Source organism: Sorangium sp. So ce128, from assembly GCF_051525245.1.
Taxonomy (GTDB): Bacteria; Myxococcota_A; Polyangia; order Polyangiales; family Polyangiaceae; genus Sorangium; species Sorangium cellulosum_B.
Window position 1 is genome coordinate 8,788,142 of record NZ_CP150313.1, and the last position, 115,084, is coordinate 8,903,225.

General features: G+C 70.0%; 97 protein-coding genes, 1 tRNA gene, 1 other RNA gene and 1 pseudogene (1 of these 100 only partly in view). 50 read left to right on the plus strand and 50 right to left on the minus strand.

Features of this window, described 5'->3' with window-relative positions; translation table 11 throughout:
• Positions 1-3, plus strand: partial view of a hypothetical protein gene (locus WME82_RS33420; protein ID WP_438038607.1) — the 3' end only. It extends 693 nt beyond the left edge of the window; 3 of the gene's 696 nt are visible here — the last part of the coding sequence; the start codon falls outside the window, past its left edge; the stop codon is at positions 1-3.
• 66 nt (positions 4-69) lie between these two features.
• A complete protein-coding gene (locus tag WME82_RS33425) occupies positions 70-435 on the plus strand; it encodes a hypothetical protein (RefSeq protein ID WP_437912260.1) in 366 nt (121 codons plus the stop codon).
• 7 nt (positions 436-442) lie between these two features.
• On the opposite strand, the gene WME82_RS33430 is transcribed toward WME82_RS33425, so the two are convergent.
• Complete coding sequence (locus WME82_RS33430) at positions 443-1,090, minus strand: YkgJ family cysteine cluster protein (protein WP_438038608.1); 648 nt, start codon at positions 1,088-1,090, stop codon at positions 443-445.
• A gap of 80 nt (positions 1,091-1,170) precedes the next feature.
• On the opposite strand from WME82_RS33430, the gene WME82_RS33435 reads away from it, so the two are divergent.
• On the plus strand, positions 1,171-1,899 hold the full coding sequence (locus WME82_RS33435; protein WP_438038609.1) for a glutamine amidotransferase: 729 nt from the start codon (positions 1,171-1,173) through the stop codon (positions 1,897-1,899).
• 53 nt (positions 1,900-1,952) lie between these two features.
• On the opposite strand, the gene WME82_RS33440 is transcribed toward WME82_RS33435, so the two are convergent.
• Positions 1,953-2,660, minus strand: a complete 708-nt coding sequence (locus WME82_RS33440; RefSeq protein WP_437912262.1) for a TetR/AcrR family transcriptional regulator — start codon at positions 2,658-2,660, stop codon at positions 1,953-1,955.
• A gap of 353 nt (positions 2,661-3,013) precedes the next feature.
• Between WME82_RS33440 and WME82_RS33445 the strand changes: the two genes are divergently transcribed.
• From WME82_RS33445 to WME82_RS33460, 4 genes are all read left to right on the plus strand, one after another.
• Complete coding sequence (locus tag WME82_RS33445; protein WP_437851649.1) at positions 3,014-6,622, plus strand: BadF/BadG/BcrA/BcrD ATPase family protein; 3,609 nt, start codon at positions 3,014-3,016, stop codon at positions 6,620-6,622.
• A 71-nt stretch (positions 6,623-6,693) separates the two neighbouring features.
• Positions 6,694-8,649: a 2-hydroxyglutaryl-CoA dehydratase gene (locus WME82_RS33450; protein ID WP_437912263.1), complete on the plus strand. Its 1,956-nt coding sequence runs from the start codon at positions 6,694-6,696 to the stop codon at positions 8,647-8,649.
• Between the two features lie 137 nt (positions 8,650-8,786).
• The gene (locus tag WME82_RS33455; protein ID WP_438038610.1) at positions 8,787-10,064 is read left to right on the plus strand and encodes an aminotransferase class I/II-fold pyridoxal phosphate-dependent enzyme; all 1,278 of its coding nucleotides are present in this window, start codon (positions 8,787-8,789) and stop codon (positions 10,062-10,064) included.
• Positions 10,065-10,154: 90 nt separating this feature from the next.
• Positions 10,155-11,000, plus strand: coding sequence for an SHOCT domain-containing protein (locus WME82_RS33460; protein WP_438038611.1), 846 nt, complete (start codon positions 10,155-10,157; stop codon positions 10,998-11,000).
• A gap of 85 nt (positions 11,001-11,085) precedes the next feature.
• Here the strand turns inward: WME82_RS33460 and WME82_RS33465 are convergent, their stop codons facing one another.
• The 4 genes from WME82_RS33465 to WME82_RS33480 all read right to left on the minus strand — a co-directional run bounded on the left by WME82_RS33465 (position 11,086) and on the right by WME82_RS33480 (position 13,345).
• A complete protein-coding gene (locus tag WME82_RS33465; protein WP_438044954.1) occupies positions 11,086-11,472 on the minus strand; it encodes a VOC family protein in 387 nt (128 codons plus the stop codon).
• 244 nt (positions 11,473-11,716) lie between these two features.
• The gene (locus WME82_RS33470; protein ID WP_438038612.1) at positions 11,717-12,280 is read right to left on the minus strand and encodes a TlpA family protein disulfide reductase; all 564 of its coding nucleotides are present in this window, start codon (positions 12,278-12,280) and stop codon (positions 11,717-11,719) included.
• Positions 12,277-12,999 carry a hypothetical protein gene (locus WME82_RS33475; RefSeq protein WP_437740548.1) on the minus strand — a complete coding sequence of 241 codons (723 nt, stop codon included), beginning with the start codon at positions 12,997-12,999 and terminating at the stop codon, positions 12,277-12,279. Before WME82_RS33475 ends, WME82_RS33470 begins: the two co-directional genes overlap by 4 nt.
• Before the next feature lie 7 nt (positions 13,000-13,006).
• The gene (locus WME82_RS33480; protein WP_437740549.1) at positions 13,007-13,345 is read right to left on the minus strand and encodes a DUF4911 domain-containing protein; all 339 of its coding nucleotides are present in this window, start codon (positions 13,343-13,345) and stop codon (positions 13,007-13,009) included.
• A gap of 356 nt (positions 13,346-13,701) precedes the next feature.
• On the opposite strand from WME82_RS33480, the gene WME82_RS33485 reads away from it, so the two are divergent.
• Entirely contained in the window at positions 13,702-15,402 is a 1,701-nt protein-coding gene (locus WME82_RS33485) for a hypothetical protein (protein WP_438038613.1), read from the plus strand.
• Positions 15,403-15,432: 30 nt separating this feature from the next.
• On the opposite strand, the gene WME82_RS33490 is transcribed toward WME82_RS33485, so the two are convergent.
• The 6 genes from WME82_RS33490 to WME82_RS33515 all read right to left on the minus strand — a co-directional run bounded on the left by WME82_RS33490 (position 15,433) and on the right by WME82_RS33515 (position 24,554).
• Positions 15,433-16,713, minus strand: a complete 1,281-nt coding sequence (locus WME82_RS33490) for an aspartate kinase (RefSeq protein WP_438038614.1) — start codon at positions 16,711-16,713, stop codon at positions 15,433-15,435.
• A 111-nt stretch (positions 16,714-16,824) separates the two neighbouring features.
• Positions 16,825-19,368 carry a tetratricopeptide repeat protein gene (locus tag WME82_RS33495; RefSeq protein ID WP_438038615.1) on the minus strand — a complete coding sequence of 848 codons (2,544 nt, stop codon included), beginning with the start codon at positions 19,366-19,368 and terminating at the stop codon, positions 16,825-16,827.
• 78 nt (positions 19,369-19,446) lie between these two features.
• Positions 19,447-20,040, minus strand: a complete 594-nt coding sequence (locus tag WME82_RS33500) for an MlaC/ttg2D family ABC transporter substrate-binding protein (protein ID WP_438038616.1) — start codon at positions 20,038-20,040, stop codon at positions 19,447-19,449.
• A 365-nt stretch (positions 20,041-20,405) separates the two neighbouring features.
• Positions 20,406-21,890, minus strand: coding sequence for a sensor histidine kinase (locus WME82_RS33505; protein ID WP_438038617.1), 1,485 nt, complete (start codon positions 21,888-21,890; stop codon positions 20,406-20,408).
• Positions 21,890-23,107 carry a type II secretion system F family protein gene (locus WME82_RS33510; RefSeq protein WP_438038618.1) on the minus strand — a complete coding sequence of 406 codons (1,218 nt, stop codon included), beginning with the start codon at positions 23,105-23,107 and terminating at the stop codon, positions 21,890-21,892. The genes WME82_RS33505 and WME82_RS33510 overlap by 1 nt, the downstream gene beginning before the upstream one ends.
• Before the next feature lie 571 nt (positions 23,108-23,678).
• Complete coding sequence (locus WME82_RS33515; RefSeq protein WP_438038619.1) at positions 23,679-24,554, minus strand: protein-L-isoaspartate O-methyltransferase family protein; 876 nt, start codon at positions 24,552-24,554, stop codon at positions 23,679-23,681.
• Between the two features lie 152 nt (positions 24,555-24,706).
• On the opposite strand from WME82_RS33515, the gene WME82_RS33520 reads away from it, so the two are divergent.
• From WME82_RS33520 to WME82_RS33530, 3 genes are all read left to right on the plus strand, one after another.
• Positions 24,707-25,849, plus strand: coding sequence for a serine hydrolase domain-containing protein (locus WME82_RS33520; protein ID WP_438038620.1), 1,143 nt, complete (start codon positions 24,707-24,709; stop codon positions 25,847-25,849).
• Between the two features lie 74 nt (positions 25,850-25,923).
• Positions 25,924-27,798 (plus strand): ABC1 kinase family protein, encoded by a 1,875-nt coding sequence (locus WME82_RS33525; protein WP_438038621.1) that lies wholly within the window; start codon positions 25,924-25,926, stop codon positions 27,796-27,798.
• Between the two features lie 9 nt (positions 27,799-27,807).
• Positions 27,808-28,329, plus strand: coding sequence for a hypothetical protein (locus WME82_RS33530; RefSeq protein ID WP_437740559.1), 522 nt, complete (start codon positions 27,808-27,810; stop codon positions 28,327-28,329).
• A gap of 83 nt (positions 28,330-28,412) precedes the next feature.
• Here the strand turns inward: WME82_RS33530 and WME82_RS33535 are convergent, their stop codons facing one another.
• A complete protein-coding gene (locus tag WME82_RS33535) occupies positions 28,413-30,980 on the minus strand; it encodes a protein kinase domain-containing protein (RefSeq protein ID WP_438038622.1) in 2,568 nt (855 codons plus the stop codon).
• A gap of 159 nt (positions 30,981-31,139) precedes the next feature.
• Here WME82_RS33535 and WME82_RS33540 point away from each other — a divergent pair, with 159 nt between their 5' ends.
• The 5 genes from WME82_RS33540 to WME82_RS33560 all read left to right on the plus strand — a co-directional run bounded on the left by WME82_RS33540 (position 31,140) and on the right by WME82_RS33560 (position 36,666).
• The gene (locus tag WME82_RS33540) at positions 31,140-31,835 is read left to right on the plus strand and encodes a TIGR00266 family protein (RefSeq protein WP_437765230.1); all 696 of its coding nucleotides are present in this window, start codon (positions 31,140-31,142) and stop codon (positions 31,833-31,835) included.
• A 20-nt stretch (positions 31,836-31,855) separates the two neighbouring features.
• The gene (locus WME82_RS33545; protein ID WP_437740562.1) at positions 31,856-32,524 is read left to right on the plus strand and encodes a TIGR00266 family protein; all 669 of its coding nucleotides are present in this window, start codon (positions 31,856-31,858) and stop codon (positions 32,522-32,524) included.
• Positions 32,525-32,539: 15 nt separating this feature from the next.
• A complete protein-coding gene (locus WME82_RS33550; protein WP_438038623.1) occupies positions 32,540-33,226 on the plus strand; it encodes a TIGR00266 family protein in 687 nt (228 codons plus the stop codon).
• Between the two features lie 307 nt (positions 33,227-33,533).
• Complete coding sequence (locus tag WME82_RS33555) at positions 33,534-35,045, plus strand: FHA domain-containing protein (RefSeq protein WP_438038624.1); 1,512 nt, start codon at positions 33,534-33,536, stop codon at positions 35,043-35,045.
• Positions 35,046-35,211: 166 nt separating this feature from the next.
• Positions 35,212-36,666: a GDSL-type esterase/lipase family protein gene (locus tag WME82_RS33560; protein WP_438038625.1), complete on the plus strand. Its 1,455-nt coding sequence runs from the start codon at positions 35,212-35,214 to the stop codon at positions 36,664-36,666.
• Between the two features lie 2 nt (positions 36,667-36,668).
• On the opposite strand, the gene WME82_RS33565 is transcribed toward WME82_RS33560, so the two are convergent.
• Positions 36,669-38,279, minus strand: coding sequence for an NTP/NDP exchange transporter (locus WME82_RS33565; protein WP_438038626.1), 1,611 nt, complete (start codon positions 38,277-38,279; stop codon positions 36,669-36,671).
• 244 nt (positions 38,280-38,523) lie between these two features.
• On the opposite strand from WME82_RS33565, the gene WME82_RS33570 reads away from it, so the two are divergent.
• Positions 38,524-40,020, plus strand: coding sequence for a BamA/TamA family outer membrane protein (locus WME82_RS33570; RefSeq protein ID WP_438038627.1), 1,497 nt, complete (start codon positions 38,524-38,526; stop codon positions 40,018-40,020).
• Between the two features lie 31 nt (positions 40,021-40,051).
• On the opposite strand, the gene WME82_RS33575 is transcribed toward WME82_RS33570, so the two are convergent.
• Both WME82_RS33575 and WME82_RS33580 read right to left on the minus strand, forming a co-directional pair.
• Positions 40,052-41,827, minus strand: a complete 1,776-nt coding sequence (locus WME82_RS33575) for a hypothetical protein (protein WP_438038628.1) — start codon at positions 41,825-41,827, stop codon at positions 40,052-40,054.
• A 97-nt stretch (positions 41,828-41,924) separates the two neighbouring features.
• Positions 41,925-43,016, minus strand: a complete 1,092-nt coding sequence (locus WME82_RS33580; RefSeq protein WP_438038629.1) for an esterase/lipase family protein — start codon at positions 43,014-43,016, stop codon at positions 41,925-41,927.
• 321 nt (positions 43,017-43,337) lie between these two features.
• Here WME82_RS33580 and WME82_RS33585 point away from each other — a divergent pair, with 321 nt between their 5' ends.
• On the plus strand, positions 43,338-44,123 hold the full coding sequence (locus WME82_RS33585) for a hypothetical protein (protein WP_438038630.1): 786 nt from the start codon (positions 43,338-43,340) through the stop codon (positions 44,121-44,123).
• Positions 44,124-44,346: 223 nt separating this feature from the next.
• On the opposite strand, the gene WME82_RS33590 is transcribed toward WME82_RS33585, so the two are convergent.
• A complete protein-coding gene (locus WME82_RS33590; RefSeq protein WP_272095228.1) occupies positions 44,347-44,637 on the minus strand; it encodes an oxidative damage protection protein in 291 nt (96 codons plus the stop codon).
• Between the two features lie 430 nt (positions 44,638-45,067).
• Here WME82_RS33590 and ssrA point away from each other — a divergent pair.
• Positions 45,068-45,412, plus strand: a transfer-messenger RNA (tmRNA) gene (gene ssrA / locus WME82_RS33595).
• A 124-nt stretch (positions 45,413-45,536) separates the two neighbouring features.
• Here the strand turns inward: ssrA and WME82_RS33600 are convergent.
• From WME82_RS33600 to WME82_RS33645, 10 genes and pseudogenes are all read right to left on the minus strand, one after another.
• Positions 45,537-46,616: pseudogene (locus WME82_RS33600) on the minus strand (tyrosine-type recombinase/integrase); the annotation flags it as partial.
• Positions 46,617-46,652: 36 nt separating this feature from the next.
• Complete coding sequence (locus WME82_RS33605) at positions 46,653-47,288, minus strand: helix-turn-helix domain-containing protein (protein ID WP_438038631.1); 636 nt, start codon at positions 47,286-47,288, stop codon at positions 46,653-46,655.
• A 50-nt stretch (positions 47,289-47,338) separates the two neighbouring features.
• On the minus strand, positions 47,339-48,043 hold the full coding sequence (locus tag WME82_RS33610; protein ID WP_438038632.1) for a recombinase family protein: 705 nt from the start codon (positions 48,041-48,043) through the stop codon (positions 47,339-47,341).
• A gap of 31 nt (positions 48,044-48,074) precedes the next feature.
• Entirely contained in the window at positions 48,075-48,623 is a 549-nt protein-coding gene (locus WME82_RS33615; protein ID WP_438038633.1) for a crossover junction endodeoxyribonuclease RuvC, read from the minus strand.
• 152 nt (positions 48,624-48,775) lie between these two features.
• Complete coding sequence (locus WME82_RS33620; RefSeq protein WP_438038634.1) at positions 48,776-50,047, minus strand: hypothetical protein; 1,272 nt, start codon at positions 50,045-50,047, stop codon at positions 48,776-48,778.
• Between the two features lie 81 nt (positions 50,048-50,128).
• Positions 50,129-50,641 carry a hypothetical protein gene (locus tag WME82_RS33625; RefSeq protein WP_438038635.1) on the minus strand — a complete coding sequence of 171 codons (513 nt, stop codon included), beginning with the start codon at positions 50,639-50,641 and terminating at the stop codon, positions 50,129-50,131.
• Complete coding sequence (locus WME82_RS33630) at positions 50,638-50,844, minus strand: ribbon-helix-helix domain-containing protein (RefSeq protein WP_438032498.1); 207 nt, start codon at positions 50,842-50,844, stop codon at positions 50,638-50,640. Before WME82_RS33630 ends, WME82_RS33625 begins: the two co-directional genes overlap by 4 nt.
• A gap of 143 nt (positions 50,845-50,987) precedes the next feature.
• Positions 50,988-51,863 (minus strand): hypothetical protein, encoded by an 876-nt coding sequence (locus tag WME82_RS33635; RefSeq protein ID WP_438038636.1) that lies wholly within the window; start codon positions 51,861-51,863, stop codon positions 50,988-50,990.
• Positions 51,864-52,098: 235 nt separating this feature from the next.
• Positions 52,099-52,341, minus strand: a complete 243-nt coding sequence (locus tag WME82_RS33640; RefSeq protein ID WP_437331193.1) for a hypothetical protein — start codon at positions 52,339-52,341, stop codon at positions 52,099-52,101.
• Positions 52,338-52,898, minus strand: a complete 561-nt coding sequence (locus WME82_RS33645) for an RNA polymerase sigma factor (RefSeq protein WP_438038637.1) — start codon at positions 52,896-52,898, stop codon at positions 52,338-52,340. Before WME82_RS33645 ends, WME82_RS33640 begins: the two co-directional genes overlap by 4 nt.
• A gap of 749 nt (positions 52,899-53,647) precedes the next feature.
• Between WME82_RS33645 and WME82_RS33650 the strand changes: the two genes are divergently transcribed.
• Both WME82_RS33650 and WME82_RS33655 read left to right on the plus strand, forming a co-directional pair.
• Positions 53,648-54,781 carry an AAA family ATPase gene (locus WME82_RS33650; RefSeq protein ID WP_438038638.1) on the plus strand — a complete coding sequence of 378 codons (1,134 nt, stop codon included), beginning with the start codon at positions 53,648-53,650 and terminating at the stop codon, positions 54,779-54,781.
• Positions 54,778-55,485: a DUF3226 domain-containing protein gene (locus WME82_RS33655; protein WP_438038639.1), complete on the plus strand. Its 708-nt coding sequence runs from the start codon at positions 54,778-54,780 to the stop codon at positions 55,483-55,485. The genes WME82_RS33650 and WME82_RS33655 overlap by 4 nt, the downstream gene beginning before the upstream one ends.
• Positions 55,486-55,685: 200 nt before the next feature.
• On the opposite strand, the gene WME82_RS33660 is transcribed toward WME82_RS33655, so the two are convergent.
• Complete coding sequence (locus tag WME82_RS33660; protein ID WP_438044955.1) at positions 55,686-55,922, minus strand: hypothetical protein; 237 nt, start codon at positions 55,920-55,922, stop codon at positions 55,686-55,688.
• Positions 55,923-57,207: 1,285 nt separating this feature from the next.
• On the opposite strand from WME82_RS33660, the gene WME82_RS33665 reads away from it, so the two are divergent.
• Positions 57,208-57,723 (plus strand): hypothetical protein, encoded by a 516-nt coding sequence (locus WME82_RS33665; protein WP_438038640.1) that lies wholly within the window; start codon positions 57,208-57,210, stop codon positions 57,721-57,723.
• 246 nt (positions 57,724-57,969) lie between these two features.
• Here the strand turns inward: WME82_RS33665 and WME82_RS33670 are convergent, their stop codons facing one another.
• Together WME82_RS33670 and WME82_RS33675 are read right to left on the minus strand one after the other, a co-directional pair.
• Positions 57,970-58,986: a hypothetical protein gene (locus WME82_RS33670; protein WP_438038641.1), complete on the minus strand. Its 1,017-nt coding sequence runs from the start codon at positions 58,984-58,986 to the stop codon at positions 57,970-57,972.
• Positions 58,987-59,218: 232 nt separating this feature from the next.
• Positions 59,219-60,211 carry a GlxA family transcriptional regulator gene (locus WME82_RS33675; protein ID WP_438038642.1) on the minus strand — a complete coding sequence of 331 codons (993 nt, stop codon included), beginning with the start codon at positions 60,209-60,211 and terminating at the stop codon, positions 59,219-59,221.
• Positions 60,212-60,513: 302 nt separating this feature from the next.
• On the opposite strand from WME82_RS33675, the gene WME82_RS33680 reads away from it, so the two are divergent.
• The 3 genes from WME82_RS33680 to WME82_RS33690 all read left to right on the plus strand — a co-directional run bounded on the left by WME82_RS33680 (position 60,514) and on the right by WME82_RS33690 (position 63,572).
• Positions 60,514-60,882 (plus strand): hypothetical protein, encoded by a 369-nt coding sequence (locus tag WME82_RS33680; protein ID WP_438038643.1) that lies wholly within the window; start codon positions 60,514-60,516, stop codon positions 60,880-60,882.
• Positions 60,879-61,193 (plus strand): DUF3817 domain-containing protein, encoded by a 315-nt coding sequence (locus tag WME82_RS33685; RefSeq protein WP_438038644.1) that lies wholly within the window; start codon positions 60,879-60,881, stop codon positions 61,191-61,193. Before WME82_RS33680 ends, WME82_RS33685 begins: the two co-directional genes overlap by 4 nt.
• Positions 61,194-62,648: 1,455 nt before the next feature.
• Positions 62,649-63,572 (plus strand): hypothetical protein, encoded by a 924-nt coding sequence (locus tag WME82_RS33690; RefSeq protein WP_438038645.1) that lies wholly within the window; start codon positions 62,649-62,651, stop codon positions 63,570-63,572.
• Between the two features lie 65 nt (positions 63,573-63,637).
• On the opposite strand, the gene WME82_RS33695 is transcribed toward WME82_RS33690, so the two are convergent.
• The 4 genes from WME82_RS33695 to WME82_RS33710 form a co-directional block, all read right to left on the minus strand.
• A complete protein-coding gene (locus WME82_RS33695; RefSeq protein WP_438038646.1) occupies positions 63,638-64,042 on the minus strand; it encodes a RidA family protein in 405 nt (134 codons plus the stop codon).
• Between the two features lie 210 nt (positions 64,043-64,252).
• A complete protein-coding gene (locus WME82_RS33700) occupies positions 64,253-64,405 on the minus strand; it encodes a hypothetical protein (RefSeq protein ID WP_438038647.1) in 153 nt (50 codons plus the stop codon).
• 381 nt (positions 64,406-64,786) lie between these two features.
• A complete protein-coding gene (locus WME82_RS33705; protein ID WP_438038648.1) occupies positions 64,787-65,434 on the minus strand; it encodes an acyl-CoA-like ligand-binding transcription factor in 648 nt (215 codons plus the stop codon).
• Between the two features lie 137 nt (positions 65,435-65,571).
• Complete coding sequence (locus WME82_RS33710; RefSeq protein ID WP_438038649.1) at positions 65,572-66,225, minus strand: glutathione S-transferase family protein; 654 nt, start codon at positions 66,223-66,225, stop codon at positions 65,572-65,574.
• Between the two features lie 232 nt (positions 66,226-66,457).
• Between WME82_RS33710 and WME82_RS33715 the strand changes: the two genes are divergently transcribed.
• The 6 genes from WME82_RS33715 to WME82_RS33740 all read left to right on the plus strand — a co-directional run bounded on the left by WME82_RS33715 (position 66,458) and on the right by WME82_RS33740 (position 72,200).
• Complete coding sequence (locus tag WME82_RS33715; protein WP_438038650.1) at positions 66,458-67,711, plus strand: serine hydrolase domain-containing protein; 1,254 nt, start codon at positions 66,458-66,460, stop codon at positions 67,709-67,711.
• A gap of 312 nt (positions 67,712-68,023) precedes the next feature.
• A complete protein-coding gene (locus WME82_RS33720; protein WP_438038651.1) occupies positions 68,024-68,425 on the plus strand; it encodes a VOC family protein in 402 nt (133 codons plus the stop codon).
• A 166-nt stretch (positions 68,426-68,591) separates the two neighbouring features.
• Positions 68,592-68,921 (plus strand): ArsR/SmtB family transcription factor, encoded by a 330-nt coding sequence (locus WME82_RS33725; protein WP_437740608.1) that lies wholly within the window; start codon positions 68,592-68,594, stop codon positions 68,919-68,921.
• On the plus strand, positions 68,918-69,358 hold the full coding sequence (locus WME82_RS33730; RefSeq protein ID WP_438038652.1) for an SRPBCC family protein: 441 nt from the start codon (positions 68,918-68,920) through the stop codon (positions 69,356-69,358). Before WME82_RS33725 ends, WME82_RS33730 begins: the two co-directional genes overlap by 4 nt.
• The gene (locus tag WME82_RS33735; RefSeq protein ID WP_437851738.1) at positions 69,355-69,774 is read left to right on the plus strand and encodes a DoxX family protein; all 420 of its coding nucleotides are present in this window, start codon (positions 69,355-69,357) and stop codon (positions 69,772-69,774) included. The genes WME82_RS33730 and WME82_RS33735 overlap by 4 nt, the downstream gene beginning before the upstream one ends.
• 8 nt (positions 69,775-69,782) lie before the next feature.
• Complete coding sequence (locus WME82_RS33740) at positions 69,783-72,200, plus strand: ATP-binding cassette domain-containing protein (RefSeq protein WP_437851740.1); 2,418 nt, start codon at positions 69,783-69,785, stop codon at positions 72,198-72,200.
• Between the two features lie 45 nt (positions 72,201-72,245).
• On the opposite strand, the gene WME82_RS33745 is transcribed toward WME82_RS33740, so the two are convergent.
• A complete protein-coding gene (locus tag WME82_RS33745; protein ID WP_438038653.1) occupies positions 72,246-72,617 on the minus strand; it encodes a 6-pyruvoyl trahydropterin synthase family protein in 372 nt (123 codons plus the stop codon).
• Between the two features lie 694 nt (positions 72,618-73,311).
• On the opposite strand from WME82_RS33745, the gene WME82_RS33750 reads away from it, so the two are divergent.
• Positions 73,312-74,223 (plus strand): M20/M25/M40 family metallo-hydrolase, encoded by a 912-nt coding sequence (locus WME82_RS33750; RefSeq protein ID WP_438038654.1) that lies wholly within the window; start codon positions 73,312-73,314, stop codon positions 74,221-74,223.
• 137 nt (positions 74,224-74,360) lie between these two features.
• Here WME82_RS33750 and WME82_RS33755 read toward each other — a convergent pair whose 3' ends face one another.
• The 4 genes from WME82_RS33755 to WME82_RS33770 all read right to left on the minus strand — a co-directional run bounded on the left by WME82_RS33755 (position 74,361) and on the right by WME82_RS33770 (position 79,087).
• Positions 74,361-75,149: an ATP-grasp domain-containing protein gene (locus WME82_RS33755; protein ID WP_438038655.1), complete on the minus strand. Its 789-nt coding sequence runs from the start codon at positions 75,147-75,149 to the stop codon at positions 74,361-74,363.
• A gap of 75 nt (positions 75,150-75,224) precedes the next feature.
• Entirely contained in the window at positions 75,225-76,238 is a 1,014-nt protein-coding gene (locus tag WME82_RS33760; RefSeq protein WP_438038656.1) for an STAS domain-containing protein, read from the minus strand.
• Between the two features lie 368 nt (positions 76,239-76,606).
• The gene (locus tag WME82_RS33765; RefSeq protein WP_438038657.1) at positions 76,607-77,860 is read right to left on the minus strand and encodes a hypothetical protein; all 1,254 of its coding nucleotides are present in this window, start codon (positions 77,858-77,860) and stop codon (positions 76,607-76,609) included.
• A 54-nt stretch (positions 77,861-77,914) separates the two neighbouring features.
• The gene (locus tag WME82_RS33770) at positions 77,915-79,087 is read right to left on the minus strand and encodes a cytochrome P450 (protein ID WP_438038658.1); all 1,173 of its coding nucleotides are present in this window, start codon (positions 79,085-79,087) and stop codon (positions 77,915-77,917) included.
• Between the two features lie 150 nt (positions 79,088-79,237).
• Between WME82_RS33770 and WME82_RS33775 the strand changes: the two genes are divergently transcribed.
• Positions 79,238-80,872 (plus strand): sigma 54-interacting transcriptional regulator, encoded by a 1,635-nt coding sequence (locus tag WME82_RS33775; protein ID WP_438038659.1) that lies wholly within the window; start codon positions 79,238-79,240, stop codon positions 80,870-80,872.
• A gap of 254 nt (positions 80,873-81,126) precedes the next feature.
• Positions 81,127-81,201 (plus strand) — tRNA-Gly (locus WME82_RS33780).
• Positions 81,202-81,260: 59 nt separating this feature from the next.
• Here the strand turns inward: WME82_RS33780 and WME82_RS33785 are convergent.
• Genes WME82_RS33785 through WME82_RS33795 form a run of 3 tightly spaced genes read right to left on the minus strand, consistent with a single transcriptional unit; the run spans position 81,261 to position 83,938 of the window.
• Positions 81,261-82,280 carry a DUF2891 domain-containing protein gene (locus WME82_RS33785; RefSeq protein ID WP_438038660.1) on the minus strand — a complete coding sequence of 340 codons (1,020 nt, stop codon included), beginning with the start codon at positions 82,278-82,280 and terminating at the stop codon, positions 81,261-81,263.
• A gap of 12 nt (positions 82,281-82,292) precedes the next feature.
• Positions 82,293-83,249, minus strand: coding sequence for a DUF979 domain-containing protein (locus tag WME82_RS33790; RefSeq protein ID WP_438038661.1), 957 nt, complete (start codon positions 83,247-83,249; stop codon positions 82,293-82,295).
• Complete coding sequence (locus WME82_RS33795; protein ID WP_438038662.1) at positions 83,246-83,938, minus strand: DUF969 domain-containing protein; 693 nt, start codon at positions 83,936-83,938, stop codon at positions 83,246-83,248. Before WME82_RS33795 ends, WME82_RS33790 begins: the two co-directional genes overlap by 4 nt.
• Positions 83,939-84,143: 205 nt before the next feature.
• Here WME82_RS33795 and WME82_RS33800 point away from each other — a divergent pair, with 205 nt between their 5' ends.
• Positions 84,144-84,602, plus strand: coding sequence for a GNAT family N-acetyltransferase (locus WME82_RS33800; protein WP_438038663.1), 459 nt, complete (start codon positions 84,144-84,146; stop codon positions 84,600-84,602).
• Between the two features lie 31 nt (positions 84,603-84,633).
• Here WME82_RS33800 and WME82_RS33805 read toward each other — a convergent pair whose 3' ends face one another.
• Genes WME82_RS33805 through WME82_RS33815 form a run of 3 tightly spaced genes read right to left on the minus strand, consistent with a single transcriptional unit; the run spans position 84,634 to position 88,012 of the window.
• Positions 84,634-86,904, minus strand: a complete 2,271-nt coding sequence (locus WME82_RS33805; protein ID WP_438038664.1) for a molybdopterin cofactor-binding domain-containing protein — start codon at positions 86,902-86,904, stop codon at positions 84,634-84,636.
• 2 nt (positions 86,905-86,906) lie between these two features.
• A complete protein-coding gene (locus WME82_RS33810; protein WP_438038665.1) occupies positions 86,907-87,365 on the minus strand; it encodes a (2Fe-2S)-binding protein in 459 nt (152 codons plus the stop codon).
• The gene (locus WME82_RS33815) at positions 87,362-88,012 is read right to left on the minus strand and encodes an Isoquinoline 1-oxidoreductase subunit (RefSeq protein ID WP_437740625.1); all 651 of its coding nucleotides are present in this window, start codon (positions 88,010-88,012) and stop codon (positions 87,362-87,364) included. The genes WME82_RS33810 and WME82_RS33815 overlap by 4 nt, the downstream gene beginning before the upstream one ends.
• 455 nt (positions 88,013-88,467) lie before the next feature.
• Between WME82_RS33815 and WME82_RS33820 the strand changes: the two genes are divergently transcribed.
• The 6 genes from WME82_RS33820 (at position 88,468) to WME82_RS33845 (ending at position 97,457) form a co-directional block, all read left to right on the plus strand.
• A complete protein-coding gene (locus tag WME82_RS33820) occupies positions 88,468-89,889 on the plus strand; it encodes a serine/threonine-protein kinase (RefSeq protein WP_438038666.1) in 1,422 nt (473 codons plus the stop codon).
• 14 nt (positions 89,890-89,903) lie between these two features.
• Positions 89,904-90,839, plus strand: coding sequence for a PEGA domain-containing protein (locus tag WME82_RS33825; protein WP_438038667.1), 936 nt, complete (start codon positions 89,904-89,906; stop codon positions 90,837-90,839).
• On the plus strand, positions 90,836-91,513 hold the full coding sequence (locus tag WME82_RS33830; protein ID WP_438038668.1) for a hypothetical protein: 678 nt from the start codon (positions 90,836-90,838) through the stop codon (positions 91,511-91,513). The genes WME82_RS33825 and WME82_RS33830 overlap by 4 nt, the downstream gene beginning before the upstream one ends.
• 967 nt (positions 91,514-92,480) lie before the next feature.
• Positions 92,481-93,545, plus strand: coding sequence for a DUF1835 domain-containing protein (locus WME82_RS33835; protein WP_438038669.1), 1,065 nt, complete (start codon positions 92,481-92,483; stop codon positions 93,543-93,545).
• 398 nt (positions 93,546-93,943) lie between these two features.
• Positions 93,944-94,075 carry a hypothetical protein gene (locus WME82_RS33840; RefSeq protein ID WP_438038670.1) on the plus strand — a complete coding sequence of 44 codons (132 nt, stop codon included), beginning with the start codon at positions 93,944-93,946 and terminating at the stop codon, positions 94,073-94,075.
• Positions 94,076-94,721: 646 nt separating this feature from the next.
• Positions 94,722-97,457 carry a kelch repeat-containing protein gene (locus WME82_RS33845; RefSeq protein ID WP_438038671.1) on the plus strand — a complete coding sequence of 912 codons (2,736 nt, stop codon included), beginning with the start codon at positions 94,722-94,724 and terminating at the stop codon, positions 97,455-97,457.
• Here WME82_RS33845 and WME82_RS33850 read toward each other — a convergent pair.
• Positions 97,445-97,702 (minus strand): hypothetical protein, encoded by a 258-nt coding sequence (locus WME82_RS33850; protein ID WP_438038672.1) that lies wholly within the window; start codon positions 97,700-97,702, stop codon positions 97,445-97,447. The genes WME82_RS33845 and WME82_RS33850 overlap by 13 nt on opposite strands.
• Before the next feature lie 222 nt (positions 97,703-97,924).
• Here WME82_RS33850 and WME82_RS33855 point away from each other — a divergent pair, with 222 nt between their 5' ends.
• Positions 97,925-98,083: a hypothetical protein gene (locus WME82_RS33855; RefSeq protein WP_437962252.1), complete on the plus strand. Its 159-nt coding sequence runs from the start codon at positions 97,925-97,927 to the stop codon at positions 98,081-98,083.
• Between the two features lie 247 nt (positions 98,084-98,330).
• Here WME82_RS33855 and WME82_RS33860 read toward each other — a convergent pair whose 3' ends face one another.
• Entirely contained in the window at positions 98,331-98,903 is a 573-nt protein-coding gene (locus tag WME82_RS33860) for a CAP domain-containing protein (RefSeq protein ID WP_438038673.1), read from the minus strand.
• Positions 98,904-99,189: 286 nt separating this feature from the next.
• Between WME82_RS33860 and WME82_RS33865 the strand changes: the two genes are divergently transcribed.
• From WME82_RS33865 to WME82_RS33875, 3 genes are all read left to right on the plus strand, one after another.
• Positions 99,190-99,576 carry a helix-turn-helix domain-containing protein gene (locus WME82_RS33865; RefSeq protein ID WP_438038594.1) on the plus strand — a complete coding sequence of 129 codons (387 nt, stop codon included), beginning with the start codon at positions 99,190-99,192 and terminating at the stop codon, positions 99,574-99,576.
• Positions 99,573-100,157, plus strand: a complete 585-nt coding sequence (locus tag WME82_RS33870; RefSeq protein WP_438038593.1) for a transposase — start codon at positions 99,573-99,575, stop codon at positions 100,155-100,157. The genes WME82_RS33865 and WME82_RS33870 overlap by 4 nt, the downstream gene beginning before the upstream one ends.
• Before the next feature lie 100 nt (positions 100,158-100,257).
• The gene (locus tag WME82_RS33875; RefSeq protein ID WP_438038674.1) at positions 100,258-101,847 is read left to right on the plus strand and encodes an IS1182 family transposase; all 1,590 of its coding nucleotides are present in this window, start codon (positions 100,258-100,260) and stop codon (positions 101,845-101,847) included.
• 324 nt (positions 101,848-102,171) lie between these two features.
• On the opposite strand, the gene WME82_RS33880 is transcribed toward WME82_RS33875, so the two are convergent.
• On the minus strand, positions 102,172-102,921 hold the full coding sequence (locus WME82_RS33880) for a hypothetical protein (RefSeq protein WP_438038675.1): 750 nt from the start codon (positions 102,919-102,921) through the stop codon (positions 102,172-102,174).
• A gap of 3,376 nt (positions 102,922-106,297) precedes the next feature.
• Between WME82_RS33880 and WME82_RS33885 the strand changes: the two genes are divergently transcribed.
• Both WME82_RS33885 and WME82_RS33890 read left to right on the plus strand, forming a co-directional pair.
• Positions 106,298-106,801, plus strand: coding sequence for a hypothetical protein (locus tag WME82_RS33885; RefSeq protein WP_438038676.1), 504 nt, complete (start codon positions 106,298-106,300; stop codon positions 106,799-106,801).
• A 177-nt stretch (positions 106,802-106,978) separates the two neighbouring features.
• Positions 106,979-109,180 (plus strand): hypothetical protein, encoded by a 2,202-nt coding sequence (locus tag WME82_RS33890; protein ID WP_438038677.1) that lies wholly within the window; start codon positions 106,979-106,981, stop codon positions 109,178-109,180.
• Here WME82_RS33890 and WME82_RS33895 read toward each other — a convergent pair.
• Both WME82_RS33895 and WME82_RS33900 read right to left on the minus strand, forming a co-directional pair.
• Positions 109,167-109,412, minus strand: a complete 246-nt coding sequence (locus WME82_RS33895; RefSeq protein ID WP_438038678.1) for a hypothetical protein — start codon at positions 109,410-109,412, stop codon at positions 109,167-109,169. The two genes, WME82_RS33890 and WME82_RS33895, sit on opposite strands and share 14 nt — an antisense overlap.
• A gap of 322 nt (positions 109,413-109,734) precedes the next feature.
• The gene (locus WME82_RS33900; RefSeq protein WP_438038679.1) at positions 109,735-109,968 is read right to left on the minus strand and encodes a hypothetical protein; all 234 of its coding nucleotides are present in this window, start codon (positions 109,966-109,968) and stop codon (positions 109,735-109,737) included.
• A 1,075-nt stretch (positions 109,969-111,043) separates the two neighbouring features.
• Between WME82_RS33900 and WME82_RS33905 the strand changes: the two genes are divergently transcribed.
• The 3 genes from WME82_RS33905 (at position 111,044) to WME82_RS33915 (ending at position 114,167) form a co-directional block, all read left to right on the plus strand.
• The gene (locus WME82_RS33905) at positions 111,044-112,852 is read left to right on the plus strand and encodes a glycoside hydrolase family 28 protein (RefSeq protein WP_438038680.1); all 1,809 of its coding nucleotides are present in this window, start codon (positions 111,044-111,046) and stop codon (positions 112,850-112,852) included.
• A 160-nt stretch (positions 112,853-113,012) separates the two neighbouring features.
• Positions 113,013-113,894: an alpha/beta hydrolase gene (locus WME82_RS33910; RefSeq protein WP_438038681.1), complete on the plus strand. Its 882-nt coding sequence runs from the start codon at positions 113,013-113,015 to the stop codon at positions 113,892-113,894.
• 114 nt (positions 113,895-114,008) lie between these two features.
• Positions 114,009-114,167: a hypothetical protein gene (locus WME82_RS33915; RefSeq protein WP_438038682.1), complete on the plus strand. Its 159-nt coding sequence runs from the start codon at positions 114,009-114,011 to the stop codon at positions 114,165-114,167.
• The last annotated feature ends 917 nt before the right edge of the window (positions 114,168-115,084 follow it).

Sequence of the window (115,084 nt, forward strand, 5' to 3'; positions counted from 1 at the left end):
TGAGCTCCCGGCCCAGGGCATCGTGGCATCGTCTTGACGGGCGCGCCGCGACCAGGGATCCTCGCCGGCATGCGTTTCGCCGCGTTCGGGGTGATCCTGTTGCTCGTGGGCAACGCGCACGCCGAGTCGACGGCGCCAGCGCCCGCCGTCGACACCACCCGGCGCGACGTGGGCACCGGCCTGTCCGTGGGCGGACTGGTCCTCGGTTCCGTCGGAGCAGGCATGTTCTTCCTCACCCGACCGAGCGGCGATGATTCCTGCGGTTGCGCATCCCGCGCATGGGTCTTTCCCACCGTGCTCATGAGCGTCGGAGGCGCGATGGCCCTCACGGGTGTACCGCTCTGGATCACCGGTCAGATGAAAATCGATCGCGCCACGACCCGGGCCGAGCTGCAGCTCGGTCCGCTCGGCGGAAGCGTCCGGCTCCTGTTTTGAAGCGCGCTCACGGCTCCGCGGGCGCCCCGTCCCGTATCCCGAGCGTCTCCTCGCGCGCCGACAGGCACGCCTCGCTCCCCACGACGAACGCGCGGCAGTTGTCCGGCCTGATCTCGTAGATGGCGCAGCGCCGGTCCTCGCAGAGGTGCTGGCACCGCCCGCTCGCCGCGAAGCGCAGCGTGATCTTCCCGTCCCGCGCCCGCCGCACGTAGGCGCGCCCCGTGAGGTCGCCGCGCCCGGCGCCCCGGAAGCGCGCGAGGTCCACCTCGTCGAGCAGCACGTTGGCGTCGTGGCAGCAGGCGCCGCACGCCAGGCAGTCGAGCGCCACCTCGCGGATCGCCCCCGGGTGCGTGCTGTCGCGCTCGCACCAGTCGAGGACCGAGCCCTCGTACTGCCGCTTCACCCGCGCCGTCGCGAGCCCCTTGGCCGGCCCCTCGCCCACGCGGCGAAAGCGCTGCTGCTCGATCGACAGGAGCGACCACAGCCCGAGCTCCGTGAGCTTCCCGTCCTCGCCGATGGAGAGCAGGAGGTCGACCCGCTCGTCCGGCAGCACGATGGCGGCGTGCCCGCCGGCCCTCACGTGCGCCGCTGCGCGGCTCAGGAAACGCGGGCGAAACCGGCGCCAGACGGGGCGAGACACGACGTATGCGGACATCGGGGCGCATCTTCGCGCCCCGGCCCCGCGCTGCCAAGCCCCGCCCTCGCCCGGCGGCAGCGCTGCGCTATGTTGGAAGGGTGCGACATCGCAAGAAGATCGTCATCGTGAAGACCGGTGAGCCCGTCCCCCCGGTCCTCGAGCGACGCGGCCAGTTCGCGGACCTGATCGAGCAGACGATCGGCGCCAGCTGGAGCGGCGGATACGCCACCGTCGACGCCCGCACGGACGAGCTCCCCGCGCCCGGCGCCCCCGAGACCGCCGCCTTCGTCGTCACCGGCTCGTCGGCCAACGTCCCCCACCGCGAGCCCTGGATGCTCCGCTGCGAGGCGTGGCTGCGCGGCGTCGTGCACGCCGGCACCCCGACGTTCGGCATCTGCTTCGGCCACCAGATCCTCGCCCAGGCCCTCGGCGGCGAGGTCGTCCGCAACCCGCGCGGCCGCGAGATCGGCAGGATCCGCGTCCAGCGCCGCGCCGACGACCCGCTCTTCGACGGCCTGCCGTCGAGCTTCGAGACGCACGCGACCCACGTCGACACGGTCGGCACGCTCCCCGAGGGCGCCACGAGCCTCGCGTTCACCGAGCTCGACGACCACCAGGTCATCCGCTTCACGAGCACGTGCTACGGCGTGCAGTTCCACCCCGAGATGGACCACGACGTCATCGCCGGCTACATCGCGTGGCGGCGCGAGATCCTGCAGGCCGAGGGCCGCGACGTCCCGGCGCTCCTCGCCCCCATCGCGCCGGATCAGCTCGGCACACGGACGCTGCACAATTTCATCCGGCACGTGGTCGTGCGCGGCGCCTGATCCCTACGCCGCCGACCTGACCTGGGTAGTCCCCGCCCTGACTGACGCGCCGGTCAGTCGCCTCTCGACCTGGCCCGCCGACCGCGCGACGGGCTCACCCGCTCCTGCGCCTCGCCGGGGGCGTCCCCCGTCGCGGGCGCGGCGCGCTCGCCCTCCGGGCCCCGCGCCGCGAGCCCGGCCGCGGGGTCCATCCGGAGGTAACCGCGCCGCAGGAAATCGTGGAGCGCCGTCACGATCCGCTCGCGCGGGCGGGCCTGCTCCTCGAGGGCGTTCTCGAACAGCACCTCCTTCAGCGCGCCGATCGTGAACGTCGCGTAGAGCTCGGTGTCCCCCGGCTCGATGACGCCGAGCCGCTGCCCCTCCGCGAGGCTCTGCTGCAGCAGGAGCTTCACCTCCTGGCGGAACGCCCGCAGCTCCTTGACGAACGCCGGGTCGAGCCCGGCCGCGTGCGACAGGAGGATGCTCGTCAGCGCCGGATCGTCGAGCAGGACGGCCACGATCGCGCGGATGTTGTGCTTGACCTGCGCCTCGACGTCCGCCGACGGGTCCACGCGCAGGATGGCGCCGCCGAGCCGCGAGAAGAGGCCGCGCACGAGCTCGCCGAACACCGAGCGCTTGTCGGGGAAGTAGAGGTAGAACGTCCCCTTCGCGACCTTCGCGAGCGCGACGATGTCGTCGACCTTCGCCTCGTGATACCCCTTCTCGGAAAACACGGTACGCGCGGCGCGGAGGAGCGCTTGGCGGCGCTCGGCCTTGTCCATGGGCCGGTCGCTTTACCATCACCGGCCCGCCATCTGGGGACCGATGTCTCCCCTCCGGCGTCGTGCGAGCCCGCCGTCTGAAAAGATCCGGAAAGTTCGCGGCACAGCGCACGACACGCGGACGCCGGGGGGGCACCGCGCGCCATCCGACGCAACCAGCCGCAACCGAGCGCGGCGTCGGAACCTTGCACCCTGGACGCAGCGATGGCCCGAGATGGCCGGAAAACGGCATCGCGCGGCCACCAAGACGCACCGGATTGCTTGATTTCCCGGGCATCCCGTTGTAGCCATCACGACTGACCAGCCAGTCAGTCGGACGCTGGGGACCGGCGACGGCGGTGGGAGGAGCCCCGATGGGAAGGCAGATCCAAGAACCGGTCGTGGTCGGCATCGACGTCGGCTCGACGACGGTGAAGGCCGTCGTGCTCGATCCGCAGACGCTCGAGATCCTCTGGAGCGACTACCAGCGGCATCAGACGAAGCAGCCGGAGAAGGTGCTCGAGCTCCTCGAGGTCATCGAGGCGTCGTTCCCCGCGTCGCCGAGGGAGAGCTGGCGGGTGTTCATGACGGGCTCCGGCGCCGCGCCCCTCTGCCCCGGCCTGGGCGCCAAGTTCGTCCAGGAGGTCAACGCGGTCACGCTCGCGGTCGAGAACCTGCACCCGGACGTGGGCAGCGTCATCGAGCTCGGCGGGCAGGACGCCAAGATCATCATCTTCCAGCGGGACGAGAAGACGGGCGACAAGACCGCCGCGCCCTCGATGAACGACAAGTGCGCCTCCGGCACGGGCGCCACCATCGACAAGTGCATGATCAAGGTGGGCCTCCCTTCGACGGAGGTGGTGAAGATCCACTTCGACGACTCGAAGCTCCACCACGTCGCCGCGAAGTGCGGCGTCTTCGCCGAGACGGACATCGTGAACCTCGTGAAGAGCGGTATCCCCTCGACGGAGATCCTCTGCTCGCTCGCCGACGCGATCGTCCTCCAGAACCTGTCGGTGCTGACGCGCGGCTCGACGCTGAAGCACAAGGTGATCCTGCTCGGCGGCCCCAACACCTACCTCCCCTTCCTCCAGGAGTGCTGGCGCAAGCGGATCCCCGAGACCTGGGACGAGCGCGGCTACAGCTGGCCGAAGGACCAGCCGGTCGAGGAGACGATCTTCGTCCCGGAGAACGCGCAGTACTACGCGGCGTTCGGCGCGTGCGTCTACGGGCTCAAGGAGGCGCCGGAGGTCGGCCTCTACGCCGGCAAGTCGGGGCTCATCGAGTACATGACGAACGGCAGGAAGGCCCGGCTCGGCGAGAGCGCGGGCCCGCCGCTCGTGAAGACCCGGAACGAGGTCGACGAGTTCCGGAAGCTCTACAGCATCCCGAGGTTCACGCCGATGAAGCTCGCGCCCGGCCAGGTGGTGCGCGGGGTCATCGGCCTCGACGGCGGCTCCACCTCATCGAAGGCGGTGCTCATCGACGAGGACGGGAACATCGTCTGCAAGGCCTACCAGCTCTCGAAGGGCAACCCGATCCAGGACGCGAAGGAGCTCCTCTCCCAGCTCCGGCAGTACGTGCTCGATGAGGGCGCGACGCTCGAGGTGCTCGGCTTCGGCGGCACCGGGTACGCGGCCGACGTGCTCCAGGAGTGCATGCGGGCCGACGTCAACATCGTCGAGACCGTCGCCCACATGATGAGCGCGGTGAAGTTCTTCGGCGACGTCGACGTCATCTGCGATATCGGCGGACAGGACATCAAGGTCCTGTTCATGAAGAACGGCGATATCGCGAACTTCCGCCTCTCCAACTCGTGCTCTGCGGGCAACGGCATGTTGCTCCAGGCGATGGCCGACCAGTTCGGCCTGAAGGTGACCGAGTACGCCGACACGGCGTTCGGCGCCGAGCTCGCGCCGAAGTTCAGCTACGGCTGCGCCGTCTTCCTCGACACGGACCGCGTGAACTTCCAGAAGGAGGGCTTCTCGAAGGAGGAGCTGCTCGCCGGGCTCGCCCAGGTGCTGCCGAAGAACGTGTGGCAGTACGTCGTGCAGATCCCGCGGCTCGCGGCGCTCGGCACGCGCTACGTGCTGCAGGGCGGCACGCAGTACAACCTCGCGGCGGTCAAGGCGCAGGTCGATTACATCAAGGAGCGCGTCCCCGGCGCCGAGGTGTTCGTCCACCCGCACACCGGCGAGGCCGGCGCGCTCGGCGCCGCGTTCGAGACGCTCCGGGTCGTGAAGCGCAAGGGCCGGTCGACGTTCATCGGGATCGACGCGGCGATCGCCCTCGAATACACGACGAAGAACGACGAGGAGACGGTCTGCCACTTCTGCCCGAACGAGTGCAAGCGGACCTTCATCGACACGAAGCGGCCTGACGGGACGACGAGCCGCTACATCTCGGGCTTCTCGTGCGAAAAGGGCACGGTCGAGAGCGAGCAGGCGATGCTCGCGCTCGTCGCCGAGCGGAAGAAGATCGCGAAGCAGTTCCCGAACCTCGTCGACTACGAGTCGAAGCTCGCCTTCCGGCACTTCTACGACACGGCGCCGCTCCCCGAGGAAGGCGCGCCGGTGAAGGACACGGTCGTCAAGAAGGGCTTCCTCGGCATCCGCCGGGTGGAGACGACGCGCCCGTTCCGGCGGAGCGGCATCGAGGTGCGGGAGCGCCTCCGCCGCGTCCGCATCGGCATCCCGCGCGTCCTCAACATCTACTCGACCGGACCGTATTACCGCGCCTACTTCGAGGCGCTCGGCGTCCCCAAGCAGAACGTCGTCTTCAGCGACGCGACGAGCGAGGAGATGTGGGTCGAGGGCGGCAAGTACGGCTCCATCGATCCGTGCTTCCCGTCCAAGGTGGCGCAGGCCCACGTCCACAACCTGCTCTTCCACCACCACACGGACGAGAAGAAGCTCCATTACATCTTCTTCCCCATCCTCACCCATGTGCCGAGCTTCGGCGAAGGGGTGATGGACAAGACGAGCTGCCCGATCGTCGCGGGCGTGCCGGACGTCATGAAGGCGGCGTTCACGAAGGAGGTCGACTTCTTCAAGACGCGCGGCATCGAGTACCTCGATCCCGCGCTCACGTTCTCCGAGATGACGCTGACGGCGCGCCGGATGTTCGAGACCTGGGGCCCGCGGCTCGGCATCACCGAGGACGAGAGCGATCACGCGCACCGCGAGGGGATGCGGGCGCTCTCGCAGTTCGAGCGCGACCTCCAGGACAAGGGGCGGGCGATCCTCGAGACGGTCGAGTCCGAGAACCGGGTCGCCATCCTGATGATCGGGCGGCCGTACCACTCCGACCCGGGCCTGAACCACGGCATCCCGGAGGAGTTCCAGGTGCTCGGTTATCCGATCCTCTCGGTGCGGTCCATCCCGCGCGACATGGAGTACCTCGCGCGGTACTTCAAGGACGAGATCGCGATCGGCCAGCACCCGCTCGACATCAACGACGTCTGGCCGGAGAACTACTCGGCCAACAGCGCGCAGAAGGTCTGGGCGGCCAAGTTCGCCGCCCGCCACCCGAACGTCGTCCTGCTCGATCTCTCGAGCTTCAAGTGCGGCCACGACGCGCCGACGTACGGGATCATCGACAGCATCGTGAGCTCGAGCGCGACGCCGTACGCGGCGCTGCACGACATCGACGCCAACAAGCCGGGCGGCTCGATCAAGATCCGCGTGAAGACCTACGCGCACAGCCTCAAGCTGCACGAGGAGGCGCTCGAGGACGCGGCGAAGAAGAAGGCGCAGCTGGTCCAGCGCATCGAGGAGAAGCGGCTCGAGCTGCTCCAGCTGAAGCGCGACCAGCAGGCGGCGCGCAAGATCACGGATCCCGCGCTCGAGCGGGAGATCGCCGCGCTCGCCGAGAAGGTCCGGAGCTACGTCGCGCCGGTCTCGCCGCCCGAGGCGCCGAAGACGGGCCTCGTGCAGCTCAAGAAGAAGCAGTCCGACGGGACCGTCGTCCCCTTGGAAGCCTGAACCACGTCGAAGGTCGAGGGGGGGACGGCGGGGCCGCCCCTTCCAGCATCCAAGCGAAGGGAAGCCACGCCATGCAACATACGAGCACGACGAGCACGACGACCACGCAGAAGACGCGCCTTCCTCTGGTGGGCGAGGCCCGATCCAACAAGACCGACGTCGACATCGAGGCGGAGCTCAGGGCGTTCGAGGAGGCCGAGCGGGAGCGGCTCGGGCTCAAATCCGAGCGGCGCCAGTGGGTCGACAACATGCTCAAGCCGAAGATGACCAAGAAGGAGCGCGAGAACGTGACGCTCCTCATCAGCGGCCTCACCGCCGCGCAGGACTTCCTGTGCGAGGGCGCGCTGAAGGGCCTCGGCTACAACGTCCACTACTTCGGGATGAGCGACAACGCGGGGCTGCAGACGGGCAAGGAGTTCGGCAACCGCGGGCAGTGCAACCCGACGTACTTCACGGTCGGCGGCCTCGTGAAGTACCTCATCGACCTGCGCGACAAGCAGGGGATGTCGACCGAGGACATCATCAAGAACTACGTCTTCCTGACGGCGGGCGCGTGCGGGCCCTGTCGGTTCGGCATGTACGTGACCGAGTACAGGAAGGCGCTCCGCGACGCCGGCTTCGACGGCTTCCGGGTCATGCTCTTCCAGCAGACCGGCGGGCTCTCGCAGGCGACGGGCGACGACGTCGGGCTCGAGATGAACCCCGCCTTCTTCATCGCGATCATCAAGGCCATCGTCTGCGGCGACACGCTGAACGCGCTCGGCTACCGGATCCGGCCTTACGAGGTCGAGCCGGGCGCGACGAACCGCGCGATGGAGAGCGCGAAGCGCATCCTCTACAAGGCTCTTTACGAGCAGACGAACGTGTTCAAGGCGCTCTACGAGGCGCGCAAGGAGTTCGAGGGCGTCCGGGTGGACAAGCTCCGGCCCAAGGCGAAGACGTCGATCATCGGCGAGTTCTGGGCGATGACGACCGAGGGAGACGGCAACTACGCGCTGCAGAAGTTCCTCGAGAGCGAGGGCGGCGAGAACGACATCCAGCTCACGACGGCGTGGCTGCTCTACAACATCTGGGAGTGCGCCCGAGACACCCGCGAGCGGCGCGACCTGCGCGGCGCCGACGAGGGCAATTACGGCCTCGCCAGCCTGGACGAGTTCGGCGTGGCGAAGCGCCTCGCGACCATGCGCCTCGCCGAGGGCGCGCTGCGCGTCGGCTTCCAGGCGTTCGCGCTGCCGCTCGGCCTGCTCGACTACCACCTTCCGGACATGGAGCTCGTGGCGGAGGTGGCGAAGGACTACTACTCGAACGACCTCCGCGGCGGCGAGGGGCACATGGAGGTCGGCAAGCTCATCGTGAACGCCGTGAAGTCGAAGGCGCACGTGACGGTGAGCGTGAAGCCGTTCGGCTGCATGCCCTCGTCGGGCGTCTCCGACGGCGTCCAGTCGCTGATCACGTCGCGCTACCCCGGGACGATCTTCTGCGCGGTGGAGACGAGCGGCGACGGCGCAACGAACTTCTACTCGCGCATCCAGATGTACATGTTCAAGGCGCGCATCCTGGCCGAGCAGGAGCTCACCCGCGCCTACGAGGAGGCCGGCGTCACGGAGGCCGAGGTGCGCGCGTTCCTCGCGAGGAACCCGAAGTACGCGAGCCCGCTCCACCACGCGCCGCACCGCGTCGCCGGCTCGGCCGCCAACCTCGTCTACGAGGTGGCGCCGCTCATCAAGCAGACGGCCGCCGAGCGCGCGCTGGGCAAGGCCAGGGCGGCGGCGGGCGCGCTCCGCGGCGCCGTGATGGCCGCCCCGGCCAAGGCGAAGGCGGCAGCGGAGTTCCTCACGGATCCGGAGACGCTCGCCCGGGCGCGCGAGGACGTCGCGCTGATTCGCGACATCGTCGGCGGCAAGGCCGCGGAGCGCTTCAGCCCGCTGGTCAAGCGCCTGGCTGGCAAGGCGTACTTCGAGAACAACCCCGAGGTGCGCCACGTGAGCCACGCGGCGAACAGCGTGGAGCCCATCGCCGCGGAGTGAGGCGGACGAGGCGGACGCCGCCGGGCGAGCTGCGCCCGGCGGCCCCCTCGACCTCTCCGCGAGCGCCGCGCCGCCCCGCCCGCCGCGCGCCGTCCGGCCGCGACGCACGCGCGAAATTCTGCTAGATATCGCGCGCCATGACCGAACTGCGCTCGTTGTCTCCCGATGCTCTTGCCTCGCTCACCCGTGAGCTCGAGGCGCGTTTTGCTGCCTTTGAAGCCCGCGGCCTCAAGCTCGACATGACGCGCGGCAAGCCGTCGTCCGAGCAGCTCGATCTCGCGAACGGCATGCTCGCGCTGCCCGGCGCGGGCGACCTGGTCGCCTCGGACGGCTCGGATACGCGCAACTACGGCGGCCTCGACGGCCTGCCCGAGATGAAGGCCATCTTCGCCGAGATGCTCGAGGTCCCCTCGGAGCAGGTCATCGTCGGCGGGAACAGCAGCCTGACGATGATGCACGACGCGGTGGTCCGCGCGCTCATCCACGGCGTGCCCGACGGCAGCGGCCCCTGGGTGAAGCAGCCCAAGGTGAAGTTCCTGTGCCCGAGCCCCGGCTACGATCGTCACTTCGCGATCTGCGAGCACCACGGCATCGAGATGATCACGATCGACCTGCGCGACGACGGTCCGGACATGGATCAGGTCGAGAAGCTCGTCGCCGAGGACGCGGCCATCAAGGGCATGTGGAGCGTGCCGAAGTACTCCAACCCCACCGGCACCACGTACAGCCCCGAGGTCGTGCGCCGGCTCGCCAGCATGAAGACGGCGGCCCCCGACTTCCGCCTCTTCTGGGACAACGCCTACGCGGTCCACGACCTCTACGCCGAGGGCGACCCGCTCGCGAACATCGTGCCGGCGTGCCAGTCCGCGGGCCACCCCAACCGGCCGATCGTCTTCGCCTCCACGTCGAAGATCTCGTTCGCCGGCAGCGGCGTCGCCGCCATGGCGTCGAGCCCCGCGAACGTGGCGGACGCGAAGAAGCACCTCGGCATCCAGACCATCGGTCCGGACAAGGTGAACCAGCTGCGGCACGTGCGCTTCTACAAGGATTACAAGGGCTTGCTGAGCCACATGCAGCGGCACGCCGAGCTCATGCGGCCCAAGTTCGAGGCGGTGACGACCACGTTCGAGCGCGAGCTCGGCGGCAAGGGCATCGCCACCTGGACCTCGCCGCGCGGCGGCTACTTCGTCAGCCTCGACACCCTCGACGGCTGTGCGAAGGAGGTGGTGCGACTGGCCAACAAGGCGGGCGTGAAGCTGACCGGCGCCGGCGCGACGTACCCGTACGGCCGCGATCCTCGCGACCGCAACATCCGGGTCGCGCCCTCGATGCCGCCGCTGGATCAGATCCGCGTCGCCATGGACGTCGTCGCGGTCTGTGTCCAGCTCGCGAGCGTCCGCAAGCTCGCTGGCTGATCGCCGTCATCGCCGTCATTGTCGCTCGCCCGCATTGCGATCGACGCACCGCAGTGCAAGGGTGGGCGCTCCCTCTCGGAGCGCCTCACCATGCAGCAACTCACCCTCGAAGGTCAGCGGAGAGTTTCCGACCTGTCACAGCGCTATTTCGTCAGCACCGACGCGGTGATGACGTTGTTGCAGGCGCTCGTGAACGGCCATGGAACGATGGCGCAGTTCTACCACCCCGAGCTGGGCGGCGGTGGGCAGTGGATGCAGGGCGGCATGACCATGGTCGGGGACATGTTCAACAACGGTCTCAAGGCCAAGGTGGACGGCCTGTGCTCCGAGCTGTCCAGCCTGCTGGCCAGCCAGCCTTTCGTTCCAGCGCCCCCGAGCTATCCATCGCAGGGCGGTCAGCAGCAGCAGCAGCAAGGTGGCAGCGGAGGTTTTGGGGGATCGCCGGTCAGCCTGTTCGTCCCGGGGTCGGGAGGGGGCTCGGGCAGCTGGTGGCCCGGGGAGCTCGGCGTGCCGAGCTCCAGCGGATCGCAGAACAACGTCCGATATGCCTACTTCCCCGGCGCGCGGCGCCTGGCCGTCGAGGTCAACGGGCGCGTCAGCGTCTATGACACGCTCGATCATCAGATCGGCGGTGTGTCGCAGCAGCAAGGGTCGGGGGCGTCCGTGACGTTCACCAGCCAGTACGGCGTGGTGAGCGTGCTGAGCTTGCCAATCATCTCCGGCGACCTTGCCGTGAAGCAGGCGCCGATCGCCCCGCCCGCTCCGGCGCAAGCGGCCGCTCCGGCGCAGGCGGACGCCGCCCTCCCCCGCCCTGCTCCGGCGCAGGAAGGGGATATCTTCGCCGCCATCGAGCGACTCGCCGATCTGCGGCAAAAGGGGTTCATCACCGAGCAGGAGTTCGCTGCGAAGAAGACGGAGCTCCTCGGCAGGCTCTGAGCGCGAGGAGAGGACGGTCGCCGAGGGCGACCAGGAGCGGGCGGCCAGCGCCGGAGAGGATCGCGCGCCGGACTCCCGTCAGCCCTCACCCGCCATGACAGACCGCTTCGATGTTGTGCCCATCAGGATCACGCACGAACGCACCGTAGTAGCCCGGGTGGTACTGCGGCCGTAGCCCCGGCGGACCGTTGTCGACGCCTCCAGCGGCGAGCGCGGCCCGGTAGAACGCATCGACGTCGGCCCGCGTCTTCGCGACGAAGGCGACATGCAAGCTTCCCTGCAGCGGGGTTCCCGTGCCGATCCAGAAGTCCGGCTTCCCCTCGGGCCCCAGGCCGGCGTGGGTGCCCGCCTCCCCGGTCATCTCCGGCGTGATCTCCATCACGAGCCCGTAGCCAAGAGGGGCCAGGGCCGCCAGATAGAAGGCCTTGCTCCGCTCATAATCCGAGACTGGAAAACCGATGTGGTCGATCATCATGCGCGCCATCATCGCCCAGACAGACGCGCGCCAGCCGAAGAAAAGCGACTGCACCTCTGCTCCCAGCGAGGCGCACCAGGCACCGCTGTGCACGGCATTCCGATAGGCCGCACGGGATTGCCATCTTCAGCACGAACTCGGCACTGGGCGCCACGGCCGCTCGCGCGCAAACCGCACCATCCGTCCACATGCGAGCTTCTGCCCGGCGCCGCGGTGGTCGACAGGCGGCGCGCTGCCTGGCCTACCGCGCGGGCCGCGCGCTCGCGCGCTCGAGGCCGCGGAGGACCTCCTCGAGCGCTTCCTGGGTGAGCAGACCCACGTGCCGGAAGACCTCCCGGCCCCCTGCGTCGAGGATGACGACGCTCGGCACGTGGTGCAGCCCGGCGAAGGGCCCCTCTCCGGCGATCGTCGGGGCGTCCGCGAGCGCCACCGGGTACGGGAGCTTGAGCGTCGCGACGAAGGCCTCGACGAGCGGCCGGTTCTCGCTCGCCTCGAGGACCAGGAGCGCCGCGTTGATGCGCGGCGTGTGATCGCGGAACAGCCCCGCGAGGAACCGCGCCTCCGCCTGAGACGCCACATCGTAGGTCGCGACGAAGCCGATCACGCTGAACCTGCCCGAGAGCGACCCGGTCGAGAGCTCGCGGCCGTCGAGGGTCTCGTACGAGAAGCTCCGCACCGGGCCGGGCGCCGGGGCCGCCGCGGCGACCGGCGGCCCCGCCGCTGGCTCCCGGACGGCGTCGCCGCCCCCACCGCAGCCGATCGCGAGCAGCAAGAGCGGCGTGCACACCGGCGCGAGCGGCCTCATGGCAGCGGATCACCCTCCAGGTGGGCGTCGAAGAGATCAGCGCAGAGCTGCAGCGAGGGTGGGAGCTCGGCGCCCTTGCGCCGCTGCGCCAGGACGGCATGGCACAGCTCCTCGATGACCAGCTTGATCGGCGTGGCCTCGAGCTGCGCGCCGTCGAGCAGGATCCCCGGACCCGGGGCGTCCTCCGCGCGGACGATGGGATCGTGCCGCGCCCAGGCGATGCCATCCTCGGGGAGATAGCGGCACCAGAGCACCCGCACGAAGCGCAGGTAGAGCGGCGTCACCAGCGCCACCACGCGATCGCCCCCCGCGGCGACGCCGCGCAGCGCGAAGCCGCCCGTCGGGCGCGGTGCGTGCTCCCCCCCCTCGATCGCGACCTCGATCCGCTCGCGGCGACCGGCGTCGCTCTCGACCGACAGGAGCGGCGCATAGATCGCCACCGCAGGCACCTGCAGCTTGGGCGCGTCTTCCGCGAGGACGTCGAGCCACGCCTCGCGCGCCTCGGGGCCGAGCTCCCCGTACACGTGGGCCGCGGCGATGGCCGCCTCGGCGTCGGTCGCGAGCGCGGCGAGCCATTCCCGCCAGGCAGCGAGGATGCGCGGGTCGAGCAGCGCGCCCGACGACGCGGGCAGGCCCTGCGCCGCGCCGTCGGGCGCGGCGGCGTCCAGCGAGGGCTCCTGGACGAGATCGACCGAGCTCGGGTCGCGGCGCTCCGTCATGCCACCCTCAGCGCAGCGCGTCGCGGCGACGCGCCCCGACGTCGCACTCCAGATCGCGCAGGAGCTCGGCGAACTCGTCGCCCCGTCCGAGCGGCGCCGCGAGCGTGATCTCTCCGCCGCGATCCGCGAGCAGGAGCGCGACGCCGTCGCTCGCCTCGACGATGCTCTTCACGAACACGACGTCCGCTGGATGGACCACCACGTGCTGCACCAGCATCCCGGCGCTCGCATCCGCGATCGAGAGGGGTCCGCGCGCGGGCCCGAGCTGCCCCGCGGCCCCCGAGGGCTGCCCGCCGGCCGGAGACGCGGACGCGACTCGCCTGGAATTGCTGTCGTTCCGGCCCATGGACGGCGGAGCTAAGCACCGCTCGCCGGAGGGATCCAGCGGGCACACCCGGCGGGGATGGCCAGCCCCCTCGCCGCGTCAAGATGCCACGTCCCTCCCTCGATCCGCGGGCCCCGTGGCGTTCTCGCGCCCGCCAAAGCGGCGCGAGATCGTCGGGCCGCTCACCTTCACCCTTCATGATTCGCACCGGCGGCTCGCCGGCGGCGTCGTCGGGAGGCGACGGGCCGCGGGCCCGAGCCAGACGAGAGCCGACGAGAGCCGACGAGAGCCGGGGCAGGCGGGCTCTGGGGCCCGCGGAGCGCTCGGGGATCGCCGCGCGGGGCGAAAGCGCCGCCAGGGGCGCTACACTCCCGCCGATGTCAGCCTCACGAGCCTGCAGCGAGCGAATGGAGGAGCGCCGCGAGACGTGCCCGGCGCCGCAGCCGAAGACCGCCGTCGATGACGACGAGCGCGAGCACGACGAGCACGACGAGAACGACGGCAAGCTGATCGACCTGCCGCCGCTCGGGCACGACGAGGAAGAAGGGGGCGACGAGGGCTTCGACGACCTCCTGCAGACGCTCGACGACGCGGAGCAGGGGCTCGACGACGCGAACGCGAGCGACCTCGAGATCGGCGTCGAGCTCGCCGTGGACGACGGCGGGACCGGGGAGGACGAGCCCGCGGAAGAAGGCGTCGACGTCGGGGCGCTCCACGAGGGGATCGCGGAGGCCGACGCGAGCACGTGGCTGTCCGATGAGGCCGTCGAGCAGAGCGACGCCGAGCAGGACGATCTCGACGATCACGGCGGGGCGCACGGCGACGACGGCGGCGCGGAAGGGACGGGAGAGGACCCGGCGGACGACGTGGACGAGGGGGAGCTGCCGGCGCTCGACGCGGACCAGGAGGGCGCCTACGAGGGCGAAGATCTGCTCGCAGAGCTGCCTGATCTCCCCGACGACCAGGCCCCCGTCTGGGATGCGCTGCCCTGGGTCGTCGTCGAGGACGCAGGCGCCGCCGTCCCGTGCAGCACGCTCGCGGTGGCCGGCGGCTACGTCGTCGCAGGCAGCGCCGGCGCAGAGCCCGGGCTGACGAGCGAGCCCGCCGCGCGATCGGGAGGTCGCCCGCGCCGCGCGGAGCGGGCGGGCGGCGAGCGCGGGACCGTGCTCGTCGTCGACGCGGGGGCGCTCTCCGCGCGCCGCGCCGGCATCGACACGTCGGCGTCGTCGATCGCGCTGTCGGACAGCGCGATCCTCATCGCCACGCGCCGCGGCAACCTGCTGCTGAGCGACGATCGGGGGAAGAGCGCGAGCACGCTCGGCGCGTGGGGCTCGGGCGGCGCGCCGGTGACGCTCGCGACGACGCCGGGGCGCCTGTGGGTGCTGGCCGGCAAGACGCTGTGGTCGCCCGCGGCCGGCGCGGTCGTTTCGCCGCCGGAGACCGGCTCCGCCGTGGCCGCGGGCTCGCCCCGCCGCGACGGCGCGCCGTCTCCATCGAAGGGCGCGCTCTCCCTGTCGCCCGGGCCCGCGCTGCGGGACGGCGTGCTCCGGATGAGCGCGAGCGAGGGGGTGATCGTCGCGCTCACGAGCGCGGCCGAAGGACCACAGATCGAGCGGCTCCGCGGCGACGACGAAGGCTCGCCGGTCGTGCCGCTGTCGGGGGCGGCGCGGCGCGCGGCCGAGGCCGACGACTGCAGGCTCGCAGCGGCGGCCGGCGGGCGCTCGATCGCGATCTCCGGCGCCGGGCTCCTCTGCGTGTCGCGCAACGGCGGCGAGACCTTCCGCGTGCTGGAGGGGCTCGCGGTGGTCGTCGCCCTCGCCTTCGCAGGCGACCACAAGACCTCACTGCTGCTCGCGCTCGTCGCGCGCGAGGGCGAGCGCCGGGCGCAGCTGGTCCACGTGCCGTCGAACGCCGCCCCGACGCTCGTCGCCGAGCTCGGGGCGACGCGCCCCGGCGCCCCCGAGGAGGAGGCCGCGTCGATCGGACCGGCGGCGATCGCCTGGGACGCGTCGCGCGAGATCGTGTGGGTCGCGTGCTGGGCGGGGCTCGTCGCGCTCACGCGACAGAGAAAGCACTGACGGTCGTCCTCCGCCTCGCGAGCGGCGCGCTCAGCCGCCGACGAACGACGCGTGCAGCAGGCGCTGCGCGGCCGCGACGTCCGCGGCGTCGACGAGGGCGCCGAGGCGCAGGGGGCCCGCGACCGTGAACCGAGGCGCGATGCCGGCGCGCCCGAGGACCTCCACGAAGCGCGCGAGCGGCTCCGCCGTCGCGGAGAGCCCGTCGCCGACGACGCTTACCGCCGCGAGCCCCTCGACGAGCTCGAGCGACGGCAGCAGCGCGGCGAGCTTTCGCCTGGCCCCCTGCCACTCGGGCACGTTGAGGAGCGGGATCACGAACGCGCCGCCGCCGTGACCGAAGGAGAGATCCCGGAAGCCCAGCCCGAGCTCGCCCGCCACGCGGAGGACCTCGTCGAGCCGGAGCCCGCCGTGCGCCCGCGCGAGGACGACGTTGCCCTCGGCGACGATCGCGCGCGCCGCGAGCGCCGGAGGCGCCGAGCCCGGCGCGAACCGGCGCACCACCGTCTCCCGCGCGCCGGGGCCGGCGTCGAAGGTCGACCGCGCGACCAGGGCCACGCCGGAGCGCCGCGCCCACTCGACCGCCTGGGCGCAGACGACCTTCGCGCCGCACTCGGCCATCTCCTGGAGGACCGCGCAGTCGAGCTCGGGCAGGTGACGGGCGTCCGGGACGACCCGCGGGTCGGCCGAGTACACGCCGTCGACGTCGCTGTAGATCTCGCAGCGCTCGGCGCCCAGCGCCGCCGCGAGCGCCACGGCCGTGGTGTCGGAGCCCCCGCGGCCGAGCGTCGTGATCTCGCGGCGGTAGCTCATCCCCTGGTAGCCGGCGACGATCACGATGCGGCCGCGGGCGAGCTCGTCCTCGATGCGGAACGGGCGGACCTCGATGATGCGCGCGTCGAAGTGGCGATCGTTCGTGAGGATGCCGGACTGGGAGCCCGTGAACGAGATCGCCTCGAAGCCCCGGGCCTGGATGGCGATCGAGAGGAGCGCCATCGAGACGCGCTCGCCGGTCGAGAGCAGCATGTCGAGCTCGCGCCGGGGAGGATCCGCGGCCGCGCTCGCCGCCTGCCGGGCGAGCGCGAGCAGGCCGTCGGTGGTCTTGCCCATCGCGCTGACCACGACGACGACGTCGTTACCGGCGCGCTTCGCGGCGACGACGCGCTCGGCGACCTTGCCGATCCTGTCGACGTCGGCGACCGATGAGCCGCCATACTTCTGCACGATGATCGGACGGCCCGCCTTCGCGGGCGAGGCGCCCGGCTCGCACGGCGAGCCCTCCTGCTGGGCGCGGTTCGACGGCTGCTCGGCCATGCTGCACCTCCAAGCGCTGCGCGCGCTGCGCAAGAGCTCGGGCTATCACGGGCGCGACGCGTGGGCCAAGCGCGCGCCTCCGCCGCGAGGGCGCGGGCCGCGCGGGCGCGCTCAGGCGAGCTCGCTCTGGAGCAGCATCTCGTAGAGCTCCGCCTCCGAGTCGCGCCCCTCGGCCCGCGCCCGAGCAGCGAGCCGCGCGAGCACGTCGCGCCGCCGCGGCGCGACCTCCAGGCGGACGGCGTCGTCCCCCTCCTCCATCCGCGCCGAGAGCAGGGCGAGGAGATCGAGATCGCGACCGAGCCGATCGAGCACATCGGCGAGCGCCATCGCCACCCCCTGATCGGCGGGATCGGCGCGGAGCCGATCGGCCAGCCGCTCGGCCAGGAGCTCGTCGTCGACGCCGAACGCGCGGGCCAGCGGCACCTGCCCCTCCGCCAGCGTGACGCTGCTGGGGATGGGCGCCGTGAGGTCGGTCGACGTGTCGGTACCATCGAGCGTGGGCATCTCGTCGATGGTCCCGGGGTCGATCGGCGCGGCCTTGGGCGGGGAGGCCGGCGCGCGGGAGACAGGGGGAGGCTTGTTCGGCGCCGGAGCGATCACCACGGGCTCGGGCGGGACCGTGCGCCGGCGCGGGGCGGCGACGTGGACCTCGATCCGCTGCTCGGCCGCGCGGGGCCGCTGGACCGGGCCAGGCGGCGCCGCCGGGGCAGGCGCGACCGGCGGCGCGATCTCGCCCGAGACGCGGCGGAACGCGGCGGTGATGCCTGGATCGCGCGGCCGGAGGCGCAGCGCGAGGCCTAGCTGTCGCTGCGCCGCGAGGAGATCCCCCCGGGTTCGCTCCTCGATCTCGGCGGCCTCGACGAGCAGGGCCGCGACGGCGGCGGCGCCGTCGCCGAACGGCGCTCCCCTCGCGCGACCGGGGCCCGCGTCGTCCGCGCGGCCCTGGAGGGCGAGCTCCACCGCGTCGCGCAGCCGCCCGAGCGCGACCGACGCTCCCCCGAGATCGCCGAGCCCGGCGCACCAGCGGCCCTCGAGCAGCCGCGCCTCCAGCGCCTCCGGCACGCCGGGCGGGACGCTCCGCACGCGCGCGATCGCCGCCGGGAGATCCCCCGCGATCTCCGCGAGGCCGCGGCCGAGCTCGAGATCGAGCGCGCACGCGGGCGCGCCGCTGCGCGCGGCGAGGGCGCGCGCCCGGGCGAGGAGGTCGAGCGCGCGCCTCCCCTCCCCCGCCGCCCGCAGCGAGCGCGCCAGGCCCGCGACCACGTCGGGGCTCTCCGGCGCGTAGCGGAGCGCCCGCTCGAAGAGCACCCGCGCGTCGGCGACGTCGCCCCGCGCGAGGAACGCCTCCGCGGCCCTGCGAGACACGGCGTGGCGCGCCTCGGCGCCGCGCGCGGAGGCCTCGAGGTGCTCGGCGTCCGCGAGCGCGCCGCGCACGTCGGCGACGTCGAGCCGCGCGTGGAATCGCGCCCACCGCAGCGCCTCGATCCCGGGCGCGCGCGCCACGCCGAGGTTCAGCGCGTCGAGGCGCACGTCGACGGCGTCCGCGAGCGCCGCCGCGCGCAGCCACGCGAGCGCGGCGAGCGGGCCGTAGGGCTCCGCGTGCGCGGCGCGTGCGAGCGCGGAGAACGCGCCGTCATGATCGCCGACCGCCTCGAGGAGCGCGCCGCCGAGGAGGCCGGCGTCCACGGCGGGCATGGCGTCGACGACGGTCGAGAGCGCCCCCTCGGCGCGCTCGCCGATCACGAGGTCGAGCCAGGCGAGGCGCGAGGAGATCTCGGGGTGCCGCGGGGCGCGCTCCAGCGCGGCGAGGTAGGCGCGCCGCGCCTCGTCGAGCCCGCCCGCGAACGCGAGCTCGTCGGCGGCGCCCGCGAGCTCGGCCGCCTCGAGCGCCCTGAGCGCGCGGTCGCCGAGCGCGGGAGGCGCCGCGCCGAGCGCGCCTTCGGCGCGGAAGCGGCCCGCCTCCGCGGTGACCACGGCCCACTGCACCCCCTCCACCGCGGGCGCCCGCGCGCCCGCCGCGGGCAGGAGCAGGCGGACGATCCGCTCGACCGCGGCGTCCAGAACGATCGCGCCCTCGACGAGGCGCCCGTGCGTACCCGCCATCATCGAGAGCGCCTGCAGCGCGAGCGCGTGCGGCGGGGCGGCGAGGCCGATGCCGCGGGCGCGCTCCGGCAGGAGCCTGAGCGCGCGCTCCCCCGGGGCCACGGCGACGTCGAACGCGAGCGCCGTCTCGCCGGATCGCAGCGCGACCAGCGCGCCGTTCTCGATGGGCGCGATGATGAGCTGCGGCGCGCCGTCGCCGAGGAGGCCGCGGAGCCGCGGCGCGGCCCAGCCGGCGAGCTCGGTCCCCTGCGCCTCGACGGAGAGCCGGACGAGCTGGCCACGCCGGTGCCGGAAGCGCGCCACGCCGCCGGAGAGGTCGACGGGGAACCGGATCCCGGCGAGCCGCACCACGAGCTCGGTGACGCGGAGCGGACCGAGCGCGAACGGCTCCCCGAGCTCGATGGCGAGCGCGCCCTTGCTGACGGCGAGCCGGAGGACAGGACGGTCGTCGGGCGGGCGCGGGGCCGCGCCGCCGCCGGGCGCGAGCGCGCGGATCGACGGCGCAAGGCCCAGCGCGCGCGCCGGCCGGCCGCGCCTCTGTCCAGCAGCCATACCCGCCAAGGGTATCAACCCGGCGGCATTTCAGGCGAGTTCACGGCGATCGCGCCGGACGAGGCGCGGCGGGGCGGGTCAGACGTCGCCCTTGGCGAGCTTGTCCTTCATTTTCTGGATGAGCGCCGGGAACCCATCCTTCTTGATGATCTTCGTGAACTGGGCGCGGTAGCTCCCCACCAGGCTGACGCCCTCGGTGACGATGTCCTGCACGCGCCAGACGCCGCCCTTCTCGGAGAGCTTGAAGGCGATCTCGACCGGCTCCTCGCGCGCGTCCTTCCTGGAGAAGGCCTTGGTCTTGACCGTGATGGCGCTGCCGCTCGCAGTCTCGCTGAGGTACTCGACGTTGAAGTCGAGCGTCTTCTTCAGGTTGCGCTCGTAGGCCTTGCGCACCAGCTGCTTGAGGAGCTCGCTGAACTGCTGCTTCTCGGCGTCGGTCCGCGCGGCCCACTCGCTGCCCAGCGAGGCCTCCGCCAGCGCCGAGTAATCGAGCATCTCGTCGAAGACCGCGCCCACCTTCTTCTGGTTCTCGACCCCCCCCTTCTTCAGGAGGTCGAACAGGGCCGTCTGCTTGGCCTTGACGACGTCCGTCGCCGGCCCGGCGCTGGCGAGGCCCACCGGGCCGAGCGTGAGCGCGAGCAGCGAGAACGCCGCCGCGAAGAGATGGTTCATCCTGCGTGTCACGTATGGTTCTCCTTCTGTGCCTGCGGGCAGCGAGCGCGCCTCGGGAGGCTTCTACTGCTCACCTTGGTCCTACGCAAACGGCCTGCCAGGTCGGACGCAGGGCCCGGCGGCCCGGCGACGTCCCGCCCCTGCTCTCCATGAACACCGCGAAAAGAGACAGCAATCCGACTGCACTGGCCCGCTCCCCAGGGGCAGACGACGGCCTCGGCGGCCTATTCACGCGCGGCGGCGGGCTCGGCCGCAATCTCCCGGCTGGGCGCCCGGAGAAGCTCGTGCGCGGCGCAGCGGGGCGTGAACGGAGCGCCACGCGTCCGATGTGACGATGCATCGACCGCGGCCGCGCGGGCTCCGCGTCAGCCCGCCGGGCGCGATCGTGGGGAGAGCTCCGCGGCGACGGCGAGGCGCTCCGCGCCGCCGGACTCCGGCGGCCGGTCCGGGACCCTCACCCGGAACGCGGTGCCCTCGCCCTCGCGGCTGTCCACCTCGATCGCGAAGCCGTGATCGTCGAGGATCCGCTTCACCACGGCCAGGCCGATGCCCATGCCGTGCGTGCGGGTCGTGAAGAACGCGTCGAAGAGGCGATCGCGGGCGCCCGCGGGGATGCCTCGCCCCTTGTCGCGGATCTCCAGGAGCCAGGCGCTCGGGTCGCGCCAGAGGCGCACGGTCACGACGGCGCCCGCGGAGCTCGCCTGGATCGCGTTCCGCACGAGGTTCCAGACGACCTGGCGCATCTGGGCCGCGTCGGCGGTCACCGGCGCGGACGACGGCCCATCGAAGCGCACCTCGACGTCGCTGCCGCGGCCCGAGCGCCCCGCGAGCACGACGACGTCGCGGGCCGTCGCCGAGAGGTCCACGCCCTCGAGCGTGGGCACCCGCGGGCGCGACAGATCGAGCATGTCGCCCACGAGGTCGTTCAGGCGCGCGGTCTCGCGCTCGATGATCTCGCAGAGCTTGCGGTCCTCGTCGGAGAGCGTCCCGCCCGTGCGGAGGAGCTCGATGGATCCCGCGATCGAGCCGAGCGGGTTCCTGATCTCGTGGGCCAGCCCCGCGGCGAGGCGGCCCAGCGCCGCGAGCCGCTCGGCTTGCTCCGCCCGCGCGGTGGCCTGCTCCGCCCGCGCGGTGGCCTGCACGAGCCGGCCGCCCGTCGCGCGCAGCCGCTCCGCCAGGTAGCTCGCGAGCAGCGTGACCACCACGATCGCGAGCAGGTTGACGAACATGGGGTACCGCAGCTCGCCCCACTGCGTCGCGTACGCCCCGGCGGGCTGATCCGGCGGCACCCCGAGGAGGTGCAGCCCGAGCGCCGCGCACAGGACGAGGTACGCCGCCGCCCCTGACGCCGCGGCGACGATGGCGCCGGGGAGCCCGAGGAGGATCGCCCCCGTGAGGCAGGTGAGGCCGTAGAGCGACGTCGCGCCGCTCGATGCCCCGCCGGTGATGTACACGAGCGCGGTCCAGGTGATCTGATCGGTCACGAGCTGCGCCCGCGCGATCGCCCGGAGGGCGCGGTTCATGCGCAGGAACACGGCGTAGATGCCGGAGACGCCGTACGCGGCGGCGACCGTGACCAGCGCGACGTTGCTGGAGAAGCTCCCGGGGGTGAAGCCGCCGAGGTACACCGCCGCGGTCACGACGAGGAAGACCGTGAGCACCGCGAGGCGCAGCGCGATGAGCCAGGTGAGCCGGCTCGCGAGCGGCGCCTCGGCGCCGCCGGGAGCGCCGGACGGGAGCAGCATCGCCGGTGTCGAGGCGCGGGCGTCGCGCGGCGGCGCGGCCTCGGCGTGATCTCGCGGCGCCCCGGCCTCGCCGCCCGGGCTCGCCGGGGAGGCCGCGGGCGACATCACTCCGCCTTGATCTTGCCGGCGAGATCGAAGATCGGCAGGTACATCGAGATGAGCACGACGCCCACCATGCCGCCGACGATGACCATGAGGAGCGGCTCGAGCAGCGACGTCAGCGCGGCGACGGCGACGTCGACCTCCTCTTCATAGAAGTCGGCGATCTTGTTGAGCATCGTGTCGAGGGCGCCGGTCTGCTCGCCGACCGCGACCATCTGCACGACCATGCCGGGGAAGACCTGCATCTCACCGAGCGGCTCGGCCATGTTCTTCCCTTCGGAGATCTTCTGGCGGGAGTACATGAGGCCCTCCTCCACGACGACGTTGCCGGCCGTCTTCGCGACGATGTCGAGCGCGTCGAGGATCGGCACGCCGGAGCCGAGCAGCGTGCCGAGCGTGCGCGAGAACCGCGCGACGGCGATCTTCTGCATGACCGGGCCGATGATGGGGAGCCTGAGGATGAGGCGGTGCACCATCCGCTTGCCGGACGGCGAGCGGTAGAAGTAGGTCGCGCCGACGACCGTGCCCACCGCCACGACCACGATGAGCGGGAGGTAGGTGACGAACGTCTTCGAGACGGCGATGACGATCTTCGTGAGCTGCGGGAGCGCGTCCTTCGCGCCGAACTCCGCGAACATCGTCTCGAAGGACGGGATGACGAACGACATCAGCACGACCATGACGACGATCATGATCACGATGACGGCGATCGGGTACGCGAGCGCGCCCCGCACCTGGCGCGCGAGCTTCACGCGCTTCTCGATGTAGATCGCGAGCCGGTTCAGGATGCTGTCGAGGATGCCGCCCACCTCGCCGGCCTGGACGAGGTTGACGAACAGGTCGTCGAAGATCTTCGGGTGGCGCCGGAGCGCGTCGCTGAACGTCGCGCCCTGCTCGACCGTGTTCTTGATGTCCTTCAGCGCCGCCTGGAAGATCTTGTTCGGCTCCTGGTTCGCCAGGATCTCGAGGCACTGGACCAGCGGGAGGCCCGCGTCGATCATCGTCGCGAACTGGCGGATGAACTTGACGAGGTCCTTCGGCTCGACGCCCGAGCCGAAGCTCAGGCTGAGGCTGAGCTGCGCCCCCTTCTTCTTGACGCGGGTGGGGTTGAGCTGCTGAGCGCGGAGGCGGTTCTGCACCGCCGCCTCGTTCTCGGCCTCCATGGTGCCCTTCCGGATCTCTCCGGTGCGGCCGCGCGCCTCCCAAACGAACTCCGCCATAGTGCTCCCGGTCTTCTCCCTGGTCCACGACGGGCCTAGCCGACGCGCAGGGGCGGCCCCGCCTCGGGGAGGCCAGGATAAAGTTCCAGGCGGTCCAGGGTCAAAGACGGTGGCGCGTTCTCTGATCCGGCAGGGGGGGCGGTGGGGGGCGGTGCGACGGGACGGGGGACGGGGGACGGGGAAGGAAAGGAGAGGGCGCCACGCCGAGCAGCACGCGCCGGCGGGGGTCTCCGCGCGGCGGGGGCGGGCGGGCGCTCGGCCATCCGCCAAGACGGGGACCGAAGCGCTTACGCTGAGAACACCGCCCGGCATGTCTCCCTTCGGGCCATGCCACCTGGAACGTTTCGTCGCGCGCCACACAAGGCGCGCCTGAGACGCCGCGCCCCCTGACACCGGATGGCACCTCGGTCGGTGCTCGCCGCGCCCACCCGCCCCCGCCGCGCGGAGACCCCCGCCGGCGCTCACCTCGATCCCAGCCCGACAAGTCCTACCCGATCCGGAGGACGCGGCGTCTGGTCCGGATGGGTCAACACCGGACGGCGAAGGCGTCGGTACGTGGCCGCTGCGAGAGCTAACTGTGCCCGCGCTCCGCCACGTAGCGGACCGCGCCGTGCACCTCGCGGAGGAGCGCGCTCTGCCGGCGCTCGACGCGCACGAGCTCCTGGTGGCCCTCCCACGCGCCGACCGGCGCGACAAGGACGCCTCCGTCGCTCAGCCGCGCCTCGAGCGCCGTGGGAGGCTCGGTCAGCGCGTACGTCACCGCGACCTTCCAGGGCCGCTCCGACGGCGACGTCAGCTCGCCCGCGAGCACGCGCTCGGCGAGCGAGCGCCCGTCGCCGCACAGCAGCGTGACGCCCGCGCCCTCGTCGGACGCCCCGGCGGCGCTGGCCGCGAGCGCCTCGTCGCCCTCCTGGCGATCCGGCCGCGCGCCGAGCAGCCGAACCGCGCGCGCGTGAAGCACGGGGTCGATCTCGATCGAGGCGACGTGCCCGGTCGGGCCGACGATGCGCCGCGCGAGCGCCGCCCCGTAGCCGGTGCCCGTGCCGAGCTCGAGCAGACGGTCACCCGGCCCGAGATCGAGCAGGCTGTACGTGAGCAGGTACGCGTGCGGCGCGCTCACGGTCGCGTGCCCCGCGCGGTCGAGCGGCAGCGGCGTGTCGTCCGCCGACGCGGCGAGATCCTCCGGAAGAACGAAGCGCTCGCGCGGCACGAGCAGGATCGCGTCCAGGTAGTGGGCGAGGAACTCGAAGCGGCGCGCGAGCTCGGCAACGAGCGGCGCCCGCGCGACACGCCCGGCCTCGGCGAGCTCGACGTCGCACGCGATGGCCGCGTCGAGCCGCTCGGGGACCGGCTCCCAGCGATCGGGCCGGCGATCGTCGTACCTCGCCGCAAGCGCGGCGAGCGGCGCAACGGCGGCGCGTATTTCGGTGCCCACGGGAGAAGCCACGGGGAGATCCTGAAGCAGGACCGCCCGTGCGGCTCGATTTTTCGGGGAGCGCGTCGCGATTGTCCACGCGTCGTCCGGCTCATCCGCCGAGTCATCCAGCCTGCCGCCAGAGCTCGTTTGACAGGGGCACCCTGCCCTCCTCATCCTCGGCCATGACCCCCGTCGATCTCACGCCGATCGCAGCGCTCGCGATCGAAGCGCACCGCGCCACGCCGTGCGCGTGCGTCGCCGCAGCCGCGCGCACGCGAGACAACGTCCGGTACGGAGCGGGCGCCGCTGGACACCTGTGGCTGGAAGGCAGCCCGCCGGCCGGCGCCCGCGGCGCGGCGCCGGCCGCGGCGACGGGCGACGCGATCTTCGATCTGGCGTCGGTGACGAAGCCGTTCACCGCGCTCGCGTTCGCCCGGCTCGCCCGCGCAGGCAAGGTGAGGTTCGACGAGCCGCTCGGTCAGGTGCTTCCGGAGCTCGCCGGCACGCGATCGGCGCGCGTGCCGCTCGAGCTCCTCGCCGCCCACCGCGCCGGGCTCGAGGCGCACCGCCCGCTCCATCCGCCCGGCGACGACGCGCCGATCGATCCCCTCGGCGCGCTGCTCGCCTGCGCGAACGGGCGCCGCGCGGAGTGCGAGGGCGATCCGCCCGCCGGCGGGTTCCCGCCGGTGTACAGCGACCTCGGGTACCTGCTGCTCGGCGCCGCGGTCGCGCGGCGCGGCGAGGCCGAGCTCGACGAGGTCGTCGCGCGGGAGGTGACGGGCCCGCTCGGGCTCGCGGTCGCGCCGGTCCGCGCGCTCCGGCGGCGCGAGCCGCGGTTCGACGAGCGCGTCGTCCCCACCGAGGACGTCGCGTTTCGCGGGGGCGTGATCCGCGGCGCGGTGCACGACGACAACGCCTGGACGATCGCGCGCGACGGGATGGCAGGGCACGCGGGCCTCTTCGGCGACGCCATGTCCGTGGCGCGGCTCGGGGTCGCGCTGCTCGAGGCGCTCGCGGGCGAGCGCCCGGAGTGGCTCTCGCGCGACGAGGTAGAGCGGCTGATCGCGCCGCGCCCGGGCGGGTCGCTGCGCGCCGGGTTCGACGGCAGGAGCGGCGAGAGGCCGAGCTCCGGCGCGCGCTTCGGCCCGCAGACCTTCGGCCATCTCGGCTTCACAGGGACGAGCCTCTGGATCGATCCGGAAGCGGAGCTCGTCGGCGTGCTGCTCACGAACCGCGTCCACCCGACGCGCGCCTCCGACGCGATCCGTCGCACGCGGCCCGCCGTCTACGACGCGATCGCGGAGGCCATGGCGCGGGCGCGATGACGCGAGGGCGGATGGCGCGCCGCATCGCTCCCGCGTTTTCGCGGGCCGGCGCGGAGCGATGCTAGGCTGCCGCGGTGTCACACGGCGCCGTCCCCGAAGAGCTGGGCCCGTCCTCCGGGCTGGTTCGCTCGCCCGCAGAGCCGCCGCGCGCGCCCGGCGAGCTGCCCCCGGTCCAGCGCGAGCACGACGCGGTCGACGCGCCGAGGCCCCCCGGCGCGGGTGATGCCCCGCCGCCCGGGTCCGCCAGGGCGCTGCGGCGCGCGCAGCCCTCCGCCGCGAAGCCCAGCTCGCTCCGCCAGAACGCCGCGCAGAGCGGCCGCTTCATCCGCGCGTACCTGACGACGTTCACCGTCCTCGCGAGCTACCTCTGGTTCTTCTTCCTCCGCCGCCTCTTCGGAGACACGTGGGCGAACAACCGCGTGGACGAGGTCCATGCGAGGAACGCCCGCCGCATCGAGCGCACGATCGTCGAGCTCCAGGGCCTCTTCATCAAGGTCGGCCAGATGCTCAGCATCATGGCGAACTTCCTCCCCGCGACCCTGCGCGCGGGGCTCGAGGGGCTGCAGGACCAGGTGCCGCCGCGCCCCTACGAGGAGATCGAGGCGCGCATCGCCGAGGAGCTCGGGCGCCCCATCGGCGAGGTCTTCGCCCGCTTCCACAGGGAGCCGCTCGCGAGCGCGTCGCTCGGCCAGGTGCACGAGGCGTGGCTCATGGACGGCACGCGCGTGGCCGTGAAGGTGCAGCACCGCGACATCGACGAGATCGTCCGCCTCGACCTGCTCACCATCCGCCGCATCATGGCGATCGTCGCGCAGTTCGTCCCCGTGCAGGGGCTCGACGCCTACTACCACCAGATCCGCTCGATGATCCTGGAGGAGCTCGACTTCGTTCGCGAGGCCAGGAACATCGTGCGCATCGCCGACAACTTCGCGAAGCAGCCGCAGGTCCGGTTCCCCCGGCCCATCGATGCCTACTGCACGCGCCGGGTGATGACGACGACGTTCGTCGAGGGCATCAAGGTGGGCGACGTCGCGGCGCTCGACGCGCACGGCGTCGATCGCAAGGCGCTCGCCCGGCAGATCGTGCAGGTCTTCTGCCAGCAGATCTTCATCGACGGCGTCTACCACGCGGATCCGCACCCGGGGAACATGCTGGTCGGGCCGGGCGGGGAGCTCATCCTGCTCGACTTCGGCGCGGTCGCCGAGCTCTCCCAGGAGATGCGCGAGGGCATCCCCGAGTTCCTGGAGGCCGTGATCCGCCGCGACACGGAGGGGATCATCAAGGCGCTGCGCAAGATGCGCTTCTTCTCGCGGCGGGACGCCGTCGACGTCAGCGAGAAGGTCGTCGAGTTCTTCCACCAGCGCTTCCAGGACGAGGTGAAGCTCGAGTCGTTCAACCTGAAGGACATCAAGCTCGATCCGCAGAAGGGCATCGAGAGCCTGATCGACCTCCGGCGCATGAACATCGGGCTGAAGGAGCTCTCCGGCGCGTTCCACGTGCCGCGCGACTTCGTGCTGCTCGAGCGCACCCTCCTCCTCTTGACGGGCGTCTGCACGCAGCTCGATCCGGACCTGAACCCGATGGACGTCGTGCGCCCCTACCTGCAGGACTTCGTCCTCGGCAGCCGCGACTGGGCCCAGATCGCCCTCGAGGCGGCGAAGGACATGGGGATCAAGGCGCTGACGATCCCGGACGATCTGCGCAAGTACCTCACGCGCGCCAACCGCGGCGAGGCCGAGGTGAAGATCCGCGGCCTCGCCCAGGCCGCGTCGCTCGTCTACACGGGGGTGCGCCAGCTCATCTACGCGGCGCTCGCGATCGCCGCCGGCTTCGCGGGGCTCCAGCTGTACCTGGCTGGCCAGGCGGCGCTCGCGCGCTATTGCCTCTACGGCGCCGCTGCGGCCGGCGCGCTGCTCGCAGGGAGCCTCCTGTTCACGAACCGAGGGTGACGACACGCCATGAGCTCGATCGATCTGTCCCAGTACGAGGCCGACGTCGCGGCCGCCGAGGCCGAGGTGACGCGGATCAGGGAGGCGAACGCGGCGCTCGCCGAGGAGTACCGCGGCGTTCCCGCGGAGGACGCGCGCGAGATCCTCCGCCGCGGCGCGGCGTCGCTCGCCGCCGCGCGCGACCGCTGCGAGGCGGCGCGCGTCGCGCTGAAGCTCGCGCAGACGACCGGCTCGCCGCACGGGCTGCTCGCGAAGGGCGGGGTCGTCGCGGGCTCGGTGGCCGTCGCCATCCCCGCCGGCTCGTCGAGCGTCGAGCGGGCCCGCCTCGTCGACGAGGCGCTCTCGGCCGAGCTCACCGGCGCCGCGCGCGATCTCGGCGTGGTGCTCGCCGCGCCCGCCGAGCGCTACACGCGGGAGCGCCCCGGGCGCGACGCGGAGGGGCGCACCATCCTGGAGGTGTCCGGGCACGTGGAGGGCGATCTGCTGATGCCCGCCGTCTCCAAGGCGGCCAAGAACGCGCGCAGGAGCTGAGCTCCGCGCGCAGGAGCCGAGCTCCGCGCGCGAGGCGCTCGCATGCCCGCGCGCGCTGAGCTGCACGCGCGACGCCGCGGCGCTCAGCCCCGGAACGCGGCGATGATCGCCGCGGCCCGCTCCTCGACGCGCGCGCGGAGCGGGGCGAAGCGCGCGTCCGCGCGCGCGCGGTCGAGCACCGTGCAGCGCTGCATCCAGAAGGCGTCGAAGAGCCCTGCGTCCACCGCGCCGGCGAGCACGCGGAAGAGCGCGTCGTCGTCGCCGAGGAAGGCGAGGATCTCGGCGTACATCTGGAAGAAGAGCGGGCGCAGCCGGCTGCCCGGCTCGGAGCTGTCCACCTTCGCGCTCAGGAACGCCCGCTGCTCGTCCGAGAGCCGCGACGTCGCGAGCACGTCGCGGTAGATGCGCGCGTACTGGATCGGGATGGTCTCCGCCGCGAGCGGCAGATCGTCGATGGGGAACGCGGCGCCGCGCCACAGCCCGAAGCGGGCGCGCATCACCGCCTTGTGAAAGCGGCTCGACGGGTCCTCCGCCGGCAGGTCGAGCAGCACGCCGGCCGCCGGCCAGTCGCCGAGCAGCGCGCGGCCGCGCGCCAGCTCCCAGCGCGGGAACGGCTCGCTCGGATCGAGCGCCAGCGCCGTGTCGAGCCGGAACATCGCCTCGTCGACGAGCCCCGCCTCGAGGAGGATGCGGCCGAGCAGCTCGTGCGCCTTGGCCAGGCTCGGCGCGCACTGGAGCGCCTTGCGCAGCGCCGGGACGGCGCCGACCGGATCGCCCGCGCTGAAGCGGACCGTGGCGAGGGCCACCCACGGCTCGCCGAGCGCGGGGGCCAGCGCGATCGCCCGCTCGGCGGCCTGCTGCGCCTTCGCGAACTGCGCCGCGCCTTCACCCCGCGCGCCCATCAGCCGCGCGAAGGCGATCGCGTAACCGGACAGGATGCTCGGATCGTTCGGGGAGAACGACAGCGCCTCCTCGAACAGCGCAACGGCCGGCGCGGCGTCCCCGTACCAGAGGCGCCGCATCTGGTGGCGCGCGCGCAGGTACAGGTCGATCGCGCGCGGGTCGCTCGGCGACTCGCGCTCGCGGCTGGCGGCGTCGACGGTGAGCGCCGCGGCGATCGCGCTCGCCGCGTCGTCGCTCACCGTGAGCAGCGCCTCGGGCGAGCTGTCGAACCGCTTCGCCCAGAGCTGGAACCCGTCCTCGACGCCGATGACGCGCACGGTGACGCGCACGCCGCCAGGCGGCATGCGCGACGCCGGCCGCGAGTACGGCGCCGGGGGCTGCGAGCGCGGCCCTTCCGGGGCGTAGCCGCTGCCGGTGCGGCGGATCGACCCCTCGACGACGACCTGCACGCCGAGCTCGCGGCCGACATCCCTGGGCTCGCGGCCGTCGAGCCGCACCCGGGAGACCGCTGCGCGCGGCCGGACCTTGAGGCCGGCGGTCATCGACAGGGTGTCGGTGAGGTCCTCGGTGAAGCCGTCGGCGAGGTACTCGTCGTCCGGCGCGCCGACGTTGCGGAACGGGAGCACGGCGACCGTCTTCAGCGACGACGTCGGCGTCGGCGCGGGCGTGGGCGCGGGCGCCGCCAGCGTGGGCGAGTTGAGCCGCCGCTGCGGCGCCGTGACCGCCTCGACCGACGACGCGGCGACCCGGGTCGGGTTCTGCTCGATCGGCTGCGGCGCCGTCGGCGCGGCCGTGGCGGAGGACGCGGCGATGGCGGACACGAGCGACTGCGCCGGCTGCGGGGCGATCGACAGGCGCGAGCGCGCGAGCAGGAGCGCGCGGTGGGCCTCGGCCGCGCTGGCGTAGCGGTCCTCACGGCGGATCGCCATGCACCTCAGGACGACGTCCGCGACGGGGAGGGGCACGTCCGGACGGACGGAGCGCGGGTCGGGCGGCGGGGACTTGAGCCTTGACATGGCGGCCGCGATCGCGCCGGCGCCCGGCCACGCGCGCCGGTGGGTGAGGCACTCGAAGAGGATCATGCCGAGCGCGTAGATGTCGGTGCGGGCGTCGAGGTCGGGCTCGCCGGTCAGCTGCTCCGGCGACATGTACGCGGGGGAGCCGAGCACGAAGCCCTGCGACTCGCCGGCGCTCGGCCCGGACGAGGTGCGCGCGATGCCGAAATCGGTGATGACGACGCGCCCGTTCTTGTCGATGAGGACGTTCTCGGGCTTGAGGTCGCGGTGCACGATGCCCGCCGCGTGCGCGGCGCCGAGCCCGTCGCAGAGCGAGCAGCCGATGCCGATGGCCTGCTGCGACGGCATCGGGCCCGTCCGCGCGAGAACGCCGTGCAGCGACTCGCCCTCGACGCACTCCATCGTGAGGAACTTCTCGCCGTCGTGGTCGCCGAAGTCGAACGTCCGCGCGACGTTCCTGTGCGTGACGCGGCGCGCGAGCTTCACCTCTTGCCGGAAGCGCTCGAGCATGCCGGCGGAGTCAGCGAGATCACGACGGAGCATCTTGAGGGCGACCACCTCGTCGAGCTCCACGTCGCGGACGCGGTAAACGCTGCCCATGCCGCCGGTGCCGAGCAGGCCGAGGATCTCGTAGCGCCCGGCGATGCGCTGAGGCGCCGCGACGAAGCCAGACCCATGGCTCGGCTCGCTGCGCGGCGTCGGCTCGGAGGCGGTAAGTCGCCTGTCGCTCACCCGGTCAGTCTACCCAGGCTGAAGGGCAGAAGTCAGCGCGAGCGAACCGCTGGACAGAAAACATGAAATTCGCCGCATCCTGCTCACCTCGACATACCTTCTTCCCGCTTCCGCTCCTGGCGTCGCTCCGTTATATGTACGCGCTCCGCGGGTGGACGAATGCAGCATCGCACCAAGCATGAGCCGTCGTCCTCTCTGCTGGAGGTGAGCCTCGATCCGGGCGAGGCGCTGCTCGCGGAGGCGGGCGCGATGGTCGCGCGGTCGCCGAGCCTGCGGACGGAGGTCCGGCTCAACGCGGGCCGCGGGGCCGGGCTGCTCGGGCGGCTCAAGGCGTTCTTCGTCGCGCTGCTCCGGAAGCTCGCGGGGGGCGAGACGTTCTTCGTGAACCGGATCGAGGCGCCGGAGGGCGGGTGGGTGTGGCTCGCCCCACCGCTCAGCGGCGGCATCAAGCACGTCCGCCTCCAGGGAGAGACGGTGCTCTTCGGCGCGGGCTCGTACCTCGCGAGCGCGGGCGACGTCGACGTCAAGGTGCGCTGGGGTGGGCTGCGCGCCATCCTCGCGCGGGAGGGCGTCTTCTTCATCGAGGCCTCCGGCGTCGGGGATCTCTGGATCACGAGCTACGGGGCGATCGAGGAGCTCCCGTGCGACGGCTCGCTCGTCGTGGACAGCGGGCACCTCGTCGGGTTCGACGCGTCGCTCGCGCTCACGATCAGGAGCCCTGGCGGCGGGCTCATGGGCCTCATGGTCTCTGGCGAAGGCGTGGTGTGCGAGCTCTCGGGCCGCGGCCGCGTGCTGATCCAGTCGCGCAGCGCCGGCGCGCTCGTGGGGTGGCTCGCGCCGCTGCTCCCGCCCTGAGGGAGCGGCGGAGACGTCCGATGCAGGTGAATCTCCTCTACCGTCCCTCCCAGGCCCTCGCGCAGTGCTGGCTCGACCCGGGCGAGCGCGTGTTCGCCGAGAGCGGCGCGCTCGTGGGCATGTCGACGAACGTGCGCGTGGAGACGCAGTCGGGCGGCATCATGTCGGGCTTGAAGCGGATGCTGGCCGGAGAATCCTTCTACAGGAACGCGTTCGCCGCGGAGGGCGGGCGCGGAGAGGTGCTGTTCGCGACACCGCTGTCCGGGGACATGGCCGTGCTGGAGGTGGGTGACCGGCAATGGTGCGTCCAGAGCAGCGCCTATGTCGCGTCCAGCCCCGATGTCGAGGTGAGGACGCGCTCGTCCGGCCTGCGCGGCTTCTTCTCGGGGGCAGGGCTCTTCGCGCTGGAGACGGCGGGGCAGGGGCAGATGATCATCGGCGCGTTCGGCGCGCTCGAGGAGCTCGAGGTGAGAGGCCACGTCGTCATCGACACGGGGCACATCGCAGCGTGGGAGTCGACGCTCGCCTGCCGGATCGGCAAGAACACGTCGACGTGGCTCGGCACGTGGCTCTCGGGCGAGGGCCTCGTCTGCCACGTCGAGGGGAACGGCAGCCTGTGGGTCCAGTCGCGCAACGCCGGCAGGTACGGCGCGGCGATCGGCGCGCGGCTCGCCCCGCGGCAGCCCTAGAGATCGGGGGACGGCGTGCGCGACGAGATCCGAGGCAACCCCGAGTTCGGCGTGCTCCACGTGACCTTCGAGCACGCCGGCGAGCAGATCGTCGCGGAGAGCGGCGCGATGGTCGCGCGCGACGCGGCCATCGACATGAAGACCAGCCTGCAGGGCGGGCTCGCCAGCGCGCTCAAGCGCAGGATGACGGCCGGAGAGAGCCTCTTCCAGAGCACCTTCACGGCGACGGCGCCCATGCAGTCGATGCGGCTCGCGCCGGCCCCCGAGGGCTCGATCGAGCGCCTCGTGCTGCGCTCGGGCATGGAGGTGTTCCTCCAGTCGGGCGCCTATCTCGCCTCCACGCCCGGCATCACGTTCGACACGAAGTGGCAGGGGGCCAAGGGCTTCTTCGCCGGCGGCCTGTCGCTGCTCCGGGCGTATGGCGAGGGGCTGATCTGGTTCTCGAGCTACGGCGGTATCCACGCGATCGACGTCGGTCGCCAGCACGAGGGCTATCTCTGCGACAACACCCATCTGCTCGCGTTCACCGAGGGCCTGAGGTACCAGGTGCGCAAGCTGTCGGGCCTGAAGGGCCTGTTCCTGTCCGGCGAGGGGCTCGTCTGCGAGTTCCAGGGGCACGGGCGGCTCTGGCTGCAGACCCGGAACCCGGGAGCGCTCTCGGCGTTCCTCCATCCGTTCCGGCCCGTGGGCGGCGGCCACTAGCTCCGCCCGCCGGAGGTCCGGCCAGGCCTTCCGGGATCGCCGCGCCGGCGGGCGGCCTGCCTGGCCCGCCCGGTGCTTGCCCGGCGCGCGCGACGATCCGAGACGCGCTCGTGGATTTCGGCGCTGGCGACGGCGCGGTCCCGGTCGTCCGCCATGGGCCGGCGCGCCGTCATTGCCTTCCCGGAGGCGGACTCGCTAAAGTAGTCCCGCCTCGCTGAGGAGGCTCGTACGGCGAGCGGTGGGGTGCCACGGATCCACCGGGGCTCGCGGGGCGAGCCTGGCCCCGCCCGAGTACCCCGAACCCGCTATGTGGAAGCTGACGATCGAGGATGACGAGGGGAAACAGACGGGGCTCCCCCTCGCCCATGAGGAGTACGCGCTCGGACGCGGAGAGTCGAACTCGATCCGGCTGACCGATCGCAACGTCTCGCGCACCCACGCCACGCTGGCCAAGAACGGCCAGGGCTGGGTCATCCGGGATCTCGACAGCTACAACGGCACGTACGTCAACGGCGGGCGCGTCAACGGCGAGCAGCACCTGCGCCACGGCGACCTCGTGCAGCTCGGCGACTACCGCATCGAGATCGTCGATGAGGCGCTCTCGTCCGCCGTGACGAGCCCGACGCCGCCGCCGGGCAGCCGCAGCACGGCGCACCTGCCGCTCCACACCCGCCCGAACCGGCTCGTCATGGTCGTCGGCCCCACCCCCGGCGCGGAGTTCCCGCTCGACGGCGAGCGCTTCACGATCGGGCGCTCCGAGGACGCGACCATCTCGATCAACCACAGCTCCGTGAGCCGCCTGCACGCCGAGCTCATCAGCCTCGGCAGCGGCCGCTACGAGGTCGTCGACAAGCAGAGCGCGAACGGCGTGCGCATCAACGGCGTCGAGCTCAAGCGGGGCCTGCTCGAGGCGGGCGACGCGCTCGAGCTCGGCGACGTCCGCCTCCGCTTCGTCGCTGCTGGCAAGATCTTTCGCGCGGGGCCGGACGGCGGGCCTGGCGTGGCGCCGGGCGCCTACGGGAGCGTGGCCCCCTCCGCGCAGTCGTCCCGCTCGCTCGGCGGGGCGAGCAAGGCGATGGGGCTCCTGCTCGCGGTCGCCTTGATCGTCGTCATCGCCGTGATCGTGGCCACGCGCGCCCGGTCGCACGGGTCCACGACGCCCGAGCCGGACGTGAGGCCCGTGGTGGCGGCGCAGGCGGGCGACGACGCGCAGATCCTCGACGCGGCGCAGGAGCACTTCCGCTCGGGGAACATCGACGCCGCGCACCGGAAGCTGCAGGAGATCGCCGAGACGTCGCCGGTCCGGGAGACGCCGCGCTTCAAGGAGATCGAGGAGCGCTGGGCAGAGGGGATGTTCCGGCAGGTCGAGCAGGCCGGGACCAAGGCGGAGAAGCTCGCGCTGCTCAACGAGATCGCGAAGACGACGGGCGTCCCGACGGCGCTCCGCGCGCGGGTGGCCGAGATGCGGCGGCAGGTCGACCCGGAGGCGCCGCCCGAGCCGGAGCCGGTGCCGCAGCACGTCGGTTCGCCGGCGTCCTGGCTGCCGCAACCCGCGCCCACGCCTGCGCCCGCGCCATCGGCCTCGGCTTCTGCCTCGGCGCCGGCGCCCTCGGCCTCGGGCGCCGCGCCGGCGAGCTCTGGCCTCGACTCGAGCTCGTACCCCGCGCAGCGGCGGGCGCTCGAGCCGAAGGTCTGGAACGGGAAGGCGTCGGCCAGCGAGATCAAGCTGCTGCGCGCGATCTGCATCCACCAGGGCGACGCGGTCTGCCGCGACAAGGCGACGGCGGCCCTGGACAAGCTCGAGAAGAAGGGCCTGTAGCCGCCGCTTCCATCCTTCTTTCCCACGTGCGTCGATGACCTCCAGGAGCAGCACCAGGGCTCGCGAGCCGGCCGTCCACGCGCCGGATGCGCGCGAGGCCCACGTCCACGAGGCGCCCCCGCCGGGCGGGCGTGATGTGCCTCCGGCTGGACGCGGCGGACGCTCCGTGACCGTGAGCTCGCCGGCGCGGAACGGGCTCGCCTCGCCGGCTGCCCGGGCGATGGCGACGCTCGCGCTGCTCGTGCTCGTCCCCTACGCGCACCCGAGCCTGTCGCGGCTGCGGGTGCTCACGCCGCTGCCCGAGGGGGAGGGGCTCGTCGTGGTCCCGGCGCCGGCGCCGATGGCATCGGTCGGCGAGACGACGCTCGTCACCGAGACCACCGAGCAGGCCGAGCTGCGCCAGCCCGAGGAAATCGCGCTGCCGGCCGCGGCCGCCGAGCTCATGCCGGCGGCGGTCGCCTCCGAGGGCAAGCCGCCGCGGCCGATCGAGGACCCGAGCGGCAAGGCGATGACGCCGTTCTTCCGCGCGCTCGCGGCGGTGGAGCGCAAGGCGCCGCAGTCGATCGCGCGCATCACCTACTTCGGCGACTCCATCGTGGCGAGCGACTTCGTGACGGCGACGCTGCGGCGCAAGCTGCAGAAGCGGTTCGGGGACGCCGGCCACGGGTTCATGCTGATGGCGAACGCCTGGCCGGGATATTTCCACAACGACGTTGTCCGCTTCGCCGGCCCAGGCTGGCAGGTGAGCCGCGTGGTGGGCCCGTTCGCCAAGGACGGGCTCTACGGGCTCGGCGGCGTGTCGTTCCGCTCGCAGGGCGCGGGGGTGTTCTCGCGCTTCGCCACCGCGGAGTCCGGGACCTACGGGCGCGCGGTCTCGCGGTTCGCCGTCGATTACCTGAAGCACCCCGAGGGCGGGCGGATGGAGATCAAGATCGACGGCGAGAGCCGCGAGATGATCGACACGCGGGCCGACGCGGCCGGCTCGGCGATCGCGACCTACGAGGTCCTGGACGGGCCGCACGCCATCGAGGTGCGGGCGCACGGCCCGGGGGTGCGGGCGTTCGGCGTCTGGATGGAGCGGGACACGCCGGGGGTGGTGCTCGACGCCATCGGCATCCAGGGCTGCCGCATCCGCTTCCTCGACAAGAGCGACGACGCCCATTTCGCCGAGCAGCTGCGCGCGCGGAGCCCGTCCTTGACGGTGTTCCACTACGGCATGAACGAGAGCGAGGACGGCGAGCTGTTCCCGCTCGATCAATACGAGTCGACGATGAAGGCGGTGCTCGAGCAGGTGACCGCGGCGCTGCCCGGGTCGTCGTGCCTGCTCGTGGGCCCGATGGACCGCGCCGACAAGAAGGGCGAGGTGTACCGGAGCCGCCCGGTGATCCCGAAGCTCGCGGCGATCCAGCGCAGGGTGGCCGGGCAGGTCGGCTGCGGCTACTTCGACACCTTCGGCGCGATGGGCGGCTCGGGCTCGATGGGGATCTGGGTCCAGCGTGGGCTCGGCGGCGCCGATCTCGCGCACCCGTCGGGCGCGGGGGCCGAGGTCATCGGCCGCTGGCTGTACCTGGCCTTGATGGACGCCTACGAGGGCTGGAAGGCGAACGCCGCGCGGCCCTGAGGCTACGCAGCCTTGAGATCATCGGACGCCGCCGGCTCGTCCGCGGCGCGCCGCCTGTGCTCCCGGGCGATGCCGGCCACGACGCCGAGCCACACGAGCCCGAGGGCGATATTGATCATGGCGAAGTGGCGAGTGGAGAGCGCGAGCACCTGGCCGGCGATCACCCCGACGGCGGCGAGCACGTCGCCCGCGCGGACGACGAAGGTGTCGATGGCCGCCTTGGCGCTGTACTTGGCGTCGCGGCCGACCGGCAGGAAGAGCGCCTGCCGCGCGGTGTTCTGGATGGAGTAATCGGTGCTGTTTTCCGCGATCTTCGCGACGCGCACGACGGCGAGCGCCGGCAGGACGGCGAGGGACGCGTAGCCGAGCAGAGCGATGGCCGGGAGGATGAACAGGGCGAATCGCACGCCGAGGTACTTGAAGATGCGGGAGACGAAGAAGAGCTGCAGGACGACGCCGAACGTGTTGACCCAGTAAAAGAAATCCCCCTTGAAGGTCCCGATGATCGCGCCGAGCGCCGCCTTTTTCCCCTTCTCGGTGCGCGGGTGGACGAGCCCCGCCTCGGCGCCCTCGACGATCTTGCCGCCTGCCTCGACGTCGAACGCGCCGCCCTTGACGGCGGCGATCTTCCCTTCGAGCAGGCGCGACGCCTGCGGATCGACGAGGTAGACAGGCGCGCCCGCCGCGAGCGGCGCGCCCGGAGCTGCGCCGGCGGGGGCCGCGTCCGGCGCGCCGCGCTGCTCGCTTCCCGGGTCGAGCGCGCTCGTGGCGGACTCGATCAGGGTGCGATCGAGGATGTACTCGCCCGTCGAGTTCACCCAGTTGAGGACGAGCGTCAGGCCGGCGATGAGGAGGAGATAGCGGTCGCGCGCGATGATCTTGAAGCCGCCCGCCGCGCCCCCGGGCGGCGCGTCGGCCTTGTCCGCGGCGCCCTTCGAGCCCGCGAGGTCGTCGCGGTGGACGAGGTAGGTGAGCCCCAGGCAGGCGAGCAGCACGCCCGCCGCGAGGAGCATCATGTTGTAGGGGCCGATCGGCACGTAGACGCGCTTCGCGATCTGCGCGCCGAACATGGCGCCGAGCGAGCTCCCGATGCCGACGATGGCGAAGAGCCGCTTGCCCTGCTCGGGCGTGTAAACATCGTTGGCGAAGGACCAGAACTGCGCGATCACGGTGAGGTTGAAGCAGCCCACCCACAGATAAAAGGGCACCCCGAGGGGGACGCCGAGGCGCGCGAGGAGGAAGAAGAGGACGAGGTTCGCGGCGAAGAAGAGCGTGAGCGCCGTGGTGAGCTGCATGCGCCCGAAGCGCCTGGCCAGGGCGCCATAGGCGCGGACCACGCCCACGAGGAGGAGCGCCTGGCCCGCCGCCGCGTAGGCCTTCACCTCGGCGCCGTCGAAGTCGAGCCGCCGCCCGCCGATCTCGAGCCCGCCGCCCGCGAGGATCAGCGGCTCGCGGACCACCTTGAGGAGATAATAGCCCGTGAGCAGGAGGAATACGTTCAGCGTGAGGACGAGGACGCTGAAGACCTCGCGCGGCTTCACCTCGGCGAAGATCGCAAGGAGCCTGTGAAGCACGCCCCGGGCCCGTGTCTCGTTCTCGCCTGTGCTCGCCACCCGCCGCTCCATGCCCGGAAAACCGCCGTTCTGGCGGCACCGGCACAGGACCGATGCCGAGCGCGGGAGGCTATCGAGCCTGGTCCCGGCCGGCAACCTCCCTCTCGCGTGTGAACCGCCGCACCCGCCGCGCCGTCGCGTGGACGCTCGACAGGCGCGCGCCGCGCAGACAGGCGTCTCTCGGGTCGGGAACTCCGCTATGCTCCCGCGCCGCGACGTGTTTCCGTGCGAGAGGCGAGGCGGATTGGGCACCAACGAGGAGGGACCGACGCGCGCGCTCGGCACGGCCTTTCGGCGGCGCGCGGCCGCGCTCGCGAGCTGCGCCGCGCTGTCGCTGTCACTGTGCGCCGAGGCACAGGCCGCGCCACAGGCGGGGGGCGCCGTGCCGCCGCCCGTGGTCCCGGGGGCGCCGCCGGCGGCGCCTCGCGCGCCGGCAGAGCCTGCTACGCGGCCACGGCCTCCCGCCGCGGCGCCGCTTTCGCCCGGCGCGAAGCGCCCTGTGCCGGACTACGACGGTCGCCCGGACGAGGCGACGAGCGCCGGCGACGCGCTGCTCTGGGTGCCGCGCGTCGTGTTCTTCCCCGCCTACCTCGCCAGCGAGTACCTGGTCCGGCGGCCGCTCGGCGTTCTCACCGTCGCGGCGGAGCAGGGTGAGTGGATCAAGGAGCTCAAGGACATCTTCACCTTCGGGCCGAACAACAGCATCGGCGTCGTCCCGACGGCGCTCTTCGACTTCGGCTTTCGCGAGAGCGTCGGCGTTTACTTCTTCTATGATGACCTGTTCGTCCCCGGCAACGAGCTCCGCGTCCACGCCGCGACGGGCGGGGTCGACTGGTGGAGGCTCACGGTCGCCGACCGGATCCCCCTCGGCGGGCGCGCTCACCTGAAGCTCCGCGGCGAGGCGGACACCCGGCCTGACTGGCTGTTCTCCGGGATCGGCCCGAGCTCGCTGGAGCGCGGCTGGGCCCGCTACAATGCCCGCAGCGTCGAGGGGACGGCGACGCTCCACGCCGATTTCGGGGCATTCAGCTTCGTCGAGGCGATCACCGGCGCGAAGACGGTCGACTTCCACGACGTCTGTTGCAAGCGGACGGTCGGCGTCCGGGTCGCGCGCGGCCGTTATCCGATGCCGCCGTCGTACGACACCGGATACACCTCCTACCGGATCGGGGCCCGGGCAGGCCTCGACTCGCGACGGCCGCGCCCGGCGCGGGGCAACGGCGTCCGGCTGGAGCTCTCCGGAGAGCACGCCGTCGACCTGGAGCGGCCGCTGGAGAGCCGGTGGCTCCGCTACGGCGGCTCGCTGGGCGGGTTCGTCGACCTCACCGGGCACGATCGCATCGTGAGCCTCGTCCTCTCGGCGGCGTTCGCCGACCCGCTCGGCGCCGCGGAGGTCCCCTTCACCGAGCTCGCCGAGCTCGGCGGCGACGCGCCGATGCGGGGTTTCCGCGAAGGGCGCCTCCGCGGGCGGAGCGCCGCCGCGGCGACGCTCGAGTACCGCTATCCGGTCTGGGCGTTCGTCGACGGCACGGTGCAGGTCGCCGCGGGCAACGTGTTCGGTGAGCACCTCCGCGATTTCGATCTCGACCTGCTCCGCATGTCGTTCGTGCTCGGCCTGCGCACGAGCGGCGAGCGTGACCACTCCATCGATGTCCTGATCGGCTCGGCGACCGAGACCTTCGAGCAGGGGGCCGGCCTGCAGGAGCTGCGGTTCATGGTCGGCGCGACCCACGGCTTCTGATCGAGCGGCAGAGGGTGTCCCGAGGGGAACCTCAGTCGGGCGGCTCGGCCTCGTCGGGGCGCTCGATGCCGACGAGCTTGTAGCCGCGGCGCGGCCCGAGGTCGTAGAGGTGGGCGCGCAGCGGACCGGGCGCCTGCCCGTTCAGGACATCGATGATGGCGTAGCGCGAGGGCGCGTCGTCGGGCGCGCCGCCGTCCGCGGCGATGTGGGGGAGCGAGAGGCACACGCGGCCGTCCGGCGAGGGGCGCACGACCGGCCGGGCGCGCAGGGCGAGCGCCTCGCCGGCGTACATCGCGGCCTCGTAGCGGAGGTCTTGCGGGCGCGCGACGCCGGTGCGCCGCGCGAGATCGACGCCACACAGCGCCGCCGGCGAGGCCAGGGCGACGTCGGCGATGGGCGACAGACGCGTCAGGTACCGCGCCATGATCGCGCGCTGTCGCGAGAGGAGCTTGCCGATCAGGAACGCGGTGTGCCGCGGCGCCGTGAAGTCGCCGGTCTTCACGGCGGCCTCGATGAGCTCCGGCGTGAAGCGCGCGAGCGTCCGGGCGGCCCAGGCGCCGTCGAGCTCGGTCATCCGCCCGAAGGCCGGGTTGGGGTAGCCGCCGCGCCAGGCCTCCGGCTGGAAATCGCGATCGCTGAAGAAGCCGAAGATGTCGCCCTGCGGATCGTGGCTGGCCCGGTCCCAGGGCCGCTCGGGGATGCCGAGCGTCACGAAGTCGAGGAGCGCGTACTCGGCGTCGAAGTAGAAGGCGTGGCCGAGGCGCTTCGAGATCTCCTCCCACTCCCACTCGCTGCCGAAGCAGTCGCCGAGATCGATGGTGTAGTGGCGCACGTGGCCCGGCGACGCGTCCTTGTCCTTCGGGTCCTCGGCGAGCCAGACATCCATCGAGTTCTGCTCGCGCGAGTCGAAGTGGTTGAGCCAGGCCGCGAGCAGGCGCCCCCCGCGCAGGTCGCGGCGATCCTCGTGCGGGATGACGTCGTTCGGATCGTCCTCCCGGGTCCCCTCGTACCTGAACGGGCCGATGGCGCGGCCCGGGAGCCAGCGCGAGGCGACCATGCGGACCCGGTCGCCGCGCTTCGAGGCCTTGGCGAGCACGCCGTCGAGCGCCGCCTGATCGAAGGGCCTGGCGACACCGCTGTTGTCGGTCACGGTGAGCCCGGGCGACAGCTTCAGGATCGACGGCTTCAGGTAGACCACGCTGTCGCACGGCGCCCAGAAGCCGGCGGCGTGGTAGAGGCGCGCGGCGATGGCGGTCGCGCCGGTGGCCCGCTCGGGCTGGTCCGAGGGGTCGGCCTTGAGCATGAACTTGCCGACGCCCTCGACCTTGATCCGGAAGCCGGGGTTCGCGCCGTTCGGCTTGCCCATGTCGATGACCCAGGACCCGTCCGGCGCCTCGGGATCGAGCGTCTTGTCGCCGCACGGCCCGCGCACCAGCTCCTCGGCGGAGAACGGCCGCTTGCCGAGCCGGTTCGTGAACCAGCTCGAGTCCGGCACCTCGTCGACGCTGTTCACGTTGGCCGCCTCGCCCCCTGGATCCACGGCGAAGAACCGCGACACCGGGCGGAAGACGAGGTTGTCGGCGGCGTCCCACGCGAACGAGGACTCGTAGGGCGCGGGCGAGCAGAGGCGGTGCTGCGGATCGTCGCTGGGGGCCTCGGGATCGGGCCGGCAGGGCAGCGAGACGGGGCTCAGGTCGGCGTCGCGCCAGACCGGATCGCGCAGGGGGAACCGGCGCACGTCGCCGCTGCACGCCGCGCTGAGCAGGGCGAGCAGCGGGAGAGCGCGGGTGAGCGGCGCCTTGAGCATCGGCGGGTGATGGTAGTGGAGAGGGCGCCGCTCGGGGGCGGTTTTCAGCGAATCGAGCGCGGGCGAGCGCGGGTGCGCGCGGGCGATGGCGGGCTCGTCAAAAGCCTTCTTGCCGGAGCCGCGCGATCACGGAGCGGTAGAAATCGATATAGAGCCAGGGGTTCCCGTCGCCCGGACTCTGTCCGAAGAGCTGGCCTATCTCGTCGAAATGGTCGGCCGGGATACAGCCCCAGAAGTCCCCCCACCGCGCGTCCCGCGCGCGCACCAGGCCGTCGTTCGGGAACGACTCGCCGATGCCCCCGTCAAGCAGGGTCTCGGTCAGCGACAGCAGCGGGTGGACCGGATCGAGGCCGTCGTCGAACTGAGCGACGAAGGGCGCGGGGGTGAGCGTCGTGCAGTCCCTGCCGCCGCGCGCGCGGTTCGTCCGCCCGCCGAAGGAGGCATAGAACACCCCGGGAGAATCGGTGAACCTCGCGTTGAACTCCGCGATGCCGGGCGTCGAGAACTGCTCGAGCGCCGCGAAGACGCTCGTCTCGTTGCCTATCTGATCGTAGAGCGGCGCGCCGATCGCGTTGATGAGATCGTCCAGGATGTCCTGCAGGCGCTCGTGGGCGACGAGCTCGAGCGCCACGTCGGCGACCTTCGAGCCCAGGTGGGGTGTGGCGACGGTGACGATGGAGGCGACGAGATCGGGCCGATCGTGCGCCACCACGCGTGCGTCGAGCCCCCCCTGCGAGTGGGCGATGATGTTCACCTTCTCGTGGCCTGTCGCGTCCAGGATCTGCTCGATCCGCGCGAGCAGCTGCGCGCCGCGGACCTCGGAGCTGTTGAACGGGTCGACGGCGGGCGTGAAGACCGTCTCGCCGCTCTCGGCGAGGGCCTCTTTGAGGTTGTAAAAGTAGCTGACGTACCCCGCGCCCGCGAAGTCCTCGAATCCGAAGAAGCCGTGAGCGAGCACGATGGGATACGGCGGGCCGAGCTTCCCTGAAGGCCAGCCGCCGCCATTGCCGCCCGGGTCGTCCGGTGAGCCCGACGAGCTCGCCCAGACGCCCGAGGCGGAGCCGCCCCCCGCGCCCGTGAGCACTTCGCCGGTGCTCGCCGGCGGATCGAACTGCTCCCCGGCCGCGCTGCAGCCCGCGAGGAGCGCACAGGAGACGACCATCGCACACCCGACGAGACCAGCGATCACCCACTGTCGCATTGACGAGCCCCCGTGTGAGACTTGCACTTACGCGAACCACCAACAGGCGATGACGAGGATGCTTACGAAGAAAGATCCAGCACGACCACCTCCTGCCGGAATCAGCTCAGACTCTGCTGATGGGATGCTGATGTCAAGCGCTGTCGGAAATTTGAACCATTCGTGGTGTGCAGCGCATTGCGTCGCGGGCGGCGGCGGGCCTCCTGTCAATGCACCAAGTGTTTTGACGCCGTGTTGGCGCATTGCGTCGCGGGTCGGCGTTATTTTTCCATGCGGAGGGGCGGGCTGGCTCCGGTAGGTTCGTGGGCCATGCGATCTGTCCAGAGCTCGTTTGCGCTTGTCCTGGTGGGTACCCTGGCCGCTTGCGGTGGCGCGGCGCCTCCTCCGTCAGAGCCGGATCGTGCGGAGGCCGAGGTGGCTGCTGCGGCGCCGGCCGCGAAGGAGGGCGGCGAGGCGGCGGAGGGTGAAGGTGGGAAGAAGGAGGAGGACGCGGCGGCGGAAGCGTCACGGCAGATCCCGACGACGTGCGAGCAGCGGGGCAACGAGTGTTTGCCGCCGGTGGCGTTCGTGAAGCGGCTCTGCAGCGGGTTCCATCCGGACGTGGCGCTCACCCTGTTCGCGAAGGGGTCGCCGTTCACGCGCGGGTACCTGACGCGGGACACCGACGCGGTGAACGCCTCTGGCGGGTCGTCCTCGAACGACAAGCTGGTCTTCGATGAGGAGGTGCTGATCCTCTATCACCGGGAGCCGGAGACGGGGGGCATGGTCGTGAGCGGCGCCGGGGGCGGATACGAGGTCCTGCGATGGGACGGGACGTGCGCCACGCTGATGGCGGAGGAGGTCCGGCAGCACGTGCCGCCGAAGCCGAAGTTCGCGGCGATCCCGTGGAAGAGCCTCGATCAGAAGACGCGCGACGCGTTCCTGGCCGACGAGAAGACGGGCAAGCTCATCATCGAGCGGAAGAGAGAGTGCAAGGGCGCGACGATGGGGGCGGTCACCGCGAAGTGCGAGAAGGTCGACAAGCAGATGGCGGCGGCGCTGATCGAGTACGTGCGCGGCGGAGGGGCGCTGCCGGCGCCGGGTCCGCTGCCCTGAGGGGCGGAGGGGGCGACCCTGGCGTGAACCAAGATCGCGCTACATTCTCCTACATTCGAACGTTTACGTGGTCGTGGTCGTGGTCGTGGTCGTCAACGATAGGCCGTGAACGACCACGACCACGACCACGACCACGTTCACGTCTACGTCCACGTTCACGACCACGTTCGTGACCGGGGGCGGGTGGGACCGCTGCCGGGCAGAGCCGCGGGGGTCGGGTCGGCTACTCCGGCTTGTCCTTGGGCGCCACGTAGTCGGGCGGAAGCTGCGCAGCCTCGTTCCCGCCGGTGAAGAAGTACTTGTCGAGCTCGGTCATCCAGATCCGCTGGCCGGCCTCGGAGATGAGGTCGAGGCGGTACTCGTTGATGAGCATCTTCGAGTGCTCGAGCCACATCCGCCACGCCTCCTTCGAGACGTTGTCGAAAATCCGCTTGCCCAGCTCGCCCTTCAGCGGGGGCTTCTCCAGCCCCTCCGCCTCACGGCCGAGCTTCACGCACTGGACCATCCTCGCCATAAGTTGCCCGACTCCTTTTCCTTTTCGCGGGCTTCTTAGCCGAGCCGCGAGGAGCCGTCGAGAGCGCGAGGCGTGCCGGCGAGGTCAGCGGGGGGGCGGCCTGGTAGCTGAGCCGCGAGGAGCCGTCGAGCGAGGCAGGCACGCAGGCGAGGTCAGCGAGTGGCCAACCAGATAGGGGGCCCGACCAGACCAGGCGGGCGGGCGGACGGACGGGCGGGTGGCACCAGGTTGAGGCACGTGGAAACGGGCAAGGCCGGCGGAGGCCCGTAGGGGCAGCAGCAGGCAGGAAAGCCGGAAGAATCGGACGAAGCGGACCCCGACCGGCGCACGGCGCCGTCCGCGACGGCGTCAGCGACGGAACGATCTGGCGCCGAGGGGTTGACGGCGGCACGGTTTCTAGCAATATTCGGTCCGTCTGAACGAACCACGAGGGGGCGATCGGCTTCGACGTGGGGACTGAAGGTCTGTCTGCGTGCTGGCGGCTCCTGCTCCGCCTATCAAGCGGGACGTTACAAGTGCGAACGACAACGCATACGCTGTCGCGGCCTAATAACCGCTAAGCCATCCGAGGAGAAGGTCGTCCTAGTACTCTAAGGGTGTCAACCACAGGGCTGGGTCGCGTGAGGACGCCCTCGATAACGCGGCCGAGATTCAGTGAGGGATAGGTCGTAGCCGAATCTACGAACGCCGTCGCCGGCGCATGGCGACTACGCACGTGAACGAAGGTAGACTGGATGCCTTGCGGACCCGGGTTCGATTCCCGGCGCCTCCACCATGATTCCGCGCACTTGCGCGCTTTCCGGACGATTCCCAGACGAAACACCACCCTCCCACAGTGAGAGAGGTAGCCGCGGAAAGACGTCGCCGAACCCCGCGCGGACGGCTTCGGCCTCGCGGATGTAGCCCTGCGTCGTCTGGAAACCGGCATGGCCGGCGCGCTGCATGATCTTGAGCGGGTCGTCCCCCCGGATGGCAAGCCAGGTGATGCCGGTGGCGCGGAGGTCGTGCCAGGTCATGTTCTTCCGCGTCGCGTCCGCCGCGAAGAGCTCGGACCGGTCCAGCCGCGCCGCGGTCATGAGCCCGCGCAGGGCGCGTGCCAGGTGGCGATCGTCGGGGAGCCGGATGATGCGGCCCCGGCCGCCTGACTCGGCGTGCATGGCGCGTAGGAGGGGCATCAAGGCCGGCTCGATGGTGAAGCGGCGGGTGTTGCCCGTCTTGGTCGATTTGGCGCCGCCCTCGCGGTCCAAGCTGCGATGCACGTGGACGATGCCGCGCTCGAGATCGATGTCGTCCCACGTCAGGGCGCGGAGCTCGCTCGCCCGCACATAGAGGTAGGTCGCGAGCGCCACGGCGCGGCGCGACTCGATCGAGATGTTCGGGCTCGACACGAGCGGCAGGAACTCCGACGGGTAGAGGTACGCCTTCGCCTTCTTGATGCCCCGGTCCGGCCCGCGCACCTCCGCGGCCGGATTGCTGGAGAGGACGCGCAGCGAGAGCGTCTTGGCGTTGCAGGCGTCATCGAACAGCTTGGAAACGAGCCCCCATGTGTTCACCGCGGTTTTCCACGACTGCTCGCCGGCTCGCACCGAGGTATCGAGATGTTCGATGAACGCCTCGACATCACGCCGCGTCACGCCGGTTATCGGCTTGTCGCCCAATTGAGGAAACAGCCACTTCCGCAGACGTCCGAGGTCGCCCGCCGCAGACGTCAGACCCCGCTCTTCTCGCACCGCGGTCCAGCGCTCGACCCACGCGGCCACGGTCTCACCCGCGGGAGCCGCTGCGGTGCGGCCCCGCCGCGGCTTGGTGGCGCCCTCGGCGCGGGCGAGCTCCGCGAGGCGCTTGGCGCGGTCGCGGGCGCGAGCTTCCGAGAGGCCAGGGGGCATGCAGACCCGCGGCCGCGAGCCATCGGCCAGCGTGAAACGCGCATCGTAGTGGTCGCGGTGGCGCTCGATCGTTCCGGTGGGAGGTCGGGGCATGCGTCGGTGTCTCCGTCAGGGCGCGGCAGGCGCGGTCTACTTCTGCTTCGCCTCCCACGCGCGCAGGGCGTGGGCGAGGGCTGCCACCTTCTCGGGGGGCAACGGCGGCTTCGTGGCGTTCTGCGTGTGAAAGCGGCTGATCTGGGACCGCTCGACACCGGAGAGCTTCGCCAGCTGGGCTTGGGTAAGGCCCCGCTCGAAACAGCGGGCCATGAGCTCGCGGACGTCGCTCTCGTTGCTCTCGCGAGCGGGAGAGCGCGCGGGCGCGGGGTCTGCGGCAGGCTGGCGCAGCGTCGAGATCAAGCCCTTGATGACCGACGACCGCGACACCTTGTCCGCGAGGCCGGGTGGCGCGATAGCGCGCTGGCGCTCGACCTCGGCATCCACGGTCTCGACCTCTCCCGGGGTGAGCCGGACGTGGACCATGACACCGGCGACGGTGCTGCGGTCTTCCTTCGGGGGGCGGCCCATGCGTGCCATGCTCTTGATCCTTTCCTTCACGGCTTCGTCGACCTCTCGACGCTCTTCTCCGGAGACGATGCGAACGATCGCGCAGAACCGCGGCCAGGGCTGCGCGAGCGCCCACGCGCGGAAAGCGCCGGGCGGGTCCGCGTGCTTCAGGATCTTCTGGCAGAGCTCGCGGGTCGCCGGGTCGGGGTTCGGCTCGGCCAAGGCATGCCGAACCGCTGCGCTACCCCATATCTTGCACGCGATGGAGAAACTCACTCTCTCGACCTCGCGAGCACCTTTCGCACGGTTTCAGCCGCCCAGCTACCGCCCCGCTTCGTCCGATACCCCTCGTCGGTCAGGGTCGCGGCGATCTCGCGCAGCGAGAGGCCATCGGCGCGGAGCGCGAGGATCCGATCGACCGTCGCAGCTTCATCCTGCACGCGGGCGATGATGCGCCGGCCGTCCGCATCGGTCTCCCCGGTGTGAACCCACCCGAGCGCCGCTCCGCCGAGCCGCACGCCATCGGCGCGGAGCTGGGCCAGCGCATCGCGCGTGCGCTCGGCGGTCGCTTCGCGCTCCCACTGCGAGACCGACGCGAGGACGTTCAGCACGAGGCGACCCGCGGCAGAGCGCGTGTCGATCGAATCGGCGACCGACAGGAGCGAGAAACGATCGGCGAAGTAGCCGGCGATCAACGTGTCGAGGTCGCGCACGCTGCGCGTGAGGCGATCGAGCTTCGCCACGAGCAGGGCGGAAGCCTGGCCAGCGTCGAGCATGCCGAGGGCGCGTTGCAGGCCGGGGCGGTCGAGCGTCTTGGCGCTGACGCCGGGGTCTTCGATGATGTCCACGAGGTCGAGATCCATGGCCGTCGCGTAGGCTTCGAGCTTCGTCCGCTGCGCCGCGAGGCTCACGCCGCCGTCCGCCTGATGCTCGGTCGAGACCCGCACGTAACCGATCGCCCTCGTCCGCTCGCCCATGTATACATTATGTATCTCAATATGTATTCGGTCAAGGGGGATTGCGATCGAGCTCCGCCGACATCACCCACGACTGCGACGCGGGCGCGGACGCCTCCTCGCGGATCGTGCTCCACGCGACCGCAGCGGCGTCCCGTGCATGCTCGCTCGACCGGGCGGGCCAGCCGACGACCCGCGCACGGACGGCAGCGGCGAGCGCGCTGTCCCCTGCTCTCGCGCATCCCAGGGCCGAGCGCACCGCCTGGAGCGTCGCGGTGCGGACGATGAGCCCGCGAGCCGCCGCGAGCCCGGCGAGCTCGGCTCCGACCCACGAGGCGCCACAGAGCTCGCTGGCCATCGCGGGGCCGAACCGCGGGCGGGGGAAGACCCGGACGACGCGCTCGACGGCGACCAGCGCGGGGCGGTAGCGCGAGAGCAGCGCCCCCGCGGCCGCGCGCAGGGCCTCGAGTCCTGGATCGCCCGCGAGGTCGACGGGAAGCACACCGGAGCCGACGTGCCGCGCGCCTGCCGCGTCCACGTCGAGCGCCGCCCATCCGACGCGGGCAGCGCCAGGGTCGAACCCGAGCACGATGGTTTCCATCGGGAAAGCCTCACGTCGCCCGCACGCGGCATGCCGGCCCGCGCTGATTTACTTGCGAGTAAATCAGCGCGGGCCGGCATGCCGCGTGCTGGGGGACGTCGGAAGAACAATGTCCTAGCGCCGCCCTGTCAAGATATTTCGCGTACGAAGAATCAGGCGCCATCGTAGCCTCGTGGATCGAAGCGGCGGCGCGCCCCGTTCGCGTTCCGCTCCGCCTCGCCGCCATGGGCCTGCATGGGCCTGGAAGCCGACGGCGGCGAGCACGCGGGGCCCTGGCTCGCTGCCAGCGTCGCGAGCCGAGCACGACGAGCGCCGGGGCTCGGCGGGGCAGGAACGCCGTTCCGCGCCACGCCGATCTCGACCACCGTCCCCCGCGGCGCCGCTCCGTTGGCGCTGAGGAGCCGTCCGAGCGCGTCATGGGCGATGCGCGCCGTCCCGATGTCGCCCGCCGCGTGCGCCTCGACCATTCCTTGAATCAAGTGTTCGGCCATCATCACCCGCGGATTGGCCTGCTTCATACGACCTCGGTCCAATCCACGCGGCTCCGCTGTCTCCGAGGTGGCGCCGCTCGGCGCTCGGCGTAAGCGCACGGCGGGGCACGCTCCGCGTTGCGTGAAAACGGCTTCCTGTAGGACTGCCCAGCGTGGATCCGTCTTGCAGCGCTCTCTGCGCGTTGCGGTTTCGAGGGCGACGAGACGCAGCGTCTTGCGGGTGAACCGCTGCCATACGGCATCCAGGCGTTCGGGCAGAGTCGACGGCGTACGTAGGCCGAGCTCGGCCAGATGCCGGCCGCGGGGGCGAAACTCTGCACGCCATATCTGCCCCTGCCCGTCCCATCCGTGCGCGATCCACCCCGTGCGCTCCATCGCGGCGCGGGCCGGATCGCGCCTCAGACGGAGCTCGCCCGTCTTGTCGTAGAGCACGAAGGCTAGATTTCGCCGATCGCCTATCTGCAAGCCCGTGAACATGGGGCTGCTGCGCGTCCGCCGTGCGTCGGTCCGCCAGCTGCTCATGCGGCGCAGCCGGCCGACGAACGCCTCCCGATCGGCCTCGCTGAACGTCGTGCCTGCGACATCAACGCAGAGATCGAGCTCTTGGACCTGGCCTACTGGTGCCTTGGAGCCGGGGGCGGCGAAGTGCGCGGCGATCGTGTCGGCGTGGTTCACGGCTTCCGCCAAGGGACGCGACGCGAGGAACGGAACCGCCAGATCCACGACGATGTCACCCTCCCCGACGAAGATCCGGCCGCTCGGACCGACCGCGGAGAACGGTTTCCCCCGCCTGCCCTGCCGCTCGACCGCGAAGCGCTCGCCCGCGATCACGACGCACGCCCCGCCGCTGCGCGCTTCCAACATGGCGCGCGCCAGCTCTTGCAGCGCCGCGGGGCAGACGCGCATCGGGTAGCGGATCGCCAGCGCATCCACCCGTGCCCCGACGACGTAGGGGCTGCTCCCGGCGTGCGGGGCGGTGGTGTTTGAACACCCCTTCATAAGGCTGCCGTCCGGTCACCTTCGGCCAGCGCGGCGGTTCGCCGGTGGGAGCTGAAGACCCGCGTCGATGAGCAGCGCGCGATCGTCGTCTGCTTCGTCTACGGGCTTGCATTCGCGAGGCACGGTCTTCCGGCTCTCGATCCAGGTTTCGACGTCGGTCCAGAGCGCCCAGACTTCCTTTCCGCGTTTGAACGTGGGGAAATTCTTGCGGCGCCCGGCGTCCAGAAACGCCCGGGCGGAGCCGAGCGGGTTCGTCTTCGAGCTCGCATAGCGCGGCATCCGCTGCGCGATGACCCCGCCCGCCTCGAGCGCGTCCGCCTGCGCGCGCAGTGTGCGGGCCTGCACGTCGAGCGCGTCCGCCTGCGCGCGCAGTGTGCGGGCTTGCACATCGAGCACGTCCGCCTGCGCGCGCAGTGTGCGGGCTTGGACGTCGAGCGCGTCCGCCTGCGCGCGCAGTGTGCGGGCTTGCATACTGAGTGCATCGGCCTGTGCGCGCAGCAACGCCACGACGTCCACCGCGGCCTTCACGACGAACGCTCCTGTGTCGACTGGGCGCGCTCGATCTGCGCCAAGCGAAGGCGAAGCCCCTGCTCTGCGATCCGGCACTGCGGGATCCCCGTTTCTTCGGAGATGACGCGGAGCCGTTCTCGAACATCGACGGGGAGACTGAGATTTGTGGGGGCGCGGTTCGCCTTCGTCCGCGGTCCGCGAGCAGGTGCGTGCTGGTCCATGCGCAAGACCGTGCCTCGCGGTGGTTCGTCCCGCTAGAAACTGCCCCCCACCGAGGGCATGCGGGGCACCTGCTGCCCCCCACGGGGGGGATGCGGGGCACCTGCTGTCCCCCACGGGGGGGATGCGGGGCACCCTCTTGACATCATCGCGAGCGCGGCTTGTGGTCGAGGAACTTGAAGGCTCTGCGGATTTCTGAACGGCTTTTTCCGGAGAGCTCGAGCTCTTCGCGCAGCAGCCGTTCGGCGATCGTTTGCCCCAATGATTCCGAATGCTCGCCCGAGAGCGTCTCGCTAACCGCGAGCAGCGCTTCGCGCACACGAACCACGATCTGAGCCTGCCGCTCGAAGACGTCTGGATCCCTTGAAAGGCTCGGGATCGAAGGGAAGTTGTGGGCCATACACGAAGTAATTTGAGTGGCCATGCCTTCGAGCGTAACCGTGTTCGCTCTGAATTTTTCGATCTCGACCCGGATCAGGCTCGCGAGCATGTAAAAGCCACCAGACAGCCGCGAGATATCAAGCGGACGCCCCATTGCATCTTCAAGCGGTAGAAACCCATAACGGCCAGCTGAACCGCGAGGAGGGCGAAGACGGTCGCGTGCCCACTTGTCCGGCTCGCGCAGCGCTGCATGGTCGCCCTTCTCCACGGCGTCGCACACCGCATGAAGGATGTGCATCACGGGCACTGCGTCTTGGTTGGCATGCTGGATCGCGAGCTCGTAGAACTCCCGTGTAAGTCTCTTCAGATCGGCCATTGCTGGATGCAAGGCGGGTCGGGCTTGGATACGCAGTTCGTTTCCGTCGGACGTCTGCCCGACGATCGCGGGCAGATCCGCCACGAGTTCGCCGGCGGCCTCCGCCTCTGTCGATGCCGTGAGCCTCGCAAGCGCCCACGTCTCGACCTCCTCGGGATCGTCCGAGCGGATCTCTTCTGGGCCGACTCGGTGCCGCTTCACCTTGCCGTCGCCGTGCCCGCCTGCCTTGCTCCTGCCTTCGCTTGCGCGTACCTTCTTAGCCACAGTCACCTCGCGCGTGATTGCCCGCGGCCGGGAGGCTCCACCCTCGCCGGCCGCATCCTTTCGAGCCTACAGCATGTGGGAGTGATCTCAGGGCCGCACGGCCGGGGAGCGATCGAACCGCCGGTGTCGTCGGCGGTGGCGATGCTGAGGCCGACGGGCTGCGCCGCGCTTCGCCAGGCGTGCGTGGGGGCGAGGCTCCGCGTAGCTCGCCCGGCATGCGCCGCCCGTGGAGCGCCTACCTGTCGTGCCGCACGAAGTGCCGCTCGATGGCGTCGAGGATCTGCAAGGCGCCGCGCGCTTCGGCGACGGCCTCGCGGTCCGCGCGAGTCGTCGCGCTCATCTGAGCGGCAAGCACGGCGGCCCAGAGCCGGTCATGGTCCCAGGGGTGGATGACGTACGGATCAAGGGCGCGCGCCCGCTCCGCGAGGTAGGTGAGGTCCTCCTCGGTCAGCACGCGACGTGTCTCACGGTCGTTCATCGCCTCCACCTCCGCAGCTTCAGCGCCAGCGCCTCGCGAGCGATCCGCAACCGCGACGCCGCGGTGCTCGGGTTCATCCGGCGGCGCTTCGCGTACTGGACGAGCGACTCTGGCGAGTCGACGGAGAGCAACGCGTCCCGCTGCCAGTCCGGAAGCTCGCCCATGGCGTCCAGCACCTCGCGCGCCTCGATCTGGGCGTGCATGTCGACGCCGACGGGCTCGCGCAGCAGCCCGAGTGGCGACGGGTGGAGCACGGCGCGGCGCGCCCACGCGCTGTGGACGTAGTGCGAGGCGAGGCGCCAGGCGATGCCATGGAGCCACTTGCGGAGCGCGTCCCTGGGCTTGTCCCGCGGGTCTGGTCTGTAGAGCCCACGGCGGACGGCGTTCCAGGCGTTGAGCAACACCTCGGCCTCCACGTCGCGGCGGTCGCGCCGCGGGATGCCAGCGAGCGTCGCCAGGACGATGCCGCGCTCGGCAAGGATCTCCTCGATGCTCGGTCGCTTCCTGGGGTGTCGTGCGGCAGGCGGGCGTCCGGCCCCCTTCCGCCGGGGCTTCACGCGCGCCTCCTGTGGTCCTCGTGGGGGAACCGCGGGCCGGCGGGCCCGTCTGCGGAACAGGAAGCGGACGGGCGAGCGGCCCGTCCTGAAGGCGGATCGGTTCCTTGGCCCGCCGGGGGGCGTAAGTATACAACGGACATGTCGGACCTCGCGCTATCGGGGTTCGGCCACGCCGCCCGGGGTGTTACCAGCACCCGCGGGCGGCACTTTGCTTGTCCGGCGAGCTTACGTGGTCAGCACGAGAAGGGCAATCGATACCCACACTCGGAGGCAACCGAATCGTGCCGTCCGGGTTTCTGTCAACGAGACGGTCGTCTCGTTGTCAGTCTTCGCGAACGTTCTGGACTCCAAGCATGACGGCAGCAGGCTCCGCGGGGGTTGCTGATGAACCGCCCTCGCCGGGTCTCCGAAGCGGCCGCCTTTCTTCGGAGATGCGCATATAGGTCGCGGACGTCGCTGCCTATTCATGGGCATACGCAGATATGCCGCGGTGCCTCGCCGCCTACATGCTATAACCCGCCGCTAGTCCCTGCGACGCAACTGATTGCGACGTTGGGTTGCCGTGGTACGCCGAGCCGGGCGCCTCCCCTCTTGTCGCGCCTCCCTATCCGCCTCCCTCGCTGCGACCAGCCGCGCCCGACCTTCTGGTTCCCACGGGGCCCTCTGGTTCCGGGGGCAGATCGTGCAGGTGGAGGCGCTGGTTCGAACGTCTTGGTGCAAACGCAAGCCCGACGTGCTAGCTTCGCCACGTGTTGCGCACCCTCAAGATCGAGAATTTTCGAACTTTTCCGCGATTTTCGATGGAAGGGCTCGGTCGCATCAACCTGTGCGTAGGGACCAACAACTGCGGGAAAACGTCCGTCCTCGAAGCGATCAGCATCCTCACAGCGCGAGGACGTCCCGAGGTCGTCTGGCAAGTACTCTCTCGTCGCGGCGAGCGTTGGTACGATGACAGAGGCCCAGGCCGCATTGAAGTAGATGTTTGTCATCTCTTCTATGGTCACGAACTCGATCCCAATGCTGCATTCGCAATAACAGCGCGTAGCGACTCGGGCGCACAGAGTGTGCAGGCGACGCTTGTCGAGCGCGGCCCCGAGGCGACGGATGCTCAAGAGCGAATATCATCAACGCAAGCTTCGCTTTTTGAACCAGGCGAGTCCGAGATCTCTGTGCCTGGGCGACTAGCTCTACGTCTTCAATGGGATGGTCCTACGCCATTGGAACAACAATTGACGATCAGCCGACGAGGTGGCATTACGTCAGAGGCGCTGGAGCGGCCTGGGCGGCGACGCGAGGACGACGCTCCTCCGGCGCGCTTCATCACGACTGAGGCGCTGTCGCGGGATGAGGTCGTTGCCCTTTTTGAGGCTATTGTACTAACCCCCGAAGAAGAAAACGTAATTGAAGCGCTGAAGACGATTGAGCCGGCTATCGAGCGCATCGCCCCCATCGGCACCGATCGACGCCGATACTTTGTGGCTGATCGTGGAGGAATTGTTGTAAAGCTGGCCAATAGCAAACAGCGAATCCCAATCGGAAGCATGGGTGACGGAATTTGGCGCATGCTTGGCATCGCGGTTTCGCTTGCAAAGGCACGCGGCGGTATCTTGCTGGTGGATGAGATTGACACGGGACTCCACTATACTGTCATGGCCGACATGTGGAAGCTGGTCCGCGACACTGCTGCACGACTCGATGTTCAGGTCTTTGCAACAACGCATAGCCGAGATTGTTATGAGAGCCTGGCGGCCATCTCACGCTCCGATGTCGGGACAAATGGAGACGTCTCAATACAGCGCATCGAACGCGGGAAATCGTCGTCCATTTCATTCTCTGAGCGCGACATCGTGATCGCTGCTGACCGCGGGATCGAGGTTCGATGAGCCGGGTGGCGAAGCGCGTGTTGCTCGTTGAGGGGCAAGAGGACCTGCGTGTCGTTCCGTGGCTGATCGAGGGCGCAGGCGTGCCATGGGGCCCTAAAAATGCGCCGATCGTCTCCATTTTTCAGTACGACGGAGTTGAGAATCTCCTGGCAGCGGGTGAAATAGAGGCTCAAATGAAGGCCTCAGGGCTGGTTGCTCTTGGCGTGATGATCGACGCGGACATGAACGCTGCCGACCGCTGGACGCGGATTAGAGCTCGCATTGCCGACGCGTACCCGAGTGCTCCAGAAACGTTACCGGCGGAGGGGGTCGTCCTGAAAGATGATAAAGATGCCGCCGCTCCTGCCTTTGGAGCATGGATCATGCCGGACAACGTCAATCGTGGGATGCTTGAAACGTTCCTACTCTATCTTCGGCCCACCGACAACCAGCCCCTCCTAGACCTCTCGGCCAAGGTCGTCGATGAGGCGTGCACTCAGGGCGCTCCATTCTCCAAGGACCATCGAGATAAGGCGCAGATCCACTCATGGCTTGCATGGCAGAATCCGCCTGGGAGGCAGTTACACAATGCCATCATGGAGCGGATGCTCTCAGGGTCGAGCCCATGTTTATCCATGTTTGTTCGATGGTTTTGTCGTCTATACGACGTTGCGCCCCCCGCGCCGCCTGCACCCTCCGCGCCGCCTGAGACGACACCGTGTTAGCTGTGCTTCGTGATGCAGCCCAACTGGGGCTTGCAGGCGACGGCGCCGTGCGCCGCACCTGAAACCCCAGTCCTTAGGCCGCTTACGCGCCGGAGTGCTCGACCTCCTTGTCTCTGCTGCAGCGAGCAGCCGCCCGATGGTCTCGTGGGCGATGCGAGCCACCTCGATGTCACCCGCGGCGAGCGCCGCTCCGGCCGGCGCTACCCGCCGCGGCGAACGCGCTCGGCGGCGAGGTCAATGACGCCGGCAGCATCGGCTTCCGCCGCGCCGAGCAGCCGCCCGATGGTCTCGTAGGCGATGCGCGCCGCCTCCACGTCGCCCGCCGCGAGCGCCTCCCTCATGCCTTCCGCGAGCTGGCGGAGCAGCACCGTCCGCGGGTCCTCCGGTTTCGTCCGGGATTCGTCCGGCTCACGAGGTTTCGCGCACTTAGCCGCCATCGTCGGCACGCTTGCCGCTCCCGTCGCATGCGGAAACCTACGCGATCCCTGCGGATCCCCACCCTCGGCAGGCGTTTCGATTCCCGGCGCCTCCACCAAGAAGACACGGCGAGAGCCGTGTCTTTTTTCTTTTGTGTGCCCTGCGTGTGACCTGACAAATTTCGGTAGGGTCTGGGCGGGGCTGGACGGTGTGAGGCAGGGCACCGGCAGCGGGTAGCCATAGCCGAACGGGCGGAACGGAACGGGGCGGGATGGCCGACTGGGGGCCCGCGATCAGATCCCGGATCCGCCCTGCTGGAAACCGGGACCAGTGGAGCAGGACCGGATATAGGTGGACCGGCGGCGACCCCGATCTCCCGACCCACCCGAGACGAGTCTGCCGAGCGGGCTCTTCTTGACACGGGACGGTATCTCCGCTGACCTCGCAGAGGGAGTTGGCCATGGGGTGGATCGAGCGGCAAAGCGGACCGGAGAGACGCTCTCTCGGCGCGGACCGCACCCGTCGGCGCGTGGGGTTGCGCCACCTGGTCTTCTGTCAACGAGATGCTCGTCTCGTTGTCAATCTTCGCGCGCCGGGGTCGGCGATACTGGACGCGGGGCGCCAGGGCGGCTCACTCGGAAAAGCGGAGTGTCTCGACCGCGACGCCGCCCTCGCCCCAGATAGCAGGATCCGCGGGGTTGCCGATGCCCCGCCCTCGCCGGGTCTCCGCAGCGGCGGCCTATCTTCGGAGATGCGCAGACAGGTCGCGGAAGTCGCTGCCTATTCACGGGAATACGCAGGTATGCCGCGGAGCGTCGCGACCTATTCGCGGGAATACGGAGATTGGCCGCGGCGCCTCGCCGCCTTCATACTATAACCCGCCGCTAGGCCCTGCGACGCAACTGATTGCGACGTTAGCCGACGGACGCACATCCGAGACAAATATGTCCGAGCCTCTCTTCAACGACGCTCTCTGGTTCACAATGGGCACGCACTGCCCAGGAAGGCACTACGTGCTGGGAAACCCGCACACATTTCCGGGCCGGATGATGGCGTGGTGCCCAGCGAAGCGGAAGAGCTTTTTCTTTTCTCTGAGCGATGTCGACGAAGCAGCGAGCGCGGCTAGAGCATGGATGTCGGGGTTCCTCGCAGGCAACGAACCGCCCCCACCTTGTGGCCGTGATGGACAGGTCGACTTCGGCAGTGACGAGTACAAGCGATGGCGCCGGCGAGCGGACGAGTTTAGGCGCACCGGCCACTGGTCCCCAGAGGAATGACCAACGAGGCCATAGCTTGAGAGCAACCATGGTCACCCTTCACGAAGCTCAGGACGTCGCTCAGCGGTATGCCGAGCAGAGGAAAGCGGTCTGGTTCAACAATTCCGTCATTGACAGAGCCACATATTGGTTCTTTGCTGTTGGACATATTGGGTCGCAGGGCGTCATCGTCGACAAGGCGGATGGTCGTCTCCACGTCCTAGGATCCGCCTTGTCACTAGAGGACTGCTTTTGGGCACATGAGCACGGGTTCTCGCCCGAGTTCGTCGCGCTGCGCATCACCCGCGTGCACGACCGCGAGCACACCATCGAGCTGCTCCTCCACATCATTGAGGAGGGGCCGCCACGACTTCCCAATCCAAACCCAAAGCGCGCTTGGCTTGCGGAGCGTATTGACCAGCTGCCGTGCGAGTTCCTCCCGCAGCGCCTGAGGCTCTCAGTTCCGGCGCTACGACGCGCGGCTGAGCAGGGCTGGTTCGAGTATCAGGCGGTAGATCCATCCACGGAGGCAACTCCGCTTCCCCTTTCTGGCGGGGTCGGCTAACAAGCGGGTGCTGCCGGCCGCGCTTCGCGCGGCGGCAGCACCCGCAGGGCGTTAGGCCGCTTACGCGCCGGAGTGCTCGACCTCCTTGTCTCTGCTGCAGCGAGCAGCCGCCCGATGGTCTCGTGGGCGACGCGAGCCGCCTCGACGTCGCCCGCGGCGAGCGCCGCTCCCGCCGGCGCTACCCGCCGCGGCGAACGCGCTCGGCGGACATCGGCTTGCCGTACAATGCGAGAGCGGGCGCAGGGCTCACTCCAGGATTATTTCCCCGCCCGCTCCATTTCCAGTCGCGTACGAGTCGGACTGAAGATGTATGCGCCAGCCGTCGACGTCGAGATCGGCAAACGCGTGGATCGACACCTTCATGCGGAGCGAGCGCCCCGCCTGAAGGTTTGCCAGCATCGCAGCCGGCACGATCGCCTGCCCCTGTTCGGCTGGGTAAAAGCAGTCGACCGACCTCGAAGACTCTCCAAGGCTCACCCACACAAGCCCGAAACTGCCGCCGCTCCAGATGACAGACAAATCGCTGGACCTATCCAGGCGGGTCGAAGAGGATGGGTTGAGAGCTGGTTCACTGACGTCGATCGGCGCGACCGCCGGCAACATCATGGCGAAGGGTGGCACTTCGTCGCCTTCGGCTGCCACCGATATAATTTCTCCACCGCTCCAGAACACTTGTCCTTGAAGCATGGAACTACTAGCGAACTCGCCTTCAGGAGGAGGCAGCGTGACCGATGTGCCGCCTATTGTCACGGTCAACGGACCCGCCGTCCGATTGCGGTAAGTGCCGGACGAAGCGCACGGCGTGTTGATGTAGCAGCTGCCGAACCTTTGCTGGCATGTTGAGGGGTCCGAAGGAGGAGTGATCAGCTCTCGAAACATCGCCGTCATGGTGAAGTCTCCGCCTGTCCGTTCGGATACCCAGATGTGGCCCTGCAGCGGAAACAGCTCCGTGCCATCGGAGCCGCCACCCCCGCCCGGCGCATCTGCACCTGCGCCGCTGCCTCCCGCTCCGCCGCCCGCTCCTCCCACGCCGTTCGTGTCTTCGCCGCCCGTGCCGCCCGTGCCGCCGATGCCGCCCGTGCCGCCGATGCCGCCCGTGCCGCCATTCCCTCCCGCGCTACTCGTGGCGCCGACGGCCTCCGAGCCGGACGCCGCTGACCCGGCTAGTACTTCTTGCTGGAAATCATCTACGCAACCGGCGAGCAGGAAATGTGTACACACGACAAATGCGCTTACTCGTGTGACATCAGAAATGCCGAACATAAAGCGACTCTCCTGCGCCGCGTGACAGCGACGTCCACCATGGTTATCACATAACGTGCCCCCCGATCCCGGGAGGAGGCCGAGCTGGCAGATGCTGCTGCGGGTACCGCCGATCGCGCCGCCGGGAGACGCGACGATCTTCGGGGTGAAGGGGGCGAGAGAGCGGCTGCAGCGGCTCGGGTGGAAGGGCGCCTGACCGGGAGGGCGCGGGGCGCCTCGCCCGATCCAGCGCTCACAAAGCGCTCGACTTCACGCTCGCCCCCCGGCGTCCGTTCGCCTTGATCGGCGCGGCGCGGAAGGCGCGGCGGTACGCCTGCGGGCTCGTGGTCACGAGCCGCTGGAAGTGCTCGCGAAAGGCCGTCGGCGAGCCGAACCCGACCCTCGCCGCGATCGACTCCACCGAGTGCCCCGTCGTTTCGAGCAGCTGCTGCGCGCGGCGCACGCGGGCCCGGAGCAGCCATTGGAGCGGCGTGGTGCCGGTCTGCTCGCGGAAGCGGCGGCTCAGCGTGCGCACGCTGAGGGCCGCGCGCCGCGCGATGTCCTCGAGCGTGAGCGGCTTGTCGAGGCTCTCCTCGATCCACCGCAGCAGCGGCTCGAGCGACGAGCCGTCCGGCGCGGGCGGTTCGTGGAGGATGAACTGCGACTGCCCCCCGTCGCGCTCGAGCGGCATCACCGAGAGCCGCGCCGTGTCCGCGGCCACGGCCGAGCCGTAGTCGAGCCGCACCATGTGGAGGCAGAGGTCGAGCGCCGCCGCGGCGCCCGCCGACGTCAGAAACTGCCCCTCATCCACGTAGAGCACCTTCGGGTCGACGCGAATGGCCGGGTGGCGGCGCGCGAGCTCGTCCGTCGCGAGCCAGTGGGTCGTGGCGCGGCGCCCGTCGAGCAGCCCGGTCGCGGCGAGGAGGAACGCCCCGGTGCAGATGGAGGCGACGCGGGCGCCCGAGGCCGCCGCGGCGCGGACCGCGTGCAAGAGCGCCTCCGGGACCACGACGCTCGCCTCGGCCACGCCCGGAAGGATGATGGTGTCCGCTCGCGCCAGCTCGTCGAGGCCGCAGCGCACCCGGAGATCGAACGCTCCGGCGCTCACCTCGCGCGTCACCCCGCAAACACGGACTTGATACCCGGCCCGACCCCCGGGCAGCCGGACACGCCCGAACACCTCGCAGGGCGTCGACAGGTCGAAGGGGATGACCCCGTCCATCACGACCACAGCCACGACGTGCATGGCTGAAAGATGCTTGATCATCCACTTCATGCCAACGGTTTCATGATCCGGCGCGGGTCCGGGACGTCGGGCTGGCCAGAAGTCGTCGAAGATTGGCACGAACGCCCCTCGCGGGACCGTCCCGGCCATGCCATATCCCGGTCGTGCCAACCGCCGAGCGATGACGGCTCGATGCCACTGGCGTCCGGGGAATCCCCTCGTTTGCGAGCCCCTGCGACCGTCTCACGCCTCGGAGCCGTCGTGGTCATCCCGAGAAGGCGAACCGTGAAGAGCGCCTCGCGCCGCGCCAAGGAGCCCCCCTCATGCCCGCCTACCAGATTCTACGGTTGATCAAGTTCTTGGGCGTCATCGTGTACGCGGGCGGCCTCATTGGCAGCTTCGTCGCCACGGTGCACGCCGATCGCAAACGCGCCGTCCACGCCGTGGCCTCCCCAGGGCTGATCGTCACGTGGATCGCGGGATACCTGATGACCACGCAGCTGCAGATTCCTTTGATGGAGCTCTGGGTCATCGCAGGGCTCGTCCTGTCGCTGGTCTCGCAGCTCGCCCTCGTTCGCAGCGTCGCGCGCGACCGGCGCACGCTCGGCGCGTTCGTCTCGACCTTTGCCCCTCTCTTCGTGGTGCTGCTGATGATGGTCTTTCGGCCCACCTGGTCTGACGTCCGATCATGAGCGCGCTTCGCACCCTGCGCGTCGTCGGCTTCCTGGAAGGGCTGTCGTTCCTGGTCCTCCTCACCGTCGCGATGCCGCTCAAATACATCTTCGGCCTGCCGATCGCGGTCCGGATCGCCGGCAGCGCCCACGGGCTCTTCTTTCTCCTCTTCGTCTCCGCGCTGTTTCGCGCGGCCACCGAGCGCGACTGGCCGCGTCGCCGTTCGCTCATGGCGCTCCTCGCGTCGCTCGTACCGGGCGGGACCTTCGCGCTGGATCGGACGTTGAAGCGCGAGATCGAGGGCGACGCGGGGACTGCGCCCCATAGCTGACGCCACGGCATCGGCTCTTAGGAAGATGGCTGCGCGCGGCGAGCGGCCGCCGCGGCCTGCGCGTCGGCGCCGACAGGCAGCTGGAACGGCGTCTCCGGGCTGCATCCGCGTCCAGGCCCCGCCCTCGCTCCTCCGCGGCGGCGCCCTGCTTGACCCACGGCGCGGCGCCAGGTCGGCTCGCCCCTCGTCGCGCGCGGTTCACGCCACGGCCAGCCTGCGGTGAAGTGACCCGGCCCAGCGCTGGCGCCCCGGCGGGGCGCCGCGGCGTAAGCGCCTGGCCATCGCCATGGGCGCGCCCCCTTGCGGCTCTCTTGCGCTGTGTGCGTCAGTGAGGGCGGAATAACTCAGGTTTGCAGCTGACGGGCAAGCTTCCTGATATGTCGTGGCGCGCCGGCGCAGTCCTTCAGAGCGCCGGCGGTCTTGCCGCCTGTCACCTCGTCGTGATGTGATAGGCCCGCAGCTGAAACCCAGGTCGTTGGGCGTACCTCGTGGTCGCCCAGTGCGCTCGTTGTCCTCGGTCGAGCCAAAGCGGAGGCTTCATGTGGCCATTTGATCGAAAGAGTCCAGCTCAACAGAGCCAAGGTGCCGGTAGCGGCCCTCTGCGAGTGCTGTCCCTGCTGCGACCAGACGAGGCGAGCGCGCTCGGCGGGCTGCCCCCGGAGGCCGTTGCGGGGGCCTGGCCGGAGGGCCAGGAGCAGTCGGTCGACTCCTTTCGGACGAATCCGCGTTTCGTTGAGTTCCTTCACCACGTCATCGCGAAGGCCGGCCCCTCGGATCCTGAGTTGATAGCCGCTGCGGCAGCCCAGGAGGAGGGTTGGTTGTACGTGATTGATGCGCGCACCCCAGACGGACCGCAAGGGCGCGTACCTCCTGAAGACATCATCGGGGCATTCGAGGTTCGGGGCGGAGTGCTGGTCTCAGGCGGCTATCGGGCCATGCCGAGCCATCGCGTGCTCACCGCAAACGGGTTGCTCTCGCTCCCTCCCCGAATGCGAAGTGCGTTCTTACAAGCCCTCCGGGAGCTCGTGGCTTCCAGAGGTGCTGGAGGAGCAGCGTGAAGGTCCGGGCGCTCAATCAGGGCTTGGTGCAGAGGGTCCGGCTTGCGGCGCGCGGCGTCCTCCGGCCGCCGCGCTTGCTGCGCCGGCCCGCCGCACAAGCCCACCTTGGGCGGACGTAGATCCGTGAGAAGCGATGCAGTAGCTGGCCGAGCAGCACCGTCCGCGGGTGGTACCGAACAACCGCCCGCTCGTCTCGTGGGCGATGCGCGCCGCCTCCGCGTCGCCCGCCGCGAGCGCGGGCCCAGTCGGGGCTACCCGCCGCGCCGGGAGCGCTCGGCGGCGAGGTCCATGACGCCGGCCGCGTCGTAAGCGGCCGAGGTGTGGCGCCCCGTTCACGCGTCGCGTCTCGCGCTGCGATTTGGACGGAAAATCCGCATGGATCGGGAAGGTACGAGCTTTGCTCCCCACCGCCGTCATGAGGAACTACTTTCGTTCGCTGGTTCTCGTGGGGGCTCCTTTCATCTTCGTCGCGGCCTGCGGCGGATCGGACGGCGACATCGCCGAGCCCACCGAGGCGCCGGCAACCCCGTCGACCCCGGCGGAGGTAGACACCACTTATGAACAGATCGGGCGCGGCTGCGGCGACAACGGCTCCCTCGTTCGATCGCTGACGCACGTCCCCGCGCTCACCACCAACAACCTCTGGAGCGCCCCAGACAACGACGCCGCCGGCCTGGCCGCGTCCAAGGACGACAGTGGCTGGGGAGCGAGCCTGGGCGTCTACGAGCTCGGGTTCGAATCGATCGGGGACAACATGGAGAGCCACTCCGCCGAGCAGGCCGCACGATGCGACGCGGTCAGCGAGATCTTCGACCCCACCGGGGACGGCGCGCGGCACCGCTTCCTCAACGTCCTCGTCTACGCCGGCGATCACCCGCACGCCGAGGCGATGCCCGCCGAGGGGCTCCCCGCCGCGGTCGAGGCGCCGGTCCGCCTGAAGGGCTATCTGGACGTGGCCGAGGGCACGCGCGAGGAGATCGAAGACGGCGTCGTGTACCGGGACGCGCAGCACCAGTACTTGCCCATCTACGTTCGCTGCGAGAAGCCCATGAAGATCACCTACGAGGAGCGCCTGTTTTCACGCGAGGAGGTCGAGGCGCTGAAGATCGACACCCGCATCTGTCGCCCCGCCGCCGAGGACGGCTACAGCTGCCTCTCCGAGCGCCCGCAGCCGATCGAGGGTGCGTGCACGTTCGTGGCGGCCGACGCGAAGTACGTGGCGACGAACGGCGAGGAGCACAACCTATCGCTCGGTGGCCGCATCGAGCGCGGCGAACAACTCCGCTACGAGATCACGGTCGACCGCTTCGCCTTCCACTGAACGAGGGTCCTCGGTCTGCGAGGCAAGGACGCGCGCCGGGGCCGTCGATGCCGGCCGCCGCTGGATCAACCGGGGAGCGCGGCGGTCAGGTCCAGCTCGACCAGCTGACCGGTGAAGCCGAGCGAAGCGACCCCGAGCAGGGTGCTGGCCGTACCGAAGGCCGCGCCGAGCGCCGAGTCGTTCAGTCGCTGCCACACCGCGCCCAGCACCTGGTCGTCGTCGCTGACCACGTAAATCACCGAGCGCACCACGTCGCGGGGCTGCGCCCCGGCCGCGTTCAGGACGGTCAGCGCGTTCGCTGCCACCTGGTCGGCCTGCGCGAGGTAGTCGCCCGCGCCGACCACGTTGCCGTCGAGGTCGAGTGGGCACTGGCCGGCGAGGAAGGCCAGCCGGCCTGCCTCGACGATCGTGACGTGGTGATAACCGGGAGTTTGGTGGACGTCGGGCGGGTTGATCTTCACCAGGCGCATTGAGGGGGAAGGAAAAGCAACACAATTCGAGGATGTCAAGGGCCGTGCGCGCTATTGGCTGTGAAGGCGCACGAGGAACTCAGGATAATCGATCACGCAGGTTCCACGTCGAGCCCCAGATCGCCGAGCGGCATACGCGGCCGCGGAGAGGAGGAGAAGGCCGCCGAGGACGGCGGCAGCGCGTCTCGGAGGCGATGCATCTCGCGCGACCTACGACGCTGACCCGAGCCCGAGCGTCTGCTGGATCATCGCTTCGATGGCCTCGAACGGCTGCGCGCGGCGAGCGGCCGCCACGGTAACCCGCTGCTGCACCCGGTAATCAATACCCTTGCCATAGGCTTCCTTTCTTGTCGTGACCGGCATTGTCCAGCCAGCCGCCGACGGTCTGACACCCCTCGAAGCTGAATCAGAAGCAAGCCCGCGCCGCCGCGCGCCCAGGTGCCATGGGGGGTCTCATGCGCTGGCGTCGCGCGATGGTGAGCGTCCGCCGCCACGTCAGACGTGGCCGCCTTGGCGAAGCGGTTCGGCAAGGTCGATCCAAACGGAAGCTCTAGAGGCGCGCTGAGCACCTCTCGGATCGCAGGATCGTGGAGCGATCGAGCACCGGAACGCGGCGATAGCAGCTACTCAGGGACAATAGCCCCTCAGTGGCATTTGTCAAGAAGGCGCGCTTCTCCTCGCGCGCGCTCCTCGCCGGCAGACGAACCGGCGGCGCGCGTCAGGCGGAAACGACCGAGCCGGCGCTCATTGCGGCGAGGTGCCGCTCCCACCGCGACCGAACTCGCGCGCGAGCGTCCTGAAGGCCTCGTCCACGAGCTCAGGCAGGTCCTCGGTGGCCCCGCGCGCGATCCACGCGTCCATCGCGGATTGCACGACCGCCATCGCGCAGCTCGCCAGCACGCGCGGCGCGAGATCGTGCCGCGCGTCCAGGCCCATGCGCTCGGCCAGCGGCTCGCAGATCTCCTCCCCGCAGTGTCCCAGCCGCTCGCGCTGCCTCGCGCGGATCGCCGGCGTCCGCGCGACGAACTGCTGGATCAAGGCGAAGCGGGGCAGATCCCCCTCGTGGAACTTCACGATCGTCTTGACGGCGTTTCGCAGCGCCACGACGGGCGGCTCGCTCCGCGGGCGCGCCCGCACCGCCTCGCGCGCCGCCTCGATGAACTGGTCCATCCACGCGATCACGAGGTCTTCCTTCGACTCGAAGTAGCGGAAGAACGTCCTCCGCGAGACCTCGACCACCCCGAGCACGTCATCGAGGGTCGTCTGCTCGTAGCCGTTCTTCAGGAAGAGCTCGATCGCGGTCTCGATGATCTGCGCGCGCGTGCGCTCCTTCTTGCGTTCCCTGAGCCCCGAGGGGCCGGCCTCCTTCATGCGGGCCAAGGTACCACGCACACGCTTCGGGTGCTCCTCCATGACAAACGCTACTGAGGTGCACATTGTTCTTCGCGGTGCCCCGCCGTGGGTCGAGGTGCGGCTGCCTCGCGGGCTGCTCCTCGCGGACTTCTCAGCCCTGTCAGCGAAGACTGCGATCAGCCGGTCGATGGCTTGTCGGTGTTGACCGCCAATTGAGCGTCGAAGGCTCGCCTGTAGGCGGGCCGCGCTTCGCCGCGGGCGACATAAGCGGCCAGGTTTGGGTACTCGTCCAGAATGCCCGATAATCTCAACCTGAGCAGCACCGACACCATCATCAAGTCGCCAGCGCTGAACGCACCATCGAGCCAGCCGGCATCGCCCAGGCGAACGGAGAGCTGGCCGAGCCGAGCGCGGATGCGGTCCTCGACCAGAGGCAGGCGCTCCGCATACCAGGGCTTGTCGCCCTCCAGGATCCTGGCGGTTACGAGCTCGAGAATCGGTGGCTCTACCGTGTTGAGCGCGGCGAACATCCATGTGATCGCGCGCGCCCGAGCATTGGCATCGTCCGGCAGCAAGCCCGCATGTCGCTGGGCGATGTGAAACACGATCGCCCCTGTCTCGAACAGCGCGAGATCGCCTTCCTCATAGGTCGGAATCTGGCCGAAAGGATGAAGCGCCAGATGCTCGGGCTCCTTCATCGCACGAAACGAAACAAGGCGAACCTGGTAGGGCTGGCCCGCTTCCTCGAGCGCCCAGCGAACACGCGTATCACGCGCCAGTCCCTTGCCACCATCGGGTGAGCGTTCAAAGGCGGTAATGGTGATGGTCATCGAGAGGCTCCTCCTTGGCGAAAATCATAGACCGCGGAGGCAGACCTTTGCAACCATGGCCGAGCGCTCGCCATGAGACGTGAGGACGCGCCTCGGATGCAGCCCGGGCTCCGGCCGGTCGCGGCCCTGACGGACGGCGACGATGGCGCCGAACATGCTATAACCCGCCGCCAGGCCCTGCGACGCAGCGGATCGCGACGTTGACCGGACATGGAATGAATCGAGGGAACGAATGAACGGAGGAGACCAGATCGCGAGGGGCGTCGGAGCGATCGTAGACTCTGGCGCGCTCGCCAACGCAGCAACGATGGTTTGGCGCGACGGCAAGGTGGTTCAGCGCGCGTCTCTCGGGTGGCGAGACCTGGAGGCCAGGCTGCCCCTCGAGCATGACAGCCTGTTCCGCATCGCGTCGATGACGAAGCCGATCACCTCGACGGCGGCGCTCATGCTGTTCGAGGAGGGGCGCTTCGCGCTGACCGATCCGATCGCTCGCTGGGCACCGGAGTTCAGAGACATGCGCGTCCTGCGTTCTCCCGCGGGCCCGCTCGACGAGACCGACCCGGCAGAACGACCGATCACCTTCGAGGATCTGCTGACGCACCGCTCGGGGCTGACCTACGGGGCCTTCCATCGTGGACCCATCGCGGAGGCCTATGGGGAGGCGCTGGGAGGCGACATCGACAGCCACGTGGCGCCCGATGATTGGATCACGCGGCTGGCTGCCTTGCCGTTGCTCGACCAGCCGGGGGCCACCCTTCACTATGGCCACTCGACCGATCTCCTCGGGTTGCTCATCGCACGCATCGAGGACGCGCCGCTCGGCGACGTGCTCAAGCGCCGGATCTTCGATCCGCTTGGCATGGCCGACACCAGCTTCATCGTGCCACGCGAGAGGCGGGACCGGCGAGTCAAGAACTACGGGTTCGATGGTTCGGGCCGGCTCTCCGCGCGCCTCACCTGCCCAGGCGACTCGACGGTCCCTGAACGGCCCGATGACATGGACTATGTCTCCGGCGGCCAGGGGCTGTGGTCGACGCTGGACGACTATCTCGCGTTCGCGCGCATCTTCCTGGGAGCAGGCGCCGTGGATGGCGTGCGTATCTTGCGGCCCGAGACGCTCGTCTTGATGACCTCCAACCGCCTCACGGAGCAGCAGCGCGCCACGGCTGAAGTGGGAGGCATGCCGCTCTTCCGGGGCGGTCACGGGTTCGGGATGGGCGTCGCCGTGGTGCTCGATCCGAAGAAGGCCGAGCCCACGGTGTGTGGGGGCCGCGAGGGCGCAGTCGGTTGGCCAGGCGGCTTCGGAGGCTGGTGGCGCGCGGACGCCAACGACGACTCGGTGCTGATCTTTCTGGCACATAACATGGTCGAGCGGGACCAGCTCAGCAGAGGCATCGGCCTGGGAGTCTACGAAGCCATCACCCAGTTCCAGGCCCTGGCGTCGGCCGACGACCGCCGACGACCTCATCACTCAGCAGCCGGCTAACAAGCCGTCGCGGCGGACGGGGACGCGCGCTGACGCACGCATCCCCGCGGCCGAACGGCCAGACGTCAGGCCGCTCACGCGCCGGAGTGCTCGACCTCCTTGCCTGTGCTGCAGCGAGCAGCCGCCCGATGGTCTCGCGGGGATCGGAAGCTGCGCGCGGTGACGGAGGCGGCCTCGCTCTCCGAGCGGGAGCTCGGCGAGCTCCTCGGCCGCGCCCATGGAGCTGCCGGAGCAGGGCGCGAAGATTTTCTTCGAGCGACCGATGATTTCTCCGCGGGCGGGGGGTCCATGGAAGAAAAGGAGGACAATTTCATGTCCCACAAGCTCTTCGTCAGCCTGCCCATCAAGAACCTCGATCGCACCGTGGCGTTCTTCAAGGCCCTCGGCTTCACGTTCAACCCGAACGTCACGGGCGAGAAGGCCGCCTGCATGCTCATCGGCGAGCATTCCTACGCGATGCTGCTCGTCGAGCCGTTCTTCAAGACGTTCACCAAGAAGGAGCTCTGCGAGACCGCGACGCACGTGGAGGGGGCCTTCGGGCTCTCGTGCGAGAGCCGTGCCGAGGTGGACGCGATGGTGGCGAAGGTGCTCGCCGGCGGCGGCAAGGAGGCGGGGCCGCCGGAGGACCACGGGTTCATGTACAGCCGGAGCTTCGAGGACCTCGACGGGCACCACTGGGAGGTGGTGTGGATGGATCCGAAGGCCGGGCAGTAAGCCGCACGGATCTCGGCGGAGGAGAAGACACTCCCCGCGTTCATGCGCCCCTTCACGCACCAAGCGAGCTGGCTGCTTCGCAGAACCATGCCTCCCTGCTCCGACGCTCCCAGGCAGCCCGATCCGCGCGCTTGACAATCAATAAGCCGCGGCTTATAAGTCGTGGATGCAGAGCGCGGCCGTGGTCGAAGACAAGATCTTCCAGGCGCTGGCGGACCCCAGCCGCCGGGCGATCTTCGAGTCGCTCACGCGTGGCGAAGCGGCCGTGAAGGACCTCACGGCGCGCTTCGACATCTCGCAGCCGGCGATCTCGCAGCACCTCGCCACGTTGAAAGACGCCGGCCTCGTGAGCGGCCGGCGCGAGGGGCGCTGTGTCTACTACCGGGTGGAGCCGCGCGGACTGAAGCCGCTCGTCGACTGGATCACGCACTACCGCGCCTTCTGGACGGAGCGCGTCGATCGCCTCGAACAACTACTGGAGAAAATGGACGAATGAACCCCACCGACACGACCGCCCAATCGCAGACCGAATCCATTTCGTTCGAGTTCGATCTGAAGCATGCGCCGGAGAAGGTGTGGCGCGCGCTCACCGAACCGGCGCTGCTGGCGGAGTGGCTCCTGCCCACCATCGGCCTCCAGCTCGAGCCGGGGGCGGCGTTCACGCTCAAGACGCAGCCGTACCCCGGCTGGGACGGCACCGTGAATTGCCGGTTCGTCGAGATCGAAGCGCATCGGAAGCTCAGCTACACGTGGAGCGTCCCCTTCCTGGAGACCGTCGTGACCTTCACGCTCACGCCCACGGCGTCGGGCACGCGCCTGTCCCTCGTGCAATCGGGCTTCAAGCCGGACCAGAAGCAGAACTTCGGCGGCGCTCGCTACGGCTGGAAGATGATGGGCGGGAAGCTCGTCGACCTGCTCGAGAGGGTCTCATGAGCCGGGCGAGGCTCGTGGCCTACTGGGTGACCACAGGCCTGGTCGTGTCGTCCATGGTCTCGGGCGGCGTGGCCCACGTCCTCCACGCGCCAGCGAGCGTCGACGGCTTCGTGCGCCTCGGCTACCCGCTGCACTTCGTCACGCTCCTCGGCATCTGGAAGATCCTCGGCGCGCTCGCGCTGCTGGCGCCGAGATTCCCGCGCTTGAAGGAGTGGGCGTATGCGGGCCTCGTGTTCGACCTCACCGGCGCCGCATTCGCCTGGGCCGCCGTCGGCGCCAGCGACTCCACGAGCAACGCTGGCCACATCATCGCGCCGCTCGTGGTCCTCGCGCTGGCGGTGACGTCGTGGGCGCTGCGGCCGGACTCGCGCAGGTTGCCGGAACCCCTTCACAGACCGTCGGTGTTGATGACATGATCGCGAACATGGCCTCCTCCAAGCAGCACGCCGCAGACAGACAGCAAGCCGCAGACAGCCACGATTTGATCCGGGTCCAGGGCGCCCGGGAGAACAACCTCAAGGACGTCAGCGTCGAGATCCCCAAGCGGCGGCTGACGGTGTTCACCGGCGTCTCGGGATCGGGCAAGTCGTCGCTTGTGTTCGGCACCATCGCGGCGGAGTCGCAGCGGCTGATCAACGAGACCTACAGCGCGTTCGTGCAGGGGTTCATGCCGACGCTGGCCCGGCCCGAGGTCGACGTGCTGGAAGGGCTGACGACCGCGATCATCGTCGACCAGGAGCGGATGGGTGCCAACTCCCGCTCGACGGTCGGCACCGCGACCGACGCCAACGCGATGCTGCGGGTGCTGTGGAGCCGCCTCGGCAAGCCGCACATCGGCTCGTCCAACGCCTTCTCCTTCAACGTCCCGTCGGTCCGCGGGGTCGGGGCGATCTCGATCGAGAAGGCCGGCGGGAAGAAGACAGAGAAGCGCGAGTTCGTGGTCAACGGAGGCATGTGCCCGAAATGCGAGGGCATGGGATCCGTCTCCGACTTCGACCTGTCCCAGCTCTACGATGACAGCAAGTCGCTCAACGAGGGTGCGCTCACCATCCCCGGTTACTCGATGGATGGATGGTACGGGCGCATCTTCAACGGGTGCGGCTTCTTCGACCCGAACAAGCCGATCCGCAAGTTCACGAAGAAGGAGCTCCACGACCTGCTCCACAAGGAGCCGACCAAGATCAAGGTCGAAGGCATCAACCTGACCTACGAAGGGCTGATCCCGAAGATCCAGAAGTCGATGCTGTCCAAGGACGTCGACGCGATGCAGCCCCACATCCGGGCGTTCGTGGAGCGCGCGATCAAGTTCTCCACCTGTCCCGAGTGCGGCGGCACGCGGCTCAGCGAGGCTGCCCGGTCCTCCAAGATCAAGGGGATCAACATCGCCGACGCCTGCGCGATGCAGATCAACGACCTGGCCAAGTGGGTGCGCGATCTGAACGAGCCGTCCGTCAAGCCGCTGCTGGCGACGCTGCGGCACACGCTCGACTCGTTTGTCGAGATCGGCCTGGGCTACCTCAGCCTCGACCGGCCGTCGGGCACGCTGTCGGGCGGCGAGGCGCAGCGCACCAAGATGATTGGCCACCTCGGGTCGTCGCTCACCGACGTCACCTACGTCTTCGACGAGCCGACGGTGGGGCTGCACCCCCACGACATCCAGCGGATGAACGAGCTGCTGCTGCGGCTGCGCGACAAGGGGAACACCGTCCTCGTGGTCGAGCACAAGCCGGAGACGATCGCGATCGCCGACCACGTCGTCGACCTGGGCCCCGGCGCCGGCACCGCCGGCGGCGAGGTGGTCTTCACGGGCACCGTCGACGGGCTGCGGGCGAGCGGCACGCTCACCGGGCGTCACCTGAGCGACCGGGCCTCCCTGAAGCGGTCGGTGCGGAAACCGTCGGGAGTCATGAAGGTGCGCGGCGCCCGCGCGCACAACCTGAAGAACGTCGATGTCGACATCCCGCTCGGCGTGCTGGTGGTGGTGACCGGCGTGGCGGGGTCGGGCAAGAGCTCGCTGATCCACGGCTCGGTGTCCGGCCGTGACGGGGTGGTGTCGGTCGATCAGACCCCGATCCGTGGCTCGCGGCGGAGCAACCCGGCGACGTACACCGATCTGCTGGAGCCGATCCGCAAGGCGTTCGCGAAGGCCAACAACGTGAAACCCGCCCTGTTCAGCGCCAACTCCGAGGGTGCCTGTCCGACCTGCAACGGCGCGGGGGTGATCTACACCGACCTCGCGATGATGGCCGGCGTCACCACGGTCTGCGAGGACTGCGAGGGCCGGCGGTTCCAGGCGTCGGTCCTCGAGTACCGCCTCGGCAAGCTCAACATCGCCGAGGTGCTCGATCTGTCGGTCGCAGAGGCGGTCGGCTTCTTCGGCGCTGGCAAGGGGCATACGCCGGCCGCGCACGCGATCCTGCAGCGTATGGCCGACGTGGGGCTCGGCTACCTGCGGCTCGGCCAGCCGCTCACCACGCTGTCGGGTGGCGAGCGGCAGCGGCTCAAGCTCGCGACACACATGGGCGCCGACGGCGGCGTCTACGTGCTCGACGAGCCGACCACCGGGCTGCACCTGGCCGACCTCGAGCAGCTGCTCGGGCTGCTGGACCGGCTCGTCGACTCCGGCAAGTCGGTCATCGTGATCGAGCACCACCAGTCGGTGATGGCGCACGCCGACTGGATCATCGACCTCGGGCCGGGCGCGGGCCACGACGGCGGGCGGATCGTGTTCGAAGGCACCCCGGCCGACCTGGTGGCGGCGAAGTCGACGCTGACAGGCGAGCACCTGGCGGCGTTCGTCGGAGGCCAGCCGAAGGCCGCTCCGTCTCGCCAATCTCGCTGAGCGAGCCGCGTTTTTCCGTGGGCGCAAGACTTCAGACGGGTCCGACTAGGGTTTGTACGTGAACCGGGCGCGGATTGCCTCGTCGCGCAGGAGGGTCACGCAGTCGAGGCGTACGCCCGGCGGCAGCCGCGGCGCGAGCTTGTGATAAAGCACCTCGGCCATGCGCTCGCTGGAGCTGTTGAGGTCCGCAAACTCGGGTAGATGGTTCAGCGTCTTGCCATCGAACGAGCTGATAGCGTCGGCGAGCAACCGATCGAGCTCGTTGAAGTCCATGACCCCTCCGACCGCGTCGAGCCGCTCCGCCGACACCTGAGCGTGGACCTGCCACCTGTGGCAGTGCAGCGGCTCGTACTTGCCGTCGTGCAGCCGCAGCGCGTGGGCGACATGCAGGAGGCGCTCGATCGTGAGCTCGTACATCTCGGTCTCCTCGGTTGAGCGCCCCCCCGGGCGCGATCCGCTCCCGACGCCCGCCAGCACATCGGCCACGCGCGCGACCGCGAGGTACACGTCCCCTCGCCGGCGACGATCATAGCGCCGGGGCAAGAGATCCGCTGGCCCGGCCGAAGCCTCCGCCGGCGAGCCTCGCAGCAGCCGTCTTCGCGACCGCGGTCGCCTCCACGAACGGAGCAGCCGCCCGCGTGATCAGGTCATCCGTCTCCGGCGGTGCTATGTCCGAGCTGCGATGGCGTGGATCTGCTCGCCTGCGCAGCTCCACCGGATTAAGGATCCTCCGTGCCGCACGTGATCCGCCTTCACGCTGACGAGCGCCGAATCCGGGCTCGGGCAACTCGCGGCGATCTTCGCGGCCGGCGTGCTGCCCATCGCGCTTCACCCCAGGCCCTGGCTCACCGGCAAGCACGTGACCGTGCTGGGAGCGATACTCGCCTTCTGGCTGGTGTCCTGGTACCGAAAATTCCGGTACGATTGAGGGGGAGCCAGCGCGCATCGTTTGGTCTGATCGGAGGTCGACGTGGAGCTACTCGAGAATTTGCTGTGGCTGTGCAGGATCCCCTCGCCGACGGGTGAGGAACGCAACCTGGCCGACGAGCTGGCTCAACGGCTCGCAGCGCTGCCCTTGGCCTCGCCGCCACGCCGCTACGGGGACTCTCTGGTGGCGCCAGTCACGCGCGGGTCGGGAGGCCCCAAGATTCTGCTCGTCGGGCAGCTCGACGTGGCGAACGCGGGACAGCGAGGCGAAGCGCGGACGGAGAACAACCGCGCGCTCGGCGCTGGAGCCGCCGAGAAGAGCGGCCTCTGTCTGATGCTCGATCTGGCCGAGCGCCGGCCGCAGGTACACGCCGATGTCACCCTCGTGTTTCACGCGCGCGGAGCGTGCGGCTTCGACGCGAGCGAGCTCAGGCTGGTCATGAAGCAGGATGCCGAGCTCCGACGGGCCGACTTCGCGCTGGTGCTCAGGCCCACGGACAACAAGCTTCAGCTCGGCTCGGGAGGCTCGACACACGCGACGCTGGCGTTTGCAGGCCGCGCGGGGCACAGCGGGCTGCCCGGTGCCGGCGTGAACGCGATTCACAAGTTCGCGCGCGTGCTCTCTCAGCTTGCCGCGTTCGAGCCCGTACCCGACGTCGTCGACGGCCTCACCTGGTACGAGATGATGAACGCCACCTCGGCGCACGGGGGCCGGTCCGGCAGCGTCGTGCCAGACCACCTGGAAGTGAACGTGCACCATACGTACGGTCCCAGCACGAGCTCCCACGCCTCACAAGAGCGGCTGATGGCGCTCGTGGACCGCGTGGGGGCCGTCCGGTTCGAGGAGCTCTCCCGTCCGGCGCCGCCGAACCGGAACCACGCGCTCATCGCTGCTCTCGAACAAAGCGGCGTTCAAGGCGTCGAGGCCCGGCAAACCTGGTCGGAAGTGGCAAGCTTCACGACGCTCGGGATCCCGGCGGCGAATTTCGGACCGGGCGCGGAGCGGACGATGCACGCCCTGAACGAGGTGACGGAGCTTTCGGAGCTCGCGCGGGCGCAAACCATCCTCGACCGCTGGTTCGCCAAGATGACGTGACTTTTGTCGGCATCTTTAGAGAGAGAAAAAAATTGAACAGGGAGGCGGGGAGACAGGGAGATTCATGGGACTTCACTCCCCATCTCCCCGCCTCCCTGTGAATCTCCCGGAAATTTGGGGGGGATACTTCAGATCCCTCACCCGACACGCCGCAGCCAGCGCTGCTCTGCCTCCGAGACCATCCTGCGCGGCACGGTTGCCCGCTGCAGCACGGGGAGCACCCTTGCCGGGTTGCACCCGCAGAGCCCCGAGGCCCAGGCGGGATTCGCCTCGACAACGCCCCAGCCCCGCCCTGCCATGCGCCCGACGTCCACGACCACCGCGGGCGGGAGCTCGACGTCGGCGTCGGCGAGCACCGCGCAGATGGACGCGGATGCCGCCTCGACCTCCTCTGAATCCGCCTCCCAGTCGCCCGCCGCGGTGCGCGCGATCTCCCCGCCGCGGATGTAGGGCGAGAGCGCCGCCACCTCGCGCTCCAGCACGAAGCACCGGAACTCCACCTCGAACACGACGGGCTCGCTCACGAGGACGGGCAGATCCAGCGGCAGCCGCGGGTCCGGATCCATCGCGGCGCCGTCCGCGTACACGCGCGCGGGGAACAGCTTCTCATCCGTTGGCTTGATGAACGCAGGCTCACGGAGCGCCAGCGCATCCTCGAGGGTCGTGAGGCGCACGCCGCGAAGGCGGTGGCGCTGGGGCAGGCGAGGCAGCCAGTCGGCGGTCGGCTCGAGCAGCGCGACCTCGAGGTCGTCCATGATGGCGTCGGCGAGAATGGTCTCGCCGTAGAGCACGGGGTCGCGCGCCGCGAGCCCCTCGGGGCAGCGGAACGAGCGAAGGCGCTCGATGTCCCAGCCGACCGCGAGGGCAGCGGCGAACAGCGCGTTCGAGTCAGGACTGTAGCGCTGCGAGAGGACGAGCGTCGGCACGCGCTCGGATGTAGCACGATCCTCCGCAGCGCGAGGATCGAACGCCCGCTGTCGCTCCTCCGGCCCGGCTGAACTTCAGCGCTCTCGCGGCTCATCGAGGCGCGCGGGATCCCGCCTCTGGGCGGCGACGGCGCCAGCAGCGCCTATCGTTCGATCGCCGTTGCGGCTGGACAACAAGCGCCGAAGCCCGTCCTGGAGACTCGCGACAATCGTGACGCCATCGAAGCCCAGATCGCAGTCGATCAGCAATCTCGCCATGACCGGCGAGATGCCCGCGATGGCGCACTGCGCCCCGAGCAACGAGGAAGCGCGCACCGTGTCGCGGAGGTGGCGTGCCCCTTCCGCGTCCATGAACGGCACGCCGGTGACGTCGATGATCACATGCTCCGCCTGCGTGTCCACGATGGCCTGCAGCAGCACCTCGAGGATGCGGGCGGCGCGCTCGGCGTCGATGTGGCCGATGAGCGGCAGCGCGAGGATGCCGTCCCAGAGCCTGAGCACGGGCGTGGACAGCACGGCAATGGCGCGCTGCTGCTCCTCGCTCACGCGGAGCTGCTCCTCGAGCCGCTGGGTCCGCTCGGCGATCGCGGCCTCGAGCCGCGCCGTCTGAGCCCGCAGCTCGTCCTCGGACTGCTTGAGCTCGCCGACGTCCACGTGGATCTGCAGCACCTCGCGCACGTTGCCCGCAGCGTCGTTGATGGGATGGAGCGAGGAGGCGACCCAGCGGGCCATTCCCTTCTGGAGCGTGTCTGCCTGGACCGGATCGTAGCGAATGGTGGGCAACGCCGTGGCCTCGCCCCGCCAGAACGCCCGCTCGACCAGGGGCATCGACCCATTGGCGGATACCTGCTCGTCCTTCAGCAACCGCCACCCGGCGACGTCCCGGAGGCTCAAGCTCCAGAGCTGCTCCCACCGACGATTCACCTCGAGCACGCGGCTCTCGCCATCGTAGATCATCATGCTCACGATGCCCCCGTCGAGCAGGGCCCTGTAGCGGCGCGCGGGGGCCTCCAGCTCGGCGACGCGTCGGCGCAGCGCATCGATCTCACGCTCGAGCTCGGTGTTCGTCGGAGTTGTCTTCTGTTCCATGTTCTTTCGGTCCGCGTGCTCCGTGACGGGCATCCTCCCCGGAAAAGACGGACTCACGTGGGCTGGGTCGCGTCCGACGAGCGCGGTACAGGCGTATTGACGACACGACGGCCTGCGCCGCCAGGGGCGCACAGCGTTGTATCTCCTGTCGCGGCGAGCTTCAACCCGGCGGACGGCAGAAGGATGAGGCGCTCACTGGCATCGCTGATCACGACGGCGCGGCGGATCCAGCTGTCCAGCTCGGTGAGGTCCGGCCAGGTTCCCGGGCTCGTCTCACCATGGGATTGCCGATGATCGCCTCAACCCGGGTCGGATTGTCGGTTGTCGTCTCGACCTGGGTCGGGTTCACAGGCCCGATCGGGTCCGGCTCAGGGCGACCCCTGCTTCGCGCACGGGTCCGCCGCCGCGGCCGCGCTGCGGCCCTCCCAGAGGCGAGCGAGAGGGCTCCTCGGGCCGACCGCGCCCGCGCCGGCAAGCGCCGCCCACGTCAGGATCGGGCCATCACCCTCGAGCACGCGCAGCGGCGGCGGATATCCGGTCGCGGCGAGCTTCAGCCCGGCGGGCGTCGGCAGGAGGAGCAGATCCGGGTTGTCGAGGCTCACGCGCTCCCGCAGCAGCTCGAGCACGGTCGCGTCGCCGCCGGCAAACGGCGCGAGGCAGCGCTCCAGCAAGGGCCGCAGGGCCTTCTTCGACGCGGCGGACCGGTCGAGCAGCTGGGTCACGGGCGCGCCCGTGCGCGCGTCGAGCACCTGCCAGCGCTCGGCCCCAGGATCCCAGGGGTGCGTGCCGCCCTCGTACCGCATCGCATCGTGGGAGCGGACCGCGAGCAGGCCCTTCTCGTTGAGGGCGACCTCGAAGGTGCGCGATGCGGCCATTCGCTCGCCCGTCTTGCACGCGCGCAAACTCGCCTCGTCCCCCTGCCCGAACACCCACGCGCCGCTCTCGAGCGCGCGGTTGAGGGCCGCCTCGCTCTTCGCCGTCGCGGCGCCGAAGATCTCGGGCCAGGCGAGATCCTCGCTGCACGCCTCGCCTGGCTCGAAGGGGATCCCGATCCCGTCGGACGGGCCATCGGGGTTCGGCTGCGGCGGGAAGCGGCGCGCCCTCTTCTTCGTGGCCACGAGCAGCACATCGCGGGCGCCGACCGAGGCGAGGTCGAACGGCAGCGAGGCGCCCCGCGGGCTCGTCCACGTCCCGACGAGGTGGCCGTCCGCCCGGCAGGTGCCCGCGAACTGACCCGTCGAGCGCGCCGGGTTGCCCTCGACAAGCGCGATGTCGCCAGCGTCGGTGACCGTCCCGGCCAGCGGGATGTCGACGCCGACGTGGGCATAGAGGTAACGGCCCCGCACGGTCCCTCCGTCGCGCTCGAGCCGCGCGAAGACCTCGAGCTTCGGCCCGATCGTGCCGTGGAAGCCGCGCTCCAGCGCACAGGCGCTCTGCGGCGCCGGCGCGGCGCTCGCGGCAGGCGCTGGCGCGACGCCCACGGCCGGCGCCGACGGAGACGGCGCCGCGGGGGCCGCCGCCTTGGCCACGACGGGCGCAGCGCCCGCGGCAGGCGAGGGCGCGGCCGCAGGGCCGCACGCCGGCAGAGCGAAGACCAGCGGCAGGAACGCTCGATATCGCATGGACAGCCATTGTGCAGAACAGGACCTGACAGATCCCCTCATTTCGTTGGCACGTCAGGCCGGCCTGAAGCGGAGCGGGAGCGACACGGGGCCACGCACGGTGAGCGTGCGGTTGTACGGGATCTCGCCCGGCGCGCGGGTCACCTCGCCGATCCTCGGGAGCAGCACCTCGAGGGCGACCTTCGCTTCCATCCGGGCCAGCGCCGCGCCAAGGCAGAAGTGCGCGCCGTGCCCGAAGGTCAGGCTCGGCTGCCCGCGGTGCAGATCGAACCGATCGGGATCCGTGAAGCGCAGCTCGTCGCGGTTCGCCGAGCCGACCAGGGCCAGCACGAGCGAGCCCGCGGGGATCGTCAGGCCGGCGAGCGCGACGTCCGACGTCGTGAGCCGGGGGACGGACTGGGTCGGGCCGTCATAACGCATCATCTCCTCGATGAACCTCGGGATGAGCTGCGGCGAGGCGCGCAGCCGCTCGAGCTCCGCGGGGCGCTCCGCGAGCAGGAGCATCGAGCTGCCGAGGAAGTGGGTCGTGGTCTCGAGGCCGCCGCCGAGGATGCTGACGAGCAGATCGATGATCTCGCGGTCGCCGAGGAGCTCACCGGCGCGGGCGAGCTCGCTCACGAGGTCGTCGGAGGGCGATCGCCTGCGGGCCGCGATGACGTCGGCCATGTACCGGTCGAGCTCCGCGATCGTGGCGCGGACGCGGGCGGCGTGCTCGGCGCTCGCCGGCTCGGGCGTCACGGACAGGAGATCGTCCATCCACCGCTTGAAGTGCGGCTCGAGCGCGTGATCCAGGCCGAGCAGCTCGCTGATCACGAACGCCGGCAGCGGCGCCGCGGCCGCGGCGATGAAGTCGACCTCGCCGTCGAGGCGGCCCGCGAGCCGCTCGCACAGCTCCCGGGCCCGCTGCTCGATACGCGCGATCGCCGGCGCCCCGAACGCCCGGCTCACCAGGCCGCGGAGCCGCGCGTGATCCGGGCCATCCATGGCCAGGATCGAGCTCGCGAGCGGGTTGTGCCCCACCCACGCCGGCTGCCAGGCGGCCCGGAACCCCTGGGACGAGAACCGCTCCGGGCTCCGCAGGACCGTCGCGACATCGGCGTACCGGCTCACCGCCCACATCCCGCCAGGATCCACCTGGCAGACAGGCGCCTCGCGGCGCATCGCTGCATACGGCGTATAAGGATCCGCCCGGAAGGCGGGTGTCATGATGTCCACGCGCTCGCTCATGCGAAGAGACCTCCCGCGACGCCCCGAGCACGCGCCGGGCCCGCGCGGGAGAGGCCGCTTTCCACGGGAGATCCGCGGCTCGTCCGTGGCGCTTCGCGAGCCCGCCGGTCAGGGTGACCGGTCACGCCTGTCGCCCTGAAAGGTCGTCCCATGCGCGCAGCCGATCTCGACATCCGGAAGCTGCTCGACGTCGACGCGCGCGGCGGTGTCGTCCGCTTCGCCGGGGAGCGCGCGGTCATCCTCGACGCCGGGGCGCTCGGGACGCTGCGCGGGGAGCTCGTCCGGCTCGCGGGGTACGCGGGGGCGCGCGCCGTGCTCACGCGCTTCGGCGTCGAGCACGGCGCCCGGATGGCGGAGGCGATGGTGTCCCGGCTCCCCTGGGACAGCGAGGCCGAGCTGCACGGCGCAGGGGCCCTGCTCCACACGCTGCAGGGCTTCATCCGGCTCGCGCCCGGGGACACGACGCCCCTCGCCTCGCGCGGCGCCACGCTGCTCTCATCGTACGAGGCCGAACAGCACCTCCTGCACCTCGGCCGCGCGGACGAGCCGGTCTGCTGGATGCTCGCCGGCATCGCGAGCGGCTACATGACCCGGGCGACGGGCGAGGCGGTCTACGTCATCGAGGATCGGTGCATCGGCCGGGGCGACGACGTCTGCCACTTCCAGGGCCGGACGCGCGCCGCGTGGGGCGGCGCGCTCGAGGAGCACCTGCCGTTCTTCCGCGAGAGCGTGCTCGACCTATCGCTCGGCGAGGCCGCGCAGCCCGCGCCGCCCCGGAGGGCGACAGGGCGCGGCCTCGACGCGAAGGCGAGCGCCCTGCCCCTCGCCGCGCCGCGGGGCGAGCCGCCGACCCCGCTCGTCGCGGAGAGCCCGGCGATGCAGCGGGCCCTCGACCGCGCGCGGCGGGTCGCGCCGGTGGACTCGACGATCCTGCTCACGGGCGAGAGCGGCGCCGGGAAAGAGCGGGTGGCGCGGCTCATCCACGGCGCGTCGGCGCGCGCCGCGGGCCCGTTCGTCGCGGTCAACTGCGCGGCGATCACCGAGACGCTGCTGGAGAGCGAGCTCTTCGGGCACGCGCGCGGCTCGTTCACCGGCGCGACCCACGACCGCGCCGGGCTGTTCGAGGCGGCGCGCGGGGGCACACTACTGCTCGACGAGGTCGGCGAGGCCCCGCCCGGGGTGCAGGCGAAGCTCCTCCGCGCGCTCCAGGAGCGGCAGGTGCGCCGCGTCGGCGAGAACACGAGCCGCCACGTCGACGCCCGGATCCTCGCGGCAACGAACCGCGATCTCGCGGCCGACGCGGCGGCGGGCCGCTTCCGGCGGGACCTCTACTACCGGCTGCGGGTCATCGAGATACGCCTTCCGCCGCTCCGCGAGCGCCGGGAGGACGTCCTGCCGCTCGCGCGGGCGCTGCTCGCGACGGCGTCGCGACGGCTCGATCGGCCTGTCGCGGGCTTCACGCCGGAGGCCGAAGGCGCGCTGGAGCGCCACGGGTGGCCCGGCAACGTGCGCGAGCTCGAGAACGCCGTGGAGCACGCGGTCGCCCTTGCGCGGGGAGGCGTCGCCGATCTGGAGGACCTGCCGGACGACGTCCGCGGCGCCGCGCCGACCGGCAGCGGGGGCGAGGAGCCGGCCGCGCGGACGCTGGAGGGCGTCGAGCGGCGAGCGATCCTCGCGGCGCTCGAGCGGCACGGCGGCAACCAGGCCCGCGCCGCCGCGGAGCTCGGGATCGGGGCGTCGACGCTCTACCGGAAGCTCAGGAGGTACGCCCGCGGCGCGGGGTAGAGAGATGCAATGTGTCGGCGACGGCCGGGCCCCGCCGGTGTCGGAACCCGGAAAACCATGGGACCCAGCTCTCCGTTCCTGAGAAGCTCCACGACCATGCACATCGGTGCTTGACTAGGGCGACGTCGGTTGGTACTCCTCCGCGCCCATCGACGGAAACGACCTCCTCGGAGGTCCCGGCGCGCTCAGCCTCATCGCTGTCCACGCCGCACGAGAGTGGTTTCCTGAGCATTTGAGCATTGGGCTCGCCGTTTGCGGGAGTAACTCAGTGGTAGAGTGCAACCTTGCCAAGGTTGACGTCGCGGGTTCAAATCCCGTCTCCCGCTCCACGACATAGACGCTGCAACACCGGCCGCCGCAGAGCACCGCTCCGCGGCCCCGTGACGCGTCAATCGACGCCCTCGCCCAGCGCGAGGAGGGCGAAGCTCGCCAGCCAGTGCTCGCCCATGTAGTCGCCGGCGACGTGCGGCAGGCTGGCGTCGAGGTGCCGCTCCGCCGCGTCGAGGGCGCGGGCGCGGACCGCGTCCCCTTCGGGCAGCGCCGCGGCGAGCGAGCGCCAGCACCAGGCGCGGCTCAGGTTGAGCCCGTCGAGGTGGGCGATCTTGCCATCGCTGCGGTCGCTGACCGTCGCGGGCTCGAACAGGGTCGCGGGCTCGCCGCGCGCCGCCCGCGGCAGGAACCGCGCGAACCAGCCGCGGAACTCCGGTCCGGGCAGGGCCCGGCGCATGCACTCGGCCTCCACGAGGGCGGGCGAGAGGAAATCGTCCTGCGAGGGCTCCCACGCCTGGCAGTCCGCGTCGCGGCCGTACCAGGCGCGGGCGGCCTCGGCGCAGCGCAGCGACAGCCGCTCATCGCCCTTCACGGCGGCGTACTCCTGCGCGAGCGCGAGCGCGAAGGCGCTGTTCGTGTGCGCGCCGGCGCGGACCGGATACGTGGCCCTGGGCAGGTACTCGAGGAGCCGGCCGGCGAACGCGTCGCCGAGCGGGGCCAGCGCGGCCGACCAGCGCCGCCCCTCCTCGGTCTCGTACCGCGAGAGCTCGGCCGCCAGCATCAGGAGCCACGCCCACCCATAAGGCCTCTCGAAGCCGCGGCTCGACGGGCGCTGCAGATAGGCGAGCTCGCCGGCGACCTTCTCGCCCGTGAGCTGCGCGTCGAGCAGCCCGCGGACCGGCGCGGCGCCGGGCGCGCCAGGGAAGAGGCGATGGATCCGCGCGAGCAGCCAGTGGCCGTGAACGCACGAGTGCCAGTCGAAGCTGCCGTAGAAGATGGGGTGAAGGTCGCGCGGGCCCTTCACGTCCTCGGGGCCGGCCATGACGTGATCGAGCTTGTTCGGATACTCCCGCGTCACGTGCCCGAGCGCGATGGCGGCGAGACGCGAGGCGATGTCCGGTGTCAGGGCGTGCGTCATGCGATGGCGACCTCAGCGCCGGAAGGCGAGCAGGTACATGAGGAGCGTGTTCCCGATCAGCAGGAGCAGCGCGGTGGGGAGCTGGACCTTGATCACGCCGTCGCGATCGGGTAGCCCGAGCAGGGCCGCTGGGACGATGTTGAAGTTCGCGGCCATGGGGGTCATCAGCGTCCCGCAGAAGCCGGACAGCATGCCGATGGCGCTCATGATCGCCGGGTCGCCGCCGAGCCGGCGCACGATCAGGGGGAGCCCCACGGCCGCCGTCATGACGGGAAACGCCGCGAAGGCGTTCCCCATGATCACCGTGAACAGCGCCATGCCCATGGTATAGGCGGCCACCGCGGCGAGGCGGCCGCCCCGGGGGAGCGCGCTCCCGGCCAGCTCGCCGACCACGTCCCCCACGCCCGCGGCCGCGAACACGACCCCGAGCGCCGCCAGCAGCTGGGGCAAGATCGCCGCCCAGCCCACGATGTCGAGCAGGCGCCGGCCTTCCTGCAGAGGCGCGAGCAGCGGCGGGCGCAACCACGCCACGGAGACGGCGAGCGCCAGCACCACGCCGAGGGCGAGCGAGATCAGCGTCGCCTGCTTCGGGTCGAGCAAGTGCGCGCCGTGGATCTCGACCCGCTTGAGGACCAGCGCGCCCAGGAGGGCGGTCGCCGGGATGATCAGCGCCGGGACGAAGAGGAGGTCGCCGCGCCGCTCGGCGCTGGCGCGCCGCTCCTCGGGTGTCGTGGTGGCGGGGCGCCCCTGGCCCAGGCCCCTGATGCCCCCGAGGGCCACAAGCGAGATGACGAGCACCCCGTTGCCGAGATCCCCGAGGCGCGAGCCGAAGAGGAAGCTCATCGCCAGGAGACCCCAGAACAGGGTGTTCTTCCACCGCCTCGAGTTCTCGCGGTCGACCGCGCTCAGGACGGCCGACGCCGCGAAGAACAGCCCTGCCACGAGGTAGACGACATCGAGCGTGATCATTCGGCCGCCTTCCCCGCGTCCGTGCGGGCGAGCTCGCGGTGGAGCCGCCGGTCGAGCAGGAGGAGCCGAGTCCCGTGGATCAGGAGCGCCAGGACCGCCGTGGGGATGGCCCAGACCGACAGCTGGAGCGGCTCCACGAAGATGCCGTTCTGCTCGAGGAACGCCTTGATGAGCAGGATCGACGCGATGGCGAGGAAGATGTCCTCTCCGAAGAACAGCGCCACGTTGTCGGCCGCCGCCGCCGAGGCGCGGATCAGCCAGCGCGTCCTGTCCGGCAGCGGTCCATACCGGTTCTCCGCCACGGCCTCGGCCATGGGCGCGATCAGCGGCCGGACCATCTGCGCGTGGCCGCCGAGCGAGGTCAGGCCGAGCGCCGCGCTGAGCTGCCGCACCGCGAAGTACACGAGCAGGATACGCCCGGTCGTGGCCGTCTTCACCCGCGAGATCAACGCGCGGGCCCGCTCCTGGAGGCCCGAGCGCTCCAGGAGACCGATGACCGGCAGGACGAGCCAGACGAGGCTCACATAGCGGTTGTCGTTGAACGCCTTGCCCAGGACGGAGATCCCCTCGACGAGGCCCATTCCCGCCGAGAGGCTGGTCACGATGGCGGCCGCCGCTACGACCAGGAGCGGATGGATCCGGGCCACGAAGCCGACGACCACGACCACGACCCCGAGGAACGTGAGCATGCTGCTTACCCCGTATTCGTCGCCACCGTGGCACGCCAGCGACGACATCGCCCATGAGCGCGCGCAGCGCAGCACGGCCGGCCGCCTCTCCTTGACGCCGGCCGGCGCCTCGGATGGCGTGCCCCGAGGCGACGGACACAGGGGTCGCCGGCGAGGCCACGAGGGGTCAGCCCCGCAGCCCGCAGCTCAACGGAGGATCGCCAGCGTGGACCACCAGACCAACGAAGAACTCGTCATCTCGTCGGACAAATCGCGTCTCGACCTCGATCTGATCCACACCTTCCTCGCCTCTGCCTACTGGAGCAAGGGCATTCCTCGGGAGGTGGTCGAGAGAGCGATCGAGGCCTCGCTCTGCTTCGGCGTCTACAAGGCGGGCGCGCAGATCGGGTTCGCCCGGGTGATCACCGACCGGGCGACGTTCGCGTACCTGGCCGACGTGTTCATCGTCCAGACGGAGCAACGAAAGGGATACGGGAAAGCGCTGATCGCCCACGTGACCGAGGCGCTCGGCCGGCTCCGGTTGCGGCGGACGTTGCTCGCCACCGCGGACGCGCACGGGCTCTACCGGCAGTTCGGCTTCACGCCCCTCGCGAAGCCGGACAACTTCATGGAGATCAACATCAGGGACATCTATCAACAGGAGGGCAAAACGGGGACATCGTGAGCAGCGGGGCGCTGCCCGGCCCGAAGCTCCGTCACAGCCCCAGGCGCCGCAGCGGGAGCTCCCGCGCGCGCGTCTTCGTCAAGGCGAACACCGCGTTCGCGATCGCGGGCGCCACCGGCGGCACCCCGGGCTCCCCGACACCCCCGGGCGGGGCGTCGCTCTTCACGATCTCCACGTGGATCCGCGCCGGCACCTCCGGGCTCCGCACCACCGGGTAGTCGCGGAAGTTCGTCTGCTCGACCGCGCCGCCCTTCATCGTGATGGCGCCGTGGAGCGCGATGCTCATCCCGAAGACCACCGCGCCTTCCATCTGCGCGCGCACGCGGTCCAGGTTGATGACCGTGCCGGGGTCCGCGACGAGCCACACCTCGTCGACCTTCACCTTGCCGAGCGCGTCCTTCGAGACCGCGGCGACGACCGCCACGTACGTGAGGAAGCTCCGGTGCGCGGCGAGGCCCAGCGCGCGGCCCGCCTTGCGCGCGGCGTCCCACCCCGAGAGCTCCGTCACCCGCTCGATGACGTGCCGGAGGCGGCCCACGTCGACCGGGTGCTGCTCGATCGAGGCCCCGTAGTTCGGGACCTTGTCGACCCCCAGCTCGGCGGGCGTCGCCTTGCGGGCAGGGCCGAGCACCTCGAGCAGCACCTCGCGCGGATCCGCCTGCCGCGCGTGCGCGATCTCGTCGATGAAGCTCTGCACCGCGAAGGCGTGGAAGATGTTGCAGACCGACCGGAGCCACCCGATCCGGACGTGCGCCGGCGCGTCGCACGCCTCGGCGCGGACGTTCGGGGCCGCGAGCGCGAGATCGAGCACGCCGAGGCCGAGCTCGTTCTCGCTCGGGGTCTTCACCTTCGCGTCGAACGTCGACGGGATCGGCGGAAACGCCGTCCGGTGCAGCCACGCCGTCACCTTGCCGCTCGCGTCGAGCCCCGCCGTGAGGTGCTGCGCGCTGACGCTGTGGAAGTAGCCGCTCTGCACGTCGTCCTCGCGGGTCCACTGCACGCGCACCGGCGCGCCCAGCTCGCGCGCGAGCAGCGCCGCCTCGGCGACGTAGTCCGGCTTGGACTTCCGGCCGAAGCCGCCGCCGAGGAACGTCACGTGCACGGTGACCTTGCCCTCCTCGACGCCGAGCGCCCGCGCCACCTCGGTCCGCGCCGCCTGCGGGTTCTGCGTCGGCGCCCAGACCACGCAGCCGCCCGCGTCGACCTTCGCCACCGCCGAGGGCGGCTCCATGGCCACATGCGCGAGGTGAGGCACGTAGTACTCGGCCTCGACCGTGCGCGCCGCCGCCTTGAGCGCCCCGTCGACATCGCCGACCTTCCGCACGACCTTGCCCGGCGCGCGCACCGCGCGCGAGAGCGCCTCGCGGTAGCTCGCCGAGTCGTACGACGCGTTCTCGCCGTGATCCCATGTGATCTGCAGCGCCGCGCGGCCGCGCATCGCGGCCCACGTCGTGTCCGCCACGACCGCCACGCCGCCGAGCGGCTGGAACCCCACCCCGACGCCCTTCGGCGCCGGCAGCTCCACGAGCTTCTTCACGCCCGGGACCGCCAGCGCGCGCGTCCCGTCGTACCGCACGACCCTGCCCCCAACGACCGGCGGGTGCGCGATGACCGCGGTGAGCATGCCCGGCAGGCGCACGTCCGCGCCGAACTGGGCCGCGCCCGTGACGATGGCCGGGCCGTCGAGCAGCGGGAGCGGGCCGCCGACGCGCTTGAGCTCCGAGGCGGGGCGGAGCGCGACCGCCTCCGCGTCGGGCACCGGGAGCTTCGCCGCGTCGGCCACGAGCTCGCGGAAGTCCAGCGAGCGCTTCGACTTCGCGTGGTGGATCGCGTGCTGCTGGGCGACGCACTCCGCGGCGGGGACGCGCCACTTCCTGGCCGCGGCCGCGACGAGCATCGCGCGCGCGGTCGCGCCCACGCGCCGCATCGCCTCGTAGCTGCCGCGCACGCTGCGCGAGCCGTCGGTGTTCTGATCGCCGTAGGCCTTGTCGCCGTCGGCTTGCACGATCTTCACCCGCGCCATGTCCGCGCCGAGCTCGTCGGCGACGAGGACCGGCAGCGAGCTGCGGATCCCCTGCCCCATCTCCGACCGGTGGCAGACGATCGACACCGTCCCGTCGGGCGCGATGTGGAGGAACACCCCGGTCCGGAGCCCCGGCTGCGCCTGCGCGCCGCTGGGCGTGGGCGGCACAGCCGGCGCGGGCGGCGCGGCCTCGGCGACCCCGAGCGCGAGCCCGCCCACCGCGAGCCCGAGCCCCGCGAGGAAGGAGCGGCGGAGGAGGACGACCCGTTGCTGTTCCATCTTCACTCCGTGGGAAGGCCGGCGGCCTTGCGGACCGCCGCGCGGATGCGCGTGTACGTGCCGCACCGGCAGATGTTGCCGGCGAGCGACCTGTCGATGTCGTCGTTCGAGGGCCGCGGGGTCTTCCGCAGGAGCGCGGCCGCGCTCATGATCTGCCCCGCCTGGCAGAAGCCGCACTGCGGGACGCCGAGCTCCACCCACGCGCGCTGGAGCGGGTGATCGCCGGTGGGGCTGAGCCCCTCGATCGTCGTCACCGAGCCGCCCGCGGCGCGCTTCACCGGCGTCACGCAGGCGCGCACCGTCTCGCCGTCGAGGTGCACCACGCACGCCCCGCAGAGCGCCTGGCCGCAGCCGTACTTCGTCCCCGTGAGGCCGAGCACGTCGCGCAGCACCCAGAGGAGCGGCATGTCCGGATCCACGTCGAGCTTCTGCTCCGCGCCGTTCACCTTCAGGATGATCATGGTCGGGACTCCTCGGGCGGGCACGCCGCGCCCGCCTTCACCCACGCGTCGACGAGCGCGCCGAAGGCCGCCTGCGAGCCGGGCGCCTTCGTGCGGCCGTGGCCGGGCGCCCACCCCCACGCCACGAGCTCGTCGCGGTTGGAGTGCTCGACGATCTGCGCGAGCGTCTTCTTGCCGTTGCGCGCCGGATCCTTGATCTGCGCGCAGATCGCCGCCGGCGACCGCCCGAGCCACGCCATCTCCGCCGGCGCGAGGTGCCAGCCCGGCGCCCCGGGGACGCGGGCGAGCTCGAGGTTCTGCGCCTGATGGCACGACGTGCACTCCATCGCCGCCACCCCGCGATCGTTCGGACCGCGCTCGGCCAGCGGGCTGTGGCGCTCGCCGGCGTCGCCCTGGCGCGGGACGCCATCGTGAGGGTGGCAGTTCACGCAGCGCGGGTGGAGCAGCACCTTGCTCGCCTCGAGGAAGAGAGAGGCCGCGCGCGCGTCGTCGTCCCGGATCGCCGCGAACGCCTCCGGACTGCGGAGCTCGCCCGGAGCGACGGGCGGAAGAACGACCGGACTGGGCGCCTCCGCGGGACGCGAGTCGCACGCCGCGGCGAGGAGGCCGACGCCAGCCAGCAGGGAACAGAGGAGGAGAGGCTGCATCGCCCGGCCTACCCTGGTGACTCGGCGCGCGGACGACAAGCCCCGATTCGACCTGCGCCCTCGGCGCGTCCCCCGTCGCGTCCACTGACAGCGCAGTTCGCGTTACGTCACGGTTTCCGGCGACAGGGCGACGCGTGGAGCGCGCGAGGACGGCGGCCGTGAACCGTCCGTGAGCCGGCGTCGACAGCGCGCAGCGCAGCCGCCAGCGCGCCTGTAGCGAACTGTCACGAGGGCGCTACGCAGCGCGGCTCCACGCCACGACGGGACACCCCGACGCCGGCGCATGTCCCCGCAACCCCTCTGCCAGAGCGATGGCTCGCGGCGTGCAAGCCAGCTCCGGTATGAGCAAGACGTTAGGAATAGGCGAGGCCACCCAGCCATCGCCCTGCCTGATCGCCTCAGCTGAGGCAGGCTGCCACACCGCGTCGAGCTCCGAGCGCGGGCCGCTGCCGGGGATGCACGTGGGCTCCCAGCTCCGGCTCATCCGCGCGCTCGGCCAGGGAGGGATGGGGAGCGTCTGGCTCGCCGAGCACGTCGCGCTCAGGACCCATGTCGCGGTGAAGTTCCTTCGCGACATGTACATGGACCACCCGCTGGCCGTCGTGCGCCTCCACCGGGAGGCCGAGGCCGCGGCCCGCATCCAGAGCCCGCACGTGGTGCGCGTGTTCGATGTGAGCTTCACCGACCAGGGGGTCCCCTACATCGTGATGGAGCACCTGGAAGGGCAGACGCTGCAAGATCTGGTCGAGCGCCGCCGGCGGCTGTCGCTCGAGGAGACCGTGTCCATCCTCCGCCAGCTCTGCGCCGCGCTGGCCAGGGCGCATGAGGCGGGCATCGTTCACCGCGACATCAAGCCCGAGAACATCTTCCTCGTGGAGGGCGAGGGGGAGCCCTTCGTGAAGGTGCTCGACTTCGGCATCGCCAAGAACACCGTCGACGAGGCCGAGCGGCTCACCGTCACGGGCGCCATCCTGGGGACGCCGCACTTCATGTCGCCCGAGCAGATGGCGGGCGGCGCGCGGGTCGGACCGCACAGCGATCTCTGGGCCCTCGGCGTCGTCGCCTACTTCTGCTTGACCGGGCAGATCCCCTTCGGCGGCGCCACCGTCGCCGCGGTGGCCGTGGCGATCGACCGCGGGCCGCCCCCGCCGCCGTCCCGGCTCGCCCCGAATGTGCCGCCCGCGATCGACGCCTGGGTCCTCTCGCTGCTCGAGCCCGACCCGGCGCGCCGCGCCAGGAGCGCGCGCGCCGTCCTCGAGGCGCTGGACGCGGCCGTCGCGGCCCCGCGCGCCGCGCGGCCCGCCCAGACCGAGCTCATGCCCCCGCGCGAGGCCCTCGGCTCGGGCGAAGGCTTCTCGTCCCTCGTGACCACGCTCATGCCGTTCGGCACGCTGGGCGCGAGCTCGCCCCGGCAGCGGGCGCGAGCGCGCACCTGGGCCCTGGCCGCGGGCGCCGTCATGGGCCTCAGCACCCTGGCGTGGGCGGGGGCCTCCGGCGTCGCCCGGACCGCGCCGGCAGCGCAGACCGCGTCGCTCGCGATGGTTGCTGGCGGAGCGCCCGGGCGCGCCGCCCCCGCCGCCGAGCCCGCGGCCCAGTGCGCGACGATCGGGCCGCAGCCCGAGGCGCGGGCCGCGGCCACGGCGCCGCAGGTCGAGGCGCGAGCGGCGGCCACGGCGCAGGACGACGCCAGGCCGCACCAGGCCGAGGCGCGGGCTGCGGCCACGGCGCAGCCTGCGACCCGGGCGGCCGCCGACGCCAGGGTGCCGGCCGTGTCTGGCGCCCCGAGCGCCCTGCCGGCGGCGCTCGCCGCGCCGGCCGCGACGCCAGGCAAGACGGTCGCGACGCGCACGCGCTGGCGCCGCGATCTCGGCTTCTGACAGAGAGGAGACCCATGCGCCCCCGGCCCAGCACGCTGATGATGATCACCAGCCTGATCCTCGCGTCGCCGCCGGCGCTCGCCGGCGACGCGGCGGACACCGCCGGCGGCGCCGCGGACGAGAAGGCGCGGCGCGACGCCCGGGAGCTCGTGTACCTGGGCGACGAGCTCTTCATCCTGAGGAGGTACGCGGAGGCGCTCCGCGCCTACGAGCGCGCCGAGCAGCTCGTCCGCGTGCCCTCGACCTCCATCGAGGTGGCGAAGGCGCTCGCCGCGATCGGCCGGCTCAGCGAGGCGCGCGAGCTCGCGTCCACGATCGCCTCGTCGCGCGCGCTCCCCGGGGAGCCCTGGCCGTTCATGCAGGCGCGGCGCCGCGCAGACGCCCTGCGCGACGAGCTCGACGACCGCATCCCCCGGCTGAAGGTGCGGCTCGTGCCAAGCCCCGCCGGGGCCAAGCTCCGGATCGACGGCCAGGAGGTGAAGGCCTCCTCGGAGGGGACCCTGATCGATCCTGGCAACCACTGGGTCGAGGTCGAGGCCGACGGCTACGTCGGCGCCCGGCAGCGGGTCTACGTCCCGGAGCGGGAGATCACGGCGCTCGACGTCGCGCTCACCCCGGAGCCCCGCCCGGACGGCGTCTCGCCGTGGGCCATCGGCGGGTTCGTGGCCTCGGGCGCCGGGCTGGCGGTGGGGCTCGGCGTGGGCGCGGCCTACCTGAGCGCGAGGAACGACCTCGCCGAGGCGTGCCGGCAGGGCGCTTCGGGTTGCTCCGCAGATGCGCGAGGCGACGCCAACGCCCTGGGTTGGGTCTCGAACGTGGGGTTCGGCCTCGCCATCGCCGGCGCGGCCGTCGGCGGCATCACCCTCGGCCTGGAGCGCTCGAAGGCCCCGGCCTCGAGCGTCACCTGGGCGGTCGGTCCGGGCTACATCAGCATGCGAGGGACGCTGTGAGGGCGCGCCGCGCTGCCGCCTGCGCGTTCGCCGCGTGGATCGCCGGGTGTCAGGTCGTCGCCCCGCTGCCCGACGGCGAGGGCGGCGACACCTCGGCCGGGGGCGACGGCATCGACAGCGGCGCCGCCGCGGGCGACGCCGGCGATGGGAGCCCGGAGAGCTGGGTTCCGCCCGCGCAGGAGGCTGGCCCGTGCGAGATCGCCGCGTGCTCGGCGCACTGCGCCCGGTCGATGGATCTCTGCGAGCTCACGCCGCAGTACCCGTCGGTCGAGGCGTGCTGCACCGTCTGCGAGGCGATGCCGTCGCCCGAGGGGTATGCCGGGTGCCGCGCGGCGGAGACCGGCGATCCCGCCGGCTGCACCGCGGCCGGGCCGCTCGGCCCGGAGGGCGGCGCCGGGTGCGTCGGGCGATGCGAGGTGATGTGCACGCTCTACGCGGCCGTGTGCCCGCTCGAGCTCGCGGACATCGCGGCCTGCGAGGCCCTCTGCGCGGTCTTGCCGGCGCCGCAGGTGTTCAACGCGTGCGGCCCGCTCACGGTCGAGGGCTCGCTCGGGTGCAGCACGCAGCAGATCTACGCCGCGCTCGGCGCGGTCGACAAGAAGGCGCGCGACAAGGTGTGCCGCGACATCCTGGAAGGCCGCTGCCCTCCCCCGGCGTGCGCGGACGGCGACTAGGTCGATCCCGCCTCGCGAACGGCACCGCAAGCGGGGGAGGACCACCTTAAGGGGCGGCCTGTGGTCCTGTCAGGGTGCCAATGGGGGCGACGGGGGTCCCGGCGGCTACGGCGGCCCCGGGCGTGGCGTCGACTCGATCGGCATCGCCTACCTCGACGAGGACCAGCTCACGCTGGAGAGCGTCTCCTATGAGCTCAGGCTGCCGGGCAAGGCGGCGTGAGCTGGGATATCTGGTCCAGCGACGAGGTTACGGGGGCATCGCCGCCGAGACGTTCCGGTTTCCTGACCAGTCGGGATCTTCTCGGAAGGACGACGCGGTCCGCAGACGATCCGCGGAGGCAGACGAGCCCAGGGCGACGCCCGTAATGTCCGGTTATAGACGTCATAAGATCCGTACGGGACGTACTTTCCCAGTGGACGGATGGCGACGGTGCCGAGCTTGCCGACGCTCGACGCAACCCGCCGAGCCCATCCCCAGGGCGCATGACCGCAGGGCAGGATTGCAGATCACCGGTTGACGCCGACTTTCCGGTAGGGGATCGATGCGCGCGTTCGAAACGGGGGAATACGTGGAACATGGGTCGGTGATGAAGGCGAGCGCGCCCGTGTTGTGCGGTGGGCTCGCAGCGATGCTCGTGTCGGCATGCGACTTATCCTACACTTGCGACACAGTGGAGTCGGGAAGCGCGGGTGCTGGATACCCGACAGAATCCGCAGGGGCAGGAGATTTTCCAAGCAACGGCAAGGAAGACGAAGGCGGAAGCGAAGACGTGGGCAGCGACTCGTCCGCGTGAATGGCAGGCTGCACGCCAGTTCACGAATGTACCGAGATGTACGAAAAGTGCAGGGACATGGGGCGACCGTGCACGCGTCCGATCGGCCATCGGAGCCTTTGTGATTACTGTCGCGAGGATTGTCAGGATAAGCGCCCGTACAAGTACAGTGAATGCTACAGCTGTGGATTCGAATGAACACGACGGACCTGCCTGCCCTTCTCGATGCGACGCATGTTGCCTTTGACCCGCCAACAGCAGACCGCCTGGTGCAACTCGGCGCGGCCAACGTCGTGCGTTCGTCAGATTGCCTTGTTGTCGGGCCGAGCCGCCTCGATGCCCTGGAACACGTCCGGACGCGTGAGGCCTGGTGCTCTTTGTCTGAGATGCGCTCGGGTGCAGACGAATCGGGCCAAAAGTGGGATCGGCTCTATTCGCAGGATGTTCGCTGGGAGCTGCCCGTCGTCTTGTGGGTATCAGAGAGCCTCCATGAACGAGTGAACCTATGGAGGGTCTGTAGCTGGCTGCGGCACATCGGGATCGCGTGCAGTGACGTCCTCATCGTCGAGCTCGAGCGTGTCTACGGCACAATGAATAGGTTCCGCGAGCCACCGAGCGTGCCGCGGTTCAACTGCTCCGCGTCGGTCGCCGACCATCTCGACAACGTTCTTCTGGATCGTCTCGCTACGTCGTGCCCTTGGCCAGTGGAACGCTACGAGCGTGCCGTTCGCCTCTGGGAAAGCTACGCCGATGAGGATCCTTTGCCCTTCGTCGAAAGCTGCATCGCTGGTGTCGAAGGGTTTCCGGAACTTGCCCCCTTGTGGGGACTTCTGTCATCTTTCTTTCCTAGGAAGACTACGGAAGGTACCCTGCGCCTCAGCCAACTCGATAAACTCATCCTGACCATCCTCTCGGCAGGTGAGTACCAAACTGACGTGTCCGTGTTCTGCCACAAGTCGCAGTCTGGATTGGAACTGCGGGAGCTCCTCTCCTGTACAGGCGACCTGTTCCTGGAAGATCGTCTGGCCCAATGGGCGAGGCACGCTTCGAACGAGTTCGTAGAGCGCGCCCCCGACGTGAGGCCTGAGGTTGCGATGAAGTCGTGGGTGTACCGCCTCACCGAACGTGGTACGCGACTCCGAGACAAGGGGCTCGATCAGCTCGCGGACGCGCCGCGCCTTCCCGTAGCGGGGACCGAGGCGTACTCACCTGTGGCCCCCTGGGTGCTGCTCGAAGACGGACGGCTCGCTCGCCTGTGAGGGCTAGCCTAAAACCCGCGATCGGAAGCCAGCTGGCCCACTGGATTCAGCCCTGTAGACCGAAATGATAGAGGGACTCGCCATGCCCCCTGAGCCGGAAGACCAGGACCCACGCCCGCCGCCCACCGAGGCGGAGCTGGCAGCGATCCCGGATACGGCCACCTTCGCCGCAGCCCTCGTGTGGTTCGGCTATCTCGCGTCGCCCAGGATGGTCGCGAAGATCCCCCCCCGCGGATCTGCGCCGCCCAGCGCTCGGCCACATCGACAGCCTGCTCGCCACCTTCCGGCCAGTCCGCCGAGATCAGCCGGAGACGCGGGCATGGTGGCTAGCGCTGCTCGAGCGCCTCGAGAGCTTCCGGGCGCTCTGCGAAGCATGGGACGGCACCAGAGCGCCGCCCATGCCGTTGCAGGAGGCCGCGCGGGCGGTCCTCATGTACCTGAATCACAAGTCGAGTTCGGAGGAGTACGAGACGCTCGATGAGGAGGTAAGCCCGTTCTACCTCCAGCCTCCCAGCCCGCGGGGCGCGTAGGTTCGGCGGTCCGCCAAGTATCGGAACTTACAGACGGTCACGCAGCGTCTGCGAGCGTGGGGAGCTCGTTCGCCGAAGCGGTTGCCCTCGGTGCGGGTGAGCGGCACGGCGCGGCGCCTCGGAGCGGGGCGCCGCGCCTAGAACGAGAGCGAGGTGTTGCCCTGGCTCCCGTGAGGGAGCCATCGTTGCTTCTCCTCGAGTGCCCGGCCTGCAAGGGCAGGATGAAGCCCGCCGCCATGATCACCGAGCCGAGCAACATCGCCCGCCTCCTGCGGTCAGGGGTTCACCCTGACTTCCTAGGGGTGAACGAAAATCGTCACGCTGCGACCGTGACATGTCATGTGACATGTCACGTGACATGTCACGGTCGCAGCGTGACGCCGCCCTCCACGGGGCGGAGGAAGCGGGTGATGGTATCGAGGTTCGTCGCTTCGGCGCCGGGCATGCTCGCCTCCGCAAAACCCAAACTGGATTGCGCAACTTCGGCGGCCATCGCGGAGCGGGGCGGGCGGGAGGTGACGGCGCTTCTCCGCGGACATCGGGCTGGTACGTCCCCTGCAAGCGGCACACGGATACACGCGTGCGCTTACGCGCACCCACGAGGCGTTCCGTCTCGCGGAGCCGCTGGCTCAAGAGGAGATCCGTGATGCGTTTTCAATCCCCATTCCAACGCTGGCTATTCATCTTATCGGCCTGGCTCTTCGGCGGAGCGCTCTCGGCCGGCGGCGCCGGCTGCGCGCTCGGCCCCGAGCCGCCTTCAAGCGACGACCTGCGGCTCCAGTTCCCCGAGCAAGCGCCCGTGGTGCTCCAGGCCAGCGAGGGCTTCGTCGCGGTCGAGGGCGGCTTCGCGCTCGCCTCGACCGGTGACCTGACGCGTGAGCTCGACCTGCAGGCAGCCTTCGCGCGCCGCGGCGGGCTGCACGCGGCGCTGCCGGCGCGCGGCGAGGGCGAGATCCGGTTTCACCTGCCCGGCGGGTTCGAGGCGCGCGTGCGCGAGCTCGACGCCGACGGCGAGGGCGAGATCGTCGAGCGGGCGGTGGCGTATCCGCGCAAGGGCGGCACGTCGTTCTGGTCGGCGATCGACGAGGGCTACGAGGAGTGGCTGCTGCTGGAGGCGGGGGCGGCGCGCGCGGACGCGCCCGCGGCGGCGTGGGAGGTCGAGGGCGCGACGCTGCGGCAGCAGGGCGACGCGGTCGAGGTGGTCGACGAGGCGGGCGCGGCGCGGCTGCGCGTGACGGCACCGGCGGCGTACGCGCGCGGCGGTCGGCCGATCGCGGCGCGCCTGGAGGTGCGTGGGGCAACGATCGAGCTGTGGGCGGACGCGGGGGGCGAGCCGGCGCTGGTCGACCCGATCTGGGCGCCGGCGGCCACGATGAGCACGACGCGCAGCGCGCACACCGCGACGCTGCTCCAGAACGGCAAGGTGCTTGTCGTGGGCGGCTACAACGGCGCCGTGCTGGCGAGCGCGGAGCTGTACGACCCGATCGCCAACAGCTGGTCATCGGTCGGGTCGCTGACCACGGCCCGCCGCTCTCACACGGCGACGCGGCTGAACAACGGCAAGGTGCTCATCGCGGGCGGCAGCAACGCCACCAACGTGCCCATCGCGAGCGCCCAGCTCTACGACCCGAACACGAACACCTGGTCGTCGGCCGGGTCGCTGGTCGCGGCCCGATTCGGGCACGCCGCGACGCCGCTCGACAACGGCAAGGTGCTCTTCACCGGCGGCATCGGCGCCAGCTCCACGCTGTCGAGCGCCGAACTCTACGATCCCGGGTCCAACAGCTGGTCGTCGGCCGCGTCCCTGGCCACGGCCCGCCACGGGCACACGGCGACGTCGCTCGCGGGCGGCAAGGTGCTCGTCGCGGGCGGACGCAACGGCAGTACCTACCTGACGAGCGCCGAGCTCTACGACCCGAACAGCAACACGTGGTCGTCGACGGGGTCGCTGGGCACGGCCCGCTACCATCACACAGCGACGCGGCTCAACAGCGGCAAGGTGCTCGTGGTGGGCGGCTACCACCCGACATCCCATGAGCTGTCGAGCGCCGAGCTCTACGACCCGGCGACGCTCGGCTGGACCGCGGCCGCGCCGATGGCCACCCCCCGCAGCTCCCACGCGGCGACGCTGCTCGACGACGGCAAGGTGCTCGTCACGGGCGGAGACACCGCGGCCACCACGGCGACGAGCAGCGCCCAGGCCTACGACCCGGCGACCAACACCTGGATCGGGGTCAAGCAGATGGGGAGCGCGCGCACCCAGCACACCGCGACGCTGCTGGACAACAAGAAGGTGCTCGTCACGGGAGGTCTCAAGTATGGATCCATCTCCACCGAGTACCTGGCGGGCGTCGAGCTCTACGACCACAACGCCGAGAAATGGAAGTACGCGGCGCCGAACATCGGGCGCCACACGCAAGGCGCCGCGGTGCTGCTTCAGGACGGCAGGGTGCTCATGACGGGCGGATGGGAGAATACTACCGGCAACTTTGTGGCCACCGCCGAGCTGTACAATCCGACGAACGACACATGGACATCCGCCGCCAGCATGGCGTCGGTCCGAACGATTCACACGGCGACGCTGCTCGGGAACGGCAAGGTGCTCGTCGTGGGGCACTGGGACGCCAATGCTGGGCTGGCCGCCGCCGAGCTTTACAATCCCGCCACCAACACATGGTCGTCGGTGGGATCCACGAGCGTTTTTCTCGCCCGTGCCGGTCACACCGCGACGCTGCTCCAGAACGGCAAGGTGCTGGTCGCCGGGGGAGCGGATTTCCAATCCAACAACGGGCTGGCGAGCACCGCGCTCTTCGACCCGGCGACCAACACCTGGTCGCTAGCCGCGTCCATGTCCAGTATCCGTTCCGGTCACACCGCGACGCTGCTCCAGAACGGCAAGGTGCTGGTCACCGGAGGTCGCGGCAGCAGCACGCACCTCAAAACCGCCGAGATTTACGACCCGACAGCCGGTACATGGTCGTCCGCGGGCCAGATGAGCGAGGCACGCACGGCCCATTCCGCCACGCTGCTCAACAACGGCGACGTGCTGATCGTCGGAGGGTACGCGAGCGGCTATCCGTCGATCTCCGAGATCTATCGCACAGGGACGAATACCTGGTTAACCGGTCCCACGACCACTCCCCGCGCCGAGCTGGCCGCGACGCGGCTCAACGACGGCAGGGTGCTGGTCTCCGGGGGGTACAGCGGTAGCGGCGACCTCCCGAGCGCTGACATCTACAATCCGGTATCGAACACCTGGGCCGCGACGGGGCCGATGAACGAGATCCGTACCCACCACGACAACTCGATGCTCCTGCTCGCGGACGGCAGGGTGATCGTCATGGGCTACTTCCAACCGAGCGTCGAGATCTACACCCCCTGACCCCCGCGAAGCCGTCGCGCCCGCGCGCCGCCCGGACGCGCTCCTCCGCGGAGGAGCGCTTCGTCCTGGACTCCACCTCTGCCCATCATCGGCAGAGGTCCGGGGTCGCCCCCGGCGGGCGCGGCGCACCACGGCTCGAAGCAGCTGTACTCGCGCTGCGACGCGATGCGGCCGCCGCGCAGCTCGATGAAGAAGGCGACGTGCGCGCGCATGTCGTCGCCCGGGGCGAGCGCGCCATAAGGCACCGCCAGGGTGCCGCGGGGGTGCTCGCGTCTGCTAGCTGCCCACGTTGGCGCGCAAGCTGATCGGACCGCGCCCTGCGAAGCCGCAACAGCCCGCGAAGGCGGACGACGAGCCCGCTCCCAGACGCAAGCGGGGCGGCTACCGGGCGGTCGACGACCCGCGCCGAGCTTCTGCGCCGCACGTTTGCGCTCGATGTCCTCGAGTGCACGGCCTGCAAGGGCAGGATGAAGCTCGTCGCCATGATCACCGAGCCGAGCAACATCGCCCGCTTCCTCACCGCGCTCGGTGAGCCGACCGACGTTCCAGGCCGCTCACCCAACCGAGGGCCGCCGTACTGGAAGAGCACCGTCCTGCGCCGCAAAGCGCTCGGGGACGCCCCATAGCCGCCAGAACATCCCGGGCCAGACCAACTCCCGGAGGGCGACGTGTGCCTGCGGCACCCCGATGCGCCCCTTGGCGCGCTCTGCGCCGCGCGGGGCCCGCTCTTTCGACCCATGAACGAGGCGTCGCGACGCGCGCGGTCCCGCCACTTCGGTTCGCCGCGCCACACTTCTTCGCGCAGCGATCCGGCTTCTTTATACCTACGCGCGGGCGCGACGCGGGCGGCTCAGGGCGCGCTGCGCGCTCGGCTCAGTAGGGGCGCTGGCCGACGAAGTTGCCGGGAGGATCGTAAGTGCACACCCAGAACTGCCAGGCGCTGCCCCCTTCGAACGGTGAGCCGTCCGCACAGCTGGCGATCCCGCAGCCGAGCCGCAGGGAGTCGGCCCAGACCACCTGGGTGTAATGGCCGCACGTGGCGCCGCTGCAGGCGTTGCTCGCGAGGTCGTAGCTGACCGCCTCGCTGATCCACGAGCCGACGACATCCTCGGGGGTGGGTGAGGCGCCGCTCGACGTCGCGAAGAGGTTCTCTCCATAGCCGTTCGCGCTGTGGCGGAACACACACTTAGCGACATGGGCCTGAGCCACCGCGGCGAGCTCGGACGACCACGAGAGCGGGGGCAGCGGCTGCTCGGCGGGCGGGTCGACCGCGGCGCGCGCCGCGTTGTGGGCCGCCGTCATCCCGACCATCCGGGGCGGCTCGTCGTCGCCCTGGCCGCTCGCCGGGGCGTCGGCGTCGTCGGGCGAGCTGCCGCACCCGGCAGCGAGGGCAAGCATCAGGGAGAGCAGCGCGAACCCGTGGAGACGTGAGCCGAGCGTATTCACGGAACAATTGTCCTACAGCTCGGCCGCGCGCCGCAACAATCAATTCGATGATGGGCTATGCCAACTCACGACAGACCTTGTACCGATAAGCCCTACAGCCGTGTGGACGGCGGCCTCCGGGCATGGCGCCGGACGTCGGGATAGCCGTTATCCAGCCGGATGAAAATCCAGCCATCCAGCCATCATCGCAGATGGATTACCATCCTGCTGATAGGCTATACCCTAGAGCGGGGCGCAGGTCCGAGGTGCACGCTGCTTGCATCCCCGTGGCGGGAGGGCAGCAAGGATGCGACCCTGCGGACTCGACCTTCGAGAGCGCATCGTCAAGGCGTACGAGAATGGGGAAGGATCGGTACGCGACCTGGCCGAGCAGTTCGAAGTCGCACCGAAAACCGTGCAGTCCTATCTCACGCTCTACCGGACGACCGGCAGCGTTGCGCCGCGCCCTCGCGCCAACGGGCCGCGACCGAAGATCGACGGGCAAGCCCTGGATGACCTGAGGTCGCTCGTGGCGACGTCCTCCGACGCGACCCTGGACGATTTGGCTGACCAGCTCGCGCGCCGTGCTCACATCGTAGCCAGCCGCCATACCGTCGGCCGGGCGTTGCTGCGGCTGAACATCACCCGGAAAAAAAAGCGCTCCACGCAGCCGAGCGCGACACGGAAGATGTGACAGCGGCTCGCCAGGCCTTCGCGAAGAAGCTCGCTCGACTCAATCCACAAGAACTGGTTTTTATTGACGAATTTGGGACCAATCTGGGCATGACGCGGAGGCATGCATGGGCGCCACGGGGAGTCCGTGCCCACGGTGCGGTGCCGATCAACACTGACCCCACGATCACGCTCACGATCGGGCTGGGCCTCGACGGTGTCGTCGCTCCCTTCGCGTTCGAGGGCACGATGGACGGCGTAGCCTTCCGCGCGTACGTCGAGGGGCAGCTCGTGCCCGCGCTGAGGCCAGGCCAGGTCGTCATCGCGGACAACCTCGGGTCACACCGCACGCGGGGCGTTCGCGAGGCGATCGAAGGCGCTGGCGCGAAGCTGATGTACCTGCCGCCCTACTCCCCGGACTTTTCACCGGTCGAGAATTGTGGTTCCAAGATCAAAGAGTCGATCCGAGCGGATGCACCTCGAACGCCCTCAGCCGTCTACAAGTCGATGGGCCACGCGATCGGAGCGATCACTCCGACGGACGCACGCGGCTGGTTCAACCACTGCGGGTACTGTATCCCTCGGACCTGCTCCCCGCTCTAGAGGACCGATCAGGTTGATTTTGCGATAATTCTGGTCGCTTCGATGCAAGGCTCGACGGTCTCGTCGGGCCATGATCTCGTCCGCGTCCGGAGGTGCACGGATGGAACGATGGTCGCCGCCGGTGGAGCTGTCGCGGCAAGAGCAGGCGCTGATGAAGCGGCTGACGCGCGTGAGAGCACTGTTCGGCTTTCTCAGGCAGCACCGGCACGAGCTGTTCGATGAGACGTTCCAGGAGCAGCTGGAGGGCATGTACCGGACGACGGGGGCAGGCGAGGCGCCTCATCCACCGGCGCTGATGTGCATGGTCACGCTGCTCCAAGGCTACGTCGGCGCATCGGATGCCGAGGCGGTGGAGTTGTGCGTCGTCGACCTGCGCTGGCAGATGGTGCTCGGCTGCCTGGGTGCGGCGACGCCTCCGTTCTCGCAGGGCGCGCTGCAGGCGTTCCGAGAGCGGATGGTCGCGCACGAGATGGACCGGATGCTGCTGGAGCGGACCGTAGCGCTTGTTCGGTCCGGCGCTATGACGGAGGGCGAGAGGCGTGCGGTGTCCAAGGCGCTGCGCGTGGCCATCGATAGCCGCCCTTTAGCGGGGGCCGGGCGGGTTGAGGACACGATCAACCTGCTCGGCCACGCTGCACGCAGCATCGTCCGCGTCGTGTCGAAGATCACGGAGCGTCCGCCCGAGGAGATCTGCCGCAAGGCGGGCATCCCGCTGCTTCTGGCTCCCAGTATCAAGGCCGGGCTCGACCTGGACTGGAGCGACCCAAAACAGAAGGCGGCAGCGATTCAGATCCTGGAGCGGCAGGTCTCGTCGCTGCAGCAGTGGGTCGACCGCCACCTGGACGACGTCGTCGAGCAGCCGCTTCGCACCTATCTGGACGCGGTCACACAGGTTCGAGACCAGGACCTGGAAACAGCCGAGGATGGGACCGTTCGCATCCGGCAAGGCGTTGCGCCTGACCGCCGTGTCTCCATTGAAGACGCCGAGATGCGCCACGGTCGTAAGAGCCGCTCGAAGCGCTTCGACGGCTATAAGGAGCACATCGCACGCGACCTTGACCTTCCCGTTATTGTCGCCTGCGCGGTCACGCCGGCGAATCGGCCCGAAGAAGAGGGTGCCGCACCGATCGCCGAGGACGTCCAGCATCAGCGGCTGCGCCTCGTCGAACTGCACATCGATCGCGCCTACGTCCACAGTCCCGTCGTTGACGACGTGATCCGCGCCGGCGGCCAGGTGTTCTCGAAGCCTTGGGGGCAGCGGGCTCGCAGCCCCGAGCTATTCAGCAAGCGCGACTTCAAGATCAACCTGCGCGCCAAGACAATCACGTGTCCAGCGGGGCAGATCGAGGTGTTCGAACCGGGCGATACGGTCGAGTTTGATCCTGAGGAGTGTGGCGCGTGCCCCCTCCGAGCGAAGTGCACGCAAGCTGCCTCGGGGCGAGGGCGGACCGTGTCCATCGCCGAGGATGAAGCTCTGCAGGGCAAGTTCCGGAAGTTGCAGCAGACCGGGCCAGGACGCGCCGTGCTCCGGCAGCGAACAGCTGTAGAGCATGCGCTCGCCCATATCGCGGCGCGGAAAGGACACTGCGCGCGCTACATCGGCGCCAGGAGAAATCTGTTCGACCTCCGGCGCACCGCAGCCATCCAGAATCTTGAGGCGGCCCAGCGGCTGATCCAGGAGGCTGCATAACATATCGAAATTAGACGATTTTCAACATGTTCGGCGTTCTAGGGGCCGGTCGAAAACGGCAACAATTCCGCGACGTGGCGCTTGTCAGCGGCGACGAACTGTGAGCTATGCTCGCGCTGCTTCGGAGCGCCTCGCCTCCCGCCGGGGTACCGGGGCGAGCGGGAGGTCGAAGCGCGCGTCCCAGGTCGGGAGCTCCTCGAGGCGCTCCGCCAGCCGGGCGTGCTCCCTGGGGAGCAGAGCGCGCGCCGAGATCACGCGACCGGTCAGCTCGTCCATCGGCACGCCGAAGGACCGCCGTCCCCGTAGGGGCGATCTCACGAGCGCTCAGCTGCCTGCGAGGAGCCCCGGGCATTTCACGTTGACGGCCGCGCACGCCGCGGGTTGCGGCGAGAAGTCATCGATGGACGACGCACACGTGATCGCCTCGAAGGCGTCGCCCGTGGCGATCATGCAGGCCTTGAGCTCCGCGACCGTGGCGGTGCACCCCGCGAAGCCGGCCGTGTCGCACGAGCCGGTCGGCTCGGGCGCCTCCGGAGCGCTGATGCAATCCGCCCTGGCGGTCTCGCAGTCCGTTCCATCCACGACGCTGGCGAGCACCCCGGCGAGGTCGCACAGGTCCTCCTTCGAGAGATCGAGTGAGCCGGTGACGTCGTCGCACACCTGCTGGGCCTCTGCGGCCGTCAGCTCGCCGAGCTGCTCGCCGTCGAGAGCATCCCCGCCGCCGGTGTCGGTCCCGCCGCCGGTGTCGGTCCCGCCGCCGGTGTCGGTCCCGCCGCCGGTATCGCTCCCGCCGCCGGTGTCGGTCCCGCCGCCGGTGTCGGTCCCGCCGCCGGTGTCGGTCCCGCCGCCGGTATCGGTCCCGCCGCCGGTGTCGGTCCCGCCGCCGGTGTCGGTCCCGCCGCCGGTATCGGTCCCGCCGCCGGTATCGGTCCCGCCGCCGGTGTCGCTTCCGCCGCCGGTGTTGCCGCCGGCCTTGCCCCCATTGCTCCCCTCCCCATCGCCGCATGCCACGAGCGAGAGCGAGAGCGAGAGCGAGAGCGAGAGGCCGGCCATCAACAATCCAAGAAGCTTCATCCGTATCATCGGGCCTCCATCAACGAGAATGTTCACCTGCGTGTCCACGCGGCGCTCGAGGAAGGCTCCGCCAAAGGATGCGAGCGGGGCTGCATCGTCGATCGGGCAGGCGCGCAATGCGTGAACCTACCACGAACAGGATTGAAGTCTCCTTCCCCACCCTCGGCAAATTGGTCGCGCTGGCCGGCCAGGGCCGGCGGGGACGGGTGCCTCGTCGAGGCGTTCGGCCTGGGACGACGCGGTGGCGTCTCCAGCGCTCCATGCCATTCGACCGGTGCGGATGCAGCCGGCCCTCGTACAGGACGGATACCGGAGGGCAAGCCTTGCACCTCGGGGCCAGCCCTCTTCGATGTACAGACTCGCCAGCATCTGGATGACAAGGAAAGGCTTTGATGAAAGCCCGCGCCGCTCGTCCGCCTGGCTCCTTCCTGTTACGTTATCCTCGTGGTTCCTGCGGTTGTCCCGATTGACGTATTCATCTCGTATGCAGCCGCGAACGAGACGCGGGGCTGGGCGACGCGGGACCGACGGCGCGGCCGCGGACCCCGCCGCCAAGGACCGTAACCGTCGGCGAACCGGAGCCGCGGTCGCCGCACAGACCCTAGCGCGCCGAACAGGCTGAAAACCCGAGAAGGAGCAGAAATTTCACAGGGAGGCACGGAGACGGGGAGATTTTTTCTTTCTCTTCCTCCCCGCCTCCTCGTCTCCCTGTTGTCTTCTCTCGAGTCCACAAGGTGAGCGGTATTCCAGTGCCGTCCCTCAGTTTTGACGATCCGTTTCGCTGCCGGCTCGCGGCCAGCGTCCCGCCGCCGCGGTTTCACACGGTCAACTACGCGGGGGGCTCGCGTCTGCTAGCCGCCCACGTTGGCGCGCAAGCTGATCGGACCGCGCCCTGCGAAGCCGCAACAGCCCGCGAAGGCGGACGACGAGCCCGCTTCCTCACCGCGCTCGGTGAGCCGACCGACGCTTCAGGCCGCTCGCCCAACCGAGGGCCGCCGTACTGGAATAGCACCGTCCTGCGCCGCTCGAGGCGAGCTCGCCGGCGTCCCCTCCGCGGCGGCGTGGTCGCGGAGGTCGATGCGGGCGTCGGCGAGCCCGGCGCGGCCGCCGGCATCCCTACCCTACGATCCGAGGGTATCAATGAACCCACAAGGGACCCAAGGGTCCCATGGTACCCTTGGGTCCCGTGGTTACTCGTCGCCGGAGCGTCGACTGCGTCCGAAATCCATTGGTTGACGAACAGCCAGGGGGGAGAATTGTTCCAGCAGCAACGGACGCACTGGCGAAGGACTTCGCATCGTCACGGACGCTATCCGATACGCCCTATTCCAGCCTGACGCCCGATGATGCGGTGTCAAATCGGCTTAGGTAAGGTGTGCCTCGTGCATCAAATTGGCATACCCATACGTGATCAGGATCATATGCGGTAGCACCTCCAATAGATACAGGTGGGGCCGCTTGCACACTCGGCAGCGCATCGAGGATCTCCTCGCTCCCCGCACGCCAGCGAAAGCACCATCTCGTCATCTCGGAAGGTCTCGGATGATGCGCGTTTCGACGTTCGATGATACGGCCTCGCGTATGGCGATACCACTCATTGAGCCGTTTGGCTATGTAGAGATCTCCCGTGTGTGGAAACCATGCAGCGAGCTCAGATCCGGCGTTGAGTGCGTTGGCATATACTTTAACTGGCGAGAGCCACTCTTGCGATAGCTGTCGCAGGAGGAGCTCGTCAAACAGCGACGGTAATAGCCCATTGCCTGCCCGTCGGGGAAAGAGTCCGGCATGATAACGCCCAAGGTTGGCCAACTGCGGGTGGAACATGCTCCCAGATGCACAGAACCTAGAAAAGGCAACGGGCGAGCGGCGGCACCACAATTTCCAGAGCGTAGCCGCGAAAGTTGTCTCGAGCTTCGACCATTGGACCACGGGCGGCTTGCGTAGCAGAGCATCCGCGACATAGATGGATATGGCCCTACCTGGGCCGGGCCCTTGCGGAAATGTTCCGGCGGTCTCTGGGCTGAGATCAACGACGAACACCGTACGCCCGCGCTCGACTACGGAAGCACAGATTCGACAGAGGCTCATCAGGCCGCCTGGTGTCGGCGGAAGCGCCACGCAGACCGGCGGCCCATCAGAACGCGCAAGCTCTTCATTGAGATCGGTAGACGGCTCTCCACCCAAGTATCTAACGCGCGCAGCGCGATGACGTTTCGGATCGAGTCTTGATGGCCCCAGCAGGAGAACGTCATCGTCGACCACGACGGGGGATGCAACCTTGGCTAGAGCCGCTCCGGCAATCCTGCCCATGGCAACGTAGACTGCGCCCTGTATCGGTTCATTCATCATCTGAATCCGCACGATCTGCATTTGCACGCTGGCGGGTATGGTGTGCCCGATTGGCAGGCTTCAAGGCAACTCCTGCACGGTGTATGGCGCCATTTGTCGCAGCCTGGATATCCCGTGGTGCACTGGCCGCCGATCTCTTGGCAATCCACGAACATGTCTGTGCATGTCTTGTCGGGCGTGCACCCTGCCATCTCCTCAGTGGCGCCGCTCCCCACGTCGTCACCGTTTCCGAACCAGTCCCCCGTAGCTGCTGACCCCGGTGGGTATGGTTCTCCGGCCCCTGTGCCTTCTGTCCCCCTAAGATAGCACTCGCCCACGTCGTAGTTGCACGCCCACACCGTGAGACCGAGAGGAATAAGAACGGGGATCGCCTTCAATTTCAGCCTGTGGCGCATGCTCATCCTCCAAGTTTTTCCAGATGCGTGTGCGGAGGGGCGGCGTCAACTGTGATTCAGGGCATGGATTGCGTCCCTGCGGCTACGGCGTGTCAACCTCGCCCCGGTCCGAAGCCGAGCTCGAGCTGAGCGCAGCGGGTTGCACATCGTCGCGGCCGAGCTCGGCGCGGACCATCGGAGGTCGAGGCGCACGTCGGCGCGGCCTTGAGCCTTGAGCCTGCTCGGTGCGTTGTGACGCCCGGGGCGGGAGGTCTCGAGCGTGAGCGCGGCGCAGCCCCCACGGCGGGGTGCGGAGGTCGAGGCGGACGGACATCGGCGAGCGCGGCGCGATCTCCGTCCACCTGGTCGAGTTCGGGCACGTCGCCAGCGACGAGCAGCTCGAGCGCGAGTTCGGTGCAGCCCCCCCGGCGGGGCGCGGCGGTCGAAGCGGACGCCGACGACGGCTGGCGACGAGGAGCGCGGGCCCGAGCGCTACATAGCCCCCTTCGCCGCGGCGGTACGGCCGTCCGGGACGCGTCGACCGCAGAGCATGGGGATCTGCTCGCCGAATTTCTCTTTGACGCCCACGTCATGCCCAGAAAGATCGTGCGCGCTCTCCTATCGCCTGTCGCGGCTTGGCCAGGGCTTCCACCATGTCCATGCGCTTACTCGGCAAGATCGGCTTGCTCTACGTCGGTGCACTCGTCGTGGTTCCGGCGCCGGCCCAGGCACTCGAATTCCACGGCGGCGTGAGCGTGGGCGGGATCCAGATCGGGACCGAACCCAGGCTTGCCGTGAGCCCCTTCGCCGGATGGCTCTGGCGCAGCGAGGGGGACCTCCGGCTCGAAGTCCATAACATGCTCAGCATCGTTCCAGGGGCAGGTATAGGGGTCTACGATCGAACGGCAGTCACTCTTGGGTATGCCACGAAGACAACCACCGCCAGCCTCGGGTCGTCCCTGGCGATCTACTCGATGCCGCGGGGCGTCGAGGAGGCCGCCGGGTTCGACCCGAGCGAGGACGGCGCCTCGTCGCCGACCGTCTGCGCGTGCTCGAACGGAGTCTGCCCTCCGAACATCCCGGAGAACTCGCACCACCAGGACGCCGGCGTCCGGGATGTCATCACCCAGGATGCCATCGCGATCGAGCCTCCGTAGCGCGCCGCGGGGCTCGGAGAGCGCGGGCTCGGTCGATCCAGAAATCGACCGAGCCCGTGTCGGGTCTTCCTCTCCGTTTACGGAAAAGGTTTGAGGCGCGTGGAGCGAGGGGCATCGGCGCCCCCACCGCCCGCGCGTCCGACCTCACCCTGCAACGACTGTTCTGGGAGGACCCCCATGCGACAATTCACCTTTCTGGCTCGCCTCTCTCCCCTGGCCCTCACCCTCCTGGCCGTCGCGGGCTGCGGGGGCTTTGCCCCAGAGACCCAGGCGGATCCTTTCATTGACCATGAGCCGGACGCCCCGGAGCCCAGCGGCCCGGCCGCGAAGCCCGCCGCTGTCACGACGGGCCCTGTCGTCGCTCTCACGTCCATTCAACGCGAAAAGGCCCCTCTGCTCGCGGAGCTCATGGACGGCGCCCCTTCGAGGTTCCGGCCGGACCTCATCGCGGATCCGAGCCCGGCGAGCCGCGTGGCAGAGGCGTCCGCCGTGCTCATCGACGCCGAGGCCGCGAGCGCCGACGACATCCGCTCCTACGCGTCCCTGCTCCGGGCAGCGCGCCTCGCGGGGGTGCCTGTGATCCTCGAGAACGCGCGCGACGCCGAGAAGGTCGCGCTGGCGCTGGGCATCGGGATGTCCGCGCAAGTCGTCTACGCGGCGCCCAGCCCGGGCGGCCAGCGCTTCGACGTGCGCGTCTTTGGCGACGTCACCGGCGAGGAGACCGAGGAGCACAGCTCGGTGCGCTTGCCGGCCTCCGCGAAGGCGAGGTACGCCCGGATGACCGCGGACGAGCGGGCCGAGCTCGGAAAGAAGCTCGAAAAGAGCGAGGCCGAGCTCGACGCGCTGTTCGACGCGGCGCCCGAGGCCGAGCCCATCACCATCGACGCAAAGCCCCGGATCGCCTCGAGGTCCGAGGTCGCGCAGACGGCGTTACCTGCCCGGGGCGAGCTCCTCGCCGAGATCAAGGGCCTGCTCGCGGACCACAAGGCCCACGCGCTCGCCCAGCTCGTGACCGAGCCTCTGCCCGAGGGCACCTACCGCTCGTACAACGTGACGCCCGCCTCCATCAACTGGGAGTGCGGCGACGACGGCCAGCGCTCCGTCATCGACCGCAACTTCACGGTGACGCTCCTCGCCTCCAACGCGCCGGAGGGCAAATACGTCGTCTTCGCGGGCAATGGCACCCAGTACAACCCCGGCGGGCTCAAGTGGAACTCGGGGAACAACCGCGGCTACTTCCAGGAGACCCTCCAGCACTCGATTCGTCCCCTGCGGGAGGGGCTCTCGCCCTACGCCCACAGGCCCCACTCGGCCAACGAGTCGTCGACGTTCACCACGTCGAACGGGTTCTCGGTTGGCGCCGGCGTGGGCGTCGAGGGGCCGTCCACGAGCTTCAGCTTCGATGTGAGCGAGCAGGCCTCTCAGTCCTTGAACGACTTCGACGTGATCGATTTCTCCTCGGGTTCGATCTTCGGCTGGCAATACAAGCTGGCCTCGGTGAGCGGGCATTCTTACAAGAAATGGGAGGACCTCCACAACGACACGTGGGGCGGCCTCTACGGCCTGCCCAACCTCGCCAAGAGCACGCTCACGGAGGAATACGAGGGTATCTACGCGGCGAGCCTCCAGGATCAGTCGCTTTACCCGGTGGAGAACGTCAACCTGCAGTCGGTGCGGCACACCTGGGTCTCCCACGATTACGTCCTCTGGGAGGAGATCAAGACCACCTCATGCGGGAAGGCGGCCGGCTCCGTCGTCACCGTGGACCTGAGCTCGGTCAACGTGGCCAAGCTGGGCACCATCCCCTTCAAAGAGACGTTCGATCAAGGCGTCGCGCCGGGCGTCTGGACCGTGATCAACGAGGGCATCACCGACAGCTCGCCGAGCTGGAGCGGGGTAGGCGGAGCGGCGACCGAGACGGGCAGCGCGTTCGATTACCCCCAGACCGCGGCCGACGGAGCTGTCGACATGCGCGGGACCTACCTCGTCGCGCCCCACACGGCCTTCGGGCAGGGAGCGCTCTCGGCGAAGATCTACGCGGGCGACCCCGACGGCTTCGGCCTCATGTACGCCATCAACGACACCGGCTCGAGCTACTACCGGGTGATGTTCGACGCGAGCTTGAGCGTCGCGCGCCTGGTCCGGGTGGACAACGGCGTCTTCACCGAGCTCGCGGTCAACACGAGCTATGTGCCGCCGCAGAACGCATGGATGACGGTGCGGGTCGAGCGCGAGGGGACGACGCACCGGATCAAGGTCAATGATCAGGTGGTGCTGGCCGTGCCGAGCGAGGTGACGTACGCGTGGGGTTCGGTCGCCCTCTTCTCGTGGGCGATGAGCAACGTGCGCTTCGACGACGTGACGATCACGACCCTTTGACGCGATCCTGAGACGCCTGGGCGGCGCGGGGCGCGGACTCGCGCCGCCACAGCAGGATCGCGGTCGCCAGCGAACCCAGCATCGCCGCGGCGTAGATCCCGGACGCGCGCGCCGGCAGGACCGCCGCGGCCACCGCGCCCGCCGCGCAAAAGCCCGCCGACGGGCCGGCGGTCCGGTTCATCAAGGGCGCCGCGGTCGAGCGCACGGCCGCAGAGACGAGCAGGTCGGTCACGAGCGCTCGCTCGACGGTCTCGTCCATGAGGACGGCGAGGCCCCGGTGCAGGAGCGTCGAGCTTCTTTTACCTACGCGCCGGCATCGCGAGCGCGGACCAGCTGGGTGAATTTCTGCGCAAGGGTCACCCCCGTTGCCGACGCCCCTGGTATGGAACGCGCCGAGCCCCCCCGCAATGGAACACTCCCGCGTCGCACCCGCTGGCGCCAAGACCATCGCGCAGGCCGGATCAGATGCGTGAACCATTGTGTGCTGGCGGCACCGTTTGGCACACAGCCATGTGGAAGACCGTACGCCTATCAGGTCGCCAGCAGGTAGCTCATCAGCGTCGAGGCATGAAGAGCTCGAAGTGCTCCCTTGGATCCTGGCCGATGCGGCGCATCTCGTCCCGCATCTTCTCGTTCAACTTGGCGCGTTCACCTGCCAACAACCAAAGGAAGCTGCTGAACGGGAACGGCACGTTCACGCCGGTCACCACGCTGACCAGCTTGAAGGCCAGGAACTTGGCGAAGGTCTCCTCAGCCTTATTCGCGACCCAGTCTCTCGCCTTGCCCATGTTCACTATGATAACGCGTATGAGGTGGCTCGCAAGCCGTGGGCCCTCTCGCCAACGTTCGGGGAGAGCCGCCGAAAATGGCCCCGCGCGCTGCAGCCCTGCGTCAGTAATCCGACGACCCTCCCCGAAATGGACCCGCGCCCGCCGAAATGGACCGGGCCGTGGCAGGGGTCGGAGCCTCGTGCTGGTTGGCAGTCAGCTCGAGCGAGCTCCTCGAGACGAGTGCCCGATTTCGGGGGGCAACTGCCCGAATCCGGGCTCGCGCGCAGGTGCACCTCGCCGCCGTTCCGCACTGCGGGGCGCACGTGCCCCTCGAGCGCACCGTCCGCCTCGGGGCGGTCTGCGCGCCCGCCGTCGTCGATCTACGCAGCGGCACGGCCGTCGGCGCGCTCTGGCGCGCGCTCCGCCGGCTCCTGCGGCGTGGGGAACCGCGACGGCGAGCTCGCCTAGTCCGCCCGGTGCGACGGCGCGTGTTTCCCCCAAACCCCAGGGATTCTCGCGATCGGGCTGCTCGCTCAGCAGCTCAGCGAGCTCCCAATGCGCAGCATCCTGCTGCAGTTTGCTGGAGGACAGGCGGCGCGGCCGTCGGCGCGGCGGCCAGAAAGAGCGCGAGCCGCCCAGGCGAGCCGGGGCGACTCGAAGATTGGGCACTGTTCGCCCGAGATCAGCTCGGCCTGCGAACCGCGCGCGCCCTCATTAGCTTCCCGTGCGCGCGCAGCGCAAGCGGATCCGGTCAGGGGCAGAGCCGGCGGACCAGATTCAGGCCGCGCCCGGCCTCCGCGGCATCGCCGACGGAAAGCTCCAGGTAGACGCGGCCCCGCTGGTCGGAGATCGGCTCCACCTCCTTCCGCTTGGTGCTACGTCGCGGTAATCCCAGGCGTTTCAGGCGTGGAAGACCTGCCCCATCGCATAAGGCCCGTTCTGTCAATGAACTCATACAGTCGGACTGCACGAGTCAGGAACGGCTCCGAGAATCTTGCCTTTGCGGAACGCGTTTGCTTGTCCTATCCGCTTGCGTCACTGCAATATTGACGCGCGAGCGCCAAGGTGGCCGCTGCGGTTTGGAGGAGCAAAGATGAACCTTTCTAACATTTGGGTGATGGGCCTCGCAGTGGGCGTCTCGTTGGCTTTCGGAGCAGGCTGTTCCGGAACCGGCGATGACGGCGGAGGCGGAACGAGCAGCGGCGGCACGGTCATTCCTCAAGGTTCGGGCGGCGTCACAGCCGGCGGAGGAGCGGGCACCGGCGGAGGAGCGGGCACCGGCGGAGGTGAGGTCGGCGGCAATGGCGCAGGCGGAAGCGGCAGCGCAACCAACGCGGGCGGCAGTGCCGCGGAGGGTGGGGCTACCTCGGGCTCGGGCGGTGAGACGGGTGAAGGCGCCGGCGGGGCCGCGCCCATCGATTGCGATTCCGACGGGGCAGTGATGACCTACCCTACCCTCCCCGGCGCCTCCGAGAGCCCGCTCTATACGGTGACGGCCAACGGGGCGGCGCAGTTCGTCGAAAAGATGACCAAGTTTGGCCAGGAGATGCAGGTGCACTACGCCCACTTCGGCGTGGCAAGCGGCTGCAAGGCGACCGTCGCCGTCACGGTGAACGGCGGCTTCAATTCCTACACCTTGAGCCCGAAGAGCCGAATGCTGTCGGCAACCAAAAACGGTGACACGCTCACTTTCGACAGCGGGCCCAACTACTTGATTCTGCAGATCGCCTCCAAGGAATTACTGTTCGTCCTCATCGACGACCAAGAGGTCAATCCGCCGAAATTGGGCGATGCCGAGGTGAAGAACCTCGCAGACTACGACGTGGACAACACGGGTGCTGCGCTGGTCACCTCCAAGGTGCAGTCCGCCATCGACGCCGCCTCCGGCTCGGCGCAGAACATCCTGTACGTGCCTCCCGGACGCTACAAGACCGGGGAATTGTGGCTGAAGAGCAACATGACCCTGTACCTGGCGGCCGGCGCCATCCTGGACGGTTCGACCAGCACGGGCGACTACAATGGCACGGGCGCACCGGCCGTCGAAAACACTTCCCACGGCGTGGTTCACATGAACAAGGTGAGCAACACGAAGATCCTCGGTCGGGGAGTGATCGACGGCAACGGTTCGAAGATCCGTGGCACCGACAACGATACACCCTCTTTCAAGATCAACACCCTCCGAATCGACGACAGCACGGACGTGCTGGTCGACGGCATCGTCGTGCGCGATCCAGTCTTCTGGAACACGCTGATCTTCGACAGCGACAAGGTGACCATCCAGAACTTCAAGGTGATCAATCGCCGTCCCACCACGACAGCTTACAACCAGACCGACGGAGTGGACTTCGACTGCTCCACGAACGGTAAGCTCTACAATGCCTTCATCTACAGCGGTGATGACAGCATGTCGCCGAAGCGCGAGCAAGAAGGCAAGCTGGACACCAAGGCCATCACCTATGAGAAGGTGGTTGCCTACAGCAACTCAGCGGCGACGAAGATCGGAACCAAGACCTACGGTCAGGTGATCGAGGATATCACCTTCAAAGACATCGATGTCGTCAAGGCCGGCCGGGCCCTCGGGATCAACGCGGACGACACCGCTGTCATCCAGAACATCACCTGGCAGGACGTCAGGGTTGAAACGGTCGACGGCAGGATCATCGACTTCGAAGAAGATGCAACGGCGACCTGGCGCAACGCTCCCAACCGGGCCACGGTGAAGGAAGTGTTCATCAACAATGTTGCCTCTGCCGTGAACAAGGAGATCTACATTCACGGCAAGTCGAGCACCGTGAACTTCAATGGGATTCACTTCGACAATTTCACCATCCAGGGCAACAAGGTCACGAGTCGAAACGGCTGGAACGTGAACCAGTACGTGTCCAACATCACGTTCAAGTGAAAGAACGCCGAAGGCCAGCTGCTCCGGAGTTGGTCATTCCCCATGAACGAACCCCGCCCATGGAGCCCAGCAGCGCAGTCGAACTATGCGGACGAACGTAAGAGGCCGCGCGTCGATCTGCGCGCGTCATCGCTCCCGCGATCGGAGTAATGTTGTACCGATGCGCCACCCGTCGGCCGATCCCCTTCGATTGCGCCTGCTCCTCTCCATCGGCGTGGTCCTCCTGGCGGGGCCTGGGTGCAGCCGCGAGCCGGCGCCGGCGCCCCCAGCGGGGTCGGCGGCCGCGCGTCCGTCGTCGGAGACGCCATCAGCGGGGCCGGTCGCACCTCCGCCGCCGGCGGGAGCGCCGGGGAGCACCACCCGGGGCGAGATCGCGGGCGTGCGCTACCTCGAGCACATGACGGGCGGGGCGCGACCCGACGAGCGGGTGCCGATCATCGTCGCGCTGCACCCCATGGGCGGGGACCCCGCAGACTTCCTGCAGCTGCTCCGGCGCTACCGCCGCCGCGCCCGGCTCATCCTCCCGTACGGCCACCCGAGCGGCGGGATGTACATCTGGTACGACTCCGTCAGCGACGACGTCGCCGCTCCCCTGGTCACGCGGGAAGCAGATCGTATCGCCGCCGCGCTCGCCGCTCTGGTAGCCGCCCGCCCCACCGTCGGCAAGCCCCTCGTCACCGGCTTCTCGCAGGGCGGCATCATGACCTTCGCCCTGGCGGTCACCCACCCCGAGGCGCTGGCGGCCGCCTTCCCCATCAGCGGTCTGCTCCCGCCGTCGCTCTACCCGTCGGCAGCGCTAAGCTCGGGGCCGCGCCCGGCGACGCTTCCGCCGGTCACGGCCTTCCACGGCGCCTCCGACCTGGCGGTGCCGACCCGAGGCGCGCGCGCCTCGATCGCCGAGCTGCGGCGCGCCGGGTACGCCGCGGAGCTGCGCGAGTACGTCGGGGTCGAGCACGACACCTCCGACGAGGAAGTGAGCGAGATCTTGGAGCGGATCGGGCGGGCCGCCGACGGCCTCGCGGACGCGGCGCCCGCGCCTTGAAGCGGGCGCGCTCGTCGCCTTCTGCGCGGGGCGCGGAAGGGGGTAGCTCAGGGCAGGACGCTCGCCCCCTCGCCGAGCCTCGATGTCCTCGAGTGGCCGGCCTGCAAGGGCAGGATGAAGCTCGCCGCCATGATCACCGAGCCGAGCAACATCGCCCGCTTCCTCACCGCGCTCGGTGAGTCGACCGCCGTTCCAGGCCGCTCACCCAACCGAGGGCCGCCGTACTGGAAGAGCACCGTCCTGCGCCGCAAGGCGCTCGGGGACGCCCCATAGCCGCCAGAATATCCCGGGCCAGACCAACTCCCGGAGCGCGATGTGTGCCCGCGGCACGCCGATGCGCCTCTTGGCGCGCTCTGCGCCGCGCGGGGCCCGCTCTTTCGACCGATGAACGAGGCGTCGCGACGCGCGCGGTCCCGCCACTTCGGTTCGCCCGCCACACTTCCTCGCGCAGCGATCCAGCTTCTTTTACCTATGCGCCTGGGCACTTCGAGAACGCAAAGACCTGGACGCTCCGGAATTTTCTCAGAACCAGATGTTCCCTGGTGCGCAGCACAACCTGTGGCACTATCCGGACACGAGGCTGCCCTTCGGGGCGGAGGGGTGAGCACGGTTTCACATTCAGACTGAACGGCGAGACGGACTTCGGCCGAAGAGACAGCGAACATTCCGCATGAATCTAATTCGAACCATCCAAAGAACCGAACAGCTAGGATGGATCAATGCCCTGTTTACGCCAGGTCCACATACCGGCAAGGTGTACCCACTCTATCCAAGTCGGCTCCCGTTTCCATGTCGCTTGAGGCAGAATGTCACTGGCGGGACAGTATACCTCCTGTACCAACGACGAATCATCGCGTACGGCACCATCGATCAGGTCGTGTACCGGCCGTCCATAATGCCGGTAGGAAGTCAGCTGCAGCCGGTGAAGGCCGGAGACACAGTGGTTGTTCGCGGCGTATTTGTACGCATGCCTGCGGTCTTGCAGCAAGTCGAGGTCCGCGGATTCATGGGACCGCGCTACACAGCTCAGGATCTTCACACCTTGGGCCAGAAAGCACTCCGCAGGGCGCTCGAGAGGTCGGGAATTACGGTCTACTGAACAGATGGACACGTGGAGCATGGCTTCATGCGTCATGAAGGATCACCTACGAGCGAGGCTGCCCAACACCCGGATGGAGTCGACGTCGCGT

Bases quoted from the DNA above. Each gene is read 5' to 3' on its own strand.
- WME82_RS33615 (WP_438038633.1), bottom strand. From the start codon at position 48,623: ATGGAAACCATCGTGCTCGGGTTCGACCCTGGCGCTGCCCGCGTCGGA.
- WME82_RS33530 (WP_437740559.1), top strand. From the start codon at position 27,808: ATGAGCTCGATCGATCTGTCCCAGTACGAGGCCGACGTCGCGGCCGCC.
- WME82_RS33910 (WP_438038681.1), top strand. From the start codon at position 113,013: ATGCGCCACCCGTCGGCCGATCCCCTTCGATTGCGCCTGCTCCTCTCC.
- WME82_RS33815 (WP_437740625.1), bottom strand. From the start codon at position 88,012: ATGCAGCCTCTCCTCCTCTGTTCCCTGCTGGCTGGCGTCGGCCTCCTC.
- WME82_RS33890 (WP_438038677.1), top strand. From the start codon at position 106,979: ATGCGACAATTCACCTTTCTGGCTCGCCTCTCTCCCCTGGCCCTCACC.
- WME82_RS33900 (WP_438038679.1), bottom strand. From the start codon at position 109,968: ATGGGCAAGGCGAGAGACTGGGTCGCGAATAAGGCTGAGGAGACCTTC.
- WME82_RS33545 (WP_437740562.1), top strand. From the start codon at position 31,856: ATGCAGGTGAATCTCCTCTACCGTCCCTCCCAGGCCCTCGCGCAGTGC.
- WME82_RS33695 (WP_438038646.1), bottom strand. From the start codon at position 64,042: ATGCGCCTGGTGAAGATCAACCCGCCCGACGTCCACCAAACTCCCGGT.
- WME82_RS33685 (WP_438038644.1), top strand. From the start codon at position 60,879: ATGAGCGCGCTTCGCACCCTGCGCGTCGTCGGCTTCCTGGAAGGGCTG.
- WME82_RS33840 (WP_438038670.1), top strand. From the start codon at position 93,944: ATGCCGTTGCAGGAGGCCGCGCGGGCGGTCCTCATGTACCTGAATCAC.
- WME82_RS33670 (WP_438038641.1), bottom strand. From the start codon at position 58,986: ATGTTCGGCATTTCTGATGTCACACGAGTAAGCGCATTTGTCGTGTGT.
- WME82_RS33745 (WP_438038653.1), bottom strand. From the start codon at position 72,617: ATGTACGAGCTCACGATCGAGCGCCTCCTGCATGTCGCCCACGCGCTG.
- WME82_RS33740 (WP_437851740.1), top strand. From the start codon at position 69,783: ATGGCCTCCTCCAAGCAGCACGCCGCAGACAGACAGCAAGCCGCAGAC.
- WME82_RS33775 (WP_438038659.1), top strand. From the start codon at position 79,238: ATGCGCGCAGCCGATCTCGACATCCGGAAGCTGCTCGACGTCGACGCG.
- WME82_RS33485 (WP_438038613.1), top strand. From the start codon at position 13,702: ATGTCAGCCTCACGAGCCTGCAGCGAGCGAATGGAGGAGCGCCGCGAG.
- WME82_RS33500 (WP_438038616.1), bottom strand. From the start codon at position 20,040: ATGAACCATCTCTTCGCGGCGGCGTTCTCGCTGCTCGCGCTCACGCTC.
- WME82_RS33825 (WP_438038667.1), top strand. From the start codon at position 89,904: ATGCGCCCCCGGCCCAGCACGCTGATGATGATCACCAGCCTGATCCTC.
- WME82_RS33735 (WP_437851738.1), top strand. From the start codon at position 69,355: ATGAGCCGGGCGAGGCTCGTGGCCTACTGGGTGACCACAGGCCTGGTC.
- WME82_RS33680 (WP_438038643.1), top strand. From the start codon at position 60,514: ATGCCCGCCTACCAGATTCTACGGTTGATCAAGTTCTTGGGCGTCATC.
- WME82_RS33540 (WP_437765230.1), top strand. From the start codon at position 31,140: ATGCAGCATCGCACCAAGCATGAGCCGTCGTCCTCTCTGCTGGAGGTG.
- WME82_RS33520 (WP_438038620.1), top strand. From the start codon at position 24,707: ATGACCCCCGTCGATCTCACGCCGATCGCAGCGCTCGCGATCGAAGCG.
- WME82_RS33610 (WP_438038632.1), bottom strand. From the start codon at position 48,043: ATGGGCGAGCGGACGAGGGCGATCGGTTACGTGCGGGTCTCGACCGAG.
- WME82_RS33855 (WP_437962252.1), top strand. From the start codon at position 97,925: ATGAAGCTCGTCGCCATGATCACCGAGCCGAGCAACATCGCCCGCTTC.
- WME82_RS33810 (WP_438038665.1), bottom strand. From the start codon at position 87,365: ATGATCATCCTGAAGGTGAACGGCGCGGAGCAGAAGCTCGACGTGGAT.
- WME82_RS33640 (WP_437331193.1), bottom strand. From the start codon at position 52,341: ATGAACGACCGTGAGACACGTCGCGTGCTGACCGAGGAGGACCTCACC.
- WME82_RS33875 (WP_438038674.1), top strand. From the start codon at position 100,258: ATGGAACGATGGTCGCCGCCGGTGGAGCTGTCGCGGCAAGAGCAGGCG.
- WME82_RS33425 (WP_437912260.1), top strand. From the start codon at position 70: ATGCGTTTCGCCGCGTTCGGGGTGATCCTGTTGCTCGTGGGCAACGCG.
- WME82_RS33730 (WP_438038652.1), top strand. From the start codon at position 68,918: ATGAACCCCACCGACACGACCGCCCAATCGCAGACCGAATCCATTTCG.
- WME82_RS33820 (WP_438038666.1), top strand. From the start codon at position 88,468: ATGCACGTGGGCTCCCAGCTCCGGCTCATCCGCGCGCTCGGCCAGGGA.
- WME82_RS33805 (WP_438038664.1), bottom strand. From the start codon at position 86,904: ATGGAACAGCAACGGGTCGTCCTCCTCCGCCGCTCCTTCCTCGCGGGG.
- WME82_RS33555 (WP_438038624.1), top strand. From the start codon at position 33,534: ATGTGGAAGCTGACGATCGAGGATGACGAGGGGAAACAGACGGGGCTC.
- WME82_RS33430 (WP_438038608.1), bottom strand. From the start codon at position 1,090: ATGTCCGCATACGTCGTGTCTCGCCCCGTCTGGCGCCGGTTTCGCCCG.
- WME82_RS33510 (WP_438038618.1), bottom strand. From the start codon at position 23,107: ATGGCGGAGTTCGTTTGGGAGGCGCGCGGCCGCACCGGAGAGATCCGG.
- WME82_RS33770 (WP_438038658.1), bottom strand. From the start codon at position 79,087: ATGAGCGAGCGCGTGGACATCATGACACCCGCCTTCCGGGCGGATCCT.
- WME82_RS33505 (WP_438038617.1), bottom strand. From the start codon at position 21,890: ATGTCGCCCGCGGCCTCCCCGGCGAGCCCGGGCGGCGAGGCCGGGGCG.
- WME82_RS33495 (WP_438038615.1), bottom strand. From the start codon at position 19,368: ATGGCTGCTGGACAGAGGCGCGGCCGGCCGGCGCGCGCGCTGGGCCTT.
- WME82_RS33675 (WP_438038642.1), bottom strand. From the start codon at position 60,211: ATGCACGTCGTGGCTGTGGTCGTGATGGACGGGGTCATCCCCTTCGAC.
- WME82_RS33865 (WP_438038594.1), top strand. From the start codon at position 99,190: ATGCGACCCTGCGGACTCGACCTTCGAGAGCGCATCGTCAAGGCGTAC.
- WME82_RS33790 (WP_438038661.1), bottom strand. From the start codon at position 83,249: ATGATCACGCTCGATGTCGTCTACCTCGTGGCAGGGCTGTTCTTCGCG.
- WME82_RS33475 (WP_437740548.1), bottom strand. From the start codon at position 12,999: ATGACGGAGCGCCGCGACCCGAGCTCGGTCGATCTCGTCCAGGAGCCC.
- WME82_RS33785 (WP_438038660.1), bottom strand. From the start codon at position 82,280: ATGACGCACGCCCTGACACCGGACATCGCCTCGCGTCTCGCCGCCATC.
- WME82_RS33465 (WP_438044954.1), bottom strand. From the start codon at position 11,472: ATGATCGACCACATCGGTTTTCCAGTCTCGGATTATGAGCGGAGCAAG.
- WME82_RS33490 (WP_438038614.1), bottom strand. From the start codon at position 16,713: ATGGCCGAGCAGCCGTCGAACCGCGCCCAGCAGGAGGGCTCGCCGTGC.
- WME82_RS33575 (WP_438038628.1), bottom strand. From the start codon at position 41,827: ATGCTCAAGGCGCCGCTCACCCGCGCTCTCCCGCTGCTCGCCCTGCTC.
- WME82_RS33760 (WP_438038656.1), bottom strand. From the start codon at position 76,238: ATGGAACAGAAGACAACTCCGACGAACACCGAGCTCGAGCGTGAGATC.
- WME82_RS33655 (WP_438038639.1), top strand. From the start codon at position 54,778: ATGAGCCGGGTGGCGAAGCGCGTGTTGCTCGTTGAGGGGCAAGAGGAC.
- WME82_RS33765 (WP_438038657.1), bottom strand. From the start codon at position 77,860: ATGCGATATCGAGCGTTCCTGCCGCTGGTCTTCGCTCTGCCGGCGTGC.
- WME82_RS33700 (WP_438038647.1), bottom strand. From the start codon at position 64,405: ATGCCGGTCACGACAAGAAAGGAAGCCTATGGCAAGGGTATTGATTAC.
- WME82_RS33715 (WP_438038650.1), top strand. From the start codon at position 66,458: ATGAACGGAGGAGACCAGATCGCGAGGGGCGTCGGAGCGATCGTAGAC.
- WME82_RS33665 (WP_438038640.1), top strand. From the start codon at position 57,208: ATGGTCACCCTTCACGAAGCTCAGGACGTCGCTCAGCGGTATGCCGAG.
- WME82_RS33660 (WP_438044955.1), bottom strand. From the start codon at position 55,922: ATGGCGGCTAAGTGCGCGAAACCTCGTGAGCCGGACGAATCCCGGACG.
- WME82_RS33845 (WP_438038671.1), top strand. From the start codon at position 94,722: ATGCGTTTTCAATCCCCATTCCAACGCTGGCTATTCATCTTATCGGCC.
- WME82_RS33915 (WP_438038682.1), top strand. From the start codon at position 114,009: ATGAAGCTCGCCGCCATGATCACCGAGCCGAGCAACATCGCCCGCTTC.
- WME82_RS33835 (WP_438038669.1), top strand. From the start codon at position 92,481: ATGAACACGACGGACCTGCCTGCCCTTCTCGATGCGACGCATGTTGCC.
- WME82_RS33590 (WP_272095228.1), bottom strand. From the start codon at position 44,637: ATGGCGAGGATGGTCCAGTGCGTGAAGCTCGGCCGTGAGGCGGAGGGG.
- WME82_RS33880 (WP_438038675.1), bottom strand. From the start codon at position 102,921: ATGAAGCTTCTTGGATTGTTGATGGCCGGCCTCTCGCTCTCGCTCTCG.
- WME82_RS33630 (WP_438032498.1), bottom strand. From the start codon at position 50,844: ATGGACCAGCACGCACCTGCTCGCGGACCGCGGACGAAGGCGAACCGC.
- WME82_RS33445 (WP_437851649.1), top strand. From the start codon at position 3,014: ATGGGAAGGCAGATCCAAGAACCGGTCGTGGTCGGCATCGACGTCGGC.
- WME82_RS33440 (WP_437912262.1), bottom strand. From the start codon at position 2,660: ATGGACAAGGCCGAGCGCCGCCAAGCGCTCCTCCGCGCCGCGCGTACC.
- WME82_RS33450 (WP_437912263.1), top strand. From the start codon at position 6,694: ATGCAACATACGAGCACGACGAGCACGACGACCACGCAGAAGACGCGC.
- WME82_RS33585 (WP_438038630.1), top strand. From the start codon at position 43,338: ATGCGATCTGTCCAGAGCTCGTTTGCGCTTGTCCTGGTGGGTACCCTG.
- WME82_RS33725 (WP_437740608.1), top strand. From the start codon at position 68,592: ATGCAGAGCGCGGCCGTGGTCGAAGACAAGATCTTCCAGGCGCTGGCG.
- WME82_RS33885 (WP_438038676.1), top strand. From the start codon at position 106,298: ATGTCCATGCGCTTACTCGGCAAGATCGGCTTGCTCTACGTCGGTGCA.
- WME82_RS33455 (WP_438038610.1), top strand. From the start codon at position 8,787: ATGACCGAACTGCGCTCGTTGTCTCCCGATGCTCTTGCCTCGCTCACC.
- WME82_RS33470 (WP_438038612.1), bottom strand. From the start codon at position 12,280: ATGAGGCCGCTCGCGCCGGTGTGCACGCCGCTCTTGCTGCTCGCGATC.
- WME82_RS33480 (WP_437740549.1), bottom strand. From the start codon at position 13,345: ATGGGCCGGAACGACAGCAATTCCAGGCGAGTCGCGTCCGCGTCTCCG.
- WME82_RS33905 (WP_438038680.1), top strand. From the start codon at position 111,044: ATGAACCTTTCTAACATTTGGGTGATGGGCCTCGCAGTGGGCGTCTCG.
- WME82_RS33795 (WP_438038662.1), bottom strand. From the start codon at position 83,938: ATGCTCACGTTCCTCGGGGTCGTGGTCGTGGTCGTCGGCTTCGTGGCC.
- WME82_RS33720 (WP_438038651.1), top strand. From the start codon at position 68,024: ATGTCCCACAAGCTCTTCGTCAGCCTGCCCATCAAGAACCTCGATCGC.
- WME82_RS33710 (WP_438038649.1), bottom strand. From the start codon at position 66,225: ATGACCATCACCATTACCGCCTTTGAACGCTCACCCGATGGTGGCAAG.
- WME82_RS33460 (WP_438038611.1), top strand. From the start codon at position 10,155: ATGCAGCAACTCACCCTCGAAGGTCAGCGGAGAGTTTCCGACCTGTCA.